The sequence below is a fragment of the Bradyrhizobium canariense genome (assembly GCF_900105125.1).
GTDB classification, from domain to species: domain Bacteria; phylum Pseudomonadota; class Alphaproteobacteria; order Rhizobiales; family Xanthobacteraceae; genus Bradyrhizobium; species Bradyrhizobium canariense_A.
In genome coordinates this window covers 7,740,034-7,841,944 of the sequence record NZ_LT629750.1, presented here as the reverse complement: position 1 = coordinate 7,841,944, position 101,911 = coordinate 7,740,034, and the positions used below count along the sequence as shown (strand labels likewise).

Annotated in this window: 104 protein-coding genes, 2 pseudogenes and 1 riboswitch (1 of these 107 cut by a window edge); of the genes and pseudogenes, 45 read left to right on the top strand and 61 right to left on the bottom strand. The window is 59.7% G+C overall.

The features are described from left to right. Positions 1-279, bottom strand: a 279-nt coding sequence (locus tag BLV09_RS37670; RefSeq protein ID WP_167559038.1) for a hypothetical protein, incomplete at its 3' end; no start/stop codon positions are given. Between the two features lie 82 nt (positions 280-361). Between BLV09_RS37670 and BLV09_RS36890 the strand changes: the two genes are divergently transcribed. From BLV09_RS36890 to BLV09_RS36870, 5 genes and pseudogenes are all read left to right on the top strand, one after another. Next, positions 362-625, top strand: coding sequence for a hypothetical protein (locus BLV09_RS36890; RefSeq protein ID WP_146690926.1), 264 nt, complete (start codon positions 362-364; stop codon positions 623-625). 135 nt (positions 626-760) lie between these two features. Further along, positions 761-1,555: an NAD-glutamate dehydrogenase gene (locus BLV09_RS36885; protein WP_167559036.1), complete on the top strand. Its 795-nt coding sequence runs from the start codon at positions 761-763 to the stop codon at positions 1,553-1,555. A gap of 7 nt (positions 1,556-1,562) precedes the next feature. After that, a complete protein-coding gene (locus BLV09_RS36880; protein WP_167559035.1) occupies positions 1,563-2,606 on the top strand; it encodes an HAD-IIIC family phosphatase in 1,044 nt (347 codons plus the stop codon). Then, the gene (locus tag BLV09_RS36875; protein ID WP_146690923.1) at positions 2,600-2,779 is read left to right on the top strand and encodes a hypothetical protein; all 180 of its coding nucleotides are present in this window, start codon (positions 2,600-2,602) and stop codon (positions 2,777-2,779) included. The genes BLV09_RS36880 and BLV09_RS36875 overlap by 7 nt, the downstream gene beginning before the upstream one ends. 308 nt (positions 2,780-3,087) lie before the next feature. Then, positions 3,088-3,865, top strand: a pseudogene (locus BLV09_RS36870) (cyclase family protein). Positions 3,866-3,910: 45 nt separating this feature from the next. On the opposite strand, the gene BLV09_RS36865 reads toward BLV09_RS36870, so the two are convergent. The 3 genes and pseudogenes from BLV09_RS36865 to BLV09_RS36855 form a co-directional block, all read right to left on the bottom strand. Then, positions 3,911-4,150: a hypothetical protein gene (locus BLV09_RS36865; RefSeq protein ID WP_100382948.1), complete on the bottom strand. Its 240-nt coding sequence runs from the start codon at positions 4,148-4,150 to the stop codon at positions 3,911-3,913. A 178-nt stretch (positions 4,151-4,328) separates the two neighbouring features. Then, a pseudogene (locus tag BLV09_RS36860) lies at positions 4,329-5,079 on the bottom strand (Crp/Fnr family transcriptional regulator). A 235-nt stretch (positions 5,080-5,314) separates the two neighbouring features. Further along, positions 5,315-6,283: a Bug family tripartite tricarboxylate transporter substrate binding protein gene (locus BLV09_RS36855; RefSeq protein WP_197685015.1), complete on the bottom strand. Its 969-nt coding sequence runs from the start codon at positions 6,281-6,283 to the stop codon at positions 5,315-5,317. Positions 6,284-6,450: 167 nt separating this feature from the next. Between BLV09_RS36855 and BLV09_RS36850 the strand changes: the two genes are divergently transcribed. Continuing rightward, positions 6,451-7,539 carry an amidohydrolase family protein gene (locus tag BLV09_RS36850; RefSeq protein WP_146685858.1) on the top strand — a complete coding sequence of 363 codons (1,089 nt, stop codon included), beginning with the start codon at positions 6,451-6,453 and terminating at the stop codon, positions 7,537-7,539. Positions 7,540-7,716: 177 nt separating this feature from the next. After that, complete coding sequence (locus BLV09_RS36845; protein WP_100382950.1) at positions 7,717-8,121, top strand: hypothetical protein; 405 nt, start codon at positions 7,717-7,719, stop codon at positions 8,119-8,121. Between the two features lie 31 nt (positions 8,122-8,152). On the opposite strand, the gene BLV09_RS36840 is transcribed toward BLV09_RS36845, so the two are convergent. Then, entirely contained in the window at positions 8,153-9,067 is a 915-nt protein-coding gene (locus tag BLV09_RS36840; RefSeq protein ID WP_146685857.1) for a tyrosine-type recombinase/integrase, read from the bottom strand. Positions 9,068-9,326: 259 nt separating this feature from the next. Here BLV09_RS36840 and BLV09_RS36835 point away from each other — a divergent pair, with 259 nt between their 5' ends. Further along, entirely contained in the window at positions 9,327-10,373 is a 1,047-nt protein-coding gene (locus BLV09_RS36835; protein WP_146685856.1) for a hypothetical protein, read from the top strand. Between the two features lie 715 nt (positions 10,374-11,088). Here the strand turns inward: BLV09_RS36835 and BLV09_RS36830 are convergent. From BLV09_RS36830 to BLV09_RS36810, 5 genes are read right to left on the bottom strand one after another with little or no spacing between them, the layout of a single operon-like run. Continuing rightward, a complete protein-coding gene (locus BLV09_RS36830; protein WP_146685855.1) occupies positions 11,089-11,928 on the bottom strand; it encodes a phosphodiesterase in 840 nt (279 codons plus the stop codon). Between the two features lie 9 nt (positions 11,929-11,937). Beyond that, positions 11,938-12,999, bottom strand: a complete 1,062-nt coding sequence (locus tag BLV09_RS36825) for an ABC transporter ATP-binding protein (protein ID WP_146685854.1) — start codon at positions 12,997-12,999, stop codon at positions 11,938-11,940. Continuing rightward, entirely contained in the window at positions 12,996-13,781 is a 786-nt protein-coding gene (locus tag BLV09_RS36820) for an ABC transporter permease (RefSeq protein WP_100382953.1), read from the bottom strand. Before BLV09_RS36820 ends, BLV09_RS36825 begins: the two co-directional genes overlap by 4 nt. A gap of 4 nt (positions 13,782-13,785) precedes the next feature. Beyond that, a complete protein-coding gene (locus BLV09_RS36815) occupies positions 13,786-14,601 on the bottom strand; it encodes an ABC transporter permease (protein ID WP_100382954.1) in 816 nt (271 codons plus the stop codon). 38 nt (positions 14,602-14,639) lie between these two features. After that, positions 14,640-15,647 carry an ABC transporter substrate-binding protein gene (locus BLV09_RS36810; RefSeq protein WP_146685853.1) on the bottom strand — a complete coding sequence of 336 codons (1,008 nt, stop codon included), beginning with the start codon at positions 15,645-15,647 and terminating at the stop codon, positions 14,640-14,642. A gap of 241 nt (positions 15,648-15,888) precedes the next feature. Between BLV09_RS36810 and BLV09_RS36805 the strand changes: the two genes are divergently transcribed. Beyond that, positions 15,889-16,359 (top strand): DUF805 domain-containing protein, encoded by a 471-nt coding sequence (locus BLV09_RS36805; protein ID WP_167558571.1) that lies wholly within the window; start codon positions 15,889-15,891, stop codon positions 16,357-16,359. A gap of 16 nt (positions 16,360-16,375) precedes the next feature. Here BLV09_RS36805 and BLV09_RS38560 read toward each other — a convergent pair whose 3' ends face one another. Together BLV09_RS38560 and BLV09_RS36800 are read right to left on the bottom strand one after the other, a co-directional pair. Next, positions 16,376-16,510 (bottom strand): hypothetical protein, encoded by a 135-nt coding sequence (locus BLV09_RS38560; RefSeq protein ID WP_283806822.1) that lies wholly within the window; start codon positions 16,508-16,510, stop codon positions 16,376-16,378. 171 nt (positions 16,511-16,681) lie between these two features. Further along, complete coding sequence (locus BLV09_RS36800; protein WP_146685851.1) at positions 16,682-17,110, bottom strand: GNAT family N-acetyltransferase; 429 nt, start codon at positions 17,108-17,110, stop codon at positions 16,682-16,684. Positions 17,111-17,236: 126 nt separating this feature from the next. On the opposite strand from BLV09_RS36800, the gene BLV09_RS36795 reads away from it, so the two are divergent. Next, positions 17,237-17,713 (top strand): GNAT family N-acetyltransferase, encoded by a 477-nt coding sequence (locus tag BLV09_RS36795; RefSeq protein WP_146685850.1) that lies wholly within the window; start codon positions 17,237-17,239, stop codon positions 17,711-17,713. 46 nt (positions 17,714-17,759) lie between these two features. Here the strand turns inward: BLV09_RS36795 and BLV09_RS36790 are convergent, their stop codons facing one another. The 4 genes from BLV09_RS36790 to BLV09_RS37665 form a co-directional block, all read right to left on the bottom strand. Beyond that, positions 17,760-18,644 (bottom strand): hypothetical protein, encoded by an 885-nt coding sequence (locus BLV09_RS36790; RefSeq protein WP_146690922.1) that lies wholly within the window; start codon positions 18,642-18,644, stop codon positions 17,760-17,762. Between the two features lie 8 nt (positions 18,645-18,652). Beyond that, entirely contained in the window at positions 18,653-20,017 is a 1,365-nt protein-coding gene (locus BLV09_RS36785) for an MBOAT family O-acyltransferase (protein WP_167559033.1), read from the bottom strand. A gap of 91 nt (positions 20,018-20,108) precedes the next feature. After that, positions 20,109-20,468, bottom strand: a complete 360-nt coding sequence (locus tag BLV09_RS38400; protein WP_100382962.1) for a hypothetical protein — start codon at positions 20,466-20,468, stop codon at positions 20,109-20,111. A 70-nt stretch (positions 20,469-20,538) separates the two neighbouring features. Next, complete coding sequence (locus BLV09_RS37665; RefSeq protein WP_157809986.1) at positions 20,539-20,697, bottom strand: hypothetical protein; 159 nt, start codon at positions 20,695-20,697, stop codon at positions 20,539-20,541. 703 nt (positions 20,698-21,400) lie between these two features. On the opposite strand from BLV09_RS37665, the gene BLV09_RS36775 reads away from it, so the two are divergent. Next, positions 21,401-21,811 carry a DUF302 domain-containing protein gene (locus BLV09_RS36775; RefSeq protein ID WP_146690920.1) on the top strand — a complete coding sequence of 137 codons (411 nt, stop codon included), beginning with the start codon at positions 21,401-21,403 and terminating at the stop codon, positions 21,809-21,811. Positions 21,812-22,155: 344 nt separating this feature from the next. Here the strand turns inward: BLV09_RS36775 and BLV09_RS38395 are convergent, their stop codons facing one another. Further along, positions 22,156-22,338: a hypothetical protein gene (locus tag BLV09_RS38395; RefSeq protein WP_244548932.1), complete on the bottom strand. Its 183-nt coding sequence runs from the start codon at positions 22,336-22,338 to the stop codon at positions 22,156-22,158. A gap of 19 nt (positions 22,339-22,357) precedes the next feature. On the opposite strand from BLV09_RS38395, the gene BLV09_RS38390 reads away from it, so the two are divergent. After that, entirely contained in the window at positions 22,358-22,516 is a 159-nt protein-coding gene (locus tag BLV09_RS38390; RefSeq protein ID WP_244548931.1) for a hypothetical protein, read from the top strand. A gap of 28 nt (positions 22,517-22,544) precedes the next feature. Here the strand turns inward: BLV09_RS38390 and BLV09_RS36765 are convergent, their stop codons facing one another. Further along, a complete protein-coding gene (locus BLV09_RS36765) occupies positions 22,545-23,534 on the bottom strand; it encodes an ABC transporter substrate-binding protein (protein WP_146690918.1) in 990 nt (329 codons plus the stop codon). A gap of 368 nt (positions 23,535-23,902) precedes the next feature. Between BLV09_RS36765 and BLV09_RS36760 the strand changes: the two genes are divergently transcribed. After that, complete coding sequence (locus tag BLV09_RS36760) at positions 23,903-24,088, top strand: hypothetical protein (protein WP_100382967.1); 186 nt, start codon at positions 23,903-23,905, stop codon at positions 24,086-24,088. Positions 24,089-24,111: 23 nt separating this feature from the next. Here BLV09_RS36760 and BLV09_RS36755 read toward each other — a convergent pair whose 3' ends face one another. Further along, on the bottom strand, positions 24,112-24,363 hold the full coding sequence (locus BLV09_RS36755; protein ID WP_244548930.1) for an SLC19 family protein: 252 nt from the start codon (positions 24,361-24,363) through the stop codon (positions 24,112-24,114). Between the two features lie 385 nt (positions 24,364-24,748). Here BLV09_RS36755 and BLV09_RS36750 point away from each other — a divergent pair, with 385 nt between their 5' ends. Beyond that, complete coding sequence (locus tag BLV09_RS36750) at positions 24,749-25,744, top strand: catalase family peroxidase (protein WP_146690916.1); 996 nt, start codon at positions 24,749-24,751, stop codon at positions 25,742-25,744. 25 nt (positions 25,745-25,769) lie between these two features. On the opposite strand, the gene BLV09_RS36745 is transcribed toward BLV09_RS36750, so the two are convergent. Continuing rightward, on the bottom strand, positions 25,770-26,837 hold the full coding sequence (locus BLV09_RS36745; protein WP_146690915.1) for an ABC transporter substrate-binding protein: 1,068 nt from the start codon (positions 26,835-26,837) through the stop codon (positions 25,770-25,772). A 206-nt stretch (positions 26,838-27,043) separates the two neighbouring features. Here BLV09_RS36745 and BLV09_RS36740 point away from each other — a divergent pair, with 206 nt between their 5' ends. Together BLV09_RS36740 and BLV09_RS36735 are read left to right on the top strand one after the other, a co-directional pair. Continuing rightward, positions 27,044-27,262 carry a hypothetical protein gene (locus BLV09_RS36740; RefSeq protein ID WP_146690914.1) on the top strand — a complete coding sequence of 73 codons (219 nt, stop codon included), beginning with the start codon at positions 27,044-27,046 and terminating at the stop codon, positions 27,260-27,262. 282 nt (positions 27,263-27,544) lie between these two features. After that, the gene (locus tag BLV09_RS36735; RefSeq protein ID WP_146690913.1) at positions 27,545-28,834 is read left to right on the top strand and encodes an NRAMP family divalent metal transporter; all 1,290 of its coding nucleotides are present in this window, start codon (positions 27,545-27,547) and stop codon (positions 28,832-28,834) included. A 28-nt stretch (positions 28,835-28,862) separates the two neighbouring features. On the opposite strand, the gene BLV09_RS36730 is transcribed toward BLV09_RS36735, so the two are convergent. Both BLV09_RS36730 and BLV09_RS36725 read right to left on the bottom strand, forming a co-directional pair. Continuing rightward, the gene (locus BLV09_RS36730) at positions 28,863-29,111 is read right to left on the bottom strand and encodes a hypothetical protein (protein WP_244548929.1); all 249 of its coding nucleotides are present in this window, start codon (positions 29,109-29,111) and stop codon (positions 28,863-28,865) included. Positions 29,112-29,297: 186 nt separating this feature from the next. Next, a complete protein-coding gene (locus BLV09_RS36725; RefSeq protein WP_349536710.1) occupies positions 29,298-30,422 on the bottom strand; it encodes a patatin-like phospholipase family protein in 1,125 nt (374 codons plus the stop codon). A gap of 40 nt (positions 30,423-30,462) precedes the next feature. On the opposite strand from BLV09_RS36725, the gene BLV09_RS37660 reads away from it, so the two are divergent. Beyond that, a complete protein-coding gene (locus tag BLV09_RS37660; RefSeq protein WP_167558569.1) occupies positions 30,463-30,639 on the top strand; it encodes a hypothetical protein in 177 nt (58 codons plus the stop codon). 181 nt (positions 30,640-30,820) lie between these two features. On the opposite strand, the gene BLV09_RS36720 is transcribed toward BLV09_RS37660, so the two are convergent. Continuing rightward, on the bottom strand, positions 30,821-31,825 hold the full coding sequence (locus BLV09_RS36720; protein WP_244548928.1) for a c-type cytochrome: 1,005 nt from the start codon (positions 31,823-31,825) through the stop codon (positions 30,821-30,823). Positions 31,826-32,143: 318 nt separating this feature from the next. On the opposite strand from BLV09_RS36720, the gene BLV09_RS36715 reads away from it, so the two are divergent. From BLV09_RS36715 to BLV09_RS36705, 3 genes are all read left to right on the top strand, one after another. Continuing rightward, positions 32,144-32,815: an HAD family hydrolase gene (locus BLV09_RS36715; protein ID WP_146690912.1), complete on the top strand. Its 672-nt coding sequence runs from the start codon at positions 32,144-32,146 to the stop codon at positions 32,813-32,815. A gap of 94 nt (positions 32,816-32,909) precedes the next feature. Then, entirely contained in the window at positions 32,910-33,578 is a 669-nt protein-coding gene (locus BLV09_RS36710) for a hypothetical protein (RefSeq protein ID WP_349536709.1), read from the top strand. Positions 33,579-33,794: 216 nt separating this feature from the next. After that, the gene (locus tag BLV09_RS36705) at positions 33,795-34,319 is read left to right on the top strand and encodes a hypothetical protein (protein ID WP_146690911.1); all 525 of its coding nucleotides are present in this window, start codon (positions 33,795-33,797) and stop codon (positions 34,317-34,319) included. A 126-nt stretch (positions 34,320-34,445) separates the two neighbouring features. On the opposite strand, the gene BLV09_RS36700 is transcribed toward BLV09_RS36705, so the two are convergent. Both BLV09_RS36700 and BLV09_RS36695 read right to left on the bottom strand, forming a co-directional pair. Continuing rightward, the gene (locus BLV09_RS36700; RefSeq protein ID WP_146690910.1) at positions 34,446-35,033 is read right to left on the bottom strand and encodes a hypothetical protein; all 588 of its coding nucleotides are present in this window, start codon (positions 35,031-35,033) and stop codon (positions 34,446-34,448) included. A gap of 200 nt (positions 35,034-35,233) precedes the next feature. After that, positions 35,234-37,063: a potassium transporter Kup gene (locus BLV09_RS36695; RefSeq protein WP_146691466.1), complete on the bottom strand. Its 1,830-nt coding sequence runs from the start codon at positions 37,061-37,063 to the stop codon at positions 35,234-35,236. A gap of 301 nt (positions 37,064-37,364) precedes the next feature. Between BLV09_RS36695 and aqpZ the strand changes: the two genes are divergently transcribed. Together aqpZ and BLV09_RS36685 are read left to right on the top strand one after the other, a co-directional pair. After that, positions 37,365-38,078, top strand: coding sequence for an aquaporin Z (aqpZ, locus tag BLV09_RS36690; protein WP_100382975.1), 714 nt, complete (start codon positions 37,365-37,367; stop codon positions 38,076-38,078). A gap of 150 nt (positions 38,079-38,228) precedes the next feature. Continuing rightward, the gene (locus BLV09_RS36685) at positions 38,229-38,417 is read left to right on the top strand and encodes a hypothetical protein (RefSeq protein WP_100382976.1); all 189 of its coding nucleotides are present in this window, start codon (positions 38,229-38,231) and stop codon (positions 38,415-38,417) included. A 34-nt stretch (positions 38,418-38,451) separates the two neighbouring features. Here BLV09_RS36685 and BLV09_RS36680 read toward each other — a convergent pair whose 3' ends face one another. Both BLV09_RS36680 and BLV09_RS36675 read right to left on the bottom strand, forming a co-directional pair. Next, positions 38,452-39,645: a DUF1501 domain-containing protein gene (locus BLV09_RS36680; RefSeq protein ID WP_146690909.1), complete on the bottom strand. Its 1,194-nt coding sequence runs from the start codon at positions 39,643-39,645 to the stop codon at positions 38,452-38,454. 25 nt (positions 39,646-39,670) lie between these two features. Beyond that, positions 39,671-41,161, bottom strand: coding sequence for a DUF1800 domain-containing protein (locus BLV09_RS36675; RefSeq protein ID WP_146690908.1), 1,491 nt, complete (start codon positions 41,159-41,161; stop codon positions 39,671-39,673). 264 nt (positions 41,162-41,425) lie between these two features. Here BLV09_RS36675 and BLV09_RS36670 point away from each other — a divergent pair, with 264 nt between their 5' ends. After that, positions 41,426-43,360 carry a pyrroloquinoline quinone-dependent dehydrogenase gene (locus BLV09_RS36670; protein WP_146690907.1) on the top strand — a complete coding sequence of 645 codons (1,935 nt, stop codon included), beginning with the start codon at positions 41,426-41,428 and terminating at the stop codon, positions 43,358-43,360. Positions 43,361-43,407: 47 nt separating this feature from the next. Here the strand turns inward: BLV09_RS36670 and BLV09_RS36665 are convergent, their stop codons facing one another. The 5 genes from BLV09_RS36665 to soxC all read right to left on the bottom strand — a co-directional run bounded on the left by BLV09_RS36665 (position 43,408) and on the right by soxC (position 48,622). Then, positions 43,408-44,712 carry an MFS transporter gene (locus tag BLV09_RS36665; protein ID WP_100382979.1) on the bottom strand — a complete coding sequence of 435 codons (1,305 nt, stop codon included), beginning with the start codon at positions 44,710-44,712 and terminating at the stop codon, positions 43,408-43,410. A 67-nt stretch (positions 44,713-44,779) separates the two neighbouring features. Further along, entirely contained in the window at positions 44,780-45,250 is a 471-nt protein-coding gene (locus BLV09_RS36660) for a hypothetical protein (protein ID WP_167559031.1), read from the bottom strand. A 90-nt stretch (positions 45,251-45,340) separates the two neighbouring features. Continuing rightward, positions 45,341-46,723, bottom strand: a complete 1,383-nt coding sequence (locus BLV09_RS36655) for a M20 family metallopeptidase (RefSeq protein ID WP_146690905.1) — start codon at positions 46,721-46,723, stop codon at positions 45,341-45,343. A 110-nt stretch (positions 46,724-46,833) separates the two neighbouring features. After that, complete coding sequence (locus tag BLV09_RS36650; protein ID WP_244548927.1) at positions 46,834-47,391, bottom strand: c-type cytochrome; 558 nt, start codon at positions 47,389-47,391, stop codon at positions 46,834-46,836. Then, positions 47,384-48,622: a sulfite dehydrogenase gene (soxC, locus tag BLV09_RS36645; RefSeq protein ID WP_167559122.1), complete on the bottom strand. Its 1,239-nt coding sequence runs from the start codon at positions 48,620-48,622 to the stop codon at positions 47,384-47,386. The genes BLV09_RS36650 and soxC overlap by 8 nt, the downstream gene beginning before the upstream one ends. A 412-nt stretch (positions 48,623-49,034) precedes the next feature. On the opposite strand from soxC, the gene BLV09_RS36640 reads away from it, so the two are divergent. The 3 genes from BLV09_RS36640 to BLV09_RS36630 all read left to right on the top strand — a co-directional run bounded on the left by BLV09_RS36640 (position 49,035) and on the right by BLV09_RS36630 (position 52,118). Then, a complete protein-coding gene (locus BLV09_RS36640; protein WP_146690902.1) occupies positions 49,035-49,295 on the top strand; it encodes a hypothetical protein in 261 nt (86 codons plus the stop codon). Positions 49,296-49,586: 291 nt separating this feature from the next. Next, positions 49,587-51,626, top strand: a complete 2,040-nt coding sequence (locus tag BLV09_RS36635; protein WP_146690901.1) for a right-handed parallel beta-helix repeat-containing protein — start codon at positions 49,587-49,589, stop codon at positions 51,624-51,626. 201 nt (positions 51,627-51,827) lie between these two features. Beyond that, positions 51,828-52,118 (top strand): hypothetical protein, encoded by a 291-nt coding sequence (locus BLV09_RS36630; protein WP_146690900.1) that lies wholly within the window; start codon positions 51,828-51,830, stop codon positions 52,116-52,118. Positions 52,119-52,150: 32 nt separating this feature from the next. Here BLV09_RS36630 and BLV09_RS36625 read toward each other — a convergent pair whose 3' ends face one another. Genes BLV09_RS36625 through BLV09_RS36615 form a run of 3 tightly spaced genes read right to left on the bottom strand, consistent with a single transcriptional unit; the run spans position 52,151 to position 55,261 of the window. Further along, on the bottom strand, positions 52,151-53,113 hold the full coding sequence (locus BLV09_RS36625; protein ID WP_146690899.1) for an ABC transporter permease: 963 nt from the start codon (positions 53,111-53,113) through the stop codon (positions 52,151-52,153). Beyond that, positions 53,103-54,095 carry an ABC transporter ATP-binding protein gene (locus BLV09_RS36620; RefSeq protein WP_146690898.1) on the bottom strand — a complete coding sequence of 331 codons (993 nt, stop codon included), beginning with the start codon at positions 54,093-54,095 and terminating at the stop codon, positions 53,103-53,105. Before BLV09_RS36620 ends, BLV09_RS36625 begins: the two co-directional genes overlap by 11 nt. Then, entirely contained in the window at positions 54,092-55,261 is a 1,170-nt protein-coding gene (locus BLV09_RS36615; protein WP_100382989.1) for a COG1470 family protein, read from the bottom strand. Before BLV09_RS36615 ends, BLV09_RS36620 begins: the two co-directional genes overlap by 4 nt. Positions 55,262-55,585: 324 nt before the next feature. Here BLV09_RS36615 and BLV09_RS36610 point away from each other — a divergent pair, with 324 nt between their 5' ends. Beyond that, positions 55,586-56,425 (top strand): alpha/beta fold hydrolase, encoded by an 840-nt coding sequence (locus BLV09_RS36610; protein ID WP_146690897.1) that lies wholly within the window; start codon positions 55,586-55,588, stop codon positions 56,423-56,425. Positions 56,426-56,534: 109 nt separating this feature from the next. On the opposite strand, the gene BLV09_RS36605 is transcribed toward BLV09_RS36610, so the two are convergent. From BLV09_RS36605 to BLV09_RS36590, 4 genes are all read right to left on the bottom strand, one after another. Next, positions 56,535-56,888, bottom strand: coding sequence for a nuclear transport factor 2 family protein (locus tag BLV09_RS36605; RefSeq protein ID WP_146690896.1), 354 nt, complete (start codon positions 56,886-56,888; stop codon positions 56,535-56,537). A 168-nt stretch (positions 56,889-57,056) separates the two neighbouring features. Then, positions 57,057-57,323: a hypothetical protein gene (locus BLV09_RS36600; RefSeq protein WP_100382991.1), complete on the bottom strand. Its 267-nt coding sequence runs from the start codon at positions 57,321-57,323 to the stop codon at positions 57,057-57,059. Positions 57,324-57,838: 515 nt separating this feature from the next. Beyond that, complete coding sequence (locus BLV09_RS36595) at positions 57,839-58,027, bottom strand: hypothetical protein (RefSeq protein WP_146690895.1); 189 nt, start codon at positions 58,025-58,027, stop codon at positions 57,839-57,841. Between the two features lie 110 nt (positions 58,028-58,137). Then, on the bottom strand, positions 58,138-59,715 hold the full coding sequence (locus BLV09_RS36590) for a winged helix-turn-helix domain-containing protein (RefSeq protein WP_146690894.1): 1,578 nt from the start codon (positions 59,713-59,715) through the stop codon (positions 58,138-58,140). Positions 59,716-59,901: 186 nt separating this feature from the next. Here BLV09_RS36590 and BLV09_RS36585 point away from each other — a divergent pair, with 186 nt between their 5' ends. Beyond that, positions 59,902-60,735 carry a class I SAM-dependent methyltransferase gene (locus BLV09_RS36585; RefSeq protein WP_197685091.1) on the top strand — a complete coding sequence of 278 codons (834 nt, stop codon included), beginning with the start codon at positions 59,902-59,904 and terminating at the stop codon, positions 60,733-60,735. Here the strand turns inward: BLV09_RS36585 and BLV09_RS37655 are convergent. Further along, positions 60,722-60,946, bottom strand: coding sequence for a hypothetical protein (locus BLV09_RS37655; RefSeq protein WP_167558568.1), 225 nt, complete (start codon positions 60,944-60,946; stop codon positions 60,722-60,724). The two genes, BLV09_RS36585 and BLV09_RS37655, sit on opposite strands and share 14 nt — an antisense overlap. A gap of 27 nt (positions 60,947-60,973) precedes the next feature. Here BLV09_RS37655 and BLV09_RS36580 point away from each other — a divergent pair, with 27 nt between their 5' ends. After that, positions 60,974-61,756 (top strand): alpha/beta fold hydrolase, encoded by a 783-nt coding sequence (locus tag BLV09_RS36580; protein WP_244548926.1) that lies wholly within the window; start codon positions 60,974-60,976, stop codon positions 61,754-61,756. Positions 61,757-61,870: 114 nt separating this feature from the next. Here the strand turns inward: BLV09_RS36580 and BLV09_RS36575 are convergent, their stop codons facing one another. Further along, entirely contained in the window at positions 61,871-62,782 is a 912-nt protein-coding gene (locus tag BLV09_RS36575; RefSeq protein ID WP_146690892.1) for a LysR family transcriptional regulator, read from the bottom strand. Between the two features lie 143 nt (positions 62,783-62,925). Between BLV09_RS36575 and BLV09_RS36570 the strand changes: the two genes are divergently transcribed. The 5 genes from BLV09_RS36570 (at position 62,926) to BLV09_RS36550 (ending at position 68,603) form a co-directional block, all read left to right on the top strand. Next, positions 62,926-64,374, top strand: a complete 1,449-nt coding sequence (locus tag BLV09_RS36570) for an MFS transporter (RefSeq protein WP_167559028.1) — start codon at positions 62,926-62,928, stop codon at positions 64,372-64,374. Between the two features lie 32 nt (positions 64,375-64,406). Continuing rightward, positions 64,407-66,029 (top strand): FAD-dependent monooxygenase, encoded by a 1,623-nt coding sequence (locus BLV09_RS36565; RefSeq protein WP_146690890.1) that lies wholly within the window; start codon positions 64,407-64,409, stop codon positions 66,027-66,029. A 97-nt stretch (positions 66,030-66,126) separates the two neighbouring features. After that, positions 66,127-66,483, top strand: a complete 357-nt coding sequence (locus BLV09_RS36560; protein WP_100382999.1) for a hypothetical protein — start codon at positions 66,127-66,129, stop codon at positions 66,481-66,483. Positions 66,484-66,857: 374 nt separating this feature from the next. Next, the gene (locus tag BLV09_RS36555) at positions 66,858-67,193 is read left to right on the top strand and encodes a GYD domain-containing protein (protein WP_146690889.1); all 336 of its coding nucleotides are present in this window, start codon (positions 66,858-66,860) and stop codon (positions 67,191-67,193) included. Positions 67,194-67,373: 180 nt separating this feature from the next. Next, positions 67,374-68,603: an ABC transporter substrate-binding protein gene (locus BLV09_RS36550; RefSeq protein WP_146690888.1), complete on the top strand. Its 1,230-nt coding sequence runs from the start codon at positions 67,374-67,376 to the stop codon at positions 68,601-68,603. Positions 68,604-68,753: 150 nt separating this feature from the next. Here the strand turns inward: BLV09_RS36550 and BLV09_RS36545 are convergent, their stop codons facing one another. The 4 genes from BLV09_RS36545 to BLV09_RS36530 all read right to left on the bottom strand — a co-directional run bounded on the left by BLV09_RS36545 (position 68,754) and on the right by BLV09_RS36530 (position 73,255). After that, entirely contained in the window at positions 68,754-70,265 is a 1,512-nt protein-coding gene (locus BLV09_RS36545; RefSeq protein WP_146690887.1) for a hypothetical protein, read from the bottom strand. A gap of 512 nt (positions 70,266-70,777) precedes the next feature. Then, entirely contained in the window at positions 70,778-71,371 is a 594-nt protein-coding gene (locus tag BLV09_RS38895) for a septal ring lytic transglycosylase RlpA family protein (RefSeq protein ID WP_146690886.1), read from the bottom strand. Positions 71,372-71,631: 260 nt separating this feature from the next. Next, positions 71,632-72,939, bottom strand: a complete 1,308-nt coding sequence (locus BLV09_RS36535) for an MFS transporter (protein WP_100383002.1) — start codon at positions 72,937-72,939, stop codon at positions 71,632-71,634. Positions 72,940-72,973: 34 nt separating this feature from the next. After that, positions 72,974-73,255 carry a hypothetical protein gene (locus BLV09_RS36530; protein ID WP_146690885.1) on the bottom strand — a complete coding sequence of 94 codons (282 nt, stop codon included), beginning with the start codon at positions 73,253-73,255 and terminating at the stop codon, positions 72,974-72,976. A gap of 211 nt (positions 73,256-73,466) precedes the next feature. On the opposite strand from BLV09_RS36530, the gene BLV09_RS36525 reads away from it, so the two are divergent. From BLV09_RS36525 to BLV09_RS36510, 4 genes are all read left to right on the top strand, one after another. After that, positions 73,467-75,083: a flavin-containing monooxygenase gene (locus tag BLV09_RS36525; RefSeq protein WP_146690884.1), complete on the top strand. Its 1,617-nt coding sequence runs from the start codon at positions 73,467-73,469 to the stop codon at positions 75,081-75,083. A 76-nt stretch (positions 75,084-75,159) separates the two neighbouring features. After that, on the top strand, positions 75,160-76,212 hold the full coding sequence (locus tag BLV09_RS36520; protein ID WP_146690883.1) for an alpha/beta fold hydrolase: 1,053 nt from the start codon (positions 75,160-75,162) through the stop codon (positions 76,210-76,212). A gap of 132 nt (positions 76,213-76,344) precedes the next feature. Further along, a complete protein-coding gene (locus BLV09_RS36515) occupies positions 76,345-76,959 on the top strand; it encodes a TetR/AcrR family transcriptional regulator (RefSeq protein ID WP_174556631.1) in 615 nt (204 codons plus the stop codon). Positions 76,960-77,025: 66 nt separating this feature from the next. After that, positions 77,026-77,886, top strand: a complete 861-nt coding sequence (locus BLV09_RS36510; RefSeq protein ID WP_146690882.1) for a DMT family transporter — start codon at positions 77,026-77,028, stop codon at positions 77,884-77,886. A gap of 199 nt (positions 77,887-78,085) precedes the next feature. Here the strand turns inward: BLV09_RS36510 and BLV09_RS36505 are convergent, their stop codons facing one another. The 8 genes from BLV09_RS36505 to BLV09_RS37650 form a co-directional block, all read right to left on the bottom strand. After that, on the bottom strand, positions 78,086-78,820 hold the full coding sequence (locus BLV09_RS36505) for an SDR family NAD(P)-dependent oxidoreductase (RefSeq protein WP_146690881.1): 735 nt from the start codon (positions 78,818-78,820) through the stop codon (positions 78,086-78,088). Next, positions 78,813-80,195, bottom strand: coding sequence for an AMP-binding protein (locus BLV09_RS36500; RefSeq protein WP_146691463.1), 1,383 nt, complete (start codon positions 80,193-80,195; stop codon positions 78,813-78,815). The genes BLV09_RS36505 and BLV09_RS36500 overlap by 8 nt, the downstream gene beginning before the upstream one ends. Next, positions 80,182-80,427, bottom strand: coding sequence for an acyl carrier protein (locus BLV09_RS36495; protein ID WP_146690880.1), 246 nt, complete (start codon positions 80,425-80,427; stop codon positions 80,182-80,184). Before BLV09_RS36495 ends, BLV09_RS36500 begins: the two co-directional genes overlap by 14 nt. 265 nt (positions 80,428-80,692) lie before the next feature. Further along, positions 80,693-81,916, bottom strand: a complete 1,224-nt coding sequence (locus BLV09_RS36490) for a cation:proton antiporter (protein ID WP_146690879.1) — start codon at positions 81,914-81,916, stop codon at positions 80,693-80,695. A 357-nt stretch (positions 81,917-82,273) separates the two neighbouring features. Continuing rightward, positions 82,274-82,335, bottom strand: a riboswitch (Fluoride riboswitch). Between the two features lie 123 nt (positions 82,336-82,458). Beyond that, complete coding sequence (locus BLV09_RS36485) at positions 82,459-82,905, bottom strand: hypothetical protein (RefSeq protein WP_146690878.1); 447 nt, start codon at positions 82,903-82,905, stop codon at positions 82,459-82,461. A gap of 379 nt (positions 82,906-83,284) precedes the next feature. Continuing rightward, positions 83,285-85,132 (bottom strand): long-chain-acyl-CoA synthetase, encoded by a 1,848-nt coding sequence (locus BLV09_RS36480; RefSeq protein WP_146690877.1) that lies wholly within the window; start codon positions 85,130-85,132, stop codon positions 83,285-83,287. Positions 85,133-85,229: 97 nt separating this feature from the next. Continuing rightward, positions 85,230-86,528, bottom strand: coding sequence for an MFS transporter (locus tag BLV09_RS36475; protein ID WP_100387034.1), 1,299 nt, complete (start codon positions 86,526-86,528; stop codon positions 85,230-85,232). A 13-nt stretch (positions 86,529-86,541) separates the two neighbouring features. After that, positions 86,542-86,772: a hypothetical protein gene (locus BLV09_RS37650; RefSeq protein WP_167559027.1), complete on the bottom strand. Its 231-nt coding sequence runs from the start codon at positions 86,770-86,772 to the stop codon at positions 86,542-86,544. Between BLV09_RS37650 and BLV09_RS36470 the strand changes: the two genes are divergently transcribed. Then, positions 86,771-87,709, top strand: a complete 939-nt coding sequence (locus BLV09_RS36470) for a glycerophosphodiester phosphodiesterase (protein WP_146691462.1) — start codon at positions 86,771-86,773, stop codon at positions 87,707-87,709. The two genes, BLV09_RS37650 and BLV09_RS36470, sit on opposite strands and share 2 nt — an antisense overlap. Positions 87,710-87,718: 9 nt before the next feature. Here BLV09_RS36470 and BLV09_RS36465 read toward each other — a convergent pair whose 3' ends face one another. From BLV09_RS36465 to BLV09_RS36445, 5 genes are all read right to left on the bottom strand, one after another. Further along, positions 87,719-88,237 carry a MaoC family dehydratase gene (locus BLV09_RS36465; protein ID WP_146691461.1) on the bottom strand — a complete coding sequence of 173 codons (519 nt, stop codon included), beginning with the start codon at positions 88,235-88,237 and terminating at the stop codon, positions 87,719-87,721. A gap of 25 nt (positions 88,238-88,262) precedes the next feature. Next, entirely contained in the window at positions 88,263-89,396 is a 1,134-nt protein-coding gene (locus BLV09_RS36460; RefSeq protein WP_146690876.1) for a CaiB/BaiF CoA transferase family protein, read from the bottom strand. Between the two features lie 6 nt (positions 89,397-89,402). Continuing rightward, positions 89,403-90,563 (bottom strand): CaiB/BaiF CoA transferase family protein, encoded by a 1,161-nt coding sequence (locus tag BLV09_RS36455; protein WP_146690875.1) that lies wholly within the window; start codon positions 90,561-90,563, stop codon positions 89,403-89,405. After that, complete coding sequence (locus BLV09_RS36450) at positions 90,560-91,735, bottom strand: acyl-CoA dehydrogenase family protein (RefSeq protein WP_146690874.1); 1,176 nt, start codon at positions 91,733-91,735, stop codon at positions 90,560-90,562. The genes BLV09_RS36455 and BLV09_RS36450 overlap by 4 nt, the downstream gene beginning before the upstream one ends. A gap of 145 nt (positions 91,736-91,880) precedes the next feature. Next, positions 91,881-92,690 carry a GntR family transcriptional regulator gene (locus BLV09_RS36445; protein ID WP_146690873.1) on the bottom strand — a complete coding sequence of 270 codons (810 nt, stop codon included), beginning with the start codon at positions 92,688-92,690 and terminating at the stop codon, positions 91,881-91,883. 112 nt (positions 92,691-92,802) lie between these two features. On the opposite strand from BLV09_RS36445, the gene BLV09_RS36440 reads away from it, so the two are divergent. Together BLV09_RS36440 and BLV09_RS36435 are read left to right on the top strand one after the other, a co-directional pair. Then, a complete protein-coding gene (locus BLV09_RS36440) occupies positions 92,803-94,221 on the top strand; it encodes an MFS transporter (protein ID WP_146690872.1) in 1,419 nt (472 codons plus the stop codon). Positions 94,222-94,281: 60 nt separating this feature from the next. Continuing rightward, a complete protein-coding gene (locus BLV09_RS36435) occupies positions 94,282-95,163 on the top strand; it encodes an HpcH/HpaI aldolase/citrate lyase family protein (protein WP_146690871.1) in 882 nt (293 codons plus the stop codon). 143 nt (positions 95,164-95,306) lie between these two features. Here the strand turns inward: BLV09_RS36435 and BLV09_RS36430 are convergent, their stop codons facing one another. Beyond that, the gene (locus BLV09_RS36430; protein WP_146690870.1) at positions 95,307-97,013 is read right to left on the bottom strand and encodes a methyl-accepting chemotaxis protein; all 1,707 of its coding nucleotides are present in this window, start codon (positions 97,011-97,013) and stop codon (positions 95,307-95,309) included. A gap of 453 nt (positions 97,014-97,466) precedes the next feature. On the opposite strand from BLV09_RS36430, the gene BLV09_RS36425 reads away from it, so the two are divergent. Further along, a complete protein-coding gene (locus tag BLV09_RS36425) occupies positions 97,467-98,456 on the top strand; it encodes a Bug family tripartite tricarboxylate transporter substrate binding protein (RefSeq protein ID WP_146690869.1) in 990 nt (329 codons plus the stop codon). Positions 98,457-98,602: 146 nt separating this feature from the next. On the opposite strand, the gene BLV09_RS36420 is transcribed toward BLV09_RS36425, so the two are convergent. Together BLV09_RS36420 and BLV09_RS36415 are read right to left on the bottom strand one after the other, a co-directional pair. Then, positions 98,603-98,812, bottom strand: coding sequence for a hypothetical protein (locus BLV09_RS36420; protein WP_100383018.1), 210 nt, complete (start codon positions 98,810-98,812; stop codon positions 98,603-98,605). A gap of 105 nt (positions 98,813-98,917) precedes the next feature. Continuing rightward, positions 98,918-99,271 carry a phasin gene (locus tag BLV09_RS36415; RefSeq protein ID WP_100383019.1) on the bottom strand — a complete coding sequence of 118 codons (354 nt, stop codon included), beginning with the start codon at positions 99,269-99,271 and terminating at the stop codon, positions 98,918-98,920. 225 nt (positions 99,272-99,496) lie between these two features. Between BLV09_RS36415 and BLV09_RS36410 the strand changes: the two genes are divergently transcribed. From BLV09_RS36410 to BLV09_RS36400, 3 genes are all read left to right on the top strand, one after another. Further along, positions 99,497-99,721, top strand: coding sequence for a hypothetical protein (locus BLV09_RS36410; RefSeq protein ID WP_146690868.1), 225 nt, complete (start codon positions 99,497-99,499; stop codon positions 99,719-99,721). 125 nt (positions 99,722-99,846) lie between these two features. Next, the gene (locus BLV09_RS36405) at positions 99,847-101,244 is read left to right on the top strand and encodes a TAXI family TRAP transporter solute-binding subunit (protein WP_146690867.1); all 1,398 of its coding nucleotides are present in this window, start codon (positions 99,847-99,849) and stop codon (positions 101,242-101,244) included. A 69-nt stretch (positions 101,245-101,313) separates the two neighbouring features. Continuing rightward, positions 101,314-101,911, top strand: the beginning of a protein-coding gene (locus BLV09_RS36400) for a SulP family inorganic anion transporter (protein WP_146690866.1). The gene runs 1,121 nt beyond the window's last position; only the first 598 of its 1,719 coding nucleotides appear in the window; it begins with the start codon at positions 101,314-101,316; its stop codon lies off the right edge, out of view.

Genomic DNA, 101,911 nt, shown 5'->3' with positions numbered 1-101,911 from the left:
TGCGATTTTCTGATCCAGTTCTACGAACAGCAAGGTGGCGAGGACTCCGGCTTTCAATTCGACATTGCCGGCAAGACCACGACACTGTCGGATTGGAGGCTCAAGCGTCGCAGCGATGTCATCCTGGCAGTGCCCGAAATTCGCGATCTCATACGCAACCAGATCGTGCGCCGACTGCTTCCCGAGATAGAGCGATATTTTCAGTTTCAGGTTACGCGAATGGACCGTTACATCGTCGCTTGCTACGACAGCGAGGTCGGCGGCCATTTCCACCGCCATCGACAACCTCAATGCCGGGGCGCAACATCGGCGCTTCGCCGTCTCGATCAATCTTAACAGCGACTTCGACGGGTGCGATCTGATGTTTCCGGAGTTTGGCCGCAAGGTCTACCGGCCGCCGGATGGCGGTGCCCTCGTGTTTTCATGCGGCGCGCTTCATCAGGTGACGAAGATCACTCGCGGGAAACGTTACGCGTTCCTGGCGTTCCTCTACGGAGAGGAAGACGCGCAGAAACGTGAAGCCAATAATTCAAGGCTGCATATCGGCGAGAGACAATACCTTGGGGATCAGGACCGCTTGTTCCCGGAGGACGCCGAGTTGCACCAAATGACACACGTTGCGTAGCGAGTAGCTTTCCACTTCTGTGCAGCCGCAACGGCTGAATCGCCGGCTACTGCGATTTGTATCCCGGAACGTTCAAACATGATTTTGCGCCGCTCTCGCTTCGTTCATCAGTTGCCTGTTAGCAAGGACCGCACGTTGATCGTCCATGCGATCAGCCATATGCGCTTGCCAGCCGATCGCGATATCAGCGCGCTTGTGGAATATTTTGCTGAACCCCGGCGCATTCCAGAAGATTGCGATGCCATGACGGCCTTGCTTCCGAATACCGGCGACCCGCCAGCGATGTTGCGCGATGCCGTCGAACGCTCGGTCATGGAATTGCTGTCGCGTGAAATTCTGACCGAGAAGACTCCGGAGGAAGAATTGGCTGCGGTCGGCGCCAAGCTCGCCTCCAGCCATGGACGCGATCCTGCTGAAATTATCGATCGCTATCGCCGCGATTTGAAGGAAGGAGCGGAACCTTATTGGGCCGTCGGCGCTTCCTATGGCCTTGACGATTTCAGCGAAGCCCGCAAACGCGTCGACATCATTCTGTTCGGCGATTGCGACATCCAGATGGAAGCTGATTTTCTGCGCCGGGAGGCGGCGCGCCGAAACGTCGATTTGCGTGTATCGGCGACGTTCCCCGACGACATTCGTTTTGCAAGCGAGCACAAGCACGACGCCGTGTTGATCGGCGCGTTGCGGGCTCGACATCTTGTCGCCGAAGACCTCGCCAACGGCTTTAATCCTCATGCCGCCTACATTGCTCATGCCACCGAGCTTCTAACCAAGCTCCGCGAGCTGACATCCGCCCCCATCCTGATCGATAATCTGCCTGAACCGACAGTGCAGCCGCTGGGACTTGCAGAACGAGGCGTGAAGGGACACCGTACCCGGTTCCGGCTGACGAATGTTGCCCTTGCCGAACTCCGCGAACGCCTTTTCTGACGTTTACGTGGTCGACATAGCCGCCGCTCTGGCCGCGGTGGGCTCTGAAAGGCTGCTCGACGATGGACAGGTGGGATTCACCCATTTCGGTTCGCCGGGGTGGATGCTGCAGCGGCCGGAAAGTGAAAAGGCTGCCGTCCACGATATCTTCCCGGATACAGCTCCGCTGGCCCACGCCGTTGGTGGTGACCCTTACTGCCGTGAGACGGTTGTAGCGGAGAAGCATATCGATACACTGGTCACCGTAACGGGAATCGGGCGCAAGAAATGCGTTATTCTGGATCTTGATGGCACCTTGTGGCCGGGTGTGCTTGCAGAAACCGGCAGTCCATTTGCATGGACGCCGCAAATCAGCGGCGCGTTCTCCTTTATCGGGCTCTATTTCGGCCTGCATGAAGCGCTGCTGTGTCTCAAGAAGCGCGGCTTCGTGCTCGCCTGCGTCAGCAAGAACGACGAGGCGACTGTGCGCGAGTTATGGAAATATCCTGACCATTACCCGACACAGCGATTGCTCAAGCCTGATGACTTCGTGACATTACGCATCAACTGGAACAATAAGGTCGACAATATCCGCTCGATAGCGGAGGAATTGGGCTTCGGGCTCGACACATTCCTGTTCATCGACGACAGTCCCGTTGAACGCGACCGCGTCCGGCAGCGATTGCCGGAGGTGGAGGTCTGGGGTGAGGATCCCTTCGGCCTGCGCAGGCGTCTGCTCAACGATCCGCGTTTACAGATACCGACCATTACCGCGGAGGCGACGGCGCGCAGCGCGCTGGTCAAGGCGCAGATCGCAAGGCAGCATCTGCGAGCCGAAATTGTCGGAGAGGCGCAATATATCGAATCGCTTCAGATTCAATGCCGGATCGAACGCCTGACCTCGACCTCAACGAAATTGGCAAGGGTCGAAGAACTGTTTCAGCGCACGACTCAGTACAATACAACAGGCAGAAAATTCTCCTCGAGCGAATTGGCCGCGCTGGTCGGAAACCCGAACGCGCTGCTCTTTGCGATCGACGTGTCGGACGCTTGGGAGACCACGGGATGGTAGGCGCCGCCGTCATTGTCGACCACGAGATCGTCGGGTTCGCGGTCAGTTGCCGCGCGCTGGGAATGGGCATCGAGCATACCTTCCTGCGCCATATTCTGGATGAAATGAAGGATTCATCGGTCCCCCCTGCGCGGGCGAATAATCCCAACACCGCGCAACATCCCCGCACGTAATCTCTACCGTGACAATGGTTTCGCGGAAGCAGAATGCGGACTTTGGGAATTCGCAGCACCGACGGCCAGCCATGGCTTGTCGAGGCCGTCAGTTTTCACAACGTCTGTGGTAACACCTCTCGGATCTGGCGCGACAGCCTGACTTGAGGCCGTCACCCGCGCCAAGGCGGACGAAGGCCAAGTATTGCGCTTGCCGTCACGAGGACATGCGCTGGCCACTCGTCCGCGGCCGAAGCGCTTGACACCCAATGAAACGTGGCTTTCAGAATACCGGTAGCAGAAAACGAAAACACCGGGAGGGAAGCGCCATGGCGCGAAAGCTGATCGATATTTCCGTGCCACTGCAAAACGACGTGCCGGCCGATCCGCCGGGCATCCATCCGGTCATTCAGTACAACGACCATCAGAAGAGTCTGCCACGGATGCTGGGCTTCTTCGAAGGCCTGAAGGCGGAAGATCTGCCCGATGGACAGGGCTGGGGCGATGGAAACCGTGGAGCTTTCGACCCATAACGGCACGCATCTCGACGCGCCCTATCACTATCACCCAACGATGAATCGTGGCGAGCGGTCATGGACCATCGACGAGGTGCCGCTGGAGTGGTGTCTGCAGCCCGCGGTGGAAGCTGGACTTCCGTCATTTTCCCGACGGCTATGTCGCAACTGCCAAGGATGTCGAAAACGAACTCAAGCGCATCGGCCACACGCTGTCGCCGCTCGAGATCGTCGTGGTCAACACCAGCGCCGGCGCCAAATACGGCCGGCAGGATTATGTCAATTCAGGCTGCGGCATGGCTACGAAGCCACGATGTATCTGCTGGAGCGCGGCGTGCGCCTCACCGGCATCGATGGCTGGAGCTGGGACGCGCCATTTGTCTACACCGCGAAGAAATTCGCCGAGACCGGCGATGCCAGCCTGATCTGGGAAGGCCACAAGGCCGGACGCCACATCGGCTACTGCCACATCGAAAAACTGCACAATCTGGAGCTCTTGCCCTCGACCGGATTCACGGTGTCGTGCTTCCCGGTCAAGATCGAGCGGGCTTCGGCCGGCTGGACCCGGGCCGTTGCAATCATCGATGGATGAAGCGTGCACGCAACCCCATCGATGCGACACAACGGGCCGAATGCGTCAGTGGACTTTGACGGTTCGGATTGGCGTGTCCGGTCGCGCGAGCTGTGTCGGAGCCGTTCGCGGTGGGCCGAACTCGGCCTGCACGGCCTCAGAGATCCAGCTTGATGCCAAAGGTTGGGTGATCGCCAACCCGACCAGCGCGATCACGAGAAGCACCGGCAATGCAAAAAATCCGACGCTCCAGCTCCGCTCGGTACGGTCCTGGTTTTCGTCTCTTGGATCGAATGAGCCGTGCATGGTAGCCTCCACGGAATGGATCTGCCTCACCGTGGACTAGCGCAAAGCGGCTCAAACGAATGTTAGCTGCATCACATTGGCGGCGATAAACATCTGGAAGTGAGCTGGCACCGGCCGGCATACGACACGCGTTCCCCCGCGCTCCGGCATTTTCTGATTCACTCAGAACCGAAAAGCTCTAGTCGCCCTCGCCCGCCGATCCTGCTTCGGCCAATGCCAGAAGCGGCGCGGTATCGAGCACAACGATGGCCCCGTGTTCGAGGCGTACCCAGTTTCGTGCCGCCCAGACCCGCAACTGCTTGTTGATGCTTTCGCGGGTCATGCCGACCATTTCGCTGATTTCCTGTTGCGTAATGGCGATCGTTCGGCCGGCCGGCGCGAGCTTGTACTTCTCCGTCAGGCGAATGAGCGCACCGGCAAGCCGGCCCGGCAAATTCTGAAGAATGACCTGTTCGACCTGGTCGCTGGTCCACCGCAGCCGCGTGCAAAGCAGCTCGATGATTTTCATGCTGAGCGCCGGATGGCTTGCCACGAAAGGAAGAAAATCGCGACGGTCGATCGCCAAAATCTCGCAACTGGTATTCGCGATGGCATCGGCTGTCCGGACCTGCCCATCCAGCACCGCGATTTCACCGAAAGGCTCGCCGGCGCCGATCAGATTCAAAATCGCGCTGCGGCCGTCGGCGGAGGAGATGCTGATCTTCACCGTGCCGCTGATCACCGCAAACAAACTGTTGCCGGGATCGCCCTTGGAAAAGATCGTGGCTCCCCGTTTCAACGTCGAATGCTTGGCGTAGCGGCAGAGCTGGTCGAGCGCTTCCGGCTCGAGATCGCAAAAAAAACGGATGCGCGCGCAGGACCGACAGCGTGCTGCGGGCAGCTGACCGCAGCTCAACCTTTTTGTCGTGGGGAACGCTTGTCACTGTCATTTGACGAGTTGCGTCTTCCATCATCGAGCGATCACAGGCGTGGCCGATGAGAGTTCTCAATCCGCCGCATAGGTATACGCCAGCATCGTGCGCACAGCAACAAAGGGACTGGATTTTCGCTAAAGTTTCAACGAGTTGCTAGGGAAAATTGCGACCCTCGGTTGACGCTATATTGGCACACCACCCGGGGGGCGGCGCATGCGTTCGGGGTCACCGCCTCAATGTCGCAAATGCCTTACTCGTTAACAATACCCATTTCCTTGATCACGCGTGCATATTTGGCGAGTTGATCACGCGTCAAGGCGCCCAGTTCCTCAGGCGAGCTGCCGCGCGCCGCGAGACCCACCTCCTCCAGCTTGCGGCGAACTTCCGGATCCGCGAGCGCCTTGATAACTTCCGCGTGCAGCCGGTCGACGATGTCTTTTGGCGTGCCTGCCGGGGTCAGGATTGCAAACCACGAATTGAACAGGAAGCCGGGCAGACCTGATTCCGAAACAGTGGGCACGTCGGGAAACTGTGGCAACCTTTGCTCGGTAGAGACACCGAGCAGCTTGACCTGGTGACCGCGCACCAGCGCGGCGACAGTCCCCAGCCCCTGAAAGGCAACGGGGATTTGGCCGCCCGCAACATCGGTCGCAGCCTGTGTCGCACCCTTGTAGGGCACATGGGTCAGCGATATCCCGGCCTCGGATGCAAACATCGCCATCGCCAGATGCTGCGGGCTGCCTGGCCCTCCCGAACCGTAGTCGATCTTGCCCGGCGCCGCCTTTGCGGCGGCGATCAGATCCGCCGCGGTCTTGTAGCTGGTCTGGTTGCTGGCGATCAGCCCCCACTCCACCGTGGCGACAAGCGATACCGGCTCGAAATCCTTCAGGATGTCCCAACGCATTTTGGATTGCAGGTTGGGCACCATGGTCATGATGCTGTCATTGAACCCGCCAATCGTGTAGCCGTCCGGCTCCGCCCTTGCGACCTGCTCTGCACCAATCAGCCCCGAGGCGCCCGGCTGGTTGATGATGACGATTTGCTGGCCCATGTTATCGGCCATCTTCTGCGTCACGATGCGCGCCGCGACATCGACCGCGCTCGCCGCCGCCAATGGCACGATCATCCGGATAGGCCGGTCAGGATAGACCGACTGCGCATTCGCACTGGAACTGACAAGCAGCGCGAGCGCCGGGACGAGCGAGTGCAGCAAGCGCATCCCAAGCCTCTCCTTCTAGATGGCGTTTCCGAGCAGGATCTTTTTTGGGCATGATTGCTCTATCCCCTCCCGCTTGGCAATGTGCGCGATGAAGAAACAAGAAAATCTTGCCGGCCTATCGGTCGCCGGCCACAGGAAACGTTGGCCGCGCGCCAGGGAGCACGAGAATGACCACCCGAAGAAATTTCTTGAAGGGCGCGGCTGCGACCGGAATTGCGTTTTGCAGTTGCGGCATGCTGGATGCCGCCCGCGCTCAACCGGGGACGGCACGCCTTCCGGTCAAGGTCGACGGCAAGCGCGTTAGGACCATCGACGTTCACGCTCATTGCTATTTCCATGAAGCCATTGATCTGATGGGCGATGAGGCCAGCAAGGTTTTGCCGCCGGTCAAAGGAGTTCCCGAGCACTTCATTGTCATCGAGCAGCGTCTCAAAGAGATGGACGCGATGGCGATCGATATGGAGATTCTGTCGATCAATCCTTTTTGGTACGGCAAGGATCGCGATACGGTCGAGGCGATCGTCAATCTACAGAACGAGAAGCTGGCTGAACTATGTGCATCGCGTCCGGACCGGTTCGGGGCCTTCGCGTCGCTGGCGCTGCAATTTCCCGATCTCGCGGTTCATCAGCTTGAGAACGCGGTCAAGAAGCAGGGATTGCTTGGCGCGGCCATCGGCGGCAGCGTGGCCGGGACCGACTTCTCCGATACAAAATTTCACCCTGTATGGGCCAAGGCCGAAGAACTCGGCGCGGTTCTCTTCATCCATCCGCAAAGCACGCCGCAACTCGCGTCACGCTTCAAAGGTAACGGCTGGCTGTCGAATACGATCGGCAATCCGCTCGACACCACGATCGCTCTGCAACATCTGATCTTCGAAGGAACGCTGGACCGCTTCCCCGGCCTGAAAATCCTCGCGGCACATGGAGGCGGGTATCTCGGTTCCTACGCTGAGCGTAGCGACCATGCCTGTTTCGTGTCGCCGCAAAATTGCGATTCAAACATCACGCTGAAAAAGAAGCCTTCCGAATATCTGAATCAGCTCTATTTCGACGCCATGGTGTTCACCCCGGAGGGATTGCGGCATCTGGCAGCACAGGTCGGGGCCAGCCAGATCATGCTCGGTACCGATCATCCAATTCCCTGGGAGCAGCATCCGGTCGACCACGTCTTCGCTACAACGTCGCTCACCGACAAGCAGAAGGTGGCCATTCTTGGCGGCAACGCAACGCGCGTGTTTGACTTGAAGGAAACGTGACGCAGATCGTCCGGCTTTGCGTCGGCCGGTTTCCTGCGGGACATTTCCGGCGCCAGCGCGGCCAAACCCACCGATCTTTGTAAACGCCGCCTTTACCAAGCCAAATCGTACACCATTTCGACTCATGGAACGTTCACACACGGCCGTCATCGTCCGACCTAACAAGGGGATGCTGACATGTCGCGAATATTTGCCCGCTTTTCGGCGGCGATAGCTCTATCGTTACTGCTGACCGCTTCGGCCAGCGCGACGCCGACTTGTCTGCCTGACAAACAGCCCTTTGAACTGACCGGTGACACCGTTCATTGGACGATGACCATCGCGCCCGGCGCCGACTGTATCCAGGGCCTGCGCTGGTCATACATGCAGATCTATAATGTTTCGGTCATGACGCCTCCGAAGAACGGCAAGATCGTCATGGTCGGCCCCGGCTTCCGGTACTTTGCCAATCCCGGGTTCAAGGGATCGGACACTTTCGCGCTGTCCGTGCTGGGAAAGAACAAGCGGAACCCAGGAAACTCGACCGTCCAGATCGAAGTCAAACCGGGATCATCCGGCGTACAGCTGTTGTCTTCGAATTAGACCGAATTCGGACACAAGCAACCGTGCCCGCTTAAGTCAGCCGCGCCAGGACGTCAGCCCGCTCGAGGGTTAATCTCAGAGCTTCGTCTGATACGTGGGTATAGATTTCGGTGGTAGCAATGCTGGAATGTCCCAGCATTCGCTGAACAAAGCGGATATCGACGCCCGTCTCGATCAATAGAGTCGCAGCCGTATGCCGAAGCATGTGCGGCGTGATCCGCCGCCCAAGTCCGGCTTCTAGTTCAGCATATCGCCGAAGCTTAGACCGTATCGATTGAGGTTTGATCGGTAGACCGCGACGATTCAAGAACAGAGCCACAGAGGAGCCCCCCTCCTTTCTTCGGCTTTTAACAAGGCCGTATAGCTCAGTCCTTAATGCAGGATCAGCTATATAAGCAACACGGTCCCGGGACCCTTTTCCTTGAATTCTGAGCGTCGAGCCGTCCGGCGAAACGTCTTCAATCCGTATCTTGCATAGCTCGCCGACCCGCACGCCCGTGCAAACCATGAGACGCACAGTAGTCGGAAGATAACCTTCCACGCGGTTGTGGTTAAGCCCCGATTTGACTCTGAAGGACGACAACAGCGACGAGACTTCTCCTCGCGATAGTGTCCTCGGCAACCGCTTTCGCCGCAAAAGCTTTGGCTTCCACTTAGCGAACGGGTCTGGAGTTTTCTGAGCATCGGTCGCATGCCGAAAGAACACTCGAAGGCACGCGAAACGGCGACGTACAGTTGCAGTGGTAAGCTTTCGTTTACCGACCAGTTCAGCAAGATATTCTTTTAACGTGCCTTCAGCGACATCTGCCATAGCGACGTCCGCCCGCAGCCATTTGCGGAAATCGGACAAGTCTGCCGAGTACGCCTGTAAGGTGTGGTGAGAGAGTCGGCGCTCATTGGTACAAAACTGCAAGAATTCGTCTATTGCCGCACGCACTGCATCCATCCACTCATCCAAGATGAGAACGCGGGCTTCTCGCGCGACTCGCACGGTTTAGCCACCGATCTATGCAGTCAGGATTAACGGTTCTCGGTTAAGAAACCGCCGCTTTTAAGAACTGCAATCCACCGACTCCACTACGCACAACCTTTACGCACTCCGGCAGCCAGAAAGATTGAATTACACATAACTCGGAATTATGCGCAGAGTTAACGCCTCCTTCGAGCTCAGACTTCTTGGATCAACGCCCGCCGACCGCGCAGACGTGGATAAAGCCCTGGCAATATTCATAAAGAATACGTCGGCGTTGTTGCGAACTAAGACAAATCAAATCAGGCAGAAGATCGCCAATCCCATCACCGCTGAAGGAATTTTTTATTTCGCGGCTTTATGTCGGTCGAAGACCGTTATTGGCTTTGCAATGTTCGGCTACTACCCGCACTCCAAGCTAGTTGTTGTGGACCATATGGTGATAGACAACGAGCAACGCGGTGCGGCCGCCTTTTTCATATTTGTACAATTGCTTCACGACACAATTCAGAGTTTAGGTCTTGAGATAGACTTCACTGCTGTAGAACTTGAGGACGGTAACGAATACGGATCAGAGCAGACCGGCGGCAACGAGTTGGTTCGTCTTCTCGGCCAAGTCGGCTTTGGAAAAGTCCATGCTGAGTATTTTCTTCCCAATATTGAGGCGGTTAACTACGAGGCACGGTATGCCGGAGTCTTGATGCTTCGTGGAAGTCAAAAGCTGTATCGAATTAGGAGAGAGGATCTACTGCAAATTTCTCGGGGCATACTGTTCGAGCACTATCTTCCGTGGTACCGTGACTTTTTGGGAAAGCAGACAGTAGCCTACCAGAATTATTTAGAAGAGTTGCACCAAGAGTTTGCTACGCGTCTTGGCAATCAGTCCACGATAAAAATTAACGGTCCCGAGGTCGACTCGTTGATAGTTAGCCCCGCCATTCTAGCGTCGCGCTCCTTCGAATTCCGCGTTGGGCAATATATAGTGATGTTTGCCGCTGTTGTGGCGATTGCAGGGGCCGCGATTTGCGCACTGAAAATCTCTCCAAGCTCGGCTATACCAATGCTGATTGCCTTAGTAGCGGTATTCGGAGGGATAGTGGCAATAAGTAGCGGAAGAGCTTTTGAAGTCTTTGAGGCCACTATTCAGTTGCTACGCGGCGGCAAACAAAAATTGCGCTATCAGCAACCTGAGGTGCCAGCCAAAAATTCCGGAACAGCACGTCCGCGATTGCAAAATAAGCAGAAAAATTCGGAGATCGCGACACGCGATAAGCTAGACTAGACAGAATATGAAAGTATCTGGTTCTTTCAATTTTGAATCCATATGCGGCGAGCATTCGCTGTACAAATTGGTTGGAATAGACCCAATACTGTTCCGCGCCCTTGTAGAAGGTGGTGACGAATGCGGCGTCAGCTCGATATGCCTTTGAACCGAGAAACTCCCAACTATTGCTAAGCTCCACGTGAAGTACAAGGACCCCGTGGTTTTTCGTCACTAAAGAAAACTCGTTCAATGCCTCTTCGAGCGAACAGTAATTAATTACGGGTCCAACGCAAATGGTGAGGTCCGACACGCCAGGCAAAAGCGGCAAACTCTCGGCGCTCGCGCAAACTGGCCATGTCGATTGGCGGAGCCGCGCCTCGGCGATGTCGACTTCGACGCGACCGCATCGGGAATCGAAATAGGAATAGCCTCCGGACCCGACATCGACAACGAGACGACTGCCATCGTTGAGCGCGGAAAATTGTCGTGAAATAGTGAACATCTCTTCGTCAATTTGTCGCTTGCTCCATGCGTGCCAGCGATCAGATCTGTCCCAGACCTCCCCGATTTCGTTGTACTTCTTTCTAATCCGCTGCAAATATGACGGTTGAGTGCGCATAATTCCGAGTTATGTGTTGTGCGGCTTCACCTAGCCGCTGAAAAGACCCGTTAATACTATTTAGACGAGAATAAAAGGCAATCTCTTAGATTTGCCCCTTTAGGAGCATTTTACTCACAGCAACTTGCCATCCGGCCCAAAAAACGGGTGCGGGCCACCAAAATTCCCGATCGGGACGTGATGGGTGACGACGCTGCCAAAGCCTTCGCCTGGAAACCAGGTGTGAAGGTGGAATGCCGGCGGCTCGACCTTGAAGGACGGCTGCCGCAATTCCGCGAGATCGAGATCAACCGCGTGATTGGGCGCCGGGCAGATCGTGGTCGGCACACCCGCAAACATCGTCAGCGTTGCGCGGTGAACGTGCCCGGTAGCGATGAGCCGCACGCGCGAATGGCGCCTGACGATCGGCGCGAGCTCGCTTGAGTTCAGGAGGTTCTGGCGATCCATGTGCCAGATGCCGGTAACAAACGGCGGATGATGCAGAAACAAGAGCGCTGGCCGGTCCGCGGACGATGCCAGCGTGGCGTCGAGCCATTGCAAGGTTGGCGCATCGAGTTCGCCATGCGGTTTGCCCGGCACGCTGGAATCCAGCAGCACCAGATCAAGCCCGCCGATTTCAACCTTTTGGTTTAACGGCCCAGACGCCAACGCGTAATCGGCTTGCGGGAATGCCGCCCGCATCAGTTCGCGCGAATCGTGATTACCGGGAATACCGGCGAACGGCAGCTTGAGCGGCGCCAGCAAGCGCTTGAGATAATCATATTCCACTGATGTCGGCGTGTCCGCGAGATCGCCCGAGATCACCACGAAGTCCGGCGCTGGACTAAACTCGTTCAGGGCTGCAACACAGCGCTCGAGTGCTTTCGCGGTATCGACGCGGCCATAGGCGAGCGATCCCGGCGGCTTGATATGGAGATCGGAAATCTGCGCAATGCGAACTGGTTTCGACGACATCGGCCTTCTTCAATTTTCCGGCGGCAACAGACGAACGGTATCCGGCGCGATCAAAAGCCCGACCTTTTCGCCGGCCTGGGCCTTGACCGTATTTGGCGCATCGACAGTGAGAAGTCTATCGGACGCGCCGCTGATGATCATGCGCTGGCGATCGCCGATGAAACTGACGCTGTCAATCATTCCCGAAAGCGGTGCGTCGGCCGCTCCAACGACCGCAATGGTTTCCGGACGGATCATGGCAACCGCGGCGGGCAAGCTTGCATCACCGCAGATCGGTTGCTGGCCGCCGGGCAGCACCAGATGGCCGTTTTCGATGCGCGCTTCGATAATGTTCGCGGCACCGATAAACTCGGCAACGAAGCGGCTGGTCGGCGCGAAATAAATCTCGCGCGGCGTTCCGATCTGCGCAATCGCTCCTTTTTGCATCACCACGACGCGGTCACCGAGCTCCATGGCTTCGGCTTGATCGTGCGTGACATAGATCGTGGTGATGCCGAGCGCGCGCAGCAGGCGGTTGAGTTCGCCGCGCAGGCGATCGCGCAGGGCGGCGTCGAGCGCGGTCAAGGGCTCGTCGAGCAACAGGATGCCCGGCCGGATCGCGACCGCGCGCGCGAGCGCGACACGCTGGCGCTGGCCGCCGGAGAGCTGGTCGATGCGGCGATTTTCGAGCCCGGTAATATTGGTCAGCGCCACCAGTTCGGCCACGCGGGCCGACCGCTCTTTTTTGCCGACGCCGCGGATCTTCAACCCGTAGCCGATATTGTCCGCAACGCTCATGTTCGGAAACAGCGCGTAGGACTGAAACACCATGCCGACGTTACGCTTCTCGATCGGCACCGACGTCATGTCCTTGCCGTCGAAGAGCACCTTGCCGCCAGCATCGGGCAATTCGAGCCCGGCGATGATGCGAAGCATCGTGGTCTTTCCGCAGCCGGAGGGGCCGAGCAGGACCAGCGTTTCGCCGCGCGCGATATCGAGGGTGGCAGGCTCAAGCGCGCGCGTGCCGTCGGTAAACGTCTTGCCGCATGCCTCGATACGCACCGAAGCGCCATGCCCAGCCGCCACGTTCATTTGCCGTGCCCTCGATCCGCAAACATCTGCATCGCGACAAGAAGCGGAATGATCATGACAAAGAAAATCAGCGTATAGGCCGAAGCCACTTCCAGCCGCATCGACGCGTAGCTGTCGGCAAGCCCGATTGGAAGCGTCTTGGTCAATGGCGTATGCAGCATCCAGGTCAGATTGAATTCGCCGAGCGACAACGTGACCACCATCAAGGCGCCGGCCAGAATGCCCGGCACGGCATTGGGAACGATGACGTCGAGAAAGCGCCGCGCCGGCGATGCGCCCAGCGACGCCGCGCCTTCGTCGAGCGTCTTGACATCCACGGTTGCGAATACCGCCATGACGGAGCGCACCATGAACGGCATCGTGAAGATGACATGACCGCTGAGAATGAAGAGCCACGAGCGGCGGAAACTGCCAAAACCCTGATAGGTAAAGAGCAGCCCCAGCGCGATCGCGAGACCGGGAACCGCGATCGGCAGTGTGATGATTTCTTCAACGATCCGCGAAAGCCGGCCGCCGCTGGTATGCAGCGCATAGGCCGCGGGAACACCGACCACCAGCGTAACCGCAAGGGTCGCGAACGCGATCACAAACGACAGGAAGATGGTGTCCGCATAGAGGTCCCAGACCTGAACTACCCATTGCAGCGTCACGCCCGAGGAAATGCCGCGAAAGTAATTCACCGTGACGCCCGCCGAAATCGACAGGATCGCCGGCACTACCAGGAATGCCGCAACACCGAGCGTAAACACAAGTTGGCCCGAGAAAATCAGACGATCGCGCATGATCTCATCCGGCCGCTGCGACCGTGCCGCCGCTGAACGAGCGGGCTAGCGCCAGGATCGCCCAGGCGATGACGCCCAGTCCGACCGAGAGCGCGGCCGACGTGGCAAAATTCGCCGCCAGGGTGAATTCGGTATAGATCAGCATCGGCAGTACATCGATATTGGTCGCGAGCGTAAAGGCCGTGCCGAACGCGCCCATCGCGGTTGCAAAAGCAATCGCGCCTGAGGCGACGAAGGCCGGTCCAAGCGCCGGCAGCACGACATCACGCTGCACCGCCCAAGGGCTCGCGCCGAGCGAGCGAGCAGCTTCCTCGAGGCCAACGTCGAGCTTCTGGACCGCCGCCATGATCGTGAGGATGACGCGCGGAATCGAGAAATAGAGATAGCCGAGAAACAGCCCGTAGATCGAATAGGCAAAGACGATCTTCTCGCCGAACAGGCGGTTCGAAAGATCACCAATCAGGCCCTGGCGTCCGGCGAGCAGAATAATCAGAAAGCCGACGACGACGCCTGGAAACGCCAGTGGAAAGGTCAGCATCGCAATCAGCACCGCCCGGCCGGGAAAGCGATGGCGTTGCAGGAACATTCCGGCGATCGTCGCGATGACAAGCGTGACGATCGTGGTCGCAGCCGCCAGCAGAACCGTGTTGATCAGGGTCGCGCGATAACGCGGCTCGGTCAAAATCGAGAGATATTCGGCCAGCCCCTGCGGGCCTTCAGCGCCCACCACGACCAACCGCGCCATCGGCAACAGGAAGAACGCCGTCGTCACCACGGCAAGCGGCAGCAGGCACAGCCAGACAAAGGATTTATGCGACATAATGGAATGGCGCCCCTAACGGAGGGCGCCATAATGCATCAGCGGACCTCGGCGAGATAGCGGTCGACGAAGGCTTTTTGCACGTTTTCCATCTCGCCCCAATCGACCGCCTTGGCGCGGGCATAGTCGCTGTCGGGGAGGAATTTGGCCTTGACTGCCTCGGGCAGTTCGATGGGACGCGCCGGCCGCAGATAAGCGTTGGTCCAGATCGCCTGCCCCTTGTCGGACAAGAGATAGTCCAGCACCTTCTTGGCCTTTTCCTTGTCCGGAGCGTTCTTGACCAGGCCCACGACATAGGGAAACACCACCGACCCCTCGCACGGGATCACAAATTCAAAATTGCCCTTCTCTGAATATTTGGCGCGGTAAGCGTTGAAATCGTAATCCAGCAGGATCGGCATCTCGCCGGAAACCACGCGGGCAAAAGATGTCTGTTTGGGAACGATCGGATCGTTCTTCTTCAGCTCCTTGAAGAAACTGATCGCGGGATCGAAATTAGAAGCGGACCCTCCGAGCGCCAAATTGATGGCCACCGCCCCGACATATCCGACCGCGGCCGACGATGGATCGAGATAACCCACCATGCCGCGATAATCCGGCTTCAAGAGATCCTTCCAGCAGGCCGGCACTGGCTTGCCGCCGAGTGCATCCTTGTTGACGAACAGCCCGAGCGTGCCGGAATGAATCGTGGTCCAGTAACCGTCGGGATCCTTCAAGCCGGCTGGGACCTGGTCCCAGTGCACGGGCTTGTATGGCTCGAGCGCATCCTGCGCTTTTGCCTTCATGCCGAAAGTGACGCCGAAATAGCCGATGTCGCCAACCGGGTTGCTTTTCTCGGCCAGGATCTGCGCCAGCGCCTGACCCGAATTCTTGTTGTCGTGCGGAATATCGTAGTTGAGATCGGTCTTGATGGCCTTGAGCATGGAGGCCCAATCCGCCCATTCCGGCGGACAATTGTAGCAGACGACGTCGGCCGCCTTGGCAGAATGCAGCGGCGCCAACAGCGACAGCGCCAGCAAAGCCAGGACTAAACGGACAGCCTTCATGGAGGTAGCTCCGATCAAAAGAGGATATTCGCAACACGGGGATTTCAACACCAACCGAGACCCCAAGTATAGGCCGCGTATGAAGGATTTGCGACGATCGGATTTTGCTCTGCAGCAACGTCCGGAAGATCGCCCCCTCACCAGCATATCCGCCCCCTTGAACCTTCGGCCGCGCCATCGCGACACAAGCCGTGTGCCGGGTTAGCCGATGCGTGGCACGAGGTCCTTGGCATGGGGTTCTATGGAAGAGCTATTCGAATTCATGTTCGGCGCCAGCGGGCGCATCAGCCGGGCCAAATACTGGCGCTCGGTTGTGATCTTCAGCGTCGCTGGGCTATTTGCCGCTATTATCCTGTTTACCGCTGCCGGCCTTGCCGCGCCGCTCTTTATCATCATGGTCGTGATTGTATTCATCCCATGGCTGATGTGGGGCTTTGCCATCAACACCGAGCGACTGCATGACCGGGACAAGAGCGCGTGGTGGTTGCTGCTGTTTTACGGAATGCCGGCCGTGCTGAGCCATCTCGCGAAAGCGGCCTGGTTTGCCGGAGCGGTGGGCCATTCGCTGCTGCAGCCCGTTCTGGCGCTAACTGGCTTTGCGCTCACGATCTGGGGCTTTGTGGAGATCGGCTGCCTGCGTGGCACCGCCGGATCCAACCGATATGGCGCCAATCCACTTCTGCAGTCCAAGCGAGTTGGCCGCTTGAGCTAACCGGCGATGCGATGGATCAACCCGCCGCTAACGCGGTGGCCCAACTGAAATCGTAATGCAAACTCGCCGCTTTCATGATGACCGCAGCCGCCAGCACAAAAATGATCTGCAGCAGGGTTTTGGTCGTGAAAACCTTGTTCAACAACGTCATGTGATGCTCCGTTGCGCTCCTATAGGACATCGGAATGCGCGGCACAATGCCGCCGAAAAGACCCAAAAACGAAAAAAGGCCCGATGGCCATCCGGCCACCGGGCGAATCAGAACGTCGATGTGCAAGGGCGTGACGAGCCTCAAATACTTACGTCGGAAACAGCCTCTCTCTCACGCGATCGACTTTCGCCAGTACAGCGTGTTCGGCCAGGCCCAGGGATTTTGAGGCTGGTACAGCCGGTAGCCCGCGCGGATAAAGTTGTTCGCCGAAGCGAGATTGTCGGTGGTATCTGAAATCACGCAGTTCCAGCCATTGTTCCGGGCGCGCGATTCCATGGCGCGCATCAGACGCAATTGTAGCGCGTTGCCGCAATGCTTCTTCAACACGCCGACACGGGAGAAATAACCGGCATTGTAAGCGCGCGTCGATGGAATAACGCCGGCAAAGGCAACCGGCTGCACCCCTTCGAAGGCGAGCCACCAATGCCCCTCCTCGAAATTCGGAATGGACGCGCCGTCGAAGAATGTTAGCCGGTGCAGATCAGCCAGCGTATCCGCGATGTCGTCATCATGCCCATCAACCTCGCGAATCCTGTACATCGACACTCCCTAAAACCTCAGATTCCTGGTCGTGCGGATCTTTCATTTCGCGCATCAAGGGTGCTGCCGTGAAACGGCCGGGTGATACGCGTTGCCAGCAGATCAAGTCTGGTGAATGATACCGCAATGAAAATCCGCGACGCCGTTCCGGACGATGCGCCAGCCGCCTGTCAGGTCATGCGGCGGTCGATAGCGGAGCTGTGCACCGCCGACCACAACAACGATGCCACCATTCTGCAGAAGTGGCTGAGCAACAAGACACCCGAAATATTCAAATCATGGATCAAGCCGGATAACTCGCTGCTCGTCGCCGTCGACGGCGACAGCATCCTGGTAGTGGGCTGCGTCACCAGCGCAGGCCGGATCACGCTTAATTTTGTGTCGCCGGATGCAAGATTTCGCGGCGTCAGTTCGGCACTGCTGACCGCCCTTGAACACCGCGCGGTGGAACGCGGCAATGAGCACTGCACGCTCGAGAGCACTGAAACCGCGCGCCGCTTTTATCTGGCGCGTGGATATTGCGAAGACGGACCTGCGGGCGGCAAGTTCGGAACGGCTGGCGCATATCCGATGTCGAAGCGCCTGACGGCCCAGGATAGTTGAATCGCCTGAATCCGCTAGCGCCTGGACGCGCCGCAACGCGGCGTCATCACGTTGATCCCGCCAAGGACGAAAGAGCCCGGTCGATCGATTGCGTGACGATCACCGCTGAGCGCTCATCGAGATGAATACCGTCGGACCAGCGCAGCTCCGCTCTCGGATAATCGATCTTCAGCCACCGATCGGGATCAGGAAATGCGCTGTGGACGATCTCATGCGTGATTTTTACCGATCTGGATTCTTCCAGCCGATCCGAATAGGGCAGCTCGAAAAGCAGCACACGCGCACCCCGCTGCTCTACCGCCTGGATCAAATGCTGAATTCGCATGACGTTCGTGCCCGCCGCGACCGTCGGGTCCTCGGCGTTCTGCTCTTGAAACGCGCGATCCACGTAGACGTGATTGTCGAAATCGCTCGGCGGCTGCTTGAGCAACTGGCTGAGGGCGAGAGACACTCGCGCATGGGTGAGCGGTATATGATTCCAATTCTCGTAAGCGGCGACAGCGGTCCTGATCGGACGGAAAAATAACGGATCGGTGTTGCCGCTCCGCGAATACTTCTCGACCAGCGCGCTATCGACCGCGCGGGACAACACATTCGCTTCGACCAGGATGATCCTGGGCAGACGTGGCTGGCTCGCGACGATCTCCAGCCCCGTCACGGGTGAACCGCCCGCGAGCGCGAGATTTCGCAGGCTCGGAGTTGCGAAATATTCCTCCTTCAGACGAAAGGTGAGCGAACTTCCCACCAGCACGACATCGGGAATGGGCTCCCTGGCATACCGGTTCAAGGTAATCAGCGTGCCGTCGCGGGTAGTCGTCGCCGGCAGTTGAAGTCCGTTGCCAAACCAGGCTGTGGCGGCACCGCACGCAAGCAGCAGCACCGCGGCAGTAAAACCGCATTTGGCGAACCATCGGATGGCAATCATCTGCATGCGCCAGCTCAGAACTGAAAATAAATGAAGGCGGTATCGGGACCGGCCTCGAGATACATCAAGGCAGCCATCGCACCATAGAGATATGGCTCCGCACCGCACAACGTTCGCTCGAACCGCGGGTGCAAGGCAAGATGCTGGATCATGACCGGCAGCGAATAGAGCAAGGCCAGATTATAAAACAGCTTCGGCGGATTTGGGTTAGTGCTCGGCGTGAACATGCCCCAGAGATAGCTGATGGCGTGATCGAAGTTAGGCAGTTTGAAGAAAATCCAGAGCATGGTGACGCAGATAAAGACGAAACCGATGCGAACTCCCCGAAATACAACCGAATCGAGCGACTGAAGCCGCGCCAGGAACGGCCGCTCGATCACGAGCAAAAGCCCATGCATCAGTCCCCACGTCAGATAACTGGGGCCGGCACCATGCCAGAGACCGCCGAGCCCCATCACGATCATCAGATTCAAATAGGTTCGGAGCGGGCCATGGCGATTGCCGCCGAGCGGAATGTAAAGATAGGTCCGCAACCAGCTTGATAACGAGATATGCCAGCGCGTCCAGAACTCGGAGAACGACGTGGAGATGTAGGGAAGATTGAAATTGACCGGCAGCCGATAGCCGAACAGCAATCCAAGGCCGATCGCGATCGCGGAATACCCGAAGAAGTCGGCGTAGATTTGATAGCCGTACAGGAAAACCAGCAGCCACCGGTCCTGCGTCTGAAGCGTCTCGTAGAGCGGGAAATCCATATAGGACGTCATCTCGTTGAGATTGTTCGCGACGTAGAGCTTGAAAAAGAAGCCCGTCAGAATCCACTTTGCGGCATCGATGAACGGAATATCCGCAAAATATTTCGGCTGGATTTGCGGCATGAACATTTCGGCGCGCGTAATCGGCCCCGAAACGAGTTGTGGAAAGAATATGATGTAGAGAAAGATGCTTTTAAGGTCCGGGGCGGCGGCCTTGCGCCTGGTCAGGTCCACCAGCAGACTGATGTTATGGAACACAAAAAATGAAATCCCGATCGGCAGCGGCAGCCGCAACAGGAAGTCGAAGCCGGCGACGCCGGTCAACTCGGTCGATGCCGGCGCGACGAACAGGAACTTGTACTTGAAGAACGCCAGCAGCAGAAGATTGAAGGCAATCCCCACGGGCAACCACAGGCGGCGATTCCGCAGCGCCAAAATCAGCAACAGATAGGTTCCGATAACGGCGACCGCCAGCAGCGGCAAAAGTTCGGGCTGGCCGTAGCCGTAGAAGAACAGGCTCGCGAGAACCAGTAACTGGATCTGGAACGTTCTGAGCGGCGGTAGGTAATAGGCCCCAAATACGATCGCAACGAAGAGGCCGAATTGCCACGATGTGAAGGTCATGCCGCCCCATTGATCATAGGGGGTATTTAGCATCGCAATTGCGGGGTGGATAGTCGCCGCTTACGGGACGCCGATCAAACAATCGCGTGGATTATTTGCCGAACGCGGCCTTGACGCCGAGCCACGTGGCGCCGAGAAGGCCGGTCACGATTATCGTAATGACGGCGCGGAACGTGTAATTCTGCGCCTGTTCAACGCTCTTGCGCCACCGCCTCAGATGGCTGAAATCGGCGCGCAGCTCAATTCTATGGATCAGCTCCAGCGCTCCGTCATCGCCGCTCTCCAGAGGCTGCGTTGCCTTGCCCCAGCCGCGATCGAGAATGGCGTTGGCCGCCGACACGCGCGCGGCCGGCGTCGCATCCTTGCAGCGCATGACGCCGACCAGCACATTGATCGCGGTGCGCGTATGGCTCCGGGCGAGCGATCGAATTTCGGTGAGGGTTTTGGACATGGGGCGTTGACTGTTAATTCCCGTCATGGCCGGGCAACGCGCGTCTTCGCGCTGGATGTCCCGGAGAGCGTCATTCCTTTGGCGCCACATATTCACACGGTGCGGTATCAGCATGATCCATTACGAGATCGTCCGGCGGTCGCGCCGATCGGAACGCGATGGTTGGAAAATCCGTCTGTTCGCGATCATGCTTCGGACGCGGAATGAACTGGATGATTTCGGCACTCACGACAAACCCTCCCACAGCGCGATGACAACAAGGCCGGCCAGCGCGAGCGATATCAGATACGCGGTCATGCTGGCCTCACTCTCCTGCCGTCATTGCGAGGAGCAACGCGACGAAGCAATCCAGTTGTTCGTTGCGGCGACTGGATTGCGTCGCGCTCGCTCACACTGACGCGAAAAAATATGCGGCATGATCGCAGTTGGCGCGATCATTTCAGGCGCGAACCCTATCTCCATCGATGGAGGCCGCGTGCGGTCGTGGACCTTGGCCACGCCGCGTGCCGTCGCGTTCGCGCGCGCCGGCTAATAGGCAATCAGACATGATGGTTCGGACGGCGGCGCGCTGACGACGCCGGGGCGACGATGGGGAGATGCAGCGTCTTGACGTGCGGCCGCCGTCCGATTCGAAAAACCCAAACAAAAAACCCGCGGCGGATATCCGCTGCGGGTTTTGCGATTGTTGCGATGATGCCGATAAGCCCCTGATTTGCCCGGCGAGGCAAGTCTTTTTCAAAAACAAATCGCGCGCACAGAGAACGAGCGAAGAAAACGAACCGTGCGATTGAAAAAGCCCGCGACCTTTTTCGGGCCGCGGGCTGATTTTTCCGACGATGGATTTATGGAGGTGATTTGCCCGGCGTCACAAGCTTTTTGTCGGAGCCTGATTTATACTGGGCCATCATAGCCGGCGAACAGGAGTGCGTGCGATGCCTGCCGATGGACTGATCACGATACAGAGCAGCTTTGGTCCGGAAGAGACCATGAAGAAATTCGCGGCCGCGGCTCAATCAAAGGGCATGACGATCTTCGCGCAGATCGATCACGCGGCAGGCGCGGCGCAGGTCGGCCTGTCGTTGCGGCCGACCGCCGTGATCATCTTCGGCAATCCCAAAGGCGGCACGGCGCCGATGCAGGCCGCGCAAACCACCGGCATCGATCTGCCGCTGAAAGCACTGGTGTGGCAGGATGCTGATGGAGCCACCTGGCTGTCGTATAACGATCCGGCCTGGATCGCGAAACGTCACGGCCTGCAACACGAGGCCGAGGCCGCGTTCAAGGGCATGAGCGACGCGCTGCATGCGTTCGCCGCTATGGCAACCAAGCCTCAGATGGCTTGAAATCGCTGCAACTGTCTGTCCGCCAACAGGTCCGGCACATGGCGCAGTGCCTGATGCTGGATCAGCAAGTCAGACTCACATACAGCTTACCCCGGCACCGGCGAACAACGCGCGACGCGTGAGGAGATGGTGCTCGTCGACCGTCAGCCAGTCATCGGTCATCGCAACCCGGGTTCCCGGGAGTGTTGTCCACAGGGATCAGCGTGTCATCAAGCCACCGGGCCTGCTTTAATAATGAACCGCTCGAATTATCGGATATGCTTTGCGCAAATATTTAGCTGAGGCATTGCGATGAAATGGGCGAGTGAACGCGATAATTTGATCGCGCAAACCAAAGCATTTGTTCAATCCGTGAGCGTCCGCAGGGCGGAGACCGTGACGGCCGCTGCCTCGATTCGGTCTGTCGCGATCGAGAATCCCTTTTCCTTCGTGAATCCGGCCCCTGAAAGGCCAGCGGTTTCGATCAGGCCAATCGAGAGGGTCGAGCCGGCGAACGTCCCGCCGCCGGTTGAACCGGCGCCGATCAAAGTAGCCGTTCAAAGCGACATGCGAAAAGAAATTCAGAGCCGGGTCGCGGCGTTTCAGGCGCATCAGCACCGCTTCCACCGGGAGCGCGAGGCCTATTTCAATTCCGTCTTTACCAGGGTTCGCTCGGTCATCGACAACGACCCCAAAACGCCGCCGGGTGGATTGGATAATTTCTGAGGCTTGGCGCTTTTCGATTCGCGCCGTCTCATTCGATCGCCTCGTCGGCGGTGGCGAGCAGCGTCGGTGATATCTCGATGCCCTGTGCCTTCGCCGTCTTGAGGTTAATCACCAATTCAAATTTGGTCGGCTGCTGCACCGGCAGGTCGGTCGCCTTGGCGCCGTTCAGAATGCGATCAACATAGGTCGCTGAGCGATAGAACAGGTCGGCATAGTCGATGCCGTAGGACATCAATCCGCCGGCCGCCGTGAACGAACGGTCGAAATAGACGGCGGGCATACGGTGCCGTGCAGCGGAGGCGATGATCGTGTCTCGATGCACGATGGTGAAGATATCGGTCAGAACCAGCAATCCGGCGCGTTGTTCGCGCGCAAGCGCCGTCATCGTCGTCTCGATCTCGGCATCGTCACCGCATGGCGCGATTCGCGCCGTCACGGCAAAGGACGGCGCGGCCTCCTCGATGGCGCGCCGCATCAGGCCGGCATGGGGCGTGGTGGCGGGGTTGTATAGAACCGCTATGCGACCAACGGGCGGCGTAATCTGCGTCAGCATTCCCAGCCATTTGCCGGCCATCGACGGGTCAAAATCGCTAAATCCGGTGACGTTGCCGCCAGGGTGCGCCAGGCTTGCAACAAAGCCCTGGCCAATCGGATCGGTGACCATCGCAAATACAATCGGGATCGTCGCCGTTTTCTTTCGCAGCGCCACGACGGAGGGGCTGGATTGGGCAAACAGCGCGTCGGGCCCGAGCGCCACCAGTTCGCCTGCGTAGCGTTCGAACAAGGCGGGGTCGCCGCCGGTCCAGCGCCAATCGATCCGCAGATTGCCGCCCTCACGCCAACCGAGGGCGCCGAGCCCGCGCACCAGTGCGGCGGCGAACCCCTGCCCCACGGGATCGTTCTCGTGATTTGCCAGCAGCACACCGAGGCGGCGGATTCCGTCCCGCGGCTGCGCCCTCGCGACCAGCGGCCACGCGAACGAGCCGCCGAAAAGCGTGAAGAAATCGCGCCGCCGCATGTGCCCCCTGAAAAGACGCCTCTCGAAGATTCGAAGCCGGGCACTGCAAAAGCCGTGCGGCCGGTGTCCCGAATCTGAAACTTGCTTATACCGCCCCACTATTTCGGGCGCACCCTGAATTCCAAAGCGGCGATTCCAATGCGGCTCTGGTCCGGGCCTGCTTCAGACCTCCGCCGGACGCGAGGCCGGTCGTTCACCAAGGCTGTCATCCGGCTGACACCCATTGCGGTTGGAGGCCGGCCCGTCGCAAGCTCATCGAGCTCGAGCCTGCAAGCTTCCTCTTAAGCTTGCCACAATCATTTCGATTGGCTTATGGTTTTCGGGGAGCGGGGCGCACCAGCCGAACCGGTCTTCATGGAGAAACACCGATGTATTTCGTGGCCGCGGCCCTGGTAGTGTTGGCTGGTCTGTTCTATGCGGCAGGCAATAACGAGATCGGCGATCTCGGCGTCGAGATGTGCCGATATGGCAGTACGTTTTGCGACAGTCCGATTTACGTTCTGGTGGGCGCCGTCCTCGCCGGGTTGTGGGGCGCTTTTGTCAGCATACGCTGACACCGATCTACGCTCAGCCCAATCTATTGAGGAACCTGGTCAACCGGTTGAGCCGGTTTCGGCCCGGGAGCGACCGGCTCGATCGCGGCCTTCGGCGCCGTCGGCGTGACCGTTGCGCCGACCGCCTTCGCCGCAGCGCTGGTGGTGCCGTAATTCACTTCAGCGGTTTGCAGATGCGGTTTATTCCACGGACCGTGATCGACCAGCAGCATGGCGAGTACGCCGAACACGGCAACCGCCATCGACGCGATTATCGGGCTGCGTCGCCTGTACATCGCATGATCCTTATTCCCAGCAGGTTTGTTCATGGCTCGCCTGACTTTGCTGTGGCTGTCGTAAATTAAGACAAAGCGAGGGTGATCGTTCCGCGCGGGAGGTCGACAAATAGACTGGGCTTGAGGGAACCATTTCCGGCGCAGATGAACTTGTGACAAGGTGACTTGCGACATGCAGGGTGAACTTGCGACATGAAAGAGAGCCCGCTTCACAGCCGGCCTCCAAAATTAATTCGCGCCAGGCGAGGCGCGATGGCGTGGGGGCTGGCCGGAAATCGACTATGTCCGGCGCGAGTTTTGGTTTAGATTGAAGGTGCGGGCGCGATTTTTTCCGACGGCCTGAAACAACACTGCATGCGCTCCGTGATTGACCAGGAGGATAGCCATGCGATCGTTTCAGAGCGTTGCAGCGAGCGTCGCATTCTCGGCGCTGATGGCAGCAGGCGTGACCTGCGCCCACGCCGAAGACGAGCCGGTCGCCGTTCGGTTGGTCGATCAGATGAACGCGCTTTACGGCGCGCATCCTGGCGTTCGCGCCAACCATGCCAAGGGCGCCGTGTTCGAAGGCACGTTCACGCCGGCGCAAGGCGCCGATGCGCTCAGCTCGGCTGTCTTTCTCAAAGGCGCGGCCACGCCGCTGGTGATTCGTTTTTCCAATGCGGGCGGCGTGCCGAGCGCGCCTGACACCGACCCGTCGACCGGTGGCATCCGCGGCATGGCGATCAAGTTCCATCTCTCGGATGGCGGCGAGGCTGATATGATCTGCATATCGGCAAACGGGTTTCCGGTCGCGACCGGCGAGGACTTTCTCGCCCTGTTACAGGCGGTCGGCGCCAGCGGTCCCGGCGTGCCCAAGCCGACGCCGGCCGAGAAATTCCTGTCGGCCCATCCGGCCGCGCTCGCTTTTGTCACGACGCCGCGGCCTGTGGCAGTCAGCTACGGCACGCAGCCCTTTTTCGGCGTCAATGCGTTCAAGTTCACAAATGCGCAAGGGACGAGCAAGTTCGGCCGTTACCGTATCGTGCCCGAGAGCGGCGCCGCCTATGTGAGCGACGAAGAGGCCGCGAAGCGTCCTCCGAATGCGCTGGCCGACAATTTACGGGCATCACTCGAAAAGGGACCGGTCAAGTTCCGCCTCATGGTGCAGGTTGCCGACGCCGATGATCCGGTCACGGATGCCACGAAGATCTGGCCGGACAGCCGGCCGACAGTCGAGTTCGGCGAAATCGCCGTCGTCAAGGCGCTGGACACGCAGAAAGTCGAGAACGAGTTGCTCTACTTACCAACCAACGTGACCAGCGGCATTGATCCCTCGGATGATCCGATCATCAACACGCGCACCGAAGCCTACGCGGAATCGTTCGGCCGCCGCACCAAATAGATTTGCCTGGCTAGGCGCCGATCGATCACACCCGGAAAATCTTGGCGTAGCGCGCCTTGATATCCTCGCTCTGCGCCAGCACCGCGGCTGGATCCGATTTGAGCAATTTCAGCGACGACAGCGGCCTGTGACCGGGCTTGTCCTTCACCTGCGAATGGAACGAACGCAGGCCGTAATTGTCGACCAGCAATTGTTGTCCCTCGGCGCTGAAGAAGAAGCTCTGGAACAGCCGCGCCGCATTCGGATTGGGTGCGTTTTTGAACACGGCGCAGGGAACGATGATCAGCGGTGAGCCTTCGGTCGCATACACCACCTCGACCGGCTTGCCGTCGTCCTTGGCGAGCAGCAGATTGTAGTCATTGCCATCGGCCATCACGGCGCGCTCGCCAAGCAGGAGTTTCTTCGGTGGGTCAGCCGCGGATTGCACCTGCATCACCTTTTGCTTGCCGAGGCTCTCGAAATACTGCCAGCCGAGTTCGCGTTCGAGCACGAAGGTCGCCGTCATGATAGCGCCGCTATAGCCGGGATGCCCCTTCACGATCTTGCCCTGCCACTTCGGATCGAGCAGGTCGGCGTAGCTCTTGGGCGCGTCTTCGGGCTTCACCAGAGTCGTGTTGTAGCCGATGGTCTCGAGCCAGGCGCACGAGGTCGCGTAGGTGCCGTCAGGGTCGAATTGATCCGCCGGGAAATATTTCGCGACGTCATCAGGAAGGTAAGGCGCGAGCCAATCCTTGCCTTTCCAGTCGAGATAATGCGCGGGGTCGGTGCTATTGGCGACATCGACCGCGTTGATGCCGCTACTCTGCTCCTGCGCGATGCGTTGATAGATCCGCTCCGCGCCGGAGCGTTCGACATGGACCGATATCCCCGGATATTTGGCCTCGAATGCCTTGCCCAGCCGCTCCGCGACGTTGAGCTCGAGCGCGGAGTAATAGGAGATCGTGCCTTCCTTCTTCGCGGCGTCGATCAGCTCGGGCGTTACGCTCGATGGCGGCGGCGGCGCCGCCCTCACCGGCTCGGCGAACAGCGTGACAGCCGCAAGCGCGGTCGAGGTTTTCAGAATATCGCGTCTCGACCAGTTTCGATCAGTCATGATGTTTCCCGTGGTGTTTCCCGTGCGTTTTTATTGCGCGCACTTATAGCATATCCCGCCGTCGGCAGAAGGCGGGACTCGATCGACAGGCGCGATTTCATTCCTTGGGGCAGGTTCAGATTGCGTTCAGACTTCAGGCCATAGCTTTCGCGCGGGGTTGAGTTTGAACAGGAGAAAAGATGATCTTCAAATCATTGATGGCCGCCATGGCGATCGCGGTCGGACTTTCCGGCACGGCGGCGATGGTCGCAACACCCGCGCATGCTCAAAACAATGTGGAAGCAGAAATCATCGGCTTTCACCAGCTTTGCGAAAAAGGTGACCGCAAAGCCTGCATCCGTTTTGGTATCCTGATCGGCCAGAACGAGCAGCGTCACGCCGATTGGCGCCGGGCGCACGCCGACTGGTGGTGGTGGGAAAAGTGATACCGGAGTTTTGGAGGCCGCCCTGCCTGGCGGCCTCTTTTCGTTGAGTGGCCGGCCGCGCGCAAACCAGACAACACCGTTGCATGCCTCCTCCCCAACCCTGTGCAATATCCGGAGTCCAGCATCTTGCGACAGATCGGCGAATGCGATTCCACTCTTTGGAGAATGCCAGGGAACGAGTTTGTCCTGAGCTAATTGTCTTGATTGCCGGCGCAAAATAGCGAATGTCTTTAAAGATCGTCGTTTACTGATCTCAATTTATCCTGGACACCACAGCATTTCATGAACGAGACCATTCGCCCGGAAGCTAAAAAGCCCCGCAACATGGTGCTTCGGTTGTTGGGGCCGGGACTGGTGACCGGCGCGGCTGACGACGATCCATCGGGCATTGCGACCTATTCGCAGGCGGGCGCGCAGTTCGGCTACGGCCTGCTGTGGACCGTGTTTCTCACGACGCCGTTCATGATCGCGATCCAGCTCGTGAGCGCGCGAATCGGCCGCGTCACCGGCAAGGGACTCGCCGCCAATGTGATGGAGCTCGCGCCACGCTGGCTGGTGCTGGCGCTGATTTTTCTCCTGGTGGCCGCCAATACGTTCAACATCGCCGCCGACATCGCGGCGATGGCAGAAGCGCTCTCGCTTGTCATCGGTGGACTCAACCACGAGCACGCGCTGATCTTTGCTTCCGCCTCGACCCTGCTGCAGGTCTTCGTGCCCTATCGCCGTTATGCGCCGGTGCTCAAATTCATGACACTGACGCTGTTCGCTTATGTGGCGACGGCGTTTACCGTGAGCATTCCCTGGAGCACCGCCCTGCTGGCGGCAATCTGGCCCAATCCCACCATCAACACCGATTACTTCCTGATGGTCGTGGCCGTCCTCGGCACCACGATCAGCCCCTATCTGTTTTTCTGGCAGGCTTCGCAGGAAGTCGAGGAAATGAATCAGGGCAAGAAGCGCCGGCCGCTGCGCGAGCTGAACCGGGGTGGCTCGACCGAGCTCGACCGGATCCGCATCGACACGACAGTCGGAATGATCTTGTCAAACGTGATTGCCTTTTCCATCATTCTGACCACCGCCGCCGTGTTGAATGCGAATGGCGTCACCAACATCAATTCGGCGACGCAAGCGGCCGAAGCGTTGAGGCCGCTGGCCGGTAACTTTACCTTCTTGCTGTTCGCGCTCGGCATCATCGGCACCGGCATGCTGGCGATCCCCGTACTCGCCGGCTCGGCCGCATACGGTGTCTCCGAGACATTCGGATGGCCCGCGACATTGGAAGCCAAGGCGCCCGACGCTGTGGGGTTCTACACCATCATCGCCGCAGCGACCGTGATCGGGTTCGGTCTCGGCTTCACCGGCATCGACGCCATTCACATGCTGGTATGGAGCGCCGTGCTCAACGGCATCGTCGCGGTCCCGATCATGGCGATGATGATGGTCATCGTCACGCATCAAAAATTGATGGGACGGTTCAGGGCCAAGTCCTGGCTGATTGCGCTCGGCTGGCTCGGCACCGCCCTGATGGCGTTGGCCGTGATCGCGTTGATGTGGTCGTTTATCGCGGGATAGGCGGCCGGCCTGCGTAAAACAGGTGCGGCTACTTCACGCGCCGGCCCTGAAAGAATCCCTTGTTCGTCGTGTTCTGCTTGATGTTGGCCGTGTCACCCTGCTCGGCAGCATTTTGCGTGTGGCCTTCCTTCGTCGACGTATCGCGGGCGGCATCCGCATCGGCGGATTTGGGTCCTTTATTGCTTCGATTCGCTGGAGGAATTGGCGGCATGTGACCAGTCATCGCGGCCTCCTGTTCAACGTCGTACCGTGCCGATTCAAGCTCCGGCTCGGACAATCGTTCATTTTCAATAGGCCTGTTTCACGCCTGCGTCACCTGGATTAATTCATCCTTCCTCGATTGAAGCGCGGAACTATCTCCGGGATGGCCGTTCACGGCCGCAAGGACGACACGTAGGCCCCAGCGCGATCCTATCGTCCTGCAGACGAACGGCATCATCAGCTCGCCAGTACAGGGAGGCGCCTAGTTGTGCGCCTGCGTTGTCAACTCCAATCCTGGAGGCGCCTTTGCCCAAGGATAATTGTGGCTTCCAAGATCGTAGCCGCGATTGAAAAGCGCAATCATGTATCGTTGGTCGAACGGCTCATCGCTGGTTTCGGTAAAGTCGGACGGAATGCTCGCAAGGTTGAAGTCAATCCCGTCTTGCTTGGTGATGGAATAGATACGATAGAGATCGCCGATCCCCTGATTCTTGATCAGCGTGGCGATTGAACGCTGTGTAATCGACAGCATGTTTTCTCTGACGGGCTGCCATTCGGGATCGATTTTTCCGTTTCGGATAACATACAGTCGTGGCCTTGCCGCCAATCGTCCCGTTTTTCGGTTGTGGGCGACATATGAGGATATCGACGGCGCTATAAAGACCTGTCTGGTGACGCCGCCATCGACATGCAGCTCGTCATAGTCCTGTTGCCCGACCCGTACATGAATCCGGACCGGCGGGAAAATGCCGGGCAGCGTCGCCGATGCCAGCAGTATCTTGCGGAAGAGAGCCAACGCATCGCGGTTACTGCTCATCGCGATCCGGCCCATGTCCCACAAGACAGGCCTTTGCGTATCGAGATTGGTGGTGCCAATCAGCAGAATCCGGCCCTTCATTCGCTCCCTGGCGATTTCCTGCAGAAAAGCTGCGTCGACATATTTCTCGATTAGTTTCGCCAGCGGTGCGTCATCCGCCAGAGCCGCTCCTTCGAGCAAACCGGATACGTTGTAGGTGAAAATGTCCTTCCTTCCATATTTCGTGAAAATCTCACGCAGCTGATTATCGTGTTCACGCCCGAGGAATGCGAACGGAGCAATAAGCGCGCCGGAACTGACGCCGGTGACCAGATCAAACGCTGGCCGCGTCCCCGCGTCGCTCCAGCCGACCAGCAGGCCGGCGCCGAAAGCGCCGTCATCTGCACCGCCGGATATGGCGAGAAAACTTGCGGCTTGTTGCCGCCTTTCAACTGGGAGCGACAAACGTGCTTCGGCTCTGGACTCATCTGCCATCATGATGGCCTGGATATCGCGGTCCGGTGCATCACCCCAAAAGCGGATATCGTGAAATCCATCAAGCTCGATCTGGCTGGCGCTCGCTTCCGGCAAGACGTTGCGCGGAGCGATCGTGGCACATCCGGCAGTCAGGATGGCCGACGCACCGATCAAGCCGAACAGAAACATCCGCAGCAACGCGTCGAAGCGGGCAGCGCGCCTCTTACAGTCGAACGCATCGAGCGTCCGCCGCACGGCCCTCCTCATTATCAGCCGGTACCTCGAGCGCACGATCAAGACCGCGACCATGAAGACATTTGAAGATTTCTAGATATTTCCATCGCCGGAGATCGTGACCCCATCTGGCCCGCACTTCAGTTATCAAGCCGCGGCGGATGCGTGGTCAATTTGAGGTATTGTGGCGGCAACCGAGTCTGCTCATCCGCTAATTCTTTTCCAGCGCGCGATGGACCACAATTCGGACCTTGTTGCGCCAGTCGCCGCATCGACGTTCACGGTTGTAACGACGAAACGTAAGCCGCGAGCGCGATCATGTCGTCCTGCGAGAGTTTCTCGACGACCGGCATCATCATCTCACCAGCGCTTCCCTGCCGCGCGTGCTGCTGGAAGTCATACATCTGGCGCACCAGATAGCTCAGCGAACGTCCGGCGATTGCGGGAATTGCACCGATGCCTCGCAAGGTCGGGCCGTGGCATCCCGCGCAAGCGATCGTCCTGCCCGAGCCGCCGGTCTTGGCCAGGGTTTCGCCTTTTGCGATACTTCCCGTCGGCACATAGGCGGTGAACTGCGCGCGCGGATCGCGATGCTCGAACTGCGCCACATCAACCGGAACCTCGACGATGCGCCGGCCGATTGGCTCGGTGCCGCCGTCTTTCACGGTCATGTAGAACACCCGTGCGATCTGCGTCACCGGCACCGTATCGGCTTCGACCACCCTGATCGTTTGCTTCGGCTTGAGCGAGGCAAAATAAGCTGCCGCGGCCTTCACTTCCGCATCGGTTGCGGCCTTGGCGATCGCCGTCATCAGCACGACCGGACTCCGCTGCGGGCCTGCGAATTTCCGCGCACCGCTTTTGTAATCGGCCATCTGCTGGATGATGTAGGATTCCGGAAGACCGGCGAGAGCCACATTTTCCGGGCCGCCGGTTCCCTCGACACGATGGCATGAGCCGCAGGCCCGCACCTCGGGCTTTCGGCCGCTCGCCACGACGGCAGGCATCGGAGGATGATCATCGGGATGCCAATCCGGCGCAAAGAAGAGATCGCGCTCCTGCGTGACCGTAAAGCTGGCGGCGCTATCGGGCACGTGCCGGGGAATGCCATCGTCCAGTGGGGCTTTAAAATCCGGAGCCCACGGATAGGCCCATGCCGGAAATGAATCTGAAGCCGCAGTCGGCTGCGAGGCCGAACCGGAATTCTGCGCCATCGCCGCGCCGCAAAAGACAATTGCAAAAACCGCGAGCGCGCCAAACGCGAAGCCCATCGGCTTTTTCATGGCGGGTCCTTTTAAAAAAAATGCGGCGCGTAAGTTGCGCGCTTCGCCGGGCAATTTCATTTGCAACAATAACTTCAATCTTACCCAGCGTGAGAGATAGTTGTCACGCTGGTTTTGCAGGGTTGGCTGCCAAGGGCTATAAGAGTCGGGCTTGTGCGTCCCTCAACTTGACCAGGAACGACGGATAGCCCGACGTCGTAAACTTACGACATGAACATCACTATAAGACCGCGCGACTCTCGGCCGTTATCGCGAAATGAAACGTGCGGAGTTTTTATTAGACGCCATCAATAGGCTCACATTGGAGGAGACCGTTGGATGCCAGGCTCAGGGAAAGCGCTGCTGTTCGACATCGATGGCACGCTGGCCGATACCGACGCGTTGCATTTGGAAGCGTTCAATCAGGTCCTCGGCCCGCGTGGCCATGTCTTCGATCACGCACGCTTTACAAGAGAGCTTCAGGGTTTTTCCACCGCGTCGATCAGTGAGCGCTTTCTGCCCGATGAATCGCCAAAGCATCAGGCTGTCATCATGGAGGAAAAGGAGGAAGCCTTCCGCAAGCTGGTCGCTGGACGAATTCAGCCTGTTGCAGGATCGATGACGCTGCTTGCCGCCGCTGACCGAGCCGATATTCCAATGGTTGCGGTGACGAACGCCCCTCGCCTCAACGCGGAAATGCTTCTTTCCGGGCTCGGGATCGTGCATCGGTTCAAGGTCCTCGTCATCGGAGATGAGCTTGCGCATGGAAAGCCGCATCCACTGCCTTATCTCGAAGGCTTGCGCGCGGTGAACGCCGCTTCCGACCTGTCCGTTGCATTCGAGGATTCTCGCTCCGGCGTTCGGTCCGCGTCCGCCGCAGGCATTGCCACGATCGGAATACGAACAAGTCTTGGTCATGCCGACATGATGGCAGCGGGCGCCGTCATGACGGCCAAGACCTTTGACGATCCGGAGTTAATTCGATTCGTCGGGACGACAATGAATTGGTGACAAGAGAGGTTAGTCTTGGCTATCCGACGACCGCCCACAGGCCACTGACTACCCACAGGGCGATCACGCCATCCCAGCCGGGAAATCGGCCTGTTTGACCTCTTTGCCCAAGCCAGATTGCGTTCAAAAAGAGGCGATTCTGAGCCTGGGACAAAGCCGGAAATTTTGGATATCTTGTGATCCGATTGGTGTTATAGGGCGCTTGTTCGATCTTATGTTTTATCAACCGAGCATGACGATGCGACGTTGCTGGCAAGCCTTTGTCGTTGCCATCTTATTTGCGACTTCGGCCGTTGCGGATCCGGACACTGATATTTTCGCGAAAATGTCAGGGAGGTGCAGCACGCTTAAAATCGCGGGACGCGATTATGCGTGCAGAGCCGTTGCATTCTTCCACAACGAACAAGGCCGCGGGAATTTTACGATCGCTCTCGACGACCCCGCCGACGACAGTCACATCATCACGTTCTCGGGTGAAAACAGCCGGAGAACACCGGATAATCTGTATCAGCTCCAGATTGACCGGATGCTGCTGAACTCCAAGGACAGGCCGAGAGTCGACGGCCTGCCAGTGCCGTTCGTCGAGACATCGACCGGACTGTGCAAGCAGCTTGGAAATTTCGCCGCGGCCCAGGTTTCTTCCATCTCCTGTACCGCGATGGATAACAATGGCCAGAAGTATGAATTGGAATTCGTGTCTGACGGCTCGCCTATTGAAGTGCTGAGGGTCAGGCCGTCCCCGCCGACAATCGAGTGGCACTGATCTAAATCACGAGATAACGGCTAACCGCCCAACTGGACGGTTCGCAATAACAGTCTCCTTCGGGCTGACGATGGTGCGGCGGCTGCCGCATCCGACGGTCCCGATGGATGTGGAAGACGTCGCCGATATTCGCGGCGTCGACATTTGCGGCATTGAGCGCAATCGGAGTGGGTCCCAGGGGCATCGATCATGGTTCGATCCAGACATAACCGGCTCTTGCGCGGCATCGTCGTCTTTGCCGCATTGACGCTCAACGGCGCTGTGGCTTTTGCTCAAGCGCCTCCAGCCGCAACGGAAACATCTGATGCTCGCATCAGGTGCAAGGACATGGGAGACAAAAAAGCCGAAACAACCGTATCGCACCTATTGTCGATCGCTGACGGCGCTTCGGTCGGCCTGTCGGCCGCCGCCGTGGATGCATTGAACCAGAGCAAGTCGGAGATGCTGGGGTCGTCGCATTCATCGAGATACGATGCCGCGAGCAATCGCTGCTACATCCGATTATACGAGCATAAGCGCAATGGAGAATTCGAGACCGAAATTCACAGTGTCTATGATGCTCAAACCGACGACTTGCTCGCCTTTGCACGAAGGGTAAACGGCAAGGAAACCGGCTATGTATTTGATGTCCATAAGGGGCCCTGGATTCCGCCGGCGAATTGCACGTCGTGCACGGTGGGCGTCGGATGGGATGCCGCCATCTCTTATATGGACGAGATCATGACCGGCCAGCGTAATTAGAGAGAAGGCTTTTAGAGAGAAGACTCTTTAGAAAGAGAAGGCTCGGGATCAAAACCCGCTCGGCGATCTGTTCGCAACCGCCTGCCATCATCCATTGACCTCAGTCTTTCTGACACGAACACTTTTCTAAGTGGCCGCTTTATCGGAGTGGCGTTTAAGACTGATGCTCGCCACAAATTCTCCCAATCCGAGCGGCAGGGCGAAGATCGGAAGTTCCAGCAACCCAACCTCACCGTCGCTGCCGAGCGCATAGGCGAGGATGGCTTGAACGACCGGCACGCCGAGACCAAGCCCCGCTTTTTCCGGCACTCCCAGCGTTTTCTGGCTGACGATATGCCAAATCCAGATCAGGTGAATGGCAGCGGCAACCAATCCCGATGTCCAATTGACCGGAACTTTTGTCTGCCTCAGACCATCAATGAACGGATGATTGCTCGCTGCCGCGGATTCTGGCGCAATATCGCAGTGAACTCTGACGATCGCGCACTTACCCGGATAACGGGCAACTTTAGTACAGATCGACATTGCTTCGGCCTTGGCTTGCTGCAGTGATCTGCCGGTGCCTGTATGAAGCTCGCCGTTGCCTTGCCTCGCCACGGCGAAGCAATCGCCCTCATCGGCCACCGCTCCTACCACCGCAGCAGGCAGTGCGAGCAAGATCGCAAAACCGATAGCCGCCGCAGTCGTCAGCGCGAGGCGCCAAAGTGATCGCATCGAACGTGCTCCCGATCAATGAAGCCATTGCGCGAGCAAAATTCATTATACACGCTGCGGGATTCATAGTCACTGCCGTTCGATAAGGGGCCGCCTCTACACCGCGTGTATGTCAGCCGTATTGACGGGTAGGCGCGTCAGCGGTCGCGCTCTGGTTTAAGGACTGCGTGCGCTGGAAACTCGCGGGTCGGCGTCACGTCCTAGATCGAAACCTGCCGCCCGATCTCGACGACCTGATCGGTGGGGAGGCTGAAGAAATCGCTGACATGGATCGCGTTGCGCTCCATCACGGCGAAGAACTCCTCCTGCCACGCAGGCAGACCCATGCCGTCTTCGCGGCGAATCACTGTTTCGTGGCCGACATAATAGGTGACATCGTTGAGGTCGACCGTGCAGCCCAGCGATCGGCTCGCCGTGAGCAGCTCCGGAATATGCGGCCGCTCCATGAAACCGAAACGGGCTTCCGCACGCCAGAAGTTCGGCACGATTTCTTCCAGCTTGATGCGGTCTCCCGACGGCAACCACGGCACCGAGAGGATTTCCACGCGCAGCACGAACAGATGCTCATGCAGCGCCCGGTTATGCCTGACATGCCATTGCATCACGGGCGGCGTATCGCGCTCGGTACGCGTCAGGAAAACAGCGGTGCCGGGAACGCGCGGAATGTTCTTGGCCTTGATGATCTGCATGAATTGCTGGACCGGGATCAGGGTTTCATGCAGCCGCGCCATCACCGCCGCCCATCCGCGATGCCAGATCCACATCACGCTGTAGACGGAGACGGCGAGGATCAGCGGCACATATCCGCCTTCCGCGATTTTGGTGAGGTTGGCGAGGAAGAACGCGCTGTCGACGACCAGGAAACAGGCCGCGACCGCGCCCGCGGCCAAGAGGCTCCAGTGCCAGATCTCCCGCATCGCAATGAACAGCAGCGCCGACGTCATCAGCATGGTCAGCGAGACCGCGATGCCGTAAGCCGCCGCCAGATTGTCCGATTTGCCAAAGCCGATGGTCAGGGCGACCGTCACGATCATCAGGAGCCAGTTGACGAGGCCGACGTAAATCTGTCCGTAGCCTTCCGAGGAGGTCTGCTTGATCCGCAGCCGCGGCAGCCAGCCGAGCTGGATCGCCTGCCGCGTCATCGAGAAGGCGCCGGTGATGATCGACTGGCTGGCGATGATCGTCGCCACCGTCGCCAGCACGATCAGCGGGATCAGCAGCATCTCGGGACACAGCCTGAAGAAGATATTGCCGTCGGTCGGTGCACCCTCGAGAACCAGCGCCGCCTGCCCCGCATAGTTCAGGATCAGGCTTGGAAACACGATCGCGAACCAGGCGAGTTTAATGGGCCCCCTGCCGAAATGACCCATGTCCGCATAGAGCGCCTCGGCGCCCGTGACGCAGAGAAACACCGCCCCCAGCACCAGGAAGCCGGTGGCGCCATTGGAAAACAGATAGGACAGGCCGTAATAGGGATTGAGCGCTGCGAACACCGAGGGATGCCGCATGATCCCCGCGATGCCCATCACCGCCATGGTGAGAAACCAGAGCAGCATGACCGGGCCGAACAGGTGCCCGATCCTGGCCGTGCCCTGTGACTGGATCGCGAACAGCGCGAGCAGGATCACTACTGCTGCGGGAACGACATAGGGTTGCAGCGCCGGTGTCGCCATGTTGAGGCCTTCCAGCGCCGACAGCACCGAGATCGCCGGCGTGATCGCGCCGTCGCCGTAGATCAGGGCCGCTCCGAACAGGCCGACCGCGACAATGGTCGGGCGCTGTTGTTTCTTCACGCCCAACAACGCCATCAAGGCGAGGATACCGCCTTCGCCGTCATTATCGACGCGCATCGCGAACGAGACATATTTGATCGTGGTGATGATGAACAGCGTCCACAGCACCAGCGAAAGCGCGCCCAGGACCGTGGCCGGATTCGACGGCGCTGCGGCCGTGCCGAGAATGGTCTTGAACGTGTAAAGCGGGCTGGTCCCGATATCGCCGAACACAATGCCGAGCGCGCTCAATCCCATAAGCGGCAGGCTGCCCTGCGAAACCTGCGGCCGCCCTTCGATGTCAGTTGTTTGAATTTCGCTCAATTTGATGTGCCGCTCGACGCATAAGTGATTGCCAGACCGTACAAACTATCGCCGTCGATTGCGACAACCAAACGACTTGCCTGGCGTGGATCTGATCAAAATGCAATGTCATTTTTACGATGCGTTTTCCCCAGCGAAGAATGCAATGCAGGTGCCGAGTTGACGGCAGACAGAATCTGGCATGTGATTACATCACGCTCTTCGAAACCAAGAAGTCAACGACCGGGAGGACGTCATGAACGCGCAGAAATATGTCGCAGAAGCGATCGGTACGTTTTGGCTGACATTTGCCGGATGCGGCAGCGCCGTCATTGCCGCCGGATTTCCTCAGGTCGGCATCGGCCTGCTCGGCGTGGCGCTCGCGTTCGGGTTGAGTGTCGTGACAATGGCCTATGCGATCGGTCACATCTCGGGTTGCCATCTCAACCCGGCGGTCACAGTCGGGCTTGCCGCAGGCGGCCGTTTCCCGGCTGGACAGATCCTTCCTTACGTGGTCGCGCAGGTGATCGGCGCTGTGGTGGCTTCGGCGGTACTCTACGTGATCGCGAGCGGTACGGCTGGCTTCGACCTTGCCAAGGGCTTTGCATCGAACGGCTATGGCGAGCATTCGCCGGGCCATTACAACATGGTGGTCTGCTTCATCACGGAAGTGGTGATGACCATGATGTTCCTGTTCATCATCATGGGCTCGACCCACGGCAAGGCGCCCGCCGGCTTTGCGCCGCTGGCGATCGGGCTGGCGCTGGTGATGATCCATCTGGTCAGCATTCCCGTCACCAACACCTCGGTCAATCCGGCGCGCAGCACCGGCCCGGCACTGTTCGTTGGCGGCTGGGCGCTGGCGCAGCTTTGGATGTTCTGGGTTGCGCCCTTGATCGGTGGCGTGTTGGGCGGCGTGATCTATCGCTGGCTCAGTGCGGACCCGACCGGCGTGGTCGAGGGCCGATAGCGGCACCGGCATGGAGTCTGATTCTGCGATGGAATCAGACTCTGCCGCCTTGCCGGATGATTGCCGCTTGCCCTGCTCTGCTGCTAAAGATGACGGCAGCCAAGGTCATTTGCCGGGTTTACATCCGGCAGGCCACCAAAGGGACGAAAAATGAACTCGCAAAAAGTCGCGGGAATTCTGGGTGCCATTGTCGCGCTGGCGGTGCTTGCCGCCGCCTTTATTTATGTGCCGCCCGGAGGCCGCAACGCGCCGGCCGCCGTTGCGCCGAAAGCCGAAGCTCCAGTGAATGCGGCGCCGGCCCCGAAAGGCCCTGTCATCAGGGACGTGCCCCAGCAGTAAATTCAGAATAACAAAAGGGGCTGACGCCCCGCGCTTACACCAGTCCCAACTCCGCCGGATGGGCGTCGGCGAAGATCCGCTGAATGCTTGCATTGTCCAATCCGAACATCCGCTCGAACAAGCCTGCGAACATCGCGCGATAATCCGTCAGCACCGGATAGTCGCGATTCTGAAACAGATTCGCCTGGTCGACCTTGACCTGCTCGCCGAGGATGCGGCCGCCATTGATGCCGCCGCCCATCACCCAATAGACGCTGCCATGGCCATGATCGGTGCCGCGATCACCATTCTCGCGAAAGGTGCGGCCGAATTCGGAGATCACGACCACCACCGTATCGCGCCATCCCGGCTGTCCGATCTCTTCGGAAAAACCGGCGAGCCCGCGGCCAAGCTCGCCGAGCCGATCGGCGAGATAGCCGGTGGCCGCACCCTGGTTGACATGCGTATCCCAGCCGCCGACATCGACGAAGCCGAGGTTGAACTGCTCGCGCATCAGCCGGCCGATACGCCGCGCTGAAAGCTCAAACCCGCGCGGCGAAACCGCGCCGCGATTGGCCGCTGTCATCTCCTCCGAGATCGAGCGGTAGACGTCGTCGCGAATCCTGAATCCTTCCGACACTGATGAAGCCAGGTCGCTTTGCGCATACATCTCCTTGATCAGTTTGGCCTGACGATCGTCAACGCCTGGCTTGCCGACGCTGTTCAATCCGATATTCGGCGTCTGCGATTTGCCGCGAAAGATCAGCGGGAGCTGATCGGTGAACGAAATCGGTTTGACGCGCGTCAGCTCGGTGGCGAGCCGGCTCATGAAGCCCGAGCGATAGTCGCGCGAGCCGCCGACGGACTGGCCGAGCTCGATCGTGTCCTGGGTCTCGAAATGGCTGCGCGTCAGATCATCCGACGTGCCCGCGAACGGCACGAACGCAATCTCGCGCTTGGCCCATAGCGGATAGATGCTGTCGCGCAAGGACGGGTGCAGCCCCCAGTCCGCATCAAGCGACAACGCCGCATTCGGGTTGCCGGCATCGGGCTTGGCAATGCCGAGCGCGGGCCGCGAAGTGTGATAGAAGTCGCTCGACACGGGAACGACGACATTGGCGGCGTCATAAGCGCCACGCAGGAATACCACCAGCAGCCGTGCGTCAGTTGCGGGCGCGGCCCAGACGCGGCCCCCCACCGTCATCGGAACCAGCGATGCAAAAGCCTTGATCAGTTCACGTCGATTCATGGATCGCGATCCCTTATCTCTGTGGTTAGCGCATAAACTCGGGCGACGACAGAAACAGCGTATTCCAGTCCTGCGGCGAGATTGCTTGATCCAACGCGGCAAGCGTGGTCGGCGTTAGCGTCTGCCGCAATCCATTGAAGTAAAGCGCGTTTGCGATCAGCGGGAAAGCCGGCTGATCGACCGCATTCGGCCCATCCGTCTTGAACAGGCCCGAAGAACCGGAGCCGATCTGGCGCGCGATCTCGAAACGCACCATCATCTGTCCGGGCCCGTTCCAGGACGCGGACGTCATCGAAAAGCCGTCCGGCGTCTCGTGATTGAACAGTCCTTCGCCCAGGCGGTTGAGCCAGCCCTGGATCGGCAGCGTATTCAGAATGACCTTGTCGTCGTAGGCGAGACGGACGGCCGAGAACACGTATTGCACGGGATCCTTGAACTTGGCACCGGATTTCAGGGAAGCGGCGAACTCCGGCGCGTGAACCATCGTGGACAACACGGCCGAGATATCGCCATCGCTGCTCTTGAAGGTCTGCGCCATTTTCTGGACCAGCGTTTCCGGTGGACTTTCCGACACAAAATAGGTCGCGATCTGGCGCGACAGGTGCGTCGCCGTTGCGGGATGGTGAACCAGAATATCGACCGCTTCATCGACTTCGGCGAGTCCGCGACCCCTAATGGTATGCCCCAGGAAAATCTTGTCACCATAATCGTGCCGGGCCGGATTGAATTCGAACGCGCCCTCACGCACCAGCTGCGATTGCAATTCTGGCTTCAGCTTGGGGTCTTCCGGTTTCAGATCGATCCCGACGCCGGTCAGGATACGCGCGAGCGCCTCGACATCCGCCTGCGTGTAACCCGAGCCGACGCCCATGGTGTGCAGCTCCATGATCTCGCGGGCATAGTTTTCGTTCAGATGGCCGGCCGCGTTCTCGGCGTTGTCGAGATAACGCAGCATCGCCGGATGATAGAGCGTCGCGGTGAGCAGATCGTGGAACTTGCCGAGCGCAAACGGCCTGATGGCGCGATCCTCATAGTCGCCGACGAGAATGCGGATGTTCGCCTTGTATTGATGGACGTTGAAATGATTGAACCAGAACCACGTCATGCGCTGGCGCAATTGATCCGGCGCATAGAGCGCGCGCAGAATGCTGCGCGCTGCTGCCTGCTTCGCCCGGTCGTTCATCGCCTGCTGATAGACCTGTTGCGCGGCCTTCTTCTGGTCGGGGTCGGTAACCTGGTTGGCGGACTTCGCCTGCTGATCGAACGCCACCGCGATGTCGAATGGAAACTTGTGGACATCAGGCATCGCCTCGATTTGCGTTTGAGCGGCTTCCGCCAATGCGTTGTTCGCAGGCGGATGCAATTGCTCCGACAGCCAGCGCTCCGTGCCAACAGCTTGAAGATGCGCCGCACTCGACGGGTTGATTCCCCAGGTCAGACGGTCGAGCAGCGCCATGTCGTGCGGCGTGAGCTCGGCTGCTTGCGCGGCCGTACCGCCGAAGATTCCATTAATCATGACCAGCGCAGCATACAATACCGCGACGCTCGTCCGATGGTACTTGGGTTCTTTGGAGTGGCCTGGGTCGTTCATCGGGTCTGACCAATCTTTCGGAGCTGGCCCACGTTCAATCTGAGCGAATCCGCATGAATATGTTCTGAACGAAAAGCATATAAATGATGACGGGTTTTTTGTTCTGGCCTGATGAACAACCGGCTCGACGGCGCTTCTCGCTCGAATATAGTCACGGCCAGATCGAGGCCGTCGAAAACAAGAGGGTCCATGCGTTCCCTGTCGATCAGCATAGCCGCAATCGTTCTGTCGGTGATAACGGCGCGCAATGCGGTAGCCGAGGAATTAGCGGCTGCGGGAACCGGAACCTGGGCTTTCTACGGAGGCGATTCCGGCGGCAGCCGTTACTCGTCCCTGAACCAAATCGACAGGAGCAATGTCGCGCAGCTAAAGCCCGTCTGGGAATATCATACCGGAGACGTTTCCGACGGCAGCGGCGATCGCCCCAAGAGCGAATTTGAAGCAACGCCGATTGTTGTCGGCGGAACGATGTTTCTCAGCACGCCGTTCAATCGCGTTGTCGCGCTCGATCCTGAAACCGGCAAGGAGAAATGGAGCTTCGATCCGAAGATCGATCTGCATACCCGCTACTCCGAGGGGCTGATCAATCGCAGCGTTACGTTCTGGTCCGATTCAGGGCGTGCCGACAGCGGCGCCTGCCATCAGCGCATTTTCCTGGCCACGATCGATGCCCGGCTTTTTGCGCTGGATGCGCCAACCGGCCAGCCTTGTGCCGATTTCGGCGTGGAGGGACAGATCGATCTGAAGACAGGAATTTCCAACATCACCCGGCGGGGCGAATATGAGGAAACCTCGGCGCCAGCGGTGATCGATGATCTCGTCATCGTCGGCTCCTCGATCGCCGACAACGACCGCGTCGATAGCCCGAACGGCGTCGTAAGGGCGTTTGACGCAAGAAACGGCCAGCTTCGCTGGAGCTGGAATCCAATCCAGGGAAACCTCGGGCTGACCGGAGCAGGCAACGTCTGGTCGACCATTTCGGTCGATGCCCGGCGCGGCCTCGTGTTTCTTCCGACAGGCAGCGCCAGCCCCGACTATCACGGCTTCAAACGGCCCGGCGACAACAAATGGGCGAACTCGGTCGTTGCGCTGTCTGCAAAGACCGGCGAACTGGTGTGGGGATTTCAACTCGTTCATCACGACATGTGGGACTACGATACGGCAGCGCAGCCGGTGCTTGGCACCCTGCGCCACGATGGCGTCGAGACACCTGTGGTGATTCAAGGCAACAAGACCGGAAACCTCTTTGTCCTGAACCGAGAGACTGGAAGTCCGATTTTCGGCGTCGAGGAGCGCCCTGTTCCCAACAGCGATGCCGAAGGCGAAGACGCTTCGCCGACGCAGCCTTTCCCGCTGGCACCGCCCGCGATCGTACCGCAAACCCTCACGGCAAAAGACGCCTGGGGCATCAATCCCGAAGAGCGCGAGGCCTGCCGCAGCCGAATGGAAAAGTTGAGATCGGAGGGAATCTTCACCCCGCCGAGCGTACAGGGAACCATCGCCTTTCCCGGCAATCTTGGCGGGATGAACTGGAGCAGCGGCGCGTTTGATCCGGAACGGCAGATCTTTGTCACCAATATCAACAATCTACCGATGGAAGTTCATCTGATCCCGCGAGATCAGTACAAGCCGGTCGAGAATGCTGCTCGCAAGGGTGAGCTGCGCGCCGAAGTTTCTCCACAGCACGGAACGCCCTACGGCATGAGCCGCGAGGTCGTTCATTCACCGCTCGGGTTGCCTTGCAATCCTCCACCGTGGGGCGAATTGGTTGCCGTCGATTTGTCCAAGGGATCCATCCGGTGGAAAGTACCGCTGGGGACCACGGCCGATATGGCCAAAAACCCTGCAGCGCTTGTTCAGGGAACGCCAAACCTGGGCGGGCCGATCGTTACCGCCGGCGGGCTCATATTCATCGCATCGGCGATGGATAATTATCTGCGCGCGTTCAATGTCGAGACCGGCGCAGAACTCTGGAAGGGCCGCCTCCCGGCCGGCGGCCAGGCCATGCCGATGACCTACCGCGCGGGGCAAGCCGGCAAACAGTTCGTCGTGATCGCCGCCGGCGGCCACGGCAAATTGGGAACCACGCTTGGGGATTCGCTGATCGCGTACGCGCTGCCCTAGCCGGTTCGGCCGACGTGGACGAATACGGGATCGGCCGCGTGCGAACCTTACACGAAGCTTACGTCGGCTTTGGTGCGCCTGATTTCGATCAGCGCCGACATGCTCAACACGCCTACCAAAGTGAGATAATAGCCCGGCGCGAGATCGCCGATGACAGCGAAACCGCCCAGCCACGCCATGATGACCGGCCCCATGCCGCCGAACACCATGACGCCGACGTTGTAGCCGAGGCCAAGGCCGGTGGCGCGCGTCGCCGGAGGAAGCAGTTCGGACATCAGTGCCGCGAGCGGGCCATAATAGAGCGACTTCAGCGCGGCGAGCCAGAATACGACGGCGATGATGATGAACGGCGTCGGCACCTTGGTGAGAAGCAGGAACGCAGGAAAGATCGAGACCAGCAGCAGCCCGTTGATGACAATCATATGCGTGGTGCGCCCGATCCGGTCGGAGACCATGCCCGCGATCGGAGCCAGAATGGTCACGACGATGGCCCCGACAAAGGTCGCGATATAGCCGACCGACGGCGGCAGATTGAGCGTTTTAACCGCATAGGTCGGCATGTACAGGATGAGGTAATTGACCGCGGTCGAGATCGCGAGCACGCCGATGCCCAGGGCGACCCGCATCTTCTGATACGACAGCACTTCCCGGATCGGCGAGTCCTGTTTCGTCGCCGGCGGCGCGCCGGCGTCCTCGATGTTGTTGCGGATATAGATGCCGGCCGGTCCGATCAGGACGCCGAACAGGAACGGAATTCGCCAGCCCCAGGATTGCAGATCGGCTGGCGCCAGCGACAAGGTAAGACCGACGCCGAAGGCGGAGGCGAACACGTTGCCCAAGCCCTGGGTCGCAAACTGCCAGCTGGCGATGAAGCCGCGCCGCTCAGGCGCATGCTCCACCAAAATTGCGGTTGAACTGCCGAATTCGCCGCCGGCCGAAAATCCCTGCACGAGGCGCGCCAGAAGAACCGCGACGGGCGCCAGAATGCCGATGCGCTCGTAGGTCGGCATGACCGCGATCGCGAACGTGCCGAGTGTCATCAGCACGATCGATACCATCAACGACGCCTTGCGGCCGTAGCGGTCGGCATAGGTCCCAAGGATCACGCCACCCAGCGGACGGGTGATGAACGACAGCCCGAACGTGCCGAGCGTCAGCAGCAGTGAAATGGTGGGATCGCTGTTCGGAAAGAAAGCCCTGGAGATATAAACGGCGAAATATCCGTAGACGGCGATGTCGTACCATTCGAGCGCATTGCCGATCGACGTTGCGATCACGAGCCTGGCGATCGGTTTACTCGCCGACTGCGCGGGAAATGCCGTCGATGAAGCCGCTTCCCCCGATGACGCCATCCTCGATATCCCCTTGATGCGATCCTGTAGGCCGGTCTGTACCCGAGGATGTCCGGATTCGATCTCTTTAAGCGCCCAGCCAGCGAAGGGTTACCAGCCGCTCCAATGCTTTGATCCGGACATCGTAATATCGCAGAAGGCTCATTCCGATGATCGCATCAAATGACAGCGCCGCCGTCTGCATCGGCCTGGCCGCGGCCTGCAAGTCGAAAGAATGCCCGTCCGGGAATCTGAACTGGCAACTGTAGAGCGGATCTGTCCGCTTGCCATCGTGAGTCAAGGCCTCCTCGCTACCTGCCTGGACCAGACCCAACTCCTTCGGGATCGATTGTTCGACCAGGCAACTTGCCGAGCCGGTGTCGATCAGCGCGATGGCCTGGCGTTGCACACCGCTGGCGTTGAGGATCACGATTTTGATGACCGGCAGCGAGTGCGACGCCGTCAACTCGCCGGAGAACTCGCTGCCCTGCGCTGACGCCCTGCCCGCGGGCATCGCCAACAACCCAGCGACGACAAAGCGACGGTCAAACACACTCACTTCGTAGCCATCGGTTTTTACCTATCTCTTCGACTTCGCCTCAAAACGCTCTTTACCTTCGTCCGCGGATAGTCCCCTTGATACGCCCCGCTAGAGCGGGCGCGGCATCTCGCCTAAATCCCAGAACAGGCCCGCCATCATGCGCAGCGCTTCCTCCGTCACGGGCAGCAGGATGTGTTCGTCGGGCGCATGCTGGGAACAGCCCGGATAGGAATGCGGCACCCAGATCGTGGGCAGCCCGAGCACCTCGGAGAACACATCGTTCGGCAGCGAGCCGCCGAAATTCGGCAGGATCGCCGGCTCCTTGCCGGTGGTCTGCCGGATCGAGTCCGCCGCCCATTTGATCCAGGGACTATCGAGATCGGCGCGCGACGCCGCAAAGCTTTGCGCCGCGCGCACCTTCACCATCGAGAATCCTTTTGCGTCGAAATGGCGCTGGATCGCGGGCACGACCTTTTCGATCTGCGTGCCGACGACAAAGCGAAGCTGCAGCACCGCCCGCGCGCGGCCGGGAATGGCATTTGCCGGCTTGTCGATATTCCCCGATGAGATCGCCAGCACCTCGAGCGTATTCCAGGCATAGAGCCTTTCGGCCGGTGACAGGCCGTCCTCGCCCCAATTCGGCGACAGCGCCGGCTCATCCGCCGTCGGCTCGACCTTGACGTCGGCGAGCATGGCGCGAATCTGGTTCGAGAGCCGCGGCGGCTTCATCTCCTCCAGCAGCAGGTGCCCTTGTCCGTCAACCAGCGAACCGATCGCATTGGCGAGGATCGTCGCCGGATTGGCCAGCACGCCGCCCCAATTGCCGGAATGATGACCGCCCTCGCGCAGTTCGACATCAAGATGTATCCGTAAGCCCCCGCGGCAGCCGAGGAATATCGTCGGGCGATCTGCCGACAGCCGTGGCCCGTCGGAGCCGATGAACACATCGGCCTTGAGTTCATTGCGCAGGGAGTCGCAGACCTCAGCGAGATCCGGCGAGCCGATCTCCTCGCCCATCTCGATGATGAACTTGGCGTTGAAGCCGAGCTTGCCGCCGCGGGCTTCGCGAACCGCGCGCAACGCCGACAGATTGATGGAATGCTGCCCTTTATTATCGGCGGTGCCGCGGCCATAAACGCGATTGCCTGCCGTCGTCAGCCGCCAGGGATCGAGGTTGTTGCGCCATTCGCCCACCATGCCGTCGACGACATCGCCATGGCCATAGGTGAGAACGGTCGGCGCCGAGGCGCTCTCTTTATAGTCAGCTATCAGATAAGGATGCTTCCCGCTTGGCGATTCAATCAATTTCGAGGTGAAGCCAAGTTCTGAAAAAACGGGTTGCAGCTCCGCTTCAAGATAGGCGCGCAGCTCCTTCTCCCTGCCGGTATTTTGGCTTTCGGTCTGATACGCAACCCTGCGGCCGAGCTCATCGAGAAAATCACCGGAATGAAAGTGCTGGCTGACGCGGTCGATAACTTCAGTTCTGGTCACGGTGGATCAAATCCTGGCCTGGCATTGCGATCACGGCATCAGCGTAATCGAACAAACGCCGTCAGGTCCATGTCTGATTTTGTGACCGGCTTGCGCCGCCCGGCCGGGATCTAGCAGCCCTTCTCGCAGGCCGGATTCTTGACGTCGGGCCTTGGATCCTCCGTGAACATGCTCCGGTTCGGCATCTTGATCGCGCTCAGCGACTTGGCGTCGAGCGTCGCGTCGGCAGGGAAGAGCCCGTTCATGTTGAGGATATAGGCAGAGACTGCATAGACGTCGTCATTGCTGAGCGACTGTGGCGCGTTTTGCGGCATCGCGCGGCGGATATAGTCGAACAGCGTCGGGGCATAAGGCCAGTAGCTGCCGACGGTCTTGATCGGCTTTAGCGTTGCGATTGTACCCTGGCCGCCGACCAGCCGCTCGCCAACGCCACCCTCGCCTTTCTCGCCATGGCACGCCGCGCATTGCTGATCGAATACCTCGTGGCCGTGGGCAACGCTGCCGCTTCCGGGCGGAAGGTTCGAACCGTCGCGGCCGATATCGATATTCCAGCCGGCGATTTCCCCGTCCGTTGCGGTTCGCCCGATGCCGTAATGGCCCTGCGCCTCGGCGCGGGCCGACAACGCCAGTGTCAACAGCGTGAGCGTCGCCAGAGCGGATTTAAGCATTGGCATTGGTCACCTGCCCCTGCGCATCGATGCGCCACGGCTGAATGGCATTGTTGTGATAGAATGAATTCACGCCGCGAACGGCGGTCAGCTCCGAGAATGTCGGCTGCACATAACCGGTCTCGTCGATGGCGCGGCTCTGGATCACCGCCGGCTGCCCATCCCATTGCCATGGCAGCCGGAAGCGCGTCAGGGCGCGGGTCAGCACCGGCTCCTGCAATTGCGCTTCCTGCCAGTTCTTGCCGTCGTCGACGGACACGTCGACGCGCCTGATCTTGCCATGCCCGCTCCAGGCCAGGCCGGTGATTTCATGGAAACCGGGTTGCTTGAGCTTCTGGCCGCCCGACGGCCGGGTGATGATCGATTTCGCTTCCATGTAGAAGGTGAATTCGCGCGCGGTCCCGTCAGGCATCAGGTCGGTGTATTTCGAGGTCTCCTCGCGCGAGTAGGCCGGCTCGGTCACGGCCTTCAGACGGCGCAGCCATTTCACATTCATATTGCCTTCGAAGCCGGGCAGCAGCAGCCGCAGCGGATATCCCTGCTGCGGGCGCAACCGCTCGCCGTTCTGGCTGTAGACCAGCATGGCGTCGTCGAGGCATTTTTCGATCGGGATCGAGCGCGTCAACGCCGCCGCATCGGCGCCTTCGGCCACCAGCCATTTCGCTTCGGGACGAAGTCCGGCCTCTTCAAGTACAAGTTTAAGACTGACGCCGGTCCACTCCGCGCAACTCAACAATCCCATCAGGTCGGATGCGGTCTTGCCATAAGGTTTTGTGTAAACCGGATTGCCTGAGCATTCGAGAAAGTGAATCCGCGATTGCGATGGAAAGCGGCGGATGTCCTCCATCGTGAAAATCATGGGACGCTCGACCAGTCCATGCAGCATCAGCCGGTGCTGGTCGGGATCGATGGTGGGAACGCCGCCATGGTGACGTTCGTAGAACAGCCCGTTCGGCGTGATGATGCCGTCGAGATCGCCAAGCGGCGTGCGTCCCGAGGCTGAGAGATATTGCGGCAAATTCTTCGGGATGTTCTTGATGACGTTCTTCTCGAACGGCGACGGCTCTCCATAGAGCTGGGCGCCCATCGGATCGCCCGGCGCTTTCATCCATTCCGGAATATTGGGCGGCAGGTTTTCGGAAGTGGACCCGGGCTGTCCGGCCAAGGCCTGCCCGCCGGCGAAGCCGCCGACGACAGCGCCGCCCAACAGCGTGCCGCCGCTGCCTAACATCTGCCTGCGCGACAGTGAATGCGTTGCCTTGTTCGCATCTATAGCGGTCTTTTTGGTTGCCATTTCTTCCTCCGCTCCTGGTGGCGACGGCTTCCGGGCCCGTGACGGGGCTATGGCCATTTGGTCATATTCTTCCGCTCCCCTCAACGCCAACTTGTTCCTGATATCGCCGGGATCAAGCAGCCCACTTCCAAAACGAGCCGAACTTGCGGAACAAAATTCCTGGCCCCGCATTTGTTTCCGGAGGCCGTCACCCGCCGTTCAGAACGGCGCCGTCGCGGATAGCCAAAGGTCCTAAAGACCCGCTGTTCAAGACTAGCGCTCGCGCGGATAGCCAATGGTGGCGGCCTCGTACTTCCTATCGCCTCACGCGGGTAGTCCTGCGGCGCCGGTACCAACAAGCGAGCCTGATGTGAGCTTTGAGACCCCCGAACCCACGTCGCAGCCCGGCATGGCGGAGCGCGCCATCGATACCGCGACCGATGTGTCTCGCACCATCACCGACGTGACGGCGGCGCTGCAAAGCGCGGTCGATCGCTTGAGCGACGCGGTGGTGGCTGCGCGGAAGCCGGGCATGCCGCTGTCGACCATCAGCGCCATCACCCGTGAAGCGCCACTGGCGAGCCTGTTCGTGGCGTTTTTATTCGGCGTTGCGGTCGCGCGTCGTCGCTAGATCGACTCGCGTAAATCCCATCCCAAAATTGCAGTCGTGTCTCAATCTTCAGCCGGGAATCCGCCTAGGATAACGTAGCAACCCGGAGCGCCGGCGAAGCGGTGCTTTCGCTCGGGAGCGGACTCAATACGGACAGTAACTGTAAAAGCGCACGAAGAAACACCTCATTGCACTCATGAAAGCACTCCCCAGCGCTGCATTTTTGCCGCTGGCTTTCGAGGGATTTGTGCGGCGGGAATCATTTATAGGTCCGCTTGGCTCTCTTTGAGCTGTCTGGGGAGATTAAAAAAAATGATCAGAATGAAAACCCCGCTCTCCGCATGGGCGTTCGGTTTGTGTGGCGCAGCGCTGCTGACGAGCCCGCCGGCCCACGCGGCCAACAGCGTCCACGCTGGCGCACTGACAGTGGAACGCCCCACGCTGATATCAGCGGGCTTCGACTGGCGCATCACCGGCGACGATAACACCAATGCCAAGGCGGAGGTCGCCTATCGCAAGAAGGGCGATCAGGCCTGGAAGACCGGCTTGCCGCTGTTGCGCGCCGGCGGCAATGGCGAGTTTGTCGGCGCGGTCCCTGGCCCCGGGGGTCCCAACCGTTATCCGCTGTTCAAATATGAAGTGCCCAACATGCTGACGGGCAGCCTGTTGGCGCTGACTCCGGACACCGACTACGAAGCCAAATTCACCCTGTCCGATCCGGATGGCGGCAACGCGACCAGGACGGTGACCTTCCACACCCGCAAGGAACCAATGCCCGCTCCGGGCGGGCACGTCTATCATGTCTACCCGGTAGACTGGAAAGGACCGAAGCAGGAGCCGAATTTCCCTTCGATCATGGCGGCGTATTTCGAGGGCGGCGCCCATTACGATTATGAAAACGCCTATCCCGTGCGCGTGCAGCCGGGCGATACCATCCTGGTCCATGCCGGCATCTATACCGGCGACCGCTTCCATTACCTGACCACTGATCCCAAGGTCGGCAATCTTTCGATGGGCAATTATTTCGATGGCACCTATTACCTCACCGGCAGCGGCACTGCCGAGAAGCCGATCGTGATCAAGGGCGCTGATGATGGCGAGGTGATCTTTGACGGTGCCGGCGCGCAGACCCTCTTCAACCTGATGGGCGCCAACTACAACTACTTCGAAGGCATTACGATCAGAAACACCAATGTCGCCTTCCTGCTCGGCATCAAGGACATCGCCGGCTCCAGCGGCTTCACCCTGAAACATTCCAAGCTCTACGATGTCGGCCGCGCGGTGCAGGACGACTGGTCCGGCTCCAAGGATTTCTACATCGCCGACAACACGATCAACGGCCGCCACGATCCCGATCATATGATGGGCTGGACCGGCGCGCGCTGGTCGTCCTTCAGCGGCTATCCCGAACTGCTGCTGTCGGAATATGCCATCAAGGTCTACGGCCAGGGCCATGTGGTGGCTTACAACAAGATCACCAATTTTCATGACGGCATCGACTTCGCAACCTATGGCGTGCCGGACGGCGTAAAGCTGCCCGAAGGCAATTCGTCCAAGGAAATCCGCGACCGGTTCCCGGAATCGGACGATTTCTACGGCAACGACATCAGCAACATGGGCGACAATTGCATCGAGATGGATGGCGGCGGACGAAACATCCGCGCGTTCGATAATCGCTGCTTCAATCTGGCCGACCGCGCCTTCAGCGTGCAGCCGGGCTATGGCGGCCCGTTCTACTGGGTGCGCAACATCGTCTACAACACCAACGGAGCCCTGAAATATATCGAAGGCTCGTCGGGCATTCTCAGCTACAACAACACCTTCATCGGAGAAGGCGGCGCGGGCCCGGCGCAGAACATGCACTTCCGGAACAACCTTTTCATTGGCTCGGGCATAACGGCCACTATCTTCACGATGAACTCGCCGGCCAATACCAACACGATGGACTATGACGGCTTCCGGGCCAGCGCGCCCGGGGCCGATCTGTTCCAGTGGAACACGCCGGACTTCGCTCGGCGCATCGACTATGATCCCAGCGCACAGGTGAAACGTTCCTACAAGACACTGGACGATTTTCGGGCCGGCACAGGCCAGGAGAAGCACGGCGTAATGGTCGACTATGACAGCTTCATGCATGTCGCGATGCCGTCAGCCAGTGATCCGCAACATGTCTACGACCCCGCCGATTTCGACTTCCGCCTGAAGCCAACTTCTGCGGCGGTGGATGCGGGTATTGAACTACCCGGTATCACCGACGGCTTCAGCGGCAAGGCGCCCGACCTCGGCGCGCTGGAAGTGGGCTCGCCACCGCGGCACTACGGTCCACGCGACGAGAAAATCGTCACCAAATAAATCCTCCGATAAAGCGGAGTAGTGTCTCATTCAAATTGAGACACTACCAGAATTGCGAAAAAACTCGGCTGTGACTCCGGAACAGGACATGGCTCCCGCGCTTAGCTCCTGACAGTATCGACGTTCGGTCCTGCGGGACCAACGGACGAACGGCCGCGCATCTGCGTTTTAAACAGGAGGAAAGCCCAAAGGAGGCGCTTCATGGCCGACCTGAAAAGCGATCATGCGCGCCTGCGCGCGATGGATCTGTTGGCGATGACCGATCCGGTTGCCGATGATGAGGAATCCCGCCGGCTGCGCGAGCTTGCCATGCAATATCTTGAGGTGGCGGAACGGCTGGAGGCCGAGCGCGATGGTCGCGCGGCCGAACCATCCGAGATGATCTCGGCCGCGCTGGATGCCGTGGCGCGGGATTATTTCTCCCGCACCTTGCACCACACGGCGTCGCGCAATACGCCCACGCGCAAGAAATCCAAGCGGGACGGCGCGTGACGTCGGAGGCACGTCACCGCCGCCCCACGGTCCTACGCCCTGACTTCCTGGCGCTGGAACACGACATAGCCTGCGACAAACAGCACGATCGTGCCGGCGATCAGACACACCGTCTGCGGCCAGGCGATCAGGAGGCTCTGGCCGAGCGGCAACGGCGCTCCCATCACGGCGCCGCGCAACTGATCGATGAACACCGGACCGAGCGACCGTGTCGAGGGTGACAACACTGCCAGCATCGCCTCACCGAACAGATGGTTCGGCGAGAAGCGCGACAGCGTCAGCGCCCAGATCGCGGTATCGGGCGTATCAAGCCCGAGCGCGGCATAGCGCGGATCCGGCGGCGCGATCACTTGCGCGAAGGCCGGCGCCAGCATCGGCCACAGGATGGCGAGGAACAGCCAGATGCCGAGCGCGACCAACGCCGCCGTAGCGGGCGAACGGAACACGATCGAGAGCAGCATCGCGAGCGACAGCCAGACCCCGGCATAGAAAACCGCGATCACCAGGAATGCGAGCGAGCGCGCGATCTCCTCGCCGCCCGGCGGCACGCCCAGAAAGATCAGGCCGAGGCCAATCACCATCAGCCACAGCGCGGTCAGGCTGATCGCCAGCGTGGCGAGACCCGCGAGGAATTTTCCCATCAACAGCGCGTCGCGATAGATCGGCTGTGCCAGGATTCGCGACAGCGTCCGCCGGTTATGCTCGCTATTGATGGCGTCGAAGCCGAGCCCGATCGCCATCAGCGGGATCAGAAATCCCAGGATCGCGACAAAGGACGGCAGCGGCGCGCGCTCGACCGTAAACAGCCGCAGCAGCAGGAACGGATCTTCCGCTGTGGTCTGCCGGAGACTGTCGATCGCGCCATAAAGTGCGGCCAGCGCCGTCAGCACGATCAGCAGTTCGAGCACCAGCATTCGCGCGCTCGACAGGTTGTCCGCCAGTTCCTTGACCATCACGCTGCCAAGCCCCTGGAAAGGCGAGCCCTCACGCCGCATGACGCGTTCCTCCTGGTGAGTCCGTCTGGTTCTGGAAGTAACGGGCATAGATCGCCTCAAGGCTCGGCTCATCGACCGAGAGCCTTCGCAGGCTTCCGTTGGCGCCGACCACGGCATAGGCCGCGTCCGGCCGCACGTCCCGATCCGCCGTCATGCGAAAGCGATCCGCGGCCAGCGTCTCGACATTGGTCACGCCGGGGATGGTCGCAAGCCGCCGCGCGAGGCCTGTGCCATCGGCCTCGACTTCGACCACGAAGCCGGCTCCGAGCACCTGACGGGCGAGATCGGTAACGGCGCCCATCAGCACGATACGTCCGGCCTGAAACAGGGCCACACGATCGCAGACCCGCTGCACCTGATCGAGCGCATGCGATGACAGCAGCACCGTCACGCCTTCGGTCTTGAGCTCTTCGATCAGACCCAAGAACTCAAGCGTGGCCTGAGGATCCAGCCCCGACGTCGGCTCGTCCAGAATCGCAATCTCGGCCTGCTTGACGATGATCTCGGCGAGACCAAGCCGCTGACGCATGCCGCGGGAGAACGTCGCCACGCGCTTGTCGGCGACCTCTGATAACCGCACCCGCGCCAGCGCCCCTGCGATACGACGTGTCCGTTCCGCCGGCGCAAGACCCATCAGCTTCGCGGTATAGGCAAGGTTCTCGCTCGCGGTCAGATGATCGTAGAAGCCGACCGAGTCGGGGAGATAACCGACCCGGCGTTTGACTTGCAGCGGCGAGCGCGCCGGATTGTAACCCAGTACACTGACCGTGCCTGCGGATATCTCGGTGAGGCCGAGCATCATCAGGATCGTCGTGGTCTTGCCCGCGCCGTTCGGCCCGAGCAATCCAAACACCTCGCCCTTGACGATGTCGAAGTTGATGGCGTCGACGACGCTCAGCCCTTCATAGGCCTTGGTGAGGCTTCGCGCCGCGATAACGATGTGGTCTGCCGCTGTGGCGGCGTTGCTGTCTGGATCACTCATCGGCGGCCGAACCTTGCAACTGCGCCCAGCATCAAAAGAAGCGCCACGCCGATCACGCCGGCGCCGGCCATTCCCCATACCGTCGAGGTCGCGACCGTGATGCGGAACTGACCGGAGGCGGATTCTCCGCGCGAGGTTGCGTTGATCGAGGTCATGTAATCGCCCGCCAGCGATTTGTCGCTTGGCGTCACCAGCGCCTGGACTTCGCTATCCTTGCCCGGGACAAGCCGATCGATGGTGGAAGGCTCGAACGTTACTTTCCATCCCGTCGGCGCGGTCGCGGCCAGCGCGATGTTCTCGGCCGGCGCGGTGCCGGTATTGGTGACGACGATCGGGATCGAGCTTTGCTGGGAGGCGACCGCACGCGCGCTCAACAACCCGTCGCGCCCCGATACCTGAAGCTGCGGCTGTCCGACGACATCCAGCGCGAGGTTCACATTCGCCGAGGCGTCTTCGGCCTTGACCGTTACCTTCACCGGAAAATGTCCGGCGTCGATCGTGCTCGGCGGACGGACTTTTAGTTTGATGTCCTTGGACTGGCCAGCGTCGATCGGAATCGAGGACAGCTCCTGGGTGCCGTAGGCCTCCGTGAACGAGGTCTCGAAATTGGCCGGCGCTTCGGCCGCGAAGCTCGCAGTCAGATTGCGTCCGCTGTCGTTCTTGATGGTCAGCGTATATTCGAAATTCGATTTCGGACTACCGCGAAGTTCAGGAAGCTTGGAATCGACGGTCAGTTTGGCCGGCAATTCCTTGGCGAGCGCCACGTTGATCGGCAGCGCCGCCTGGTTGGTGCCCTGCCCGTCCGCCTTGATCGTGATCGTTTGGGCGGTCATGTCCGTCTTCGCCGGCACGTCGAGGCGAAGCTGCAAGGGCACGCTGGCGTCCGGCGCCGGCATCGCGGCAGCGACCGGTTGTCCGCCGCCCAACAGCGTCGCGGTCCAGCCGCTCGGCACGCCGGTGACGGAGAGCTGATATCGCTCCGGTCCCAGCCCGTAGTTTTGCAGGCGTAGCGGAATATTGGACGTCGTGCCCGGCCTTACCGTGACCGCCGGATAGTCGGTCATCAGATAAAGGCCCTTGATGTCACGCGGCGTCTCCGCGGCGTGAACGTTGGAGGCAATCAACCCAACGGCGAAAGCTAAGGGGGCGAGATAGACCGCTCGCATCGCAACACTCCTGCAATGGCAAAGAAAAGACATGTCGCCGTTTCGGTCTGCCCAACCAAAACGATGACGGCGAAGTGCAGGCGAATTAGCGAGCGTGTTTCGGAGAATTTGCGGCGGCCGAATTACGAGTCGGTGATCGCAGGTAGATAATTAGTCTAGAGAAGGACTAATTGTCGCACCAATCAGTACGAAAGTAGCACCCCGGTGAGTATAATTTGCTGCGGGGCAGCAAAGTTGCCCAAATTTAATTTTGTTTCGACGCCGCTTCCCTCGACCAATAAACGTTGAACACCATCTGTTGAATCAAAAGTGATCGAGGAAACCATGAAGAGGGGAATAACCGTCTTAGCCGCTGTCTGTCTGCTTGCTGCCGGCGTCTATTTCGCCATCAGCAAGTGGGGCATCAGCCACGAGACGCTGAATCTGTTCGATGCCTCTCGACAGCGGCCGGTCGCAGTCGATCTCGCCGTGCGGCGCGACTACGAGCTGAAGGCCGATGACGGCTTCTGGAAATTGCCGGTCGCGATCATCAGCAACGGCAACACCGTCAAGAATACCGAGTACTCATTCCTGGCCAACGTGCTCGCGGCCAGAGGATATCTCGTTGCCAGCATCCAGCAGGATCTGCCGACCGACCCGCCGCTGATGACCAAGGTCGGGATGCCCTATGTCGGCCGGCTGGGCGTTTATGAAAAGGGCGAAGCGAATATTGAGTTCGTGCTCGGTGAATTGAAGAAGCGGCAGCCAAACGCTGATTACGACCACCTCACGCTGGTTGGACACTCCAACGGCGGAGACATTTCGATGTATTACGCCAAGCAACACCCCGAGCAGGTGGCGAAGGTCATCACGCTGGACAATCTGCGCGTTCCGTTCGTGCTCAGCGACAAAATGAAAATTCTGTCGTTCCGCTCCAGCGACCCGAATTTCAAGACCGATCCCGGCGTGTTGCCGGATCCCGAGCGGGCCAAGGAGGACGGCATCGATATCGTCCACACCAAATACCAGCATACCTGGATGAGCGACCGGGGACCTGACGCCGTAAAGGAAAAGATTCAGGCGACCCTCGATCAGTTTCTGGGCGGCGCTACGAGCAGTGACCTATCTGCCGCACCTACCGATAAGCCGCTTATCTCCAGCCTTGGACCGGGTCCTTATCCATAGAGATCCATAGAGTCCGATCGAAAGGGTAGAAACCGGCGAGCGGATTCTGCCGCTTTTCCAAATCAGGATCGTCCCTAACGATAGGGATTCACTATCCGCTGCATTGAGCCTACCGCGAAACGTGTGCCGAGACTGCGAGCCAGCGTCCGTTCTGTTTTGCCCAACAATCCGTGTAGCGGCCGGAAGCCTTCTGATCGTCTGCGGTGATATAGTTTGTCCGGGCGTGAATGATCGCAAAATCTCCCATCACGCGAATCTTGATGTCATCAGCCGTCAGGTTTTTGATCTTGACCGGGATCGCCGTGAATTTCAGGAAGGCGTCACGGTCGACAAACGTTTTGTCGGGAAGCGTGCTGTAGAACTCTTTGGCCAGAATTTCGTCGAAGCGTTTGACGTCCGAGTTCTGGACCGAGTCAACATAGTCCTTGTTTAGCTTCGTCAGTTCTTCGATATCGTTGCTCATCTCTGATCCCTTCTCGCGCTGTCAGGCGGAAGATAATTCGGAAGAATTCATCATCATGCGCGAGAAATCGAAATAAGGCCATTCGAAGTAATGGCCATGGCCGGATCAATATGACAAAGGCCGCCCCGAAGGCGGCCCTGTCGTCACAAGAAGGTACCCGTTGCAAGATCAATTATGGTCGACGATGACCTTGCTGCGGTCATGATCGATGTCCCGATCGCGATCGCCCTTCTTGATGATCACGGTGTCATGGTCATGCCGATCGCGGTCGCGAACAACATCGCGGTCACGGACCACGTCGACATCGCGGTCGCGATGGCTTTGACCCACGGTCACGCCGACCGGACCGACGCCCACGCCGACTTCTTCCGCACACGCCGGCAAGGCGGTTCCGATCATCGCAGCGGTCGCAATCGCAGCTAAGTATAATTTCATGTCGCTCCTCCAGATATCCTGCCATGTGCGACAACCGGGGGCGGTAACGAACGTTCCGGCCGAATCCGCAAAAGCGGCCGGGAGAATAATTCAAAGCCTGCGGAACAATTCACAGCCTGCGAAAGTCTCGGCCGGCGCAATCGCACTTTCCGCGGCGACAATGGAACCGGAATGCGCTTTGGCTTGCCCTCATCGAGCCCGGCGATCAACGCTTCAACCTGCGGACCTGCCAGTGCGTCCGAGCGATTCCGGCGAGAGCTTCCTCAAGGCAATCTAGCCGGGCGCCGCTGAAGGCGCCGGCCTGTCACCGCGGCGTTCACCACCCCGGCTATTTATCGGTCATATGTGCCTGTGCGGATTGAAAGATCCCGCCACCCGAAACCTGCGATGCGATCAGGAATGCGACGACGATAGCCGGCATGCTGATCAGCCTGAGAAATTGATCCACCGAAAGCATCGCCTGCCCCCCCAAAGTAAGCTGTCCCCCGACAGCCGCAAACGCATGGAAGCCGGCTTCAATCCGCTCGCTGCTGCACGGTCTGCTCGCTGACCAGGAGCCGATCCGTGTACGCCGCCCCACCAATCGCGAGCGGCGCCAGAAGTGAAATTACGGCTAACGTTTGCATGGCCCGATCGTCGTTTTCGATTATGGCCAAAAACGTCAGAGCTTGGCGCATTTTCGCGACGATCAGGGAAACAATCATGACCGCGATTCGCGGCACAAGCGGTATGCAGGCGTCGATCGCCCTGATCAAGCCCGTAACATTACGGAGTCCATCGGCTCAACCTTGGGTCGATCAGCGCCGGATGCGAGTTAGCTTAGGCCGGCGCGCCGAAAGCCATCCAGATAATGGTCGCGCTCCGCGGCGCATTTGAACGGCATTTCGCCTGAAATCCAGGACAGGGAAACATTGGGCTGCACCCGGCGAAGCTCCTGTAACGCGGCCTTTGCAATATCCTCCAGGCCTGCCATTCCGGCCGCCGCCGTCAGCACCCGGTGCGCGCCGACAAAATCGCTTCGCTGTCGCAGCGCTTCACGCGACAGACGAATGGCCTCCTCATAATTGCGCCCGACGAATTGAGAGTAAGCGGCGACACCGCAATAGATCGCCGAGAACGGATCGCGCGGGCTGAGCCGCAGGGCATGGCGTGCGGCGCGGTCGCCCTCCTCCCAGCGTCCGCAGTAGGCCAGCGCGACGCCGTAATAACCGCGGGCCGGTGAGAAATTAGGATTCAGCCGAAGTGTAAGCTCGAATTCGGCGATGCAGTCGTCGAAACGGCGATTAAACAAATACACGCTCGCCAGCGCGTTGTGCGCCCAGGGATCCTCGCTATCGGCATGGATTGCGGCAAGTGCGGCGCGTTCGGCAATCGGCACGGCCTCTTTCATGTTCTCCCAGCCCATATGGGCACCAAAGGTGTGGCTGGCGGCGAGCAGACCCAGCGCCTGGCCGTAGTCGGGATCGAAGCTGATCGCCTTTTCAAGGAACGCCTGCGCCACCAGATTATCCTGCCGCGTCACGCGCCAATAATGCGACAGCGCGCGCATCACCAGATCCCAGGCATCCAGATTATCGGGCGCCTTGCGCTGCGCCCGGAAATTCTCGGCGGCATATAGTTGCGGCTCGATCGCGGCGACGACGGACTGCGTGATGTCGTCCTGCACAGCGAACACATCCGCCAGATTGCGGTCATAGCGTTCAGCCCAAATGTGGCTGCCGGTGACGACATCGTTGAGCTGGGCCGTGATACGCACGTGATCGCCGTCCTTGCGGACACTACCTTCCACCACATAGCCAACACCCAGCTCTTCGCCGATTTGCTTGAGGTGAACAGAGCTTCCTTTGTAGACGAACGAGGAGTTGCGGGCGATCACATAGAACCAGCGCAGCTTCGATAGCGCGGTGATGATATCCTCGCTGATGCCTTCGGAAAAATATTCCTGCTCATGCTCGCCGCTCATATTAGTGAACGGCAATACGGCGATGGCGGTGCGATCCAGCGACGGCATTTGATGGCGGGACGGCTCGTGGGTTTGGCTCGGCGGTTGAGACAAATGGTCGCGCGGCTCGACGCCGCCGTTCTGCGCTCGCACCTCGCCGACGAAGCGAAAGCCCTTGCGCGCGATGGTGCGGATCATCCCCTGATCCCGGCCGCTATCGCCGACGGCTTTTCGCGCCGCGTTTATCCTGCTGGTCAGGGTCGATTCAGAAACGATGCGGCCGTCCCAGATCTTCGCAATCAGGTCGTCCTTGGTCACGACCCGATCGCGATTTTCGACCAGATAAATCAAGAGATCGAACACCTGCGGCTCGACGGCCACGCGTTCATTGCCCCGGCTCAACTCGCGAAGATCGGCATCAAGCACATGGTTGGAAAAGAGAAATTGCACGTCTTCATCCCGGCCGGAGGCAGCGTCTCATCGAAAAATCAGGCTGCCCTCAAGGTAAAATCAATCCCCCCTCAGAGTCTTTAGGTCAGCGTACGGGCATGTTCGGTTCATCGCGGTCGCACGCCTGTGGCCGCATTGTGATCTCGAAAGGAGACACCGATGGCCAGAATGACGGCGACCGCACCGATGCCGGCACAGTCTTCAGCACTTCCGGCATCACCTGAGCTCACCTCCCTCAAGATCCGGCAGCAGGCGGCCTGGTCGTCGGGCAATTATGCCATCGTCGGCACCACACTACAAATCGTCGGCGAGGAGCTGTGTGAAGCCCTCGATCTCAGGGCTGGATCGAAGGTGCTCGATGTGGCCGCCGGCAACGGCATGGCGAGCCTCGCAGCCGCGCGGCGATGGTGCGACGTCACCTCGACCGACTATGTTCCCGCCTTGCTCGAGCGCGGCCGCGCCCGCGCCTCGGCGGAAGGCATGGCCATCGAATTCGTGGAAGCCGATGCCGAAAACCTGCCGTTCGATCGCGACAGCTTCGACACAGTTGTTTCTACCTTCGGCGTGATGTTCACACCGAACCAGGATCAGGCCGCCGCCGAGCTGCTGCGGGTCTGCAAACCCAAAGGCAAGATCGGTCTTGCGAACTGGACGCCGGAAGGTTTCATCGGTCAGGTCTTCAAGACACTCGGGAAATATCTGCCGCCTCCTGCCAACACCAGATCACCGGCGCTGTGGGGAACGAAGGCGCGGCTCTCCGAAATGTTCGACGCCGGCGCAAGCTCGATCAAGGCGGAATCTCGCATCTTCAATTTCCGTTATCGCTCACCCGAACACTTCCTGGAGGTATTCAGGACGTTCTACGGCCCGGTGCTGAAGGCGTTCGCGGCGCTCGATGCAGCGAAGCAGGAAGAACTCAGGAACGATCTGCATGCGCTGATCGTGCGCATGAACAGAGCCGGTGACGGCACCATGATCGTACCCAGCGAATATCTCGAGGTCGTCATCACCAAGCGATGAAACATCGCTCGACGACATCAGGCGCCGCATGGATCAGCGCCTGATGAATAAGTGGCCCATTGCATGATGCAGGATTTCTGCGCCCTCGCGCCTGCGCGAGCAGCCAAACATCTTTTTTAAACAGTGAAGCACAATCAGGGATGGTTCGATGATGAATTTGATTAAAACGTCCGTTGCGGAAAACACCCGAAGCTGCGTCGTAGCCCTCCATTGCTCGCTGGGTTCAGGGCGACAATGGATGCGGCTCGCCGCGGCACTCGGAAGCACCTGCCGGATCATCGCACCGGATCTTTCCGGCTACGGCAACAATCCCGGTCCGTTCACCCTGCCGACGACGCTATCGCAGGAAGTCGAATTATTGGCCGATCGCCTCAATCAATCGGCCGGACCGATTCATCTCGTGGGCCACTCCTATGGCGGGGCGATCGCGTTCAAAATTGCCACGGCCTCCGCATTCGCAAGCCGGGTGCGCAGTCTGACGCTGATCGAGCCGGTATTGCCGACGCTTCTTAGAGAGGGCGTCGCGGACCGGCGGCTCTACGAACGCTTCGCAGGCGTCGCGCAGGATGTCTGCGTCGATCTTTGGAGGGGTCTGGCTCTGGAGGCGATCGATAAATTCACCGATTTCTGGAACGGGTCCGGTCCTCCGGAACAACTGTCTCCGGCCGCGCGCCTCCGCATGATCGAACACGCCGACAAGCTCGCTTTCGATTTCACGGCGGTTCTGGCTGAAGAGAATGTCGAGCGCGCCGCCGCCGCCCTTCGCGTACCGACGCTGCTGTTTTCGGGCGGGCTGTCGCCCTATCTCACGCAGCGCATTGTCGAACGGCTCGCGTCTATTATCGATGGCGCGGACGCCAGGCATCTGCCGGCTGCCGGGCATATGCTGCCCATTTCACATTCGACCATCATCAATCCCGAGATCGCCAGGCATATCGCGCGCGCGGACGAATTGGCTGGACTGGCGCTGGCCTCGAGCCAGCCCCCGGCATGGCTGCTGCAGCCCGGATTGGTGCAATGAACCTTGCCTGCCTCTTGACGCTCCCGGGCGAAAACGCCACGCGTGAACCGGTGGCGGGTTGAGGTGTCACCGCCCGGGTCGCTTGTCGCGCCAAGGCTCTGATCTTGCGGATACCTATTGCTCGCGGATCGCGATCCGTTTCGCCAGCCCGCGCAGTTCGCCGATCGTAATTTTCTCCAGGGTTTCGCGCGCGACGGAATTGGCCTCGTTGCGGCTCTTGGCAAGATATCGCGCCATGGTCTGCCCCTTGATAGGGACTGCGCCGAGCCGTCGCGTCTGGGCATCCTGAAAGATCGAGGAGTATGGCAGCAGCCCATAGATGCGCCCGCTCAGCAGCAATTGCCGCAGGGTTTCCGGGCTTTCCAGTTCGAGGCGGATGTCGAGTTTTGCGCCTTCCCTGGCCGCGGAGATCTCGATCAACTGGCGCGAGCGATTATGTTTGCTGGTCATGACCAGCGGAAAGTCGCCCAGGCTCCCCGCTCCCAGGCTGCGTTTCTTCAAGCGAGGATCATCGGGGCGGCCGACGAGGTACAGCGACTCGGTAAATAGCCGGGTGTATTCGAGCAACGGGTCCGGAGGCGGATCGGTAACGACCGCGAGACTCAATTCGCCACGCCGGAGCTGGCCGAGAACGTTCGATGTCCACCCTTCGAGGAGACTGAGGTTTACCTTCGGATATGATTTCAAAAACGTCTGGGCGAGCTTGTTGAACAGCAGTCGCCCGATCGACGGCGGCGCCGCAAGCGATACGGGTCCGCTCGGCACATGCGCCTCGAGCTGCAAACTCTCCTTTAGTCGATCGACTTCCCCCAAAATGTGCTGCGAGCGGTCGAGCAGGCGCTGGCCCGCCGCCGTGAGCCGCACCCCGCGCTTGACTCGATCAAACAGCAGAAAGCCGAGTTCCTGCTCGAGATGCTGGATCTGCCGCGTCAGCGCCGACTGCGCCACCCGCAGATCATCGCTTGCCTTGCGGAAATTCTCCCGCCGCGCAGCCTGAATGAAATAGCGGAACTGGCGCAGATCCATTTCGATGATGCCGTTTTTCGATCAACCTGATGACAATTCGATACTATCGCAATCAAATGCCCGGTGTTAATTTTATTGCGGATGGTCTCGGCACTTTCAAACCGCTGCGCATGACAGCGGCAGTCGGGCGTCCGGGGAGAGAAATGGCCGATGTGACGCTTGACGGCCAAGACGCCGTTCAGGGAGGTGTTCAAGGCAGATTCCACCGAACGGCCCAGGATCATTCCCAAGGTGATGCGCAGGACTGGCTCAGCGCGATCGAGAAATCCAATCTCACGCCGCGCTACTATCTGACCATCGGACTCGTCGTCCTGCAGGAGATGTTCGAATTCTACGATTTCTTCCTGGTTGGATACCTGGTCTCGGTGCTCGCGCCGGGCTGGCATCTCACTTACGGCCAGAGCGCCATGATGCTGCTATCATCTGGCGTCGGTGCCATCGTCGGCTCGCTCGTGGGTGGGCAAATCGCCGACATCGTCGGACGCAAGAAGATGATCTGGGGCGGCGGTCTGCTGTTTTCTCTCGGCGCCGCGGGGTGCGCGCTGATACCGGATGGCGCCTGGATTCTGTTTTCGCTGTTGCGTTTCGTTGTGGGCTGCGGGTCAATGGCCGCGACAACCGCTCAAAATCCTCTCGTCGTCGAGATGACGCCGACCAGATACCGCACATTCGTTTCCAGCATGATGGTGGTGCCGGTCGCGCTCGGCACGATGTTCGCCGCGATGGTTTCGGCGAGCCTGCTGCCGGTGATCGGATGGCGCGGCGTCGCTGCCACCGGCGCGCTGCCAATCGTGACTTCTTTATTGATCGCGCTGATCGCGCCGGAGTCGGTGCGCTGGCTGCTCTCGCGCGGCCGTAATGCCGACGCGCGGCGTGAGGCCGCAAAGCTGCTCGGCGTTCCCGAGACCAGCGTTGCGCTGCCGAACGCGATCGAACCGGCCAGGAAGTCGGGGTCGATGTCCGAGCTATTCCAGGACCAGAAGCGGTTCTGGTGGGTCGTTGTCATCTGGACCGGGATTTCGACCGGCACCTATGGCGTGATCCTGTGGGGGCCCACCGTCCTGTCGCAACTTCTGAAGATTACGGCGCACGAGGCCGCGCATTACTTCGTCTATGCGAGCATCTTTTCCATGCTCGGCCGCGTGCTGTTTTCCGTCTTGCCGCTCTATATCGGCCGCCGCGGCGCAGCGCTCGTCGGAACCTTTATGTCCGTCCTGGTTATGCTGGCGATTTTCGCATTCTATCGCGAATTCATCGCCGGCTGGTCGGTGTTTGCACTCCTCGTGATTGTTGGAGCTGCGTTTTACAGCGGCATGTTCTCCAACATATCGCCCTATGTGGTCGAAGTGTTTCCGGTCTCGCTTGGTGGCCGGGCGTTTGGGCTGGCGCAGGCCTCCAACGGTATCGGCAAAATCCTGGGGCCGGTTTGCCTGGCGCTGATCGCTGGCAGCGGCGATGTGGTTTCGCCGAAAGCGACGACCGATGCGATCGCGCCGGCCTTCCTGTTCCTGGCCGCCTGCGAATTGGCGGCGTTGATCGCGATCGTCGCCTTTCGGCAAGAGCCCCACGGCAAGCCGATGGATATTGGATAGTTCTCGGATGCGAGTTCAAAAAGGATAAAAAAATGCTCGATACCCCCGTTCTCATCTCCGGTGGCGGTCCCGTCGGCCTGACCGCTTCATTGCTGCTCTCCCAGCACGGCGTGCGTTCGCTGCTGGTCGAACGTCACCCGGGCACGGCGGTCACGCCAAAGGCGCGCGGGATCAATGCCCGCACCATGGAAATCTTTCGGCAATACGGCATCGATGCCGCGATCAGGGACGCTGGCCTGGCGGAAGGCGGGACCGGACTGATCGTCTGGGTCGAGACCCTCGCCGGCAAGGAGATCGAGCGCCGCGTGCCCGGCCGGACGACCGCAAAGAACCTCGCGGTTACTCCCGTCAAGAATTGTCTCTGCGCCCAGGACGACCTCGAGCCGGTCATTCGCCGATTTGCGGAATCGGCGGGACCTGGAACGCTGCGCTTCAATACCGAGATGACATCTTTCAGCCAAAGGCCCGATGCCGTCACGGGCCTGTTGACGGATCGCACCACGGGAGCGGAGACGCCTTTTACCGCGCGCTATCTGATCGCCGCCGAGGGCGCGCAAAGCCGTGTTCGCCGCGCGCTATCAGTGAAAATGATCGGAGAAGAGGAGGTCTACGACAGCGTCAATATCCTGTTCCACGCCGACCTCACCCAATGGGTCGAGCATCGGCCCGCCGCGCTCTATTTTGTCGAGCAGCCGGACCTCCGCGGCACATTCCTCACCATCAATGGCAGGGATCGCTGGGGATTCCTGATTCACAGCCCCAAACAATATGGCTGGCGGCCGCAGGATTTCACGCCGGAATTTTGCACGGAGCTGATCCGCAAAGCCGCCGGCGTGCAGGACCTCGCCGTGTCCGTGCTGCGCGTCAACCCGTGGCAGGCGTCCGCTATCGTGGCCGACCGCTATCGCGTCGGCAACGTTTTCCTGGCCGGCGATGCGGCCCATGAGATGCCGCCGACCGGCGGCTTCGGTCTGAATACCGGCGTGCAGGACGTTCACAATCTGACATGGAAGATCGCCGCCGTGCTTCAGGGCCAAGCGGACGAGTCGCTGCTCGACAGCTACCACGCCGAGCGCCAGCCTTTCGGCCAGATTGTCACCCAGAACTCGCTGACCAACGCGATGTCGATGGGGCGCGCGGCACGACAAAGCAACGTGTTGCCGCGCCGCGAATTCCTCAACGAACAGGGACTGATCTTTGGGGCCTGCTATCAATCGACGGCGGTCGTGCCGGATGACACGCCGCCGGCCGCCGTCGACGATCCCGTTACCGAATATGTGCCCTCGGCGCGGCCCGGCAGCCGCGCGCCCCATGTCTGGCTCAGGCGCGGCAGCGAGCAAATCTCGACCATCGACCTGTTCGGCTCGCATTTCGTGCTGCTCGCCGGCCGCGACGGTGACGCGTGGTGTCAAGCCGCTCGCGAAATCGGTGCTTCACGGCCTTCACTCGTCGCCTATGCTATAGGTCACGACGAAAGCCTGATCGACGCCGACGGCAATTGGCATAGCGCTTACGGTGTCGATACTGATGGCGTCGTCCTGGTTCGGCCGGATGGCTATGTCGCCTGGCGCAGCCGTACGAGTGCTTCGAATCCGCTGGATGCTTTGCGCACGGCGCTCGATGGCCTGCTCGGCAGGATGCCCGCAATGGCGTGAGGGGAATGCGAACTTTTCATTTAAGTTGAATCGAGCAAGCGAGACGTTCAGACTGCTTTCAGGTATAAAAACGTGTGTACCGGATTGGAGAGATGTCATGGTGCAGGCAACTGGATTGGCCGTGGGTAGCCTAATCTTGCTGACAATGATGGTTACGTCCGGCGGTGCCGCAGAACAACGATTCTCGTGCAAAGGGCAAGTCGTTCAAGAAATTCCCAACCCGGCCGTTCAACCGAAACCAATCGATCTGAACGTGACCTTGGGCGACAATAAGAAGCTGTCCATGACGACCGGCGACGGTAAAATGCTTGCTCCCCGCATTACCAGCAACAACAAGATCCAACTTAAATTTGCGACGAAGGAGTTTGTTGGAGAATATTTTCATTATACGGGCGATCTATTTCTCATCTACAAGTCCGGGCCACTCGCGCGGCTCAGTTGCTTGCGCACTTGACTCCCGATCAATGGGTCATCCGATCATCTGGCGAATGTCGGCGCAATGTCCCCCATTGCCCATTGACGAGCCAGAAGCGACCTGCCTGGAATGACCGCCACCGGGCATAGCGCCGAGATTTTGCGGAACACCGACTTCAGCCAAGCGCGAAAAGCCGACCTCAACGCCTCTTCCGAATGACTGGCGCTTGATGTAGCCTGTTGGAAGAGCCGCTACCGGGACGTGCCGAAGTCCCGCGAATTACCGGCGGCGTCTGTGCCCACGGCGGGCTTCGCAGTCGCTTTATCCTTGCGCTTATCATCAGCCCCTTTCGATTATGTCGGAAGAGGGAGCGCCTTTCGTTGATTGCAACGCTTTAAACGGAGGAAATTGCCATGCATTTCTGTTTAACAGGGCAATACACGCCACGGGCTCTCAACAATATCCTGGAAAACCCCACAGTTAATCGTTCCGAAGCGGCTAAAAAACTGATCGAAGCTGCGGGCGGTAAATTAATTTCGATGTATAGCACCCCGGCCGATGGTCCTGGCGTTTTGACGATCTTCGATGTGCCTGACCCCGGCGCAGCGCCAGCGATCTGTGGCGTTGTGGTAGCATCCGGCACCCTCCACAATGTGAAGCTCACCCGTCTGTTGACGCAGGACGAAGTGGTGCAGGTCCGGCAAAAAGCAAGCAAGCTTCGCGCCGCATACACCCCGCCCGGCGGTTAAAAGAATTTGGTGGCAGCCGACTGGGCTTCCACCACTCATTCGATAATTCCAGGCAACCGCGCCTCGATTGGCCGGCGGCACGGCTGAGACTTCGTCGTCCATTAGCTAGACAATTTCACCGCGTGAACCCTAGACTGCCACATGATCGGCGAGCAGCCGACGGCATTTGGGGAGGACGACATGACGCAGACACGCGGCGTTCTACTGGCATTGATCGTGCTCGGCCTTTCGGTGGTCACGAATCCGGCGGCGGCCGAGAAGAAATATGATCCCGGTGCCAGCGACAGCGAAATCAAGATCGGCAACATCATGCCTTACAGCGGGCCGTTGTCGGCCTACGCGCTGATAGGCCGGACCGAGGCTGCCTTTTTCAACCAGATCAACGCCGAGGGCGGAATCAACGGGCGAAAGATCAACTTCATTACCTACGACGATGCCTTCAGCCCACCGAAGACTGTAGAGCAGGCCCGCAAACTCGTGGAGAGCGATGAAGTTTTGCTCATCTTCAATTCGCTGGGGACACCGACCAACAATGCCATTCGGCCATACATGAATTCGAAGAAGGTGCCGCAGCTCTTTGTCGCCACTGGCGCAACCCAATTCGGCGACGTGAAGAGCTTTCCATGGACGATGGGCTGGCAACCGACCTACCAGACCGAGGGGCGGATCTATGCGAAATACATCCTGCAGAACCTGCCGCAGGGCAAGATCGGCATACTCTACCAGAACGACGATTCAGGCCGAGATTACATCAAGGGCCTGAGAGATGGTCTGGGTGACGAGGCGGCGAAGCGCATGATCGTGGCCCAGGTCCCCTATGATCCCTCGGAAACGACTGTCGACTCGCAAATTGTCACACTGAAAACCATGGGAGCCGACGTTTTTTTCAACGAAACCTCGCCGAAATTCGCTGCGCAGGCGATCAGGAAGGCCGCCGAGATCGGATGGAAGCCGGTTCAATTCCTCGCCAGCGTCTCGAACTCGGTAGGTTCCGTGCTAAAGCCCGCTGGACTAGAGAACGCGAAAGGCATTCTTTCAACGAACTATCTCAAGGACCCTACCGACCCGACCTGGAAGGACGATCCCGCAATCAAGGAATGGGCTTCGTTCATGGACAAGTATTTTCCGGAAGGAGATAAAACCAGTACGTTCAGTGTCTACGGCTATTTGACCGCGCAGACCGTCGTTCAGGTATTCAAACAGTGCGGCGACGAGCTGACTCGCGAGAATATTATGCGGCAGGCCGCAAACCTGAAGAACTTCGAACCGGGGTTGCTGCTACCTGGCATCAAGATCAACACAAGCCCGACTGACTACTACCCGCTCGAGCAGATGCAGATGTCTCGATTCAACGGAGATCACGGCGTGCTGTTCGGACCTGTCATCGCCGGGGAGATCGGGACGCAATAGCCGCGAGCCAGGATACGAGGCACCGATGGTGTCCGTTCCGGGTCGTTCGCGTCATTTTGGCTGTCGACCGTCTACTTCCGGCCAATCCCCGTCGGTTCGCAAGGACCGACGGAACGACCGGCAGCGTCTGCCTTGCCCACCTTCCGATGCTCAAACAAGAAGAGAGTGGTGCGCCTCGAGCATCGCAAGCGAATAGTGTGTACCCATTAGTTCGGCTACCGTTGCGGTACCGCCGGAGGCGGTGGTGCATTCCAGAAACGTGTTACCGCCCACCACCTCGGTCGTGAGGAAGTGGCTGAGATCGCCAACTTTCCCATCCCAGTGCGTGCCCGACAGTGCATTTTGTAAATCGAGTTGGTCGCCGTCAAACAGGCTGAAATTGTAGATCTTATCCATCCCCGATCCAGATGGCGCCAGCACAAACGTATCCTTGCCAGCTCCACCAAAGATCGTATTGAACGTGGTCGCTGCGCCGGCGTCCACCCAATTGCCGATGCCAGACAGGGAAATGACGTCATTGCCGCTTCCGGTCGTGACCGTATTACATCCCGCCCCGGTCAAACTTACCGTGCAGCCTCCGTTGCCCAGCGCAATGGTGGAGTGGTCGACATTCAGCCCCACAACGTGATCGGCCCCATTGCCCGCGACAACCGTATTGTAAGACCCGCCGATCAGGATCTGGTCGTTCCCGTTGCCCGCGACGATGGTGGAAATGCCTGCCAGGGCCGTAATCGAATCCGAGCCGTTGCCGACAACGATGGTGTCAAACCCACCAACGAGGTGCGCGTTTGGATCTATATCGCCGTGCAACGCAGGCGTCGCAACGCCGTTGCCGTTCAAATTACCGCTGTCGACTCCGATATTGCCGTTGCCATTGCTATTGCCGGAATCGTGTCCAGTGTTCAGATTGCCATTATAGTTGCCATTCAGAACGCCGACATTGCCATTGCCGTTGTCGTTGCCGTCCGACCGGGAGGCATTCCCCAGGCCGTTGAAATTGCCGTTGAACGCGCCAATGTTGCCATTGCCGTTGTCTCTGCCGCCATTGCCATCGCCGTTGAACACGCCGATGTTGTCGTTGCCGTCGCTCGCGTTGCTGTTGCCCAGACCATTGAAGGCACCGATATTTCCCGTGCCCCCATTGAAGAAGCCGATATCGAGATGGCTTCCCGTTGAATGGAGCCCATCGAGGTCGAGCGGCGAGGCGAATGTCGCCGACAAATAGTTCCCGTAGGTTATGTGCACTTCGCCGTCGTGAAAGACCGCCGATGCCGTTCCGGTTCCGGCATTCACAACATCATTGCCGTCTCCGAGAACGATCGTATTGAACGCTCCCTGCAGGGTTACGTGATCATTGCCGTTTCCCAAAACGACAGTCGATAGGCCGTTGCCTCCGTTAATCGAAACAGCGGCGTGAGAGGTCGTATCGCCAATGACGACGTTGCCTATCCCGTGCAGATCAAGAGACGCGCTTGCGCCGCCGACATTGTCGACAATGCCGAAGGTCGCTTCAGGATTGAACGTGACAACAAAATCAAAACCATGATGATGCTTTGCATGACCAAATTCAAAATCGTCCTTCGCATGACCAAAAGAATGATGCTTCTCATGGGAAAATTTTGCACCAACCGGAGTTCGGAAATCAAAACGCTCTGCACTCACGACTAATCTCCTTCATTACAAAATTCGGGCTTCCGCCCAACTCAGATCGTGATCAAAGAATAATGATTGACGTTTGCGTCAGGAAAATAATGGCATCCGCTGTCACCAGCGAACGCCTTTGGCCAGGAGTGATCAATTGTGGTCGAAGATTATCTCTGAGGCGATCCAACGGACAATAAAAAAATCGCTTTATTGCAGCGCCGCAAGTTCCCGCTACCCCGCTGCGTGCCATGATGAATTCTCAGCCTCGGCATGCTGGTTCCCAAGACGGAAACGAGACAGTGAAGCTGTCCCAAATTCGACATGCCTCCAGAGGTCACCGATATCAGAAGCGGGGCCAGAAGCAGAAGTGGCCGTGATCTTCCATCACTTCCGCTTCGATCTCTCTCATAAGCGGACATAACCAATCACGGGTGCAAGGTCTGGAAGATGCCAAAAGGCCGACATTCGCTGGATGTCGGCTTTTGATCCGCTGCGATATTTCGATCGTTAATACAGACCGCTCTGGCTGGCTATCGGACGACGTTGAGTTTGACGTTCGCAATTCCACTGTCGACCATTCCCAGTGCTTCCGCCGCAGAATACGAGACGTCGACCGCTCGCCCGGGAACGAACGGACCGCGGTCATTGACCCGAACGGTCACGGACCGCCCGGTGGCGACGTTTGTCACGCGCAGTCGCGTGCCGAACGGCAATGTCGGATGAGCGGCGGTCAATTCATGTGTATCGAATTTTTCGCCGCTCGCGGTCTGCGTTCCCTCGGTATAGAAGCTCGCAACTCCATGCGATGCCAGCTGTGTCCCGGCTGCATCCTTGTGTGGCGCGAACGGGGTATGTTTTCTCGCGAACGCTACACGCCTGCCCGTCACGAATGCGGCCTGTCGAACGTGTTCTTGAGACGGCTGTCGACTGGCGGCAAGAAATTCCGATTTCCTTGTGGCAACGGAAGACTGCGCGCAGGCCGCAAGCGACGCTGCTCCCAAAACCACAGCGAATAGTTGAATGACGTTTCGACCACCAGCCGCCGAAATCAAAGGCGAACTAAGATGAATACGGCTTGCTTTGATGCCGACGTAAGAAGTTCTGGCCCAGTTGATGGAAGACATATCGCACCCCCAACCCACCGAAAATCCGACAGGTACCAAGGGCGGAACTTAATGAGGGCAGAACCATGACTGGGTGAAACCAAACATGGGATCAATCACTTGATTTTAGTTTGGTGTGCTAATAACGCCACAACTCGCCACAGTGATCAGGCGACAATGTGTCGGAAAGTCGGCATCGATACCGATGGCTTTCCCCGAGGCTCTGTTTTGACCCGATCCGGATGCTGAGTTCCGAGCGCTTGATGCAGAGGAGATTCGGATCATTCGGCAGGCGCGCCGACCGCCGAGGACGGCACGCGGTTCGGAATGTGCAGAAACAACGCGCAGACAATTGCAGCGAGCAGACCGAGCAAAGCGAGCCCATAAAGTCCACCCGAATAATTGCCGGTCAGGTCTTTCATCACACCGACATACCAGGGCCCGAAGAAGCCGCCGAGATTGCCGATCGAGTTGATCCACGCGATCCCTGCTGCGAGCCCGGCGCCACTGAGAAACATCGGCGGCATCGCGAAGAACGGGCCCTTGGAGCCATAAAACCCCATCGCGGCGATCGACATTCCCACCAGCGCCCACCAGCTTCCCATCGTCATGCCGGCAATGACCAGCCCCACGGTTGAGAACACGCAACCGATGAACAGATTCCAGCGCCGCTCATTCATGCGATCGGAAATGCGCCCCCACACCACCATGGCGATGGCGCCGCAAATATAGGGGATCATGGTGAGCCAGCCGACCGTCATGTTGCTGTAGTTGCCCAGCGACTTGATCATTTGCGGAATGAAAATCAGCATGCCAAGGCTGGCGGTGACAATGCCGAGATAGTTCAGCGCCAGCAGCAGCACTTTGGGATTGTAGAGAGCCTGCCACATCGTGAATTTGCGTATCGCCTCGGTGGCGCGGCGTTCGGCGGCGATGGTGGCGACGAGCCAATTACGCTCTTCCGCAGTCAGGAATTTTGCCTGCTCGGGCCGGTCGGTGAGCACGAAAAACGTGACCACCCCGATCGCCACCGTCGGGATCGCTTCGGCGATGTACATGATCTGCCAACCCCGCAGACCGAACAGGCCATCCAGACCGAGAAGCCCCGTCGATATCGGCGCACCGATTGCCACTGCAACCGGCAGACCGACCAGAAAGCCCGACACGATGCGGGCGTGATGGTGGCTCGGAAACCAGTAGGTGAAGTAGAGGATGATGCCAGGAAAGAATCCGGCCTCAGCGACGCCCAGCAGGAAGCGCACGATCGCAAAGCTCGTCGCCCCTGGAACCACGGCGGTGATGCCGGCCAGTATCCCCCAGGTGATCATGATACGGGCGATCCATATTCTGGCGCCGACCTTCTCCAGGATCACGTTGCTGGGGACTTCAAAGATGAAATAGCCCCAGTAAAACATGCCGACGGCAAACCCGAAGGTGCCGGCCGACATGCCGAGATCGCCGCGCATGGTAAGGCCGGCGAAGCTCACATTGATGCGATCAATGTAGGCAAGCACATACGACAAGACCGCAAACGGAAGCAGCCGCAGATAAACCTTGCGCATGGTCGATCGCTCAAGCGTACGGTCCATGGCTTCCTCCGCAGGATCTCTGGGACATCAGAGCTTATGCTGTTTTTGAAACGGAAGGGTCAGAAACGCGCGCTTCAATTCTAATATTGTGAGAGCGGTGCGGTGCAAAACATGGGACAGCTTTGCTGTCGCACCAAACCGCTGTCGACATCATGCCGCGCCGCGCTTCACCGGCTTGTCCTTGCAGGAACTCCTGTTCGGGAGGAAGATCGCCGATCCTAAAAAAACAAGCGGGAGGTACGGCATGCAAAGCAAGGTTCAGATCGACCAGGCGTTGCTGCAGCCCCCGCAGCCTCGCCTGGGCAGGCTTGGCCAACGCTAAGCCGGATCGACTCCTCGCGCGAAATTTCAGATCTCATCCTGACGCAGACGCTGCCGTTCGCGGACAACAAACGCCCGCAGACGTTCGCGGCTTACGAAAATAGCGTCCAAACTATGCGCGATGCAGCGCAACTGCGGAGGTCTTCCCGCTGGTGGAGGATCGAGTTTCTCTGTCGTCCGATCGAACAACAAAACTGGAGGGAGAAATGGCCATCGCAACTCAAGACTTCGACGCCGTCGTGATCGGCGCAGGCTTTTCCGGCCTGCACATGCTGAAATCACTGCGGGACAAACTGGGATTGAAGGTGCGCGTCTATGAAGCCGGTGAAACCGTAGGCGGTACCTGGTACTGGAACCGCTACCCCGGCGCGCGCTGCGATTCTGACGCCTACATTTATTGCTTCACCTGGGACAAGCAGCTCCTGCAAGAGTGGGAGTGGTCCGAGCGCTATCCCGAACAGCCCGAAATCCTCCGCTATCTCGAGCATGTCGCCAAGCGTCACGACCTGAAACGCGACATTCAGTTCAATACCAGCATGACCGGCGCCGAATTCGACGAGCGAACCAACCTCTGGACGGTGCATACCCACAAGGGGGAAGACGTGACGGCGCGTTATCTCATCGCCGCCGTCGGCACCTTGTCGACCACGAACATGCCTCAACTGAAGGGCTTGGAGAATTTTAGAGGCAAGTGGTACCACACCAGCCGCTTCCCCCACACTGGCGTCGACTTCACCAACAAGCGCGTGGGCGTGGTCGGTACCGGCGCCACGGCGGTACAGGCGATTCCGGAAATTGCGCAGCAGGCCAAGCAACTCGTCGTGTTCCAGCGCACGGCCAACTACTGCGTGCCGGCGCGCAATGGCAAGGTGGACCCTGAAATCGTCAAGGCGCGAAAGGCTGATTATGACGGCGTGGCCAAGCGCATCCGGGAATCATTCTTCGGCCAGGAACATTACTTCATTCCGAAGTCAGCGCTGGAGGTCACACGCGAGGAGCGCGATCGTGAATTCGACAGGATGTGGGACGCCGGCGGGTTCGCCTTCTGGCTGGCCAACTATCAGGACATGTTCTTCTCGAAAGAGGCCAATGACGTCTGCGCCGACTACATCAAGCGCAAGATCCGCAAGACCGTGAAAGACCCTGTTATCGCCGAAAAGCTGATTCCCAAAGGCTACGCCTACGGCACCAAGCGCCAGCCGCTCGACACCAACTACTACGAGACGTTCAACAAGGACAACGTGCTCCTGGTCGATGCGAAAACCGACGGCGCGATCGAAGAAATCACCGAGAAGGGCATCCGCGCCGGTGGCAAGGAATATCCTCTCGACATCATCGTGTTCGCCACCGGTTTCGATGCCATGACGGGTCCGTTGAAGGCCTTGAACCTGAAAGGCCGTAACGGCCGCACGCTGGATCGGGAGTGGTCGGACGGTCCCCACACCTACCTTGGCGTCTCGGTCGCCGGCTTTCCCAACCTGTTCACCATCACCGGCCCGCAAAGCCCGTCGGTGCTGTCGAACATGCCGGTATCGATCGAGCAGCATGTCGAATGGATCACCGACTGCATTGAAAACATGCGCAAGGCCGGAAAGACCACCATCGAGGCAACACCTGCGGCGCAGGATCAATGGGTCGCGCACGTCAATGAAATCGTCAGTGCGACGCTAATGCCGAGCGCCAACTCCTGGTACATGAGCGCCAATATCGCCGGCAAGCCACGGGCGTTCCTGCCCTATCTCGGGCCGGAAGGCGTCGGCGGCTACCGGAAGAAGTGCGACGAGGTGGCCGCCAAGGGCTACGAGGGATTCGAATTAGCGTAACCAGACTTAGACAACAAAAACAGGGCGGCAGCGGCAACAGCGTTTGCCGCCCAACAAACGCTATCGGGAGGAGATCATGATCGAGAACAGCTACTACTCGCAGGACGTTCACGGCCCTTATGAGCTTCACGACATCGGCAATCTCGATTTGGAGGAAGGCGGCACGATTCGCGCCTGCAATCTTGCTTACGCGACTTTCGGCAAGCTCAATGCGGCAAAGGATAACGCCATCCTCATCCCCACCTGGTACTCCGGCACAAGCAAGATCATGGAGCAGGTCTATATCGGCCCGGGCCGGGCCCTCGATCCCGACAAATATTTTATCATCGTCGTCAATCAGATTGGCAGCGGTCTTTCCACCTCGCCGCACAACACATCGCCACCGGCCGGGATGGGAAATTTTCCCCGCGTGCGCATCGGGGATGACGTGCGCGCGCAGCACAAGCTTGTCACCGAAAAATTCGACCTGAAAAGCCTCGCGCTCGTTGTCGGCGGCTCGATGGGCGCACAACAGACCTATGAATGGGCGGTACGCTACCCCGACATGGTGAAGCGCGCCGCGCCGATCGCCGGCACGGCCAGAAACACCATCCATGACTCCCTTTTCACGGAAACGCTGGTCAATGCCATCACCTCCGATCCCGGTTTCAACAAGGGCTTCTACGCATCGTCTGCCGACGTCAGGGAAGGCCTGCTGCGTCATGCCAAAATGTGGGCCGTGATGGGCTGGAGCACGGAGTTTTTCCAGCAAGACCGGCACAAGGCGCTGGGCTTTTCGTCGATGGACGATTTCATCATGAACTTCATGAACGGCTATTTCAGCGTGATGGATCCCAACGATCTGCTGTGCATGGCCTGGAAATGGCAGCACGGCGACGTGAGCCGCCACACCGGCGGCGACTTGCGGGCCGCCCTGGGCCGCATCAAGGCCAAGACTTTTGTCATGCCGATGTCGTCGGATATGTTCTTCCCGCCGTCCGATTGCCAGGCCGAGTGGCGGCTGATTCCTGATGCCGAGTTCCGGCCGATCCAGACCATCGATGGCCATCTCGCGCTTTTCGGCGCCGATCCCAACGCGATCGGCCAGCTCGACAAGCACCTGCGCGAATTGCTCGCGTCAGAAGTTTAGGGCGTGTGCTCATAAACCATTGAGTCCGCTATTGGGTGAGGAGCAGAAAATATCTGCTCGCCGCCAATATTTCCGGTTTTGCCCCAGAGTGGCCACTTGCAATTTATAGACCAATTGGTCTATAAATCAGCAATGAGCCACCAAACCTCAGTGCAGTTACCCCGTGGCCGCCCCCGAAGTTTCGACACGGAAGCCGCTGTCGAACGCGCGATGGGTGTGTTCTGGTCGCGCGGCTATCACGCCACGGCGCTACCGGACCTTCTTCGTGCGACGAAGCTCTCGCGTGGCAGCCTTTACGCCGCTTTCGGTGACAAGCACTCGCTCTTCTTGCGTGCGCTTGATCGCTACGTTGCCAATGCCTTGACACGGATGGATGTCGAACTCGACCCCCGCAGAGAGCCGGTCGACGGTCTGCGGGCCTACCTTGCCGGCTACGTTGACCGCACCAGCGGGGCTAATGGTCGGCGCGGATGCCTGCTGGTGGCCACAGCCATGGAACTGGCTGGCCATGATGCTGAAGTTGATCGTCGCATCGGAAGCTTTTTCAAAGCCATGGAGGCCAGGGTGGCTGATGCACTTTCCCGTGCGAAGGCGGCGGGCAAGTTGGCCGATGGTGTTGAGCCTTCAAGTGCCGCCCGAATTCTCGTCTGTTTCGTCGAGGGGCTGCGGGTGGTCGGTAAAACGGCACCGACACGGATCACGTCGCAAGCCACCGTTGACGCTCTTCTCGACCGCTTCATTCGGTAGACGACCCATGGACGCCTCCGCCGTTAGCGCGTCTATATTTAGACCGAATGGTCTTGAAAGGAAGCCATGTCTACCATCCAGATCGTCTGCGCGGTGGCCGTCCCCTTGCTCTGGGGTTATCAATTCGTGGCCATCAAAGTCGGCGTTATGGAGTTTCCGCCTCTCTTCTTCCTCGCACTGCGCTTCCTCGCCATCGCGCTGCTGCTTATTCCGTTCGTCAAAAGGCCCACACGTCAACAGTTCGCCCCTATCGCAGCTATTTCGGGTTTCCTTGGTGGACTAAACTTCGGGCTCTTCTATGTTGGCCTTGGGCTCGGCTCGGGAAGCATGTCGGCCGTCGCATATCAACTCGCCACGCCCTTCACCGTCCTGTTAGCTTGGCCGCTGCTCGCGGAGAGGCCGTCTCTAACTACGTCCGCCGGAGTGGTGCTTGCATTCGTCGGCGTGGTCGTGTTGGCAGCGGGGCCTGGCCTGTCGGCAAACGCGCTTCCGCTGCTGCTTGTGGTCGGGGCAGCCTTCGCGTTCGCGGTGTCCAACGTCTTGACGAAGCGCTACGGCCCTTTTGATCCCCTGATGTTGATGGGGTGGTCGTCGCTGCTCACGGTGCCACAGGTCATGTTGATGTCGTTGCTCCTTGAACATGGACAGCTGGCGAGCCTTATCACGGCGGATGAACGTGGTTGGCTGGCACTCGCCTACACAATTTTCATCGGAGGAATTGTTGGGTTTGGCCTTTGGTTCTGGCTGATCGCCCATTGCTCCATGGACCGCGTCGCACCATTCGGCCTGCTGCTTCCGGTGTTCGCCTTGGTTTCGAGCGTGTTGTTCCTTGGCGACCGTATGACCCCAAAGTTGATTGTCGGTGGGCTGCTCGCGATCTCCGGGGTCGCCATTACACAAGTAAGATCACCCGCTCGACCAATTTGAACTTAGAAGTCGCGTCGCGGCGACTTCCGAGTTTGGCACGAACCGGACATGCTGAGGGTCAGCCAGCATGTCCGCTTCCAAGGGCAATTAGACATCGCCAACTTTATGGCGCAGATTTATGATTGCACGCCCTAGCTCGCGACAAAACGCTTGGCAGGATCCACCATTACCGATCGGCGCCCTGCTCGAAAAGCAAGGCTCAAGCCGTGTTGCCGGCGTCGATCGTCATGACCGAACCCGTGACATTGCGGCCGCCGTCGCCGAGCAGATATTCCACCATACGCGCGACGTCGTCGGACTCCGGCAATCGGCGCAGCGCGCTGCGGCTTGCGATGCGCTTGCGCTGATCATCCGCGAGGTTTTGCGTCAACTCGGTATCGATGAAGCCGGGCGCGATCGCGTTCACGGTGATGCCGAGCTTGCCGACCTCGCGCGCCAGCGAACGCGTGAAGCCGGTCGCCGCCGCCTTGGTCGCGCCATAGACCGACAGGCCGTTGTAACCCGTGCTGGCGATGATCGAGGACATGTTGATGATGCGGCCGGCGCCATCCGCCATCATGTGCCGCACCACATATTTGGTGAGAATGACCGGCGAAAGCACATTGAGACGAAGCAGTGCCTCGATCTCGCTGTTGTGCATGGTCGCGAGCAGCCCTTCGGTGCCGACACCTGCGTTATTGACCAGGCCGTAGATGGCGCCGAATTCGTCGCGCAGCTCCTTCACGAAGGAAGGAATGGCGTCGACATCGCTGAGATCGAACGGTTTGAAGTGCAGAACGCCACGGCCTTGCCTGACGGCCTCTTCCGTTGCGTTTTTCAGCTCGTCGCTTTCGCGCCGCGCCACCGCGATCACATGATAGCCGGCGGTAACGAGCCTTCGCGAGATGGCAAGGCCGATGCCGCGGCTGCCTCCGGTCACCAGGATATTATGCATCGCGCCGCGCCAGCTTTCCGGCCGCCGTGATATCGAGCGATTGAACGAACTTGATCACGGCCGGCACCTTGTGCGGCGCCAATGATGCCTTGCAATCCGCCAGGATCCGGGCGCGAATTTCGTCGCTCCGGGCGGCGTCCTGACCGTCGGCCAGAATGACATCCGCGACCACGATCGCGCCGGTGATCGGGCTGCGGCGCGATTTGGCGCGCGACATCCGCACTTCCGGCTGCCGGTTGATAACCGCCTCGATCTCTTCGGGGTGAACCTTCAAGCCGCCGATATTGATGATACCGCCGCGCCGGCCGACGAAATGGTACCGGTCGCCGCGCAATTCCACCATGTCGCCGGTGTCGACGAACCCTTCCCGATCGGTGAGGTCTGCGGCGCCCCGTCCGATATAAGCATGCGCCGTTCGCGTCGAACGGATCCGGAGCGAGCCGTCCTCGATCTTCATTTCGACGCCATTGCGGTTGCCAATCAGGCTGGCGGGAAAGCCCTCAAGGCCATCATTGACCGCGAAGCCGACGCCGGCCTCGGTCGATGCATAAGCGTGACCGATGGAGGCATCAGGAAACGCCGCGCGCAAACCGTCCAGCACGGCCTGGTCGGCGATCTCGCCCGACAGCCGAACATAACGCGGTGAAAAATCTGCAGCCGAGCCGCTCATCAGCAGCTTGCGCCAATGCGAGGGCGTACCCGAAATATGCGTCACGCCGCGCGCTTTTAGGCGCGCGACATGATCGCCGATCGGCTCGCCCGGTTGCGACAGCACCATGGAGCCGCCGCCGATGACGGCGCGCAGGAAAATCTGAAGGCCGCCGTAACGGCGGATGTCATAGAAGGTTGCCCAGACCGCGGAGCCGCCGCGCGCCGGACCATCGGCGACAATCGCGCCGGTCAGTCCTTCCAGGGTATGGCCGACGATTTTCGGTACACCCGAAGTGCCCGATGTCAGCATCAGCCATTCGGTCGCGCGCTCGGTTCGCACCGGCGCCGCCGCGCCCACCGGCGACTGAGCCGCAACGACCATGCCTGTTTCGACGTCCGTCCACCGCTCCGGATGATCGGTCACCACGGCATCGATCCCGGCATCTTCCATCAACGTCTTGAAATGGTCGGCATTGAGATCGGGCGGACACAACAGCATTCGCTTCGCCACGCCGTCAATTTCAGTCATCGCGATGGCCGAGATCAGCTGATCCGACACGGCAAGCATGACGGAGCGCCCGGAGAGTTCGCCGAGACGGTCGCCGAGGCAGGTCCGGCCGACGCTGTTGGTCAGCGAGACCACCTGTCGCGCATCCGAAATCGTCCGGCCCGCTACATCCGGGCCGAGATAATCGCGAAGCGCAAAGATCTCACGCGGGGACATTTTCATAGGCCCGGATGAAGTCGCCTATGGTGAGAGGAAAGGTGGCGTCCTCCGAAATGGTAAACGGATCGACGCCGAGATCGTCTTCGAGCCGCGCCACCAGGATCGCGAAGGCCAGCGAGTCGAAGCCGGTTTCGTGAAGTGACAGCTCGTCATCGAGCGGCGGCAGCGTAACCTTCTGTTCCTCGGCGACCTGCCGCATCGCCGAAATAATCCTTAACCTTACCGACATGAACTACTTCGCCTTCTCGTTAAGTTCTTGAGAAGACATCATAGAGCGCAAATGTGAAATATCACCGCCCGGCGGCGATCTTTTGCGCTGCTTGGTAAACCGAAGCTCGCCGTTTCGTCTCTATTTAGGACGTGAATTCATTAATCATCGAGCGGTTGGACTCAAGTTGCACGTCGCCGCAGGTCCGAAGGGAACCAGCATGAAAGGCATACTTCGAACCGTGATTTGGCGGGTAAAATTCTACTGAACACTGAATCGCTCCCTGTCATTCGGCTTTTCGTGTGCCCGCTCGAAGCGGCGCTACTTCCCGACGGCCATCGGACGCTTGCTCTGGCTCAGTCTCTGGCAGGAGGTGGCGCGGGAGATAGAGCGCATTGGCGACCACCGTTGGGATAACGGCGCTGGCGATCACCGCTGCGACAAGCGCTGAATACTGGCTTTGGTCAATGATTCCATGTGACAGACCAAATAGTGAGGAGATCGTGCCGAATGTCAGCCCTGTCGACATCAGGAGGGTCGTGTACATGGCCTCTTTGTTCGGCGATCCGAAGAATTTCGTCACTGGATGGACGCCAATTATTTTGGTCGCAATCTTTACCACCAGAAAGAAGATGAACGCGGAAGGCGCGGCGACAAGAGCGGGTATGGAAACGAACGACCCAGCGCGAATAAAATAAAATGGCGTCAACAGCCCGAACGTTAACGTACGCAGCCGCCGCACAAGCGCGTGATCCTTACCGACGGTTCCTGCAAGCACCATCCCTATGAGATAGGCGGGAAGCACCGCCTCGCTGTCGGCCCAGCTTGCCAACGCGCCCATTCCCAGCAGGCAGAGGAGCAGAAACTTGGTCTCCAGTTCCGAAGGCCTGCCTCCATATAGCCGGAAGAAACGCGGTGTGAGCCACGGCAGAACAATAAAGACCACGACGCCGGTACCGAGGAAGGTCAGTGTTTTCATCGTGAATGGAGCGAAGATCAGGCCGAGCGCCACCACAGTGCCAAGGTCGGTCACGAAACACGCTGCCAGTATGGTCTTGCCGTATTCGGTGGTGTTGAAACCGAACTCGATCATCACCGCATAGACGACAGCGACTGATGTCGTCGACATCGCGACGCCGGCAAGCAGGCTCGGCATGACCTCCCATCCGAGCAAATAACGAGCCGACGCCGCACACCCCAGGAACGGAAAAAGGAAGCTCGCAAGCCCCACCGAAGCCGCTTCCTTCCACTTCAATTTGAAAACCACCGGATCAAGTTCCGCTCCAGCGAGGAAAGTCAGAACGATCGCGCCGATGCCGGAGAGAAACTTTATCCAGGACTCGTCCGTGCCCAATACGGCCGATCCGATGGCGGCGCCGATGATCAATTGGGCGATTGTCCCGACAACAATTTCCGATAAAGCGGTGGAAATGCGAAACCAGATCGAGAGCAGGCTCGCGATCAGCGCAAGACCCAACCACAACGCCGCAAGTGCCCAAACTCCGGTCATCTGCAATTCTCCTGATCGTCAGCGCCGTCACTTCCCGATGCACATGGAATCGATGCCACGGCGGTTGCGGCCGGTGCTCCGAACCTGAACGAAAGTTCGGCCACCGTAGTCTTGATGCCCAGGATCAGCGGGGGCGAGGCAAGCTGTTGAGAGGCTTCGAATACAGGCGCAACCGTCGCCGTGATCGCGACGGCGATGGAAACGGAAATCGTGAAACCGTGATTTGTCAGCAGCGCTCGCAAACAAGGCTCCTCAAAACACCACGCACGCAACCCGCCTACGCGGCCTTCCCGGCCGCGCGGACAACTTAACTGCCTGGTGTCATGGGAACTCGTGCAAGCTCCTACCGACGCCAAGCGTCCGGTAGGAGTCATCAGCCTCATCGGCGGTTGCGGGGGGACTCCATCCCCTCTAGCCCGGTCAATTGTAGTGCGTAAATGAGTCCTGGCAAGCTCAAAGCGCCCCGCTTCAAAAGACGCGCATCACGAAGACGATGCGTCAGCGTACATGACGTGTCGTCAAGCGTTGGATCAAACCCTGGATCAAGCCCTGGATATTGTCGCGGGCTGCCTTTTGGATACGAGTTTGCGCAAATCACGCAGCAAATCGTCGCCCAGTTCCGAAAGGCCGTTGATTTCTTTTTGCGCGTCGATGGCGTGCTGTTTGCACAACTTCGTTGATCCCTTTTTGGTCAACGCGAGCGCGTGCAGATGCCCGGCAAGGCTACCGGCGCTGGTGAAGAAATAGACGATCTGTCGTTCAAGTGCAGCGTCGAACAAATCCAATCGGGCGGCATTTGACTCGTAAACCGAGAACCTCGGCATGATAAAAGCGCCGAGTTGGTCAAGATTTTGCTCGGCCCCGATCTCCATATCTTCGAGTTTTCGAACTTCTTCGAATCGCTCCATGCCGTCTATCACGGCTGTGATCTCTCCGATCAGAGCTGATGCGAGGCCTCGTCTTGAGCGACTACGTCCAAAAAGGAACATGCCTCCCTCCCGCTTCGATTACCGGAGCACGCGCGGGAGCGAACTCAAAGGTACTTTAGCAGCAAACCGCGGTAGGCGCCATCAGCATAGCGTTGGCAGCGTGCAGCATTCCGCGCTGCAACTAACTCTCACGCCGCCTGTCCGGCGTTTGCTATTTTGTCCGCGAAGGCGCGAGCCCCAACCTTCGGAGGTTAGACGAGGCGGCGCGAGTTCATCGCAATGACCGGCGGTGCGGTAATCGCCTGGCCGCATGCCGTCGTCGCCCAAGTCGCAGACAACCCGCGCCGGCCTTTGCTCTGCTGGTCGACGCATTGCGTTACCGGGGCTGAATGCTTTATTTTCGTCTACGGCACGGCGGCCTGCGCCGACCGGCGATACTTTATAGCCGGATCGAACCATCCAGGATGCGCGCATAGGCGCCGTCGTCGACCGGACGATAGGCGCCGGATTTCGGTTCCCTGAAGAACAACGGATCCGTCACCAGATGCGGATCGAATCCCTCCCGCATCAATTCCTGTTTCTTCTGCTTGAAGGTCTCGGTCGTATCCAGCGCCGAGCAAATCCGGATCATCACCGGACACGCGTAGACCGGTAGCCGTCGCGACAAATGGCCGGCGAATTCGCCGAGATCGAAGCTCGAATCGACGACGATCGCGACCATGCCGGCGCGGCCATCGGCGCCGGGAATTTCGACGCCGTAGGTCGTGGCCTCGGCAACTCCAGGGCAATCCGCGACGGCTTCGTTCACCTCCGACGTCGCAACGTTCTCGCCCTTCCAGCGGAAGGTATCGCCAATCCGATCGACAAAGTAAAAATAACCCTGCTCGTCGAGCCGCATCAGATCGCCGGTGCGAAACCAGGCATCGCCTTTGGCCAGCACATCGCGCAGCACCTTCTTTTCGGTTTGCGCCGCATCCGTGTAGCCTTCGAAGCGGCCGCCACCCTCATCAGCCGTTCCGATCCGCCCCACGGCTTCGCCGACCTCGCCGCGGGCGCAGGGAATGCAGAGGCCTTCTTCAGTGCGAGCGGGAATTCCAAGCTCGGCATCGACACGAACGATCGCCGCCGGAAAACGATGCGCCAGCAGCGGCGGAATCCGGCCGATCGCGCCGGGCTTGCCCTCGACATTGTAGAGCGAGAAGTTGCCTTCGGTCGCGGCGTAGAACTCAAGGATGCGGGGAATCGCAAAGCGCGCCTGAAAGGTCTCCCAGATATCGCCTCGCAACCCGTTGCCGCAGGCCAGCCGCAGCCTGTGTCTGGTTTCGAATTCAGACGCGGGTGCTTTCAATAAATAGCGGCAGAGCTCACCGATATATTGGAACAGCGTGCAATCCCAGCGCACGATGTCGCGCCAGAACTGGTTCACCGAGAATTTGTCCGACAGCACGACGGAGGCGCCCGCGCTCAGCATGCTGCAGGGCGCGACGATGCCGCCAACGCTGTGGAACAGCGGCAGGCAATCGTACAGGCGATCCTCAGGCGACGCGCCGGTCAGTCCCGCAAACCAGCCGCCCCAGTTGAGGATGCGGCGGTGGCTGATGCTGGCAGCCTTTGGCAGTCCGGTGGTGCCCGACGTATAGATCAACAGCGCACGATCACTGATGGTGACCGCGCAGCGCTCATCCGGTGTCAGGGGGCTACCGTCCATTTGGTCGAGGATCTCGTCCAGCGCTTCGCCTTCAGCCAGCGCTTCGTTGATGTCGCCGGCATCGATGCCTTCGCCATGGAACCAGATTTTCGGCATGCGATTCAGATACGGCACCGCCGTCTCGAAGGTCACGGCGAGATCCGCGGCAAGGATGACGTGATCGGCTTCCGCGACATTGATGCAATGCGACAGCGACAACCCGATCAGCTTGGTATTGATCAGCGCGGCAACGCCGCCGACGCTGGTGATGCCGAGCCACGCCGCGACATAATCCGGCCGGCTTGACATGAAGAGACAAACGGTATCGCCGGTCTTGATGCCCGCCTGCAGCGCCCAGCGCGCATAGCGGTTGATCCGATCGGTGAGCTCGGCGTAACTCAACGTCTCCGCTTCCGATATCAGGGCCGGACGATCCGGCTGCCGCGCGGCGTGTTCCGCGACAATGTCTGAAAACAACCGGTGCGGATCGGCTTCGATACGGGACGTCAGCTCGATCGCTTTCAGCCAACTCTTGGCGGCTGACGGTTTGCCCTGCCGCAACCGGATGTCCGTCGATCGCTCGATGATTTCTGCGTTCATGGCCGAATGCCCGTGGACCGATGCCAAGGTTATAGCCGCGCGGCTCCGATCAGGGGTTAATCCAATTCGTTAAATGCAAATCCGTTAATCGACAGAGTTAAGATCGGCTTGCAGGCAGGGTTTCCCGCATCATCGTCATGGCGGCGAGTCCCACCGCGCTGGCAAACAGCATGTACCAGGCCGGCGCCAGCGCGTTGCCGGTGACATGAAGCAGCCAGGTGACGACCAGTTGCGCGGTTCCGCCGAAGGTCGCGATCGCAACCGCGTAGATGGTGGCAAAGGCGCCGCCGCGGATGTTCTGGGGCAAGCCTTCGGTGAGCGCGACATAGAATGCGCTGTAAGGGAGGCTGCCGACCAGCGACAGGAAGCCGAAACCGCCCAGCAATGACATCGCGCTCTTGGTTTCCACGATCCACAGAAAGATCGGATAGGTCAGCAACAGCGTCACAAGCTGCGGCCACACCATGACCGGCCATCGTCCGATGCGATCGGCGAGCCAGCCGCCAAGGAGCGCGCCGGCGATGCCGAGGCCATTGCTGACGACCGATGTGGCGAAGGCCAGATCGGTCGCCACGTGCAGCGTGTTCTCGGCATAGGTGGTCATGTATTGGGTGACGTAGGTGGCGATGGTGCCGCTCGCCAGGATGAACAGGCCGAGCACGATGATGCGCGCGTTGTCGCGTATGACGACGAAACGCCTGCCGGTTTTCTTTTCGGTCACCTTGCTCAGGTCAACCGTCTCCGGCAGCGTGGCGCGCAGATATAGTCCGAACGGCAGGCAGACCGCGCCGAGCAGAAAGGCAATGCGCCAGCCGTACAATGTGAGATCCGCCTCGCTCATCAGCTTCGACAGCACCACGCCGACGAGCGCGCCCGCGGTCGCCGCAATCTGCTGGCTCGCCGGTTGCCACGACACCGCAAAACCTCGCCTGCCGGGGGCGGCAGATTCCATCAGATAGGCGGTGGTCGGCCCGACCTCGCCGCCGAGCGAAAATCCCTGCACCATGCGTGCGGCGATGGCGATGATCGGCGCCGCGATGCCGATCGACTCGTAGGACGGCGTCAGCGCCAGCGTGATGATCGCGCAGCCCATCATCGCGAAGCTCAGGATCATCGCCGGCCTGCGGCCTGCCCGGTCAGAATAAGACCCGATCACGATGCCGCCGATCGGCCGCGTGATGAAGCCTGCGCCAAAGGTCGCCAGCGACAGCATCAGGCTGCCGAATTGCCCTTGCGAGGGAAAGAAGGTGTGGCCGATCTGGATGGCGAAGAAACTGTAGGTGATGAAATCGTAGAATTCGAGCATATTGCCGATGGTCACGGCGAGCGTGGCGCGAGCGAAAAGCGCCGGCCGCTGCGGCTCGATCGCGGCAGCGTGCGAAGATTGATTTGCCATCGGTCCCACCCCGTCAATTGGTTTGCTGAATTCGAGCCGCATGCTGATAAACCGCGGCGGTAGAATCGTTCCATGCCCAAGCGCCAAGCTGATAGCATGCCGCGAATCCGCGCCGGGGGAAACCAGCCAGGAAACCAGTCATGAAGCCGGTTTTGGTCGTCATTGGCCCGTTCTTGCGCCCATTCCTGAGTCCGTCCCTGATGGCGGCTATCGCCTTTTGTTTTTTGTTCAACGGGGAAGCCATGGCTTTCGATCATGCGACGTTCGATATCGAGGCCCATCGCGGCGGACGGGCGCTGTTTCCCGAGAACACGCTGCAATCCTTTGCCAACGCGCTTTCGATGGGCGTGAACACGCTGGAACTGGATATCGGCGTCACCCAGGATGGGGTGGTCATCGTTTCGCATGAGCGCAAGTTAAATCCGGACCTCGCCCGCAACGCCGACGGCATCTATGTCACGCCGCCCGGCACGCCTTTTATTCGCTTGCGGTTCGACGAGGTCAGAAAATACGACGTCGGCCAGATCCGGCCGGGCAGCGCCTATGCGGCGCAATTTCCGGATCAGCACGCGGTGCCGGGAACGCCGATACCCAAATTGAGCGAAGTCTTCGCGCTCGTGCGCAAATCCGGCGATGACCGCGTGCGCCTCAACATCGAGACCAAGATCGACCCCAATCACCCCGACGAATCCCCCGACCCGCAGCGCTTCGTCACGCTGCTGCTCGATCTTCTCGCGGCCGATAAATTCAGCGACCGTGTCATGGTTCAATCGTTCGACTGGCGAACGCTGCAACTGGTGCAACAACAGGCTCCTTCAATCCCGACAGTTTATCTGACCCAGCAGAAGGGATTGGGCGCGACGATCTCATTGGACAAAGCCACAGAATGGACCGCGGGTTTTAACCCCGGCGAGTACGGCAAGTCACTGCCGCGCACGATCAAGGCGGCGGGTGGTGCGATCTGGTCACCCTATTTCGGTGACGTCGATCCGGATCTGATCTCCGAGTCCCACCGTCTTGGACTTGCGGTCGTGGTCTGGACCGTCAACAAGCCCGAGGACATCGCGCGCATGATCGACACGGGCGTGGATGGGATCATCTCTGATCGTCCCGACCTGTTGCGCAGGATCGCAGGCGAAAAGGGCATCGCGCTGCCGAAAGGATCGCCCGTCTCGCCCTGAAGGCGCGCCTCAATAATCCGAACTGTCGTCGACGGCATGTCCTCGTTTGGGAACAAGAACAGTCCGCTCGAACGACATGAACTGCGTTCCATCGGATTTCTTGCCGAGTGTCCTGACCGAGACAACGCCTTGCGTGGGCCGTTTGGCCGATTCCCGTTTGTTCAGGACTTCCGACTCCGCATAAATAGTGTCTCCCACGAACACGGGAGCGGTGAGCTTGATATCGTTCCAGCCGAGATTGCCGATGGCCTTTTGGCTGATGTCGCTGACGCTCATGCCAACGACGATCGAGAGCGTCAGGCAACTGTTGACCAGCGGCCGGCCGAATTCCGACTTGGCCGCATAGGCTGCGTCAAAATGCAGCGGATGCTGATTCATCGTCAGCAGCGTAAACCAGGTATTGTCCGTTTCCGAAATGGTGCGGCCGGGCCGATGTTCGTAGATGTCGCCGATCTCGAAATCCTCGTAGTAGCGGCCATAGCTTTCGCGTAATCGGCGCCCGCCGACATTTTTCATCGTCGCAACCATCATCGTTCTCCTTCGTCGCGCTATCTTATTTGACGCGTTGTCCGGGTGCGTTTACCGCGCCGACCACGGCCTCGGTGTCCTGCCCCAGACCTGGTGTCCGCAAGCTGATCTGCGCCGGTTCGCTCGCAAAATGAATGGGCGACGCAATATGCTTTCGCCCCTCACCGTCGGTCACCACCATCCCGCGCGCCTGGAGGTGCGGGTCGGCCAGCACCTCCGGAAAGGTCTGCACCGGTCCAAAGCAGACATCCAGCTTCAACAGCCATTCGGTCCAGTAAGCGAGCGGCTTGCCGCGAAACAATTGTTCGAAATAGGCGATCACCGGCGCCTGATGCAGTCCCGGGCCTTGCAGACAGAGATCGATGAGATCCGCACGCCCCAGGCCATTGAGCAGATTGCGGACGAATTTTTCTTCCTGTCCCGCCAGGGTCAGATAGCGGCCGTCCGCGGTGCGATAGATGCGATAAAACGCTGATCCGCCGGTGGTTCGTTCGTGCTTGGCAAACTGCTGCCGCCCTTCCGCGATCGCTGGCCCCAGAACGTTCACGCAAGCCGACACCATCGAGTCGTGCATCGAGATGTCGATGTAGTCGCCAAGACCGATTTGCGTGCGCCTCAGCAGCGCCATCAGCACCGCCGAGAGACCTTGCAAGCCGGATAGAATGTCCGCCGCCGGAATGCCCGGAATGGCCGGTACATCATCGTTACCGAGCGTGATGCTGAGCGCGCCGCTCATCGCTTCCACGGCGAGGTCGTGGGCCGGCCGCTGAACATACGGGCCATGTTGACCGAACGCGCTGATCGAACAATAAACGATGCCGGGATTGCGGGCTTTCACCCGCTCGTAATCCACGCCAAGACGGGTCACGACGCCGGGACGGAAACTCTCGACGAAGACGTCGGCCGTTTCGCAAAGCCTGAGCAGCGCTTCGCGGTGACCGTCCTGCTTCAGGTCAAGGACGACGCTCTTCTTGCCGCGATTGACGTTGCGAAAGAAAACGGTGCTGTCCCCGTCCAACCGTCCGATCGATCGGCCATGATCGCCGCCGGGCGCTTCGACCTTGATGACCTCGGCGCCGTGATCGGCCATGGCCAGGGTCAGATAGGGCCCGGGCAGGAACGACGAGAGATCGACGACGCGGATGCCTTCGAGCTTCATGCGGCATTACCTTTCGACAGCCGCATATTCCCGTGTCTTCAGAAAAGTCGCGTTATCGGCTCCGAGCGAGGCGCACACCGGAGAACTCGGTCGTGTCCCGTCGACCTTGAGCGGATTCGACAGCAGCTTCAACTCCGGATTCGCCGGATGGGCCACGGTGCGGATCATGCCGGTCCGCTCGACAAAGGGATTTTCCAGCGCCTCCGGCAAACTATAGACCGGGCCGACAGGCAGCTTGCCGGAGAGGCGCTTCAGCCACTCTTCCGTCGTCGCTTTGCGGAATTCCTGGTCCAGTTCTGCACTCAGCGCTTCGCGATTCAGTCTGCGGGCTTCCGGCGAAGCAAAACGCGGATCTCGCGAGAGGTCGTTCCGCTGCAAAACGGCGGTGAGATTGGTCCAGAATTTTTCCGTCATGCACATCACGAACACCCAGCCGTCCGCGGTGGGAAAGGTCTGAACCGGAGCGACCGAAAAATGCGAGCTGCGGGGCATCCGTTCGGTAACGTCGCCATTGTTCAGGAACCACGTCGCGGTGTAGCCGAGTTGATGCAGCGCCACGTCGAACAGGCAGGTGTCGACGTCGCATCCTTTCCCGGTCTGACGCGCCCGCATCAGGCACGACAGTAGCCCGACCATTCCGACCATGCCGGTCATGTAGTCGACGATCGACGGGCCGAACCGGCACGGCGGGCTGTTCGGCTCGCCCGTGATGCTCATCAACCCGGCCTCGGCCTGCATCAGATAGTCGTAGCCGGGCCAGGCCTTGCGTTCGTTGTCGCGTCCATACGCAGAAATATGCAGGCAGACGATCGCGGGATTGAGCGACTGCAGGCTTGCGTAGTCGATGCCGAGCGCCTCGGGCAGGTCGCCGCGCAGATTATTCACCACAGCATCGGATTCGGCGACCAGCGCCTCGAGCGCTTCCCGCCCCGCCGGCGACTTCAGATCGAGCGTGATGCTGTGCTTGCCGGCGTTCCAGCTTTGAAAATATTCGCTGTCGGCCGCGCCTAGCAGCCGAGGTCCGGTATAGCGCGCGGGATCGCCGCCGCTGCCGGCATTTTCGATCTTGATGACTTCGGCGCCGAGATCGGAGAGAAACGTCGTCCCGTAAGGACCCGCACCGAACTGTTCGATCGCGAGGATGCGCAGACCTTCGAGTGGTTTCATGTCACTTTGTTCCTCTTGATCCACTGCTTCGCAATGATCATGCGTTGCATCTCATTGGTGCCCTCGCCGATGCAGGTGAGCGGCGCATCCCTGTAGAGGCGCTCGATGTCGTATTCCTTCGAGTAACCGTAGGCGCCGTGGATCCGCAGGCCTTCGGTGCTGTTTTCCAGCGCCGCCTCGGAAGCGAAATATTTGGCCATTCCGGCTTCAAGGTCGCAGCGCTCGCCGCGGTCGAACGCGGCGGCAGCATCGAGCGTCAACAGCCGCGCCGCGCGGGCACGCGTGGCCATCTCGCCCAGCTTGAGCTGGATCGCCTGATGCTCCGCGATCGGCTTTCCAAAGGTCTTGCGGATCTGCGCATATTCGGTGGAGAGGGCAAGCGCTCCCTCGGCGATGCCGACGCCGCGCGCGGCCACGTTGATGCGTCCGAGTTCCAAGCCGCCGGTCGCCTGCAGAAAGCCCCGCCCTTCTTCGCCGCCAATGAGGTGATCGCCCGGAACGCGATAGTTATCGAATACCATTTCGGCTGAATCGATCGACTTGTAACCGAGCTTCTCGAGCTTCTTTCCCGTGGTGAAGCCGGGCCCCTTCGGCGCGATGAACAGGCTCATGCCCTTGTATCGCGGTTCGGCTGCGGGATTCGTTTTGACCAGAAGTGCGAACACCGAGCCCTGGATGCCGTTCGAGATCCACGTTTTCGTGCCGTTGATGACGTAGGAGTCGCCATCGCGACGGGCCGTCATCCGAATTCCCTGCAGATCGGTTCCGGCGTCCGGCTCGGTCAACGCCAGCCCGCCGCGGATTTCCCCGGACGCGAGCTTCGGCAGCCAGGTCCGCTTCTGCTCTGGCGTTCCGAATTTCTCGATCGCCAGCGCGAGCATGAGGTGCGAATTGAAGATGCCGGTGATCGCCATCCATACGCTCGATATCCGCATCACGATGCGCGCATAGGTGACGGCCGGAAGCCCCAATCCTCCGTATTCCGGACTGACAGTCGCGCCGAACAATCCGAACTCCCGCATCTGCTCGACGATTTCGGCAGGCCAGCGGTCGTCATGGTCGTGATCTTTCACGACCGGACGAACTTCCTTCTCCAGCCAGCGATCGATGGTGTCGAGCAGCAGCGTCTCGTCGGCCAGATCGAAATTGCGGATCGGCGATAGTTCGTTCATGGCGAAACCTCCTCCGGCAACGGCCGCGACCTAACACAACCTGTCCGGACAGGTAAACGCCACCTCGGGAGCTGTCAAGGCGATTTGTTCGGACAGATCGAACAGATACGGCTTCGTACTGGCGAGCGTCGCGCCGGACGAACGATCACCCGCCCTGATTGCGGCGAAGCGTCATCGCATAACGAAAGCGATGCGCCGGATGAAGGTTGAACGCGATCTCGGCGATCTTTCCGGTGTCGAGGCGATAGGTGCGGCGCAGCTCGATACCCATGCTGCCGGCTTTGACGCCGAGCTTCTTGCTGATGCCGCCCGGCACATCGCGCGCGGAAAGAACCTGCTCGATCTCATTGATGTGCTCGCCATGCATGTCCTCGATCCAGGCATAGATCGGCCCCGAGCGGCGTCCGATCATGCGCAGGACATTGGTGTAGTCGGCGTGGATATAGACTTCGGTCCAGCAGATCGGAGCGGTCTGACCCGGCGCATAGCGAAGTCCCTCGATGCGCATCCATTCCTCGCCTTCCGCGCAGCCGAGCCTGCTGGCCAGCTCCGTATCGGCGCGAACGAGCTTGCTGGTGCCGACCTCGTACTGCGTGCCGGTCGCGTACTGAACCAGTTGTTCGATCGAGGCGACTTCGTGAACATAGGGATTGCTCGCCGCTGAATTGACGACTGTCGTTCCCGCCCCCTTGCGCGGCGCAACCAGTCCCTCCGCCCGCAAATGACGAAGCGCCTCGCGAACGGTGTGGCGGCTGACCGCATGATGGCGGCTGAGTTCGACCTCGGACGGAAGCAGCGAGCCGATCGGCGCCCGGCCGTTTTTGATCTCCTGCTTAATCGCCTGCACCAGCTTCAGATAAAGCGGCTCCTTGGCGGTATCGGCCGGCTTCGCTGACCGCTCTGCCGCGGCAGGCGGCCTCTTCTTCGATCTCCTCATATCGCTCCGTTTCGGCATCGGCCCGGCTCCACGCCTTGACGGCAACCCGCCGCAAGTCTAATGGATCTGTCCGGACAGATTTTGATATACATTATAAAAAATAAAATATCACAGCTTCGGGAGGAAGATAATGCTGACCGTCAATGCAGGCGCGCGGCTCGACCGGCTGCCGGCGTCACGTTTCCACTATCGCATTCTCGGGCTGATCGGCGGAGGCATGTTCCTCGATGCGTTCGAGATCTACCTGCAAGCCGCGGTTCTCGCGGCGCTGATCGGCACGGGGTGGTCGACGCCGGGCCAAAACGCCAACTTCGTGTCCGCGACATTTGCCGGCATGGTGATCGGTGCCTGGCTCGCCGGCATCACCGGAGACCGTTACGGCCGGCGCTTTTCCTATCAGGTCAATCTGCTGATATTCGGTCTTGCCTCGCTGGCGGGCGCTGCGGCTCCTTCGATGAACTGGCTGATCGCAGCCCGTTTCGTCATGGGCATCGGCCTCGGCGCGGAGATCGTCGTCGGCTATGTCGCGATCTCGGAGCTGATGCCTCCGGCCAGCCGCGGCAGATGGGGCGCGGGGCTCGCCACCGTGACCAACAGCTCCCTGTTTATTTCCGCGCTGGTCGGCCGCCTGATCATCCCTTCCTATGGCTGGCGCTGGATGTTCGTGATCGTGGGCATCGGCGCGCTGGTGGTCTGGTATCTGCGCAAGCGCATGCCGGAATCGCCGCGCTGGCTCGAGGCCAACGGACAGCCCGCCGAAGCCGAACGGATCATGGGAGAGATCGAGGCGGAGGTCGAACGATCGACCGGCCGGAAACTACCGGAAGCACCGAATGTGCTGGATCAGAGCTCCGTCAACGCGGTCGGCCGCCTGAGCGACCTGTTTTCGCGCGAAATGCTGGCGCGGACCATCACCGGCAGCGTGATCCTGATCGCCCTCAACACCGCCATCTATGGCTTCATCGCCTTTCTGCCGTCGTTCATGGTTCGGCAGGGCTTCACCATCATCACATCGCTGAATTACATCACGCTGATGAGTTTCGGCGCTCCCGTCGGCGCGCTGATCGGGATGGCGCTGGCCGACAAGATCGGACGTAAACCCTGCATCGTGGTGTTTTCGTTTGTCGCCATCGTTGCCGGCGCAATCTATCCGCAACTCTCCGATCCGACCTTCGTGATGCTGACCGGATTCATTCTGGTCGCCGCCGTTTACGTGCTCGTTGCGGTGGCCTGGAGCATGTATGTCCCGGAGCTGTTTCCAACCGTGATCCGGATGCGAGGGGCCGGATTCTGCAATACCCTCGGTCGCTTCATGACGATCCTGACGCCACAGATTACGACGCTGCTTTACGGCCTCGCCGGTTTGATCGGCGTGTTGGCCTATGTTGTCGGGCTGCTTTTGCTTCAGGTCATCGTTGTGATCGCTCTCGGCATCGAAACCAAGAGGATGCCGTTGGAGGTGCTCTCGGAAGCGATGATCGCGCGGGCCAAGTCTGGCTCCACCGAACCGGCTATCGGAAAGGAAGCCGGAGCCGCTTCGCAGCTATAGTTGGCGAGCTTCCGCAAAACCTTGCGGGTATCGCCGGTAGCCCACCGAAAGGAAACGGGCATGAGGCCGCTCAGATCGCTGCTGTTCGCGCCGGGAAATCATGCGCGGCGCAGCGAAAAGGCCCTGACGCTCGATGCCGATGCGGTGATCCTCGATCTCGAGGACGCCTGCCCCGTCAGCGAAAAAATCGCGACACGCCAGTCGGTCGTGTCCGCGATGGCCAGCCCGCGCTCCTGCATCGGATATGTGCGGGTCAATCCGCTCTCGAGCGATTTTGGTTACGGTGACATCGTCTCGGTCGTCGGCCCTGGCATTGATGGGATCGTATTGCCAAAGGTCGAAAGCGCGCAGGAGCTATGCACCGCCGATTGGCTGATCACCCAGATCGAACGCGAGAAGGGACTGGCCAAGGGGACGATCGATCTGTTGCCCATTTTGGAAACCGGCAAGGGCTTTGCTGAGGTCGCCGCAATCGCATCGGCAGGAACGCGCGCGAAGCGACTGGCCTTTGGCGCGGGCGACTTCACGCTCGATATGGACATCAGGTGGTCGCGCGATGAGAGCGAGCTGATGCATTACCGCAGTTCGCTGGTGCTGGCCTCGCGCGCCAACGGCCTGGCAGCACCGATCGACACGGTGTGGATCGATATGCGGGACGCGGAAGGGCTGACCGCCTCGGCCCACCGCGCCCGCGGCATGGGTTTTCAAGGCAAGCTCTGCATCCATCCCGATCAGGTCGCCGTCGTCAACGCCGCCTTCAGTCCCTCGGCCGAACAGGTCGCCTGGGCGCAACGGGTCGTGGACGCCTTCAAAGCCGCGGAGGCCGCGCAATCGTCGGCCATTCAGCTCGACGGCCAATTCATCGACTACCCGATCGTCTATCAAGCGCAACGCGTGCTGGCCGTCGAAGCGAGCATCAAGCGAAACACGCTGCCCCACTGAACGCGTGCCCCGAGCCGGCTCGCCTTTCAGCCGCGCAACCGGCGCGATAGCCTTTGCTCGCAGCAGGGATTCGTATGGCGCTTTCCCGTCGACAATTTCTGGATCTGGCGGCGGCCGCGGCGGTGCTGCCGGCACTCACAAGCTCAGGCAGCGCGCACGGTATTCAAGAACTCGCCGACCTCATGCCTGAGACGGTTGCTGTCGCGGGAAAGCGACTGCGCCGCCGAGAGCACTTGCGAGGAGGCCGAACCGGTCTCACCGGCGCCCCGCTGCACGTCGGTGATGTTGGAGGAGACCTGCTGGGTGCCTTGCGCCGCCTGCTGCACGTTGCGGGAAATCTCCTGGGTCGCGGCGCCCTGCTCTTCCACCGCCGCGGCAATGGTCGAGGATATTTCCGACAGTTTTTCGATGGTGCCGCTGATTTCCTTGATCGCGCCGACCGATTCCTGGGTCGCGGCCTGGATGCCGGTAATCTGCTGGCCGATCTCGCCGGTGGCTTTCGCGGTCTGCTCAGCCAGTGCCTTCACCTCGGACGCCACGACCGCGAAGCCGCGGCCGGCTTCGCCGGCGCGTGCCGCCTCGATGGTGGCGTTCAGCGCCAGCAGATTGGTCTGTCCTGCGATGGTGTTGATCAGTTCGACCACATCGCCGATGCGAGAAGCGGCCTTCGACAACTCGCTGACGCGGTCATTGGTCCGGCGCGCCTGATCGACGGCCTCGCTGGCCATCCGTGCCGATGCCTGGACCTGCCGGCTGATCTCGTTGACGGACGATGCCATCTCTTCGGTCGCGGATGCCACCGACTGCACGTTGGTGGAGGCCTCTTCCGAAGCGGCCGCAACCGTCGTGGTGACTTCGTGGGCGCGTTCGGCGGTCGCGGTCAGTGCGCTCGCCGAAGCCTCGAGCTCGGTCGAAGCCGACGAGACGGTTTTGATGATCTCACCAACCGCCCCTTCAAAAGCGTCGGCGAGCTGGTGCATATCCGCCTTGCGCTGCTCGGCGCCGCGCTTTTCGGCAGCCTGCTGCTCTGCGCGCATCCGCTCAACCGCAAGCGCGTTGGTTTTGAAAACCTCGACCGTCCGCGCCATGTCGCCGAGTTCATCGCGACGTTCGACGCCGGGAATTTCGGCCTGAAGATCATTGCGCGCAAAGGCCTCCATGACAGCCTTGAGCAAATTGATCGGCTTAACAATTTCGAATTGACCGATCAGGCAACCGGCGAGCATGCCAAACAAGATGCCAACGGCGGCAACCAGCATCAGTTGGCGCGAGGTCTTCTGATATTCGTCCGAAGCGTGTCTGGCGAATGCATTGACCCGGTCGTCCAGTTGCTCGACCACCGTTCTCATATTGGCGCGCAGCTTAACGGCCGTGGTCTGACTGCTCATCGCCGACGCACGCAACCGTTCCACCTGCTCGGTCAGTTCGACACCTTTGGTTTCGTCGGCCAGCCGCAGCGTATTTTCGAGGCTCTTCTCGTAGGCCGCCATCGTGTCCCTGATCGAGGGCAACATCGCCCGGGTTTTCTCGTCGCGGGTCTGTCCAAAATCCTCGAATCGTTGCTTGAACAGTTTCAATTGCTCGTCGACGGTCTTGTGCACGGCCGCGCGGTTTTCCGGACGCGGATCGAGCGCGACCTGGAATTCGGCGCCGTTGAGGCTGATGACGCTGGTGCTGGCCCGCGCGGCTTCGAGCGCGCGTTTGGCCGCGGAATTCATCGTTTCCGCATCTTCGTTCATCGCGCTCATCGCACTGATGCCGAGCCAGCTGGTGCCGAGCGCGACCGCTCCGAGCAACAGGATGACGGCGAGCATTTTGGTAATGATCTTGACGCGCGCGAGCAACGACATGACGACCCTCTCAATTCATGAATAGCCGTCCAGCGAAGTCGGACCGCGAACGAACAAGAGGTTACCAGCGAGTTTCTTAGCCGAAGTTAACTTTCGGCCCGTAGAATTACGGTTAGCGTCTCATTTTCCTTTGCCAATTGGGCCGTGAAATTGGGCCGTGAAATTTACTCGCGCCGCGTCAGACGACGATAAGCCCTCGAAAAAACCAGGACACAGGCATCAACGATAACCATGGCGGCAGCACAAACTCGGCGCTGGATGCACGCGCTCTGATCACCCCACCCGGCGCGTTTCAGGTCATTCGATGCGCTTACTGCCTAATTCACCGGCGATCGCTTTATTCACGGGTTTTAAAGGCTGCGGCGCACGCGATTTTTTACCACGGCGGCGAGAACCTCGTGCGCTTCAGCGGGATCTCTGCAATATTTTCCCGATCAACCATCGGAGGCCGCGATGATCAGCAGGCGAGCTTTGTTTCAGTCGACGGCCGGCGCCGCGACCGCGTTGGTCGCTCCGGGATGGATGACATCGGCGAAAGCCGTCCCTTCCTATCCGGTGCAGCCGGTGCGATGGGTGGTGCCCTACACCGCAGGCGGCGCGACCGACGTGCTGTCCCGCCTGATCTGCCAATATCTGTCGGACCATCTGGGTCAGCCGTTCGTCGTCGAGAACAAGCCCGGCGCCGGCAGCAATATCGGCACCCAGTTCGTGATCAACTCACCGGCCGACGGCTATACGCTGCTGCTGACAAGCACCGCCAACGCCATCAACGCCTCGTTCGATCCGACCCTGACCTTTGACTTCGCAAAAGGCATCGTGCCGGTCGCCGGCGTCGCCCGCATCCCGCTGGTGCTGGTAGTCAGCAACGAGCTTCCGATCCATGACGTCGCAGAGTTCATCGCCTACGCCAAAGCCCATCCGGGCACGCTCAGCATCGCCTCATCCGGTGTCGGGACCTCGCTTCACCTTTCCGGCGAGCTGTTCAAGGCGATGGCCGGGATTCAATTCACCCATGTGCCCTATCGCGGATCGTCGCCCGGCCTGACCGACGTGATGTCCGGCCATATCCAGGGCATGTTCGACAACGTTACGTCCTCGTTCGAATTCGTGCGGACCGGAAAGCTGCGCGCGCTCGGCGTGACCACCAGGGAGCGCTCGGAGATCCTGCCGGACGTGCCGCCGATATCGGATACGCTGCCGGGATATGAAACCAGCTCATTCTACGGCGTCGGCGCCCCGCATAACACGCCGACCGAAATCGTCGATCTCCTGAACAAGGAAATCAATACGGCGCTCGCCGACCCCGCCATCAAGCAGCGGATCGCCGAGCTCGGCGCCATTCCCATTACCGGCGACGCCAAACAGTTCGCCGCCATGCTCGCGGTCGAAACTGACCGCTGGCGCAAGGTGGTGGAAATGTCAGGGCAAAAGAAAGAGCCTTGACCCCGGGGAATTGCCGGGGTGCTGCGCGGGCCTTGGAGCCCGCTCGGTTCTGATGAATCAGAACCGAGACTCTAACCTTTGATTTGACGCGTATTCTCCGCGCGAACCGGTGCCCACTTCGCCCGAAAACGCCATGAGAAGATCGTTCATCCCCGCGTGTCTAGCGATACCCCAAGCTGATGCGCCTTGACGGCGGTGGCGCCGACAGTTCGCTTCAATGCCTTGGAAATTTTGGAAACACCGACCTTTTTCTTGGCCAGCGATTTCAACTCGCGCACGTCTGCCGTCGTCCATGCGCGCCTGACGGACTTTTTCTTCACTGATTCTTTCTTCACTGATTTTTTCTTCTTGGCCATGTCGGCTCCTCTTCGTAAGAAGCGCGCTTGTATCACACCAAGAAGATAAGGCAATGAAACGAAAATTGCGTCGCGTTAATTTGCACGCGCGTCATAAACGCGGCATTAAGGCTTACGTTTCGTCGCATCCTTTGCGGCGGACATCACGTTGCCGGTGATCTGCCGCATATGTTCGCCGGCGTTGGTAAACTGGCTGCGCAAGAACTCCGATTGAATCTGCATGGCCTGCTGCAGATCGGTGGCGTGGACCAGCCTGCGCGCGTGTTCGAACGCAGCCTTCATATTCTGCTCCGTGAAGGTCAGCGCCTGTTTGGAGATTTCCGTTCCAGGGCTTGGCATCGTCGCCACCGATTTGTTCGCGGCATCGAAAAACATCCCGAACGCCCGTTCGGTCTGATCGATGGTCTTCTCGACCAGGTCGCGCAATTCGGCCGGGACCTCCAGCTTGGGTTCAGTCATTTCGTCTTCCTCCAGATCTAAATTTGGAATTAGCACATTTCGGCAACGGCGTCCCCGAAGTATTGTTTACTCCTCCGCGAAACGACACCAAGCTGCCTCGGTTCGCCCGCATGGGGCACCCGCCGCACAGGAACAATTCCCGGTTCCGTCCCTTGATCCAGGCCGTCCGTTCCTGTGTCGATCCTGGGCCGAGCCCGCCAGGGAGCGACATCCGGGAGGCCGCGAATGTCCGGAAAGTGGGCGGTTTTGCTATCGGTTCTGGCGGTAACGATAACGCTGCTAAATCTGGCGATCCTGGCCGGTCAAATCCCCGCAATGGCAGCCGCGCATTCCGCCAGCGCCGGTAAATTGTTCGATGACGATGATTTTAACGAAGGTCTTACCAAGATCACCCGAAAAAGCATCCGCGATTGGCGTACAGTAGGTAAAAGAAACGGCATTGACTGCTAAGGACAAGTGACAACAGGCCGGCTGACGACTATTACGGCTGCCCGGCCAAAAGCGCGGCCGTGGCCGGAACGACCGGGCGGATGGACCGCCGCGGAGCCCATCCACAGGATCGCCAAAAAAGATTCATGGCTTCACCTTACAAAACCCAGGAGCCGGACGGAGCGCGTCAGAAACGCCGGCGCATTTCGTTTTTCATCCTGTTTGCTGGCATCTTTGTTTTCATCGCGGCGGCCGGCGCGCTCTACTTCGCCTTGCGGCCGGAGGTGCTGCGTATTGCCGTCGGTCCCAGCGGCAGCGACGATCAAAAATTGATCCAGGCGCTGGCGCAGACCTTCGCCCGGCAGCAAAATCCGGTCCGGCTCACGGTGATTTCGACCGACAGCGCGACCGAGAGTCTGGCGCTATTGGGCGCCAATAAAGCCGACCTTGCGGTGGCGCGTGGCGACCTCGACATGCCGCCCGATGCCCAGTCGGTTGCAATCCTGCGCAAGAATATGGTCGTGCTCTGGGCGCCCTCCGGCCTGCCGGCCAAAGGCTCCAAAAAGACACCGGTGCCCAAGGTCAAGAGTCTCGAGGACCTGGCGGGACGCCGCCTCGGCGTGGTCGGAACAACGCAAGTCAATGTGACGCTGCTCCGTGTGATCCTGAGCGAATCCGGCATCGCTCCCGAAAAGGTCGCCGTGGTTCAGTTCGCCACCAATCAGCTCGGCGAAATGGCGCACGACATGAGCATCGACGCCTTCATGGCGGTCGGCCCGCTGGACAGCAAGATCACCTCCGAGGCGATCGCGGCAACGGCGCGCGATCGCGGCGAACCGAAATTTCTGCCGATCGACGTATCCGAGGCAATCGCGCAGAAACATCCGCTGTATGAATCCGAGGAGATTCCCGGCAGCACCTTTAGCTCGTCGCCTGCGCGGCCCGACGACAAGGTCGAGACCGTCAGCGTCAATCATCTCATCGTCGCGCGACGGGAACTGTCCGAGACGGCGGTGGGAGCGTTCACGCGGCAATTATTCGGTGTCCGGCAGGCGCTGGAGAAGGAATTGCCCGGGGCCGCCAACATCGCAACGCCGGATACCGACAAGGATGCCGCGCTGCCGGCGCATCGCGGGGCAGCGGCCTACATCGACGGCACCGAGCGTACCTTCCTCGAGAAATACAGCGACTACATCTGGGGTACGGTGCTGCTGTTGTCGGGTCTCGGTTCGGCCGGAGCCTGGTTCCGCTCTTATCTGAAGCGAGACGAAAAAGCCCAGAGCATCGCGTTGCGCGATCGGGTGCTGGCGCTGTCAGCACTGGCGCGCAACGGAAACTCCATCGAGGAGTTGCAAGGCATGCAGAGCGAGGTCGACGGCATCATCCGCGAAACCCTGAATGCGTTCGATGACGGTGCGATCGAGGAAGGCGACCTCGCGGCCTTCAATCTTGCGCTCGAACAATTTCACCGCGCGGTCGCAGACCGCTATGCGGCGCTGGGCAGCGTCAGCTCGGATCCGCCGCGGTTGCGCAGCCGGCAGTAATTGCCGGAGGACTTCCGGCCAGGTTCCCGCTAAAGTCGCTGACTCAGGTTTAGATGAGACAGCGCCTTCATGATCGAGACACCCCATTCCACGGCATCCAGTCACGTGGCCAGCAGCCACAGCTGGCCGGTGCTGCGGTCGCTCCGGGGATATCAGCCCTCGTTCTTGACCCATGATCTCGTCGCCGGATTCACCCTCGTCGCCATCGCGATCCCCGAGCAACTGGCGACGTCGCGGCTCGGCGGGTTTTCCCCGCAGATCGGATTTTTCGCGTTTCTGGCGGCCTCGCTTGCCTTTGCCTTGTTCGGAAGCAACCGCTTCCTGTCGAGCGGCGCGGACTCGACGATCACGCCGATCTTTGCCGGCGGGCTCGCTCTGCTCGCGACCTCCGGCTCGCCTGACTATGTCGCGCTTGCCGGCGCGCTCGCGCTCTTGGTCGGCGCTGTGCTTGTGGTCGGCGGCATCTTCCGTATGGGCTGGATCGCGGATCTGCTGTCGATCCCGGTGACCGTGGGCTTTCTCGCCGGCATCTCGGTCCACATTTTGATCTCGCAGATGCCCGGGATACTCGGGCTGCCGACGCCAGCCGGCCCGATGCTGCAACGGCTTGCAACGCTGGTCGAGCAGTTGCCGCAGGCTAATCTGTTTTCTCTCGGCATCGGTCTTG

Bases quoted from the DNA above. Each gene is read 5' to 3' on its own strand.
- BLV09_RS36890 (WP_146690926.1), top strand. From the start codon at position 362: ATGTTTCCGGAGTTTGGCCGCAAGGTCTACCGGCCGCCGGATGGCGGT.
- BLV09_RS36875 (WP_146690923.1), top strand. From the start codon at position 2,600: ATGGTAGGCGCCGCCGTCATTGTCGACCACGAGATCGTCGGGTTCGCG.
- BLV09_RS36865 (WP_100382948.1), bottom strand. From the start codon at position 4,150: ATGCACGGCTCATTCGATCCAAGAGACGAAAACCAGGACCGTACCGAG.
- BLV09_RS36855 (WP_197685015.1), bottom strand. From the start codon at position 6,283: ATGCGCTTGCTGCACTCGCTCGTCCCGGCGCTCGCGCTGCTTGTCAGT.
- BLV09_RS36850 (WP_146685858.1), top strand. From the start codon at position 6,451: ATGACCACCCGAAGAAATTTCTTGAAGGGCGCGGCTGCGACCGGAATT.
- BLV09_RS36845 (WP_100382950.1), top strand. From the start codon at position 7,717: ATGTCGCGAATATTTGCCCGCTTTTCGGCGGCGATAGCTCTATCGTTA.
- BLV09_RS36840 (WP_146685857.1), bottom strand. From the start codon at position 9,067: ATGGATGCAGTGCGTGCGGCAATAGACGAATTCTTGCAGTTTTGTACC.
- BLV09_RS36830 (WP_146685855.1), bottom strand. From the start codon at position 11,928: ATGTCGTCGAAACCAGTTCGCATTGCGCAGATTTCCGATCTCCATATC.
- BLV09_RS36825 (WP_146685854.1), bottom strand. From the start codon at position 12,999: ATGAACGTGGCGGCTGGGCATGGCGCTTCGGTGCGTATCGAGGCATGC.
- BLV09_RS36820 (WP_100382953.1), bottom strand. From the start codon at position 13,781: ATGCGCGATCGTCTGATTTTCTCGGGCCAACTTGTGTTTACGCTCGGT.
- BLV09_RS36815 (WP_100382954.1), bottom strand. From the start codon at position 14,601: ATGTCGCATAAATCCTTTGTCTGGCTGTGCCTGCTGCCGCTTGCCGTG.
- BLV09_RS36810 (WP_146685853.1), bottom strand. From the start codon at position 15,647: ATGAAGGCTGTCCGTTTAGTCCTGGCTTTGCTGGCGCTGTCGCTGTTG.
- BLV09_RS36805 (WP_167558571.1), top strand. From the start codon at position 15,889: ATGGAAGAGCTATTCGAATTCATGTTCGGCGCCAGCGGGCGCATCAGC.
- BLV09_RS38560 (WP_283806822.1), bottom strand. From the start codon at position 16,510: ATGACGTTGTTGAACAAGGTTTTCACGACCAAAACCCTGCTGCAGATC.
- BLV09_RS36800 (WP_146685851.1), bottom strand. From the start codon at position 17,110: ATGTACAGGATTCGCGAGGTTGATGGGCATGATGACGACATCGCGGAT.
- BLV09_RS36795 (WP_146685850.1), top strand. From the start codon at position 17,237: ATGAAAATCCGCGACGCCGTTCCGGACGATGCGCCAGCCGCCTGTCAG.
- BLV09_RS36790 (WP_146690922.1), bottom strand. From the start codon at position 18,644: ATGCAGATGATTGCCATCCGATGGTTCGCCAAATGCGGTTTTACTGCC.
- BLV09_RS36785 (WP_167559033.1), bottom strand. From the start codon at position 20,017: ATGACCTTCACATCGTGGCAATTCGGCCTCTTCGTTGCGATCGTATTT.
- BLV09_RS38400 (WP_100382962.1), bottom strand. From the start codon at position 20,468: ATGTCCAAAACCCTCACCGAAATTCGATCGCTCGCCCGGAGCCATACG.
- BLV09_RS36775 (WP_146690920.1), top strand. From the start codon at position 21,401: ATGCCTGCCGATGGACTGATCACGATACAGAGCAGCTTTGGTCCGGAA.
- BLV09_RS38390 (WP_244548931.1), top strand. From the start codon at position 22,358: ATGCGAAAAGAAATTCAGAGCCGGGTCGCGGCGTTTCAGGCGCATCAG.
- BLV09_RS36765 (WP_146690918.1), bottom strand. From the start codon at position 23,534: ATGCGGCGGCGCGATTTCTTCACGCTTTTCGGCGGCTCGTTCGCGTGG.
- BLV09_RS36760 (WP_100382967.1), top strand. From the start codon at position 23,903: ATGTATTTCGTGGCCGCGGCCCTGGTAGTGTTGGCTGGTCTGTTCTAT.
- BLV09_RS36755 (WP_244548930.1), bottom strand. From the start codon at position 24,363: ATGTACAGGCGACGCAGCCCGATAATCGCGTCGATGGCGGTTGCCGTG.
- BLV09_RS36750 (WP_146690916.1), top strand. From the start codon at position 24,749: ATGCGATCGTTTCAGAGCGTTGCAGCGAGCGTCGCATTCTCGGCGCTG.
- BLV09_RS36745 (WP_146690915.1), bottom strand. From the start codon at position 26,837: ATGACTGATCGAAACTGGTCGAGACGCGATATTCTGAAAACCTCGACC.
- BLV09_RS36740 (WP_146690914.1), top strand. From the start codon at position 27,044: ATGGCGATCGCGGTCGGACTTTCCGGCACGGCGGCGATGGTCGCAACA.
- BLV09_RS36735 (WP_146690913.1), top strand. From the start codon at position 27,545: ATGAACGAGACCATTCGCCCGGAAGCTAAAAAGCCCCGCAACATGGTG.
- BLV09_RS37660 (WP_167558569.1), top strand. From the start codon at position 30,463: ATGGCCGACGCACCGATCAAGCCGAACAGAAACATCCGCAGCAACGCG.
- BLV09_RS36720 (WP_244548928.1), bottom strand. From the start codon at position 31,825: ATGAAAAAGCCGATGGGCTTCGCGTTTGGCGCGCTCGCGGTTTTTGCA.
- BLV09_RS36715 (WP_146690912.1), top strand. From the start codon at position 32,144: ATGCCAGGCTCAGGGAAAGCGCTGCTGTTCGACATCGATGGCACGCTG.
- BLV09_RS36700 (WP_146690910.1), bottom strand. From the start codon at position 35,033: ATGCGATCACTTTGGCGCCTCGCGCTGACGACTGCGGCGGCTATCGGT.
- BLV09_RS36695 (WP_146691466.1), bottom strand. From the start codon at position 37,063: ATGGGATTGAGCGCGCTCGGCATTGTGTTCGGCGATATCGGGACCAGC.
- aqpZ (WP_100382975.1), top strand. From the start codon at position 37,365: ATGAACGCGCAGAAATATGTCGCAGAAGCGATCGGTACGTTTTGGCTG.
- BLV09_RS36685 (WP_100382976.1), top strand. From the start codon at position 38,229: ATGAACTCGCAAAAAGTCGCGGGAATTCTGGGTGCCATTGTCGCGCTG.
- BLV09_RS36680 (WP_146690909.1), bottom strand. From the start codon at position 39,645: ATGAATCGACGTGAACTGATCAAGGCTTTTGCATCGCTGGTTCCGATG.
- BLV09_RS36675 (WP_146690908.1), bottom strand. From the start codon at position 41,161: ATGATTAATGGAATCTTCGGCGGTACGGCCGCGCAAGCAGCCGAGCTC.
- BLV09_RS36670 (WP_146690907.1), top strand. From the start codon at position 41,426: ATGCGTTCCCTGTCGATCAGCATAGCCGCAATCGTTCTGTCGGTGATA.
- BLV09_RS36665 (WP_100382979.1), bottom strand. From the start codon at position 44,712: ATGGCGTCATCGGGGGAAGCGGCTTCATCGACGGCATTTCCCGCGCAG.
- BLV09_RS36650 (WP_244548927.1), bottom strand. From the start codon at position 47,391: ATGCTTAAATCCGCTCTGGCGACGCTCACGCTGTTGACACTGGCGTTG.
- soxC (WP_167559122.1), bottom strand. From the start codon at position 48,622: ATGTTAGGCAGCGGCGGCACGCTGTTGGGCGGCGCTGTCGTCGGCGGC.
- BLV09_RS36635 (WP_146690901.1), top strand. From the start codon at position 49,587: ATGATCAGAATGAAAACCCCGCTCTCCGCATGGGCGTTCGGTTTGTGT.
- BLV09_RS36630 (WP_146690900.1), top strand. From the start codon at position 51,828: ATGGCCGACCTGAAAAGCGATCATGCGCGCCTGCGCGCGATGGATCTG.
- BLV09_RS36625 (WP_146690899.1), bottom strand. From the start codon at position 53,113: ATGCGGCGTGAGGGCTCGCCTTTCCAGGGGCTTGGCAGCGTGATGGTC.
- BLV09_RS36620 (WP_146690898.1), bottom strand. From the start codon at position 54,095: ATGAGTGATCCAGACAGCAACGCCGCCACAGCGGCAGACCACATCGTT.
- BLV09_RS36615 (WP_100382989.1), bottom strand. From the start codon at position 55,261: ATGCGAGCGGTCTATCTCGCCCCCTTAGCTTTCGCCGTTGGGTTGATT.
- BLV09_RS36610 (WP_146690897.1), top strand. From the start codon at position 55,586: ATGAAGAGGGGAATAACCGTCTTAGCCGCTGTCTGTCTGCTTGCTGCC.
- BLV09_RS36605 (WP_146690896.1), bottom strand. From the start codon at position 56,888: ATGAGCAACGATATCGAAGAACTGACGAAGCTAAACAAGGACTATGTT.
- BLV09_RS36600 (WP_100382991.1), bottom strand. From the start codon at position 57,323: ATGAAATTATACTTAGCTGCGATTGCGACCGCTGCGATGATCGGAACC.
- BLV09_RS36595 (WP_146690895.1), bottom strand. From the start codon at position 58,027: ATGATTGTTTCCCTGATCGTCGCGAAAATGCGCCAAGCTCTGACGTTT.
- BLV09_RS36585 (WP_197685091.1), top strand. From the start codon at position 59,902: ATGCCGGCACAGTCTTCAGCACTTCCGGCATCACCTGAGCTCACCTCC.
- BLV09_RS37655 (WP_167558568.1), bottom strand. From the start codon at position 60,946: ATGGAGGGCTACGACGCAGCTTCGGGTGTTTTCCGCAACGGACGTTTT.
- BLV09_RS36580 (WP_244548926.1), top strand. From the start codon at position 60,974: ATGCGGCTCGCCGCGGCACTCGGAAGCACCTGCCGGATCATCGCACCG.
- BLV09_RS36575 (WP_146690892.1), bottom strand. From the start codon at position 62,782: ATGGATCTGCGCCAGTTCCGCTATTTCATTCAGGCTGCGCGGCGGGAG.
- BLV09_RS36570 (WP_167559028.1), top strand. From the start codon at position 62,926: ATGGCCGATGTGACGCTTGACGGCCAAGACGCCGTTCAGGGAGGTGTT.
- BLV09_RS36565 (WP_146690890.1), top strand. From the start codon at position 64,407: ATGCTCGATACCCCCGTTCTCATCTCCGGTGGCGGTCCCGTCGGCCTG.
- BLV09_RS36560 (WP_100382999.1), top strand. From the start codon at position 66,127: ATGGTGCAGGCAACTGGATTGGCCGTGGGTAGCCTAATCTTGCTGACA.
- BLV09_RS36555 (WP_146690889.1), top strand. From the start codon at position 66,858: ATGCATTTCTGTTTAACAGGGCAATACACGCCACGGGCTCTCAACAAT.
- BLV09_RS36550 (WP_146690888.1), top strand. From the start codon at position 67,374: ATGACGCAGACACGCGGCGTTCTACTGGCATTGATCGTGCTCGGCCTT.
- BLV09_RS38895 (WP_146690886.1), bottom strand. From the start codon at position 71,371: ATGTCTTCCATCAACTGGGCCAGAACTTCTTACGTCGGCATCAAAGCA.
- BLV09_RS36535 (WP_100383002.1), bottom strand. From the start codon at position 72,939: ATGGACCGTACGCTTGAGCGATCGACCATGCGCAAGGTTTATCTGCGG.
- BLV09_RS36525 (WP_146690884.1), top strand. From the start codon at position 73,467: ATGGCCATCGCAACTCAAGACTTCGACGCCGTCGTGATCGGCGCAGGC.
- BLV09_RS36520 (WP_146690883.1), top strand. From the start codon at position 75,160: ATGATCGAGAACAGCTACTACTCGCAGGACGTTCACGGCCCTTATGAG.
- BLV09_RS36515 (WP_174556631.1), top strand. From the start codon at position 76,345: ATGAGCCACCAAACCTCAGTGCAGTTACCCCGTGGCCGCCCCCGAAGT.
- BLV09_RS36510 (WP_146690882.1), top strand. From the start codon at position 77,026: ATGTCTACCATCCAGATCGTCTGCGCGGTGGCCGTCCCCTTGCTCTGG.
- BLV09_RS36505 (WP_146690881.1), bottom strand. From the start codon at position 78,820: ATGCATAATATCCTGGTGACCGGAGGCAGCCGCGGCATCGGCCTTGCC.
- BLV09_RS36500 (WP_146691463.1), bottom strand. From the start codon at position 80,195: ATGTCCCCGCGTGAGATCTTTGCGCTTCGCGATTATCTCGGCCCGGAT.
- BLV09_RS36495 (WP_146690880.1), bottom strand. From the start codon at position 80,427: ATGTCGGTAAGGTTAAGGATTATTTCGGCGATGCGGCAGGTCGCCGAG.
- BLV09_RS36490 (WP_146690879.1), bottom strand. From the start codon at position 81,916: ATGACCGGAGTTTGGGCACTTGCGGCGTTGTGGTTGGGTCTTGCGCTG.
- BLV09_RS36485 (WP_146690878.1), bottom strand. From the start codon at position 82,905: ATGTTCCTTTTTGGACGTAGTCGCTCAAGACGAGGCCTCGCATCAGCT.
- BLV09_RS36480 (WP_146690877.1), bottom strand. From the start codon at position 85,132: ATGAACGCAGAAATCATCGAGCGATCGACGGACATCCGGTTGCGGCAG.
- BLV09_RS36475 (WP_100387034.1), bottom strand. From the start codon at position 86,528: ATGGCAAATCAATCTTCGCACGCTGCCGCGATCGAGCCGCAGCGGCCG.
- BLV09_RS36470 (WP_146691462.1), top strand. From the start codon at position 86,771: ATGGCTTTCGATCATGCGACGTTCGATATCGAGGCCCATCGCGGCGGA.
- BLV09_RS37650 (WP_167559027.1), bottom strand. From the start codon at position 86,772: ATGGCTTCCCCGTTGAACAAAAAACAAAAGGCGATAGCCGCCATCAGG.
- BLV09_RS36465 (WP_146691461.1), bottom strand. From the start codon at position 88,237: ATGGTTGCGACGATGAAAAATGTCGGCGGGCGCCGATTACGCGAAAGC.
- BLV09_RS36460 (WP_146690876.1), bottom strand. From the start codon at position 89,396: ATGAAGCTCGAAGGCATCCGCGTCGTCGATCTCTCGTCGTTCCTGCCC.
- BLV09_RS36455 (WP_146690875.1), bottom strand. From the start codon at position 90,563: ATGAAACCACTCGAAGGTCTGCGCATCCTCGCGATCGAACAGTTCGGT.
- BLV09_RS36450 (WP_146690874.1), bottom strand. From the start codon at position 91,735: ATGAACGAACTATCGCCGATCCGCAATTTCGATCTGGCCGACGAGACG.
- BLV09_RS36445 (WP_146690873.1), bottom strand. From the start codon at position 92,690: ATGCCGAAACGGAGCGATATGAGGAGATCGAAGAAGAGGCCGCCTGCC.
- BLV09_RS36440 (WP_146690872.1), top strand. From the start codon at position 92,803: ATGCTGACCGTCAATGCAGGCGCGCGGCTCGACCGGCTGCCGGCGTCA.
- BLV09_RS36435 (WP_146690871.1), top strand. From the start codon at position 94,282: ATGAGGCCGCTCAGATCGCTGCTGTTCGCGCCGGGAAATCATGCGCGG.
- BLV09_RS36430 (WP_146690870.1), bottom strand. From the start codon at position 97,013: ATGTCGTTGCTCGCGCGCGTCAAGATCATTACCAAAATGCTCGCCGTC.
- BLV09_RS36425 (WP_146690869.1), top strand. From the start codon at position 97,467: ATGATCAGCAGGCGAGCTTTGTTTCAGTCGACGGCCGGCGCCGCGACC.
- BLV09_RS36420 (WP_100383018.1), bottom strand. From the start codon at position 98,812: ATGGCCAAGAAGAAAAAATCAGTGAAGAAAGAATCAGTGAAGAAAAAG.
- BLV09_RS36415 (WP_100383019.1), bottom strand. From the start codon at position 99,271: ATGACTGAACCCAAGCTGGAGGTCCCGGCCGAATTGCGCGACCTGGTC.
- BLV09_RS36410 (WP_146690868.1), top strand. From the start codon at position 99,497: ATGTCCGGAAAGTGGGCGGTTTTGCTATCGGTTCTGGCGGTAACGATA.
- BLV09_RS36405 (WP_146690867.1), top strand. From the start codon at position 99,847: ATGGCTTCACCTTACAAAACCCAGGAGCCGGACGGAGCGCGTCAGAAA.